The organism is Azospirillum sp. VT-I1, assembly GCF_055698305.1.
Genome location: NZ_CP168800.1, coordinates 2,075,788 through 2,189,126, shown reverse-complemented (window position 1 = coordinate 2,189,126; position 113,339 = coordinate 2,075,788). Strand labels below are relative to the sequence as shown.

Sequence of the window (113,339 nt, the reverse complement as noted above, 5' to 3'; positions counted from 1 at the left end):
TGGGGTGACGGGACGGCGGGGTGGCGGGGTGCGGGCGCGGCCAATGCGCGCACCCCTCTGGTAGGACCGGTTTGGGGGCGGCGCTCGTGCACCGGCCATGGCATAAGCGCCGGCAAACCGACCGTCGCGCACGGTCGCCCCTGGACCGGGATCCATCGCCATCATGACCACCGCCGACGCCGTTTCCGCCTCCTTCCTGCGCTGCCTGGAACGCAGCCGGCTGTCCGAGACGCCCTACAATCACTGGCTGCTGTCCGAAGCCCTGCCGGAAGAGGATGCCGACGCCATCGCCGCCCTGCCCTGGGGACCGCCGCGGGTGTCCGACACCTACGGCAAGCGCGAGACCAACAACGCCTCGCGCACCTATTTCGGCGAGGAGAACCGGGCGAAATACGCGGTGTGCGAGACGGTCGCCCAGGCCTTCCAGGGTCGCCCGGTGGTGGAGGCGATCCAGCGCACCTGCAACGTCGACCTGTCCGGCACCAGCCTGCGCATCGAATATTGCCAGGACACCGACGGTTTCTGGCTGGAGCCGCACACCGACATCGGCGTCAAGAAGTTCACGATGCTGATCTATCTCTCCAAGGGTCCGAACTGCTCGCACTGGGGCACCGACGTGCTGGACGAGACGCGGACGGTGGTCGCCCGCGCGCCCTACGCCTTCAATGAAGGACTGATCTTTATCCCCGCCGATAATACTTGGCATGGCTTCGAGAAACGTTCGATCGACGGCGTGCGCAAGTCGATCATCGTCAACTATGTCGGCCCCGAATGGCGGGCGCGGCAGGAACTCTGCTTCCCTGATAAACCTATTGCATAAAACTTCCGTCGTGTTTAAGTGACGCCGGTTTTGGGGGGCAAAGCCACGTCGGCCCGCTTTGGGAGTTCAGTACCCATGTCCATGCTCGATCTGGACAAGTTCCGCGCCACCCCGCTGCAGCACGACCCCTACGACTTCCTGTGCGTTCCAGGCTTCGTGAAGCGCGAGTTCCTGGAGGAGCTGCACCGCGACTATCCCAAGGTCGACAAGCCCGGCTCCATCCCGCTGGGCGTCTTCCCGCAGGGGCCGAGCTTCGACCGGCTGATCACCGAACTGAAGGGTCCGGAGGTCTGCAGGGCCTTCTCCGACAAGTTCGGGATCGACCTGTCCGATTATCCGACGATGTTCACGGCCCGCGGCATGTGCCGGCCCACCGACGGCAAGATCCACCCGGATTCGGCCAGCAAGATCATCACGGTCCTGATCTACATGAACCCGCCCTGGGAGGCCGCCGGCGGCCGCCTGCGCATCCTGCGCTCCGAGAACCTGGAGGATTACGCCGCCGAGGTCCCGCCGGAGGAAGGCACCCTGATGTGCTTCCGCCGCAGCGACACCTCCTGGCACGGCCACCACCCCTTCGAGGGCCAGCGCCGCGCGATCCAGATGAACTGGGTCAAGGGCAGCGTCTACATCTGGCACGAACAGCTGCGCCACCGCATCGGCGCCTGGGCCAAGGGCGTGTTCGGCGGACAGGCCAAGGGGTATTGAGGGGCTGCCAGTTGCGCTGAAGTGCTTGTCCGGCGCCCCCTCCCTAACCCTCCCCGCTCCCGCGCTCAGCCCCCTCTCCCGCGATCGGATCGGCCTTTGGCCGACCGAGGGCGGAGGAGGGTTGGGGAGGGGGCAATAGCTCGAGGGCGCAATCGCCACCCTCACCCCACCACCATCGCCGCCAGCGTCTCCAGCCTGTCCGCCTCGTGCGCCGGCTTGTCCCAGCGGATGCGGTGGACGCGCGGGAAGCGCATCGCCAGCCCGCTCTTGTGCCGGTTGGACGGATGCACGCTGTCGAAGGCGACTTCCAGCACCAGACCGGCCGCCACCTCGCGCACCGGGCCGTAGCGGCGGGTGGTGTGGTTGCGCACCCAGCGATCCAGCTCGATCAGCTCGGCGTCGGTGAAGCCGGAATAGGCCTTGCCGACCGGCACCAGCTCCTCCCCGCGCCAGACGCCGAAGGTGTAGTCGGAATAAAAGCTCGACCGCTTCCCGTGGCCGCGCTGGGCGTACATCATCACGGTGTCGAGCGTCAGCGCCCCGCGCTTCCACTTGAACCAAGGCCCCTTCGGCCGCCCGGCGAGATAGGCGCTGTCGCGCCGCTTCAGCATCAGCCCCTCGATGCCGTTCTCCCGTGCCCCCTCGCGCAAGCCCACCAGCTCGTCCCAGCCGGCGAAGGGCACCAGCGGCGACAAATCCATCCGCCGCGGCCGCACCGCCTCGAACCAGCGTTCCAGCCGGGCGCGCCGCTCGACGAAGGACAGGCCGCGCAAATCCTCCTCGCCGTCGAACAGGATGTCGTAGAGCCGCACCCAGGCCGGCCCGTCGCGCAGCATCTGCGCCGTCACCGTCTTGCGGTTGAGGCGCTGCTGCAGGTCGTTGAAGGGTGCCACCACCCCGTCGCGCGCCACAAGCAGCTCGCCGTCCAGCACGGCGTCGAAGCTCATGTGATCGACGATGTCGGGAAAGGCGCCGGACACGTCGTCGCCGGTGCGGCTGTAGAGCCGCCGTTCCCCGCCGCGCGCCACCAGCTGCACGCGGATGCCGTCCCATTTCCATTCCGCGGCATAGGCGGCGGGGTCGAGCGCGGCGCGGTCCTCCTCCTCCAGCGGGTGGGACAGCATCATCGGGCGGAATCCGGCGCCGGCCCCGGTGGCAGGCCGCTCCGCCCGTCCTTCCAGCCAGGCGAACAGCTCCGGATAGGGGGCGGTCAGCCCATGCCAGACCTCCTCCACGTCGTCGACGCTCACCTCCGGCCGGGCGGCCTTGCCCCATTCCGCCAGCGCCGTCTTGGCGAGCCGGGCCGACACGCCGATGCGCAGCGCCCCGGTGATGAGCTTCAGCAGGGCGAAGCGCCCCGACGAGTCGAGCGTGTCGAGCCAGCCTTCCACCAGCCCCAACACCTGCCCGCGCTTGGCGGCCTGCAGCCCCTCCACCACCTCGTTCAGGCTGGGCGGCAGGCTATTGGCCCTCTCAGCCCAAATGGCCGGCCGCTCCGGCCAGATCAGCGCCACCGTCTCCGCCAGATCGCCGACATAGTCGTAGGACAGCGCCAGCAGCTCCGGATCGACCCTGGTCGCGGCCAACTCCCGGATCGCCGCCGGCTTGGCCTCGCGGAAGCTGAGCGCCCCGGTCAGCGCCGCCAGCGCCCAGCCGCGGTCGGGGTCCGGCGTGGTGGCGAAATGCTCGACCAGCAGGCGGATCTTGCCGTTGCGCGACGGCATGAAGACCAGCGCGTCGATCAGCGCGGCAAAGCGGTTCACGACGCCTCTCCCTCCGATGGTCCTTCCGAGTCCTCGTCCTCGAAGCCGATCAGCGCCAGCGCGCGGGCGCGGATGCCGCGGCTGGTGGCGTAATGGACCAGCGCCTCCTCCCGCCCATGCGTCACCCAGACCTCAGGCGCGCCGACATCCTCCAGCGTCTGGCACAGCTCGTCCCAGTCGGCATGGTCGGAGATGACCAGCGGCAGTTCCACCCCGCGCTGGCGGGCACGCTGGCGCACCCGCATCCAGCCCGACGCCATTGCCACCACCGGATCGGCCAGCCGCCGCGCCCAGCGGTCGGCCACTGCCGCCGGCGGGGCCAGCACCAGGGCGCCCTTCAGATCCTCCTTCGCCGCCACCGTCGCCGGCCGCAGCTCCCCCAGCTCCACCCCCCAGTCGCGGTAGAGCCGGCATAGCGGCTCCAGCGCGCCATGCAGCCAGATCGGCCGGTCGTACCCCGCCGCCCGCAGCAGCGTGATCAGCCGCTGGCATTTGCCCAGCGCATAGACGCCGACCACATGGCTGCGCTCCGGGAACAGCGCCATCGAATGCAGCAGCTTCCCCACTTCCCCCAGGTCGGGCGGGTGGCGGAACACCGGCAGACCGAAGGTCGCCTCGGTCACGAAGACGTCGCAGGCCACCGGCTCGAAGGCCGCGCAGGTGCGGTCGAGGCGGCGTTTGTAATCGCCCGACACCACCACCCGCGACCCGGCATGCTCCAGCACCACCTGGGCGCTGCCCAGCACATGGCCGGCCGGCACCAGCCGCACATCGACGTCGCCGATCCGCAAGGACTCGCCATACTCCAGCGGCTGCAGGCTGCCCCCCACCCCCTCCCCCATCCGCTGGCGCATGATGGCGAGCGTGCCCGGGGTCGCCAGCACATGGCGGTTGCCGGGCCGGGCGTGGTCGGAATGGCCGTGGGTGACGACCGCGCGCTCCACCGGGCGCACCGGGTCGATGAAGAAGCCCCCCGGCTCGACATACAGCCCTTCGGGAAGGACCTTGATCCAGCGGTCGGGGTGCGGGCGGCCCGGATTGGATTGTTGTGCAGCGGACATGCGTCCTAATATAGGGCGCCCCTACAGAAGAGACAGCGCATGCACCCGATCCTGCTGCCGACGCCCGAGGTCGCCGACGCGCTTGCCGCAAAACGCCCGGTGGTGGCGCTGGAATCGACGGTGATCTCCCACGGCATGCCCTATCCCCGCAACCTGGAGACCGCCCGCACGCTGGAGGCGGAGGTGCGGGCCGCCGGCGCCGTCCCCGCCACCATCGCGGTGATGGACGGGCGCATCCGCATCGGGCTGGACGACGAGGCGCTGGAACGGCTGGCGACCGGCGGCCACACGGTGCGCAAGCTGAGCCGCCGCGACCTACCCATCGCCATCGCGACTCGGGCGCTGGGTGCGACCACTGTGGCGGCGACAATGATCGGGGCACGGCTGGCCGGCATATCGGTCTTCGCCACCGGGGGCATCGGCGGCGTCCATCGCGGGGCGGAAACCAGCTTCGACATCTCCGCCGATCTGGACGAGCTGGCGCGCACGTCGGTCTGCGTGGTCTGCGCCGGGGCCAAGTCGATTCTCGACCTGCCCAAGACGCTGGAGGTGCTGGAGACCCGCGGAGTCCCGGTGCTGGGCTTCGGCACCGATGAATTTCCCGCCTTCTACAGCCGCCGCAGCGGCCTGCCCGTCGATCATCGCTGTGACAACGTGACCGAGGTGGCGGACATCCTCCGCGCGAAATGGCAGCTTGGGCTGGACGGCGGCGTGCTGCTGGCCAACCCGATCCCGCCCGCCGACGAGCTTGACGCCGATGCGATGGAAGCCGCCGTTGCCCAGGCGCTGGCCGACGCAGAGTCCAACGAAATCAAGGGGAAGGACATCACCCCGCACCTGCTGGCAGCGTTGGAGCGCATCACCGGCGGGCGCAGCCTGACCGCCAACATCGCGCTGATCCGCAACAATGCACGGGTCGCGGCGGGGGTCGCCGCCGCCCTTGCCGCTCCCTAGAACCGATTGGATAGGCCATACCTCAGCGGGGGTAAGGCTTTAGCCTCGTCCCCGGCTTAAGACCCCGTTAACCGCCTGCGCGCAAATCTGTCGTCATCGAACGAGCGGAGGCTTCTATGCGCGCACCCAGCAGCACCTCGACCCTGGTTTCCCGGATGATCGCGATGGCCGGCCAAGGCGACGAGGCGCCGGGCGTCGCGGAGATGAAGGAGCCGGCCCACGTGAAGCGCATCGTCTGGGCTTCCCAGGCGGCGAAGCTCCGGGTCTCGCTCTCCTCCCGCACCATTCACGAGATCGAAAGCGCCGTCACCGCCGATCTGGACAGCATGGAGCTGCCGGAAGTGTTCTTCACCTCGGTCGAGGTGAACGGCCATGTGGTGACCTGCGACCTGGATGCCTCCGGCACCGCCTCCATCTTCGGGCTGATCGAGGCCCATGAATATGACGATCTGGTCGAAGAGGCTGGTGACGACGCCCTGTTCGGCGTCGACTGGGACGGCGTCTACGTCACCCCGGCCCGCACCCGCCATTGACCCAGAGCCGCTGATCCCGGGTCATTGATCCCCGCATCTTCGATCTGAAAAGCCCCGCTTCCGTAAAACGCCCCGCAGCCCGCCTGCGGGGCGTTTTCCGTTGGTGGCAACGGCCGGGGGGACGATGCTCCGCCTCCGGTCAGACCGGCTCGCGGCTGTTCAAAGGCCGGTTCGCCCCGGCGCTGGACATGCCGACGACAACGTCGTCGCGGGACACGATGGGCAGGGACGCCCGCCGCTCCTCCCAGGCGGCCAGGAAGCCGTCGATGCGGTCGGCGGGCAGCGGCCGGCTGACGAAATAGCCCTGGATCAGGTCGCAGCCCATCCGCGACAGCGCCTCCCACTGGGCCAGTTCCTCCACCCCTTCCGCCACCACGCTGCGGCTCAGGTCGTGGGCGATGCGCGAGATGGACGACACCATGCTGCGCGCGTCGGGCCGGCGATGGACGTCGTTGATGAAGGCCTTGTCGAGCTTCAGCGTGCTGATCGGCAGGGTCCGCAGATAGGTCAGCGACGAATAGCCGGTGCCGAAATCGTCCAGCGCGATGTGGATGCCGGCCTGCCGCAGCGCGTTCAGCTTATCGATGGCGGCGTCGAGCGAGCCGATCATCTGCGATTCGGTGATCTCCAGCTCCAGCCGGTGCGGCGGCAGTCCGGTGCGCTCCAGCACTTCCAGCACCCGCGGCACGAAGTCGTTCTGGGCGAGCTGCACCGCCGACATGTTGACGCTCATCGTGATGCCGCCGATGCCGCGGCAGGACAGCCCCACCGCCTCGACGCAGGCCGTCTCCAGCACCCACAGGCCGAGCGGGACGATCAGGCCGGAATCCTCGCACACGGGGATGAAGCGGTCGGGGGAGACCGGCCCCAGCTCCGCGTCGGTCCAGCGGATCAGCGCCTCGAACCCGCGGACCCGGCCGTCGGACGTCCCGACCTGCGGCTGGTACTGGAGGCTGAAGGACTGGCGGTCGAAGGCCAGCCGCGCCCGGCTGAGCAGCCGCATGCGCTCCACCACCCGGCGGTTCATGTCGGGGGTGAAGGTGCAGATGCGCCCGCGCCCGCTGTCCTTGGCCCGGTACATCGCGGTGTCGGCATTCTGCAGCAGGTCGTCGAAGCAGCGGCCGTCCCAGGGATAGCGGGCGATGCCGACGCTGCAGGTGACGAAGAAATGCTGCCCTTCGACCAGGAAGGGTGCGGCCAGCGCCTGTTCCAGCCGCTGCGCCACCTCGGCCGGTTCGCCGGCCTCGCAGCCATGGACGACCACGACGAACTCGTCGCCGCCCAGCCTCGCGATGAACAGCCCCTCGCCCGCTCCCCGGCGGACGCGCAGGCCGAGCGCCATCAGCAGCTCGTCGCCCGCCTTGTGGCCGAAGCTGTCGTTGATGAACTTGAAATTGTCCATGTCGAGGAACAGCAGGGACAGCGGCTGGGCATGGCCGGAGGCCTTGTCTTCGGCGATCAGCCGGTCGACATGCTGTTCCAGGGTCAGCCGGTTCGGCAGGCCGGTCAGCGGATCGAAATGGGCCAGATGGTCCAGCCAGTCCTGCTGCCGCTTCTCCGCCGTGATGTCGGTGTAGGAGCCGGCCATCATCACCGGCTTGCCCTGGTCGTCGAACAGGGCCTTGCCGGTGGCGTAGAGCCACAGATAGCTGCCGTCGCGGTGGCGCACCCGGTATTCCGCCCGGTATTCCGGCAGCTCGCCGGACAGGTGGCGCCGCAGCGCCTCCTCCGCCTGTTCGCGGTCTTCCGCGTGGATGCGCTCGAACCACGCCGCCACCGAATCGATGCTGAGGGCATCCACGCCCAGCAATTCCACCACCCGGCCGGACAGGACGCGGCTGTCGGCGGCGATGTCCCAGGTCCAGATGATGTCGCGCGAAGCCTCGGCCACCAGCCGCATCCGCTTCTCGCGCTCGCGCAGCGCCTCCTTGCTGGCGGTTAGCTCTTCCAGTTTCGCCTGCAGGTCCCGGCGCGACTGGCTGAGCGCCAGGTTGCTGTGCTGCAGCGCCGCCTCCGCCACCCGGCGCTGGCGCAGCGCGAAGGACAGCACCACCACCATGACCGTCAGCAGCAGCATGACGAGGCCGACCGTCACCACCAGCCAGCGGTAGGTCTCCAGGAAGGAGAAGGGCTTGTTCTCCAGCCGGTCGAGCGGCTGCACCCGCGTCAGATCGAGTCCGTGGCGTTCAGCCTGCCGGAAATCCATCGCACGGACGATCGACTGTGGCCGCTCCGCCGGCAGGCTGGCGATGGAGGCGCCGTTCACGATGGCCGCGGCCACCGCGCCGACCGCGCGCCCATGCTCCTGCGCGCTCAGCAGGCTGCCGCCGGCGATGCCACGGCCCAGAAGATATTCCTGCAGTGCATAGATCGGCGCGCTGCTCTTCTCGCTCATCAGTTCCGCGAACTGCTCGGGCGGCAGGACCAGGCCGTCGCGGTCGGTGGCGTAGGTCCCCAGCAGCACGGCGCTGTCCGGCGGCAGGGCGGCCAGCCGCTCCTCCAGCCGGGCGAAGGGCAGGTCGGGCAGGGCCTGCCGTTCCAGCCCGGCGGGAAGGCGGCCGGCGGCGGCAAGCGCGTCGATCTCGATGTCCAGCGCCCGCCCCGATTCGGTGTGGTCGCGCAGCAGGTACAGCCGGCGCAGGCCGGGGTTGGCGGCCATCGCCATGCGCACCGTGCCCTCGACGTCCTTGGCCTCCACCACGCCGATCACATTGGATTCGCCCTCCGTCAGCAGGCGGGCCGAGGCGTCGATCACACCGCCATGCACCAGCGGCACCGGTCCGTAGATTTCCCTCCGCAGGTCGACCGCGAAGGCCAGCGCGGCATCGTCGGTGGCGATGATGGCGTCCACCGCGCCTTTGGGATGCCGATAGCCGATCAGCGCCCGCAGCCGCTCCAGCCCCTTCGCATCCGGAAAGCGTTTCCAGTCCAGGTAATAGGGGATCGCGACCGCGTTGGGCGCCGAGGCTGCCAGCTCCTCGCCGATGCCGGCGGCCTGATCGTCGGTCCACTCATAGCCGTCGTGGTAGGAATGCAGGACCAGCACGGTCCGGTCCGGCGCAGTCGCCCTCCTCCACCGGCAGGGACGAAACGGTCATGCCCAGCAGCATCAGCAACAGGACAAAGCCGCGAATCCAGACAATGGGCCAACCGGTCATGGAAATCCCTCGATCGCAGGCCGGCCGCCATCCGCCGGTCATGCCGCCGGAGTGTGCCGGACCTCCGTCGCTCCAGGATAGACAGGGCCATCACCAGGGTACCATAGGGGATCCATAAGGTTATCCCGCATTGTTATGGTTAATTTCTATATATGATTGGTTTCAGGTGGTTTTCCTCCCGTACGGGATGCGTGGAATACTGGTGAACTCATAGTTTTGATTTTCATAATCATTCCGAAGTCATGGCCAGCGCGCCATCATGGTCACTGGCGCCCAATGACGGAGCACGGGTGACGGAACAGGGGGCGGAACAGGGCGCGGCCGCGGCTGTTCTTCCGGCTACACCCCGTCCTTCCCCATCCGGGAGACCCCATCCGTGTCAGCCGCCTCTGCCAAGCCCCTGCCCCAGGCGCCCCTGCCCTATTCGCCGTCGGTCGAAAGCCCCGGTCCCGATGAAGCCCGGCTCTTCGACGAGCTGGCTGAGACGATGCTGTCGATCAGCCGCAAGACCTACGAGGACAGCGGCCACGCCAACCGCAGCGTCCATGCCAAGAGCCACGGGCTGCTGATCGGCCGGCTGGACGTGCTGGACGATCTGCCGGCGGAACTGGCCCAGGGCCTGTTCGCGCGGGCGGAGAGCTATCCGGCGATCCTGCGGCTGTCGACGACGCCGGGCGACATCCTGCCCGACAGCGTGTCGACCCCGCGCGGTCTGGCGGTGAAGGTGCTGGGCGTGACCGGCGAGCGGCTGCCGGGATCGGAGGGTCAGGCGACGCAGGACTTCGTCATGGCCAACGCCCCGGTCTTCTCCGCGCCGGACGCGAAGCAGTTCCTGTCGACGCTGAAGCTGCTGGCCGCCACCACCGACCGGGCGGAGACGGCGAAGAAGGCGCTGTCCGCGACCCTGCGCGCCGCCGAACGGGTGGTGGAGGCCTTCGGCGGCGAGAGCGCCACCCTGAAGACGCTGGGCGGCCACCCCGAAACCCACATCCTTGGCGAGACCTTCTTCAGCCAGGCGGCCCTGCGCCACGGCGACCATGTCGCCAAGCTGCAGATCGTTCCCGTCTCGCCCAACCTGCTGGCGCTGACGGATGCTCCGCTGACCGTCAACGGCAAGCCCGACGCCCTGCGCGAGGCGGTGGTGGAGTTCTTCCGCGACCATGAGGCGGTCTGGGAGCTGCGCGTCCAGTTGCGCACCGACGAGAAGCGCATGCCGGTGGAGGATGCCAGCGTCCTGTGGCCGGAGGAGCTGAGCCCCTACCGCACCGTCGCCCGCATCACCGTGCCGCCGCAGACCGCCTGGAGCGAGGAGCGCTCCCGCGCCGGCGACGACCGTCTGGCCTTCAGCCCCTGGCATGGGCTGGCCGCGCACCGGCCGCTCGGCTCGATCATGCGCGCCCGCCGCGTCGCCTACGGTCGTTCCGCCGGCTTCCGCATGGAGCGCAACGGCTGCCCGATGCAGGAACCGGCGGCGGGCTACCGGCTGCCGGGGTGAGGCGGCGCGTCAGCGCCCCGCTCACTGCAGGCTGCGCTGCATCTCCTCGAAGGTGCGGGAGAAGCCGTTCAGCGGGAAATCGATGTCGCGCTTGCCCAGGCGCGGGGAGCTGACGCGGACCAGGATGGTCGAGCCGTTGCGGAACTGGTCGGCGACGCGGCCGGACACGAAGTTCGGGAACATGCACATGTTCAGCGTCGCGACATGCGATTCGATGCGCGGCTGGCGGTCGACGCGGATGGCGCAGCGGTCGACCAGCCCCTGGCTGGTGGTCAGGAACAGGTGGAAGTCGTTGCCGGTCGGGATGATGCTGAGCGCGATGAAGCCGACATCCTTCCCGTCGTCGAACAGGCGGTAGATCATCAGCCGGCAGGTCTTGCTGTCGGTCATCCGGTCGATGTCGCACTGGTTGGTCCAGGCGCCCTCCGGTCCGAAATCGGCGGCGGCCTTGGAAAAGTCCACCGCGGCGGCGGGCTTGGCGGCGAACATTCCCCCGGCAAGCGACAGGGCCAGAAGTCCCGTGGCGACAGCCGCCCTGAAGCCACCCATCAGACCCTTTGCACGCATCGCCCGGACCCCCGCCATCGTTCGTGTTAACACGGAAAGCGCCATGATAACCGGCGGTGGCGGGGGTGCAAGGCACGAGATGCCGCGCGTCGGGCCGCCCGACGTTCGTCGGACACCCCTCTGCGCGGCATTCCCGATCAGATGCGCCCTTCCTCGAAGTCGCGAAAGGCCTGCATCACCTCTTCGCGCGTGTTCATGACGAAGGGACCGCCCCAGGCGATGGGCTCGCCGATCGGCTCGCCGGCCAGCAGCAGGAAGCGCGCGCCGTCGGCCCCGGCGGTGGCCTCCACCCGCTCGCCGTCGCCCAGCACGATCACCCGCGGCCCCGACAGCAGCCCCTCGCCCGCGACATCCAGCCTGCCTTCGAACAGCACGAGGAAGGCGGTGTGGCCGGCCGGCAGCGGCTCGGCGAAGGAGACCGATGGCGGCAGGCTGACGTCGAAATAGCGGGCGTCGGTCGCCTCGGCCCGCACCGGCCCGGCGGTGCCGCGGGCGGTGTCGCCGGCGATCACGGTGACGGTCGCGCCGTCCTCGCGCCGCTCCACCGGGATGGAGGCGGCCGGGAATTCCTGATAGCGCGGATCGGTCATCTTCAGCCGGGCCGGCAGGTTGATCCACAGCTGGAAGCCGCGCATCAGCCCTTCGGTCTGCTCCGGCATCTCCGAATGGATCAGGCCGCGGCCGGCGGTCATCCACTGCACGCCGCCGGTCTCGATCACGCCCTCATGGCCGTGGTTGTCGGCATGGCGCATGCGGCCGGCCAGCATGTAGGTGACCGTCTCGAAACCGCGGTGGGGATGGTCGGGGAAGCCCGCCAGATAGTCGGTCGGCTGGTCGGACCCGAACAGGTCCAGCATCAGGAACGGGTCGAGCGTGCGCAGCCGGGGCGTGCCCAGCATGCGGGTCATGCTGACGCCGGCGCCGTCGGAGGTGGCCATGCCCTCCACAGCGGCGAGGACCGGGCGGACACCGGCGGTGGCGGACTGGGTGGACATGGCGGGGACTCCCAAAAAGAACGCTGGTGATGGACCACAGGTAGTCCGTCCCACCCCCGCCGTGAAGCCGGTCCGCCCGCGCCACAGCGTTTCCGCCGGCGCAACAATCCCAGGCGCAACACTCGCCGGGTGTCCCCGCCGGCCGCGCACGCGAAAAGGCCGCCGGGAAGCCCGGCGGCCCTTTCGAAGAGACCCGTGGGAAAGGGAATGTTCTTAGTGGATGCTCTCGCCGTGCAGGGCGAGGTCGAGACCGTCGCGCTCCACATCCTCGTCCACGCGCAGGCCCATCACCACGTCGATGACCTTCAGCAGGACGAAGGTGGCGACGGCGCACCAGACCATGGTGTAGAGGACGCCCTGGATCTGGATCCACACCGCGCCGGCGTTGCCTTCCAGCAGGCCCAGCGTGGCCGACGGGTCGGCCTGCAGGACGGCGGCGAAGGCGCCTTCCGCGTTGGACACCGACATCTTGGCGAAGACGCCGGTCAGCACCGCGCCGATCAGGCCGCCGACGCCATGCACGCCGAAGGCGTCCAGGCTGTCGTCATAGCCCAGCATGTGCTTCAGGCTGGTGGCCGACCAGAAGCAGACCACGCCGGCGACGACGCCGATGATGATGGCGCCCGTCGGGTCGACGAAGCCGGCGGCCGGGGTGACGGCGACCAGGCCGGCGACGGCGCCGGAGATGATGCCGAGGATCGACGGCTTGCCCTTGACGATCCACTCCGCGAACAGCCAGCCCATGGCGGCACCGGCGGTGGCGATGTGCGTGGCGGCCATGGCCATGCCGGCACGCGGACCGGCGGTCAGGGCGGAACCCGCGTTGAAGCCGAACCAGCCAACCCACAGCAGCGAGGCGCCGATCAGCGACAGCACCAGGTTGTGCGGCATGAAGGCTTCCTTCGGGTAGCCCTTGCGCTTGCCGATCACCAGCGCGGCGACCAGGCCGGCAACGCCCGCGTTGATGTGAACGACCGTGCCGCCGGCGAAGTCAAGCACGCCCATGCCGAACAGGAAGCCCGACGGATACCAGACCCAGTGGGCGATCGGCGAATAGACCACGATCGACCACAGGGCTGTGAAGACCAGCAGCGAGGAGAACTTCATGCGGTCCGCGAAGGCGCCGGTGATCAGCGCCGGGGTGATGATCGCGAAGGTCATCTGGAACATCATGAAGACCGGCTCGGGGATCGTCGTCGGCACGCCGGCGCCGGTCGCCTCGCCCAGCACGAACGCCTTCGAGAAGTCGAGACCGTTCAGGAACAGCCGGTCCAGCCCGCCGATGTAGGCGCCGGTGCCGGTGAAGGCCAGGCTGTAGCCGACGACGTACCACAGGACGCTGATCAGGCAGGTGATGGCGAAGCTCTGCATCACCGTCGCCAGCACGTTCATCTTGCGGACCATGCCGCCGTAGAACAGCGCCAGGCCCGGGATGGTCATCATCAGCACCAGCGCGGTGGAGACCAGCATCCAGGCGGTGTCGCCGCCATTCAGCGCCGGAGCCGCCGGCGCGGCAGCAGCGGCAGCAGCCGCGTCCTGGGCAAGGGCTGCGGCCGGCATGCCGACCGCGCCCAGAGCAACCGCCATCATCGGTGCGGCCAGAAGGAACAGACGGTTCATCGAGGCTCCTCTTTCTCCAAAATCGCTCCCACCCCTTGCGGCCGGCGCGGCACCGGAGGTGTTCCGCGCTCAAGCCACCGCACCGGGGCGACCCCGTCCCGGTCGCCCCGTCCCCGGCAAAGGCGGGGCGGCGGACGGGACCAAGGACGCCTCCATCGTTACAAGAAGCGTGCCAGTCCAAAACGGCTTGGAATCGTCAGGGTTGTCCCGGCGCCGGACCCCCGAACGGGCAGCCCCCTACGAGTCGCGGGGTGGGTTTGCACAGGAATTGAGCAGATGTCGAAGCCGACATTTCGCCGCAATTTTCGGGCTTTCGACTGATCGAACCGGGCGGATGCGCAGGTTTGGCGCAGCCGTCTGGCTGCCATTCCGGCAGTTGATGAAAAAATGTGCAGAAAATGGCCTGCGCGGCGGTCACTGCCGCGGCGGTGGCGGGAAAGGGGCAGCCCTTCTACCCCTTCCATCCAGTCCGAACGGCTTGCCACTCTTTCCGCCTAGGCGGGCGGGCGGGTGGTGCGGCGGGTAAGCCGATCCAAACCCGCCGCCGGGCCTATTGGACATGGCGGCGAGATGTGGCACCGTCAACACCTCGATCGGGAGCCGCTCGCACGCGGCCGCAAGAATAAGGCAAAGGGGGTAACGGCCATGCTCGACAAACGAGATCTGCGCCTCGCACCGCGACGTGCGGTGGCGCTGGTGCTGGCCGGGGGACGCGGAAGCCGTCTGAAGCAGCTGACCGACCGGCGGGCCAAGCCGGCGACCTATTTCGGCGGCAAGTACCGCATCATCGACTTCGCGCTGTCGAACTGCGTCAATTCCGGCTTCCGCCGCATCGGCGTGCTGACGCAGTACAAGTCGCACAGCCTTCTGCGCCATCTCCAGCGCGGCTGGAACGTCTTCCGCGGCGAGATGAACGAGTTCTGCGACCTGCTGCCGGCCCAGCAGCGCGTCAGCGAGACGGAGTGGTACCAGGGCACCGCCGACGCGGTGTACCAGAACCTGGACATCCTGCGCGACCACGAGCCGGAATATGTCCTGATCCTGGCCGGCGACCACATCTACAAGATGGATTACGGCGCGCTGCTGCTCGACCACATCGACCGCAAGGCCGACGTCACCGTCCCCTGCATCGCCGTCCCGCGCGAACAGGCGACCGGCTTCGGCGTGATGCACATCGACAATGACCGCCGCATCATCGACTTCGTCGAGAAGCCGGCCGACCCGCCGCCGATGCCCGGCCGCCCGGACATGGCGCTGGCCAGCATGGGCATCTACGTCTTCAACGCCCAGTTCCTCTACGAACAGCTGGAGCGCGACGTCGCCACCCCCGGCTCCAGCCGCGACTTCGGCAAGGACATCATCCCGCATCTGGTGAAGACCGGGGCGCGGATCATCGCCCACGACTATGCCGACAGCGCCATCATCGACGCGCCGGACGACGCCCCCTACTGGCGCGACGTCGGCACCATCGACGCCTATTGGGAAGCCAACCTGGACCTCTGCCACGTCACGCCGCAGCTGAACCTGTACAACCGCGACTGGCCGATCTTCACCTACCAGGAACAGCTGCCGCCGGCGAAGTTCGTCTTCGACGACGAGAACCGCCGCGGCATGGCGGTGGACAGCCTGGTGTCGGGCGGCTGCATCATCTCCGGCTCCACCGTGCGGCGGTCGCTGCTGTTCAGCTCGGTCCGCGTCAACTCCTACAGCGAGCTGTACGAGGCGGTGGTCCTGCCGGAATGCGACATCGGCCGCCATTGCCGCCTGAAGAAGGTGGTGATCGACCGCGGCGTCAGCATCCCCAACGGCCTCGTCGTCGGCGAGGACGCGGAGCTGGACGCCAAGCGCTTCCACCGCTCCGAGAACGGCGTCGTCCTCATCACCCGCGAGATGATCGAGAAGCTGCCGAAGGAGTGAGGCGGCATTTCGCCACCGCCTTCCGCGCCGATGCGGTCCGGCTCCCCACCGGACCCGCAACGGCGCTATACCATGTCCACGCCCTCCCGCCTTTCATCCGAGTGCCTTCCCGATGCGCGTCCTCTACGTCACGTCCGAATGCTACCCGATGGTCAAGACGGGGGGCTGGCGGACGTGTCCGCCGCCCTGCCGCCGGCCCTGATCGCCGCCGGCGCCGATGTCCGCCTGCTGCTGCCGGGCTATCCCGCCGTTCTGAAGAGCCTGCAGAACCTGCACGAGGTCGGCGACCTCATCACCGACCTGCCCGGCTGCGACCGCGCCCGGCTGTGCATCGGCCGCACCGCCGACGGCGTTCTCGCCTATGCGCTGGACGCGCCGTCGCTGTACGACCGTCCCGGCAACCCCTATCTCGGCCCGGACGGCAAGGACTGGGCCGACAACGCCCTGCGCTTCGCCGCACTGGCCTGGGTCGCCGCCGGCTTCGCCGCCGAGAAGTCCTACGATCCCTGGTGGCGGCCCGACGTGCTGCACGGCCACGACTGGCAGGCCGGCCTGATCCCCGCCTATCTGGCCCTGCGCCCCGACCGTTTCGCCGGCCCCTTCCGGCCGGGCACGGTGCTGACCATCCACAACATCGCCTATCAGGGCCTGTTCGGCCCCTGGATGATGGGCGACATCGGCCTGCCCTCCTCCAGCTTCCGCGTCGACGGCGTCGAGTATTACGGCAACATCAGCTTCCTGAAGGCGGGTTGCTTCTACGCCGACCGCCTGACCACGGTCAGCCCGACCTACGCCAACGAGATCCAGACGGCCGAGCACGGCACCGGCCTGCAGGGCCTGCTCGCCACCCGCTCCGACGTGCTGACCGGCATCCTGAACGGAGTCGACTACGCGGTGTGGGACCCGGCGACCGACCCGCATCTGCCCGCCCGCTACAGCCCCGACGACCTCGGTGGAAAGGACGCCTGCAAGTCCGACCTGCAATCCGCCTTCGGCCTCGACCGCCGTCCCGACGCGCCGCTGGCCGCCGTGGTCAGCCGCCTGACCTGGCACAAGGGCCTGGACCTCGTGCTGGAGGCGGCGGGCCAATGGGTGTCCTGGGGCGGCCAGCTGGTGGTGCTGGGCAGCGGCGACGCCTCCAGCGAGGCCGGCTTCCGCCAGCTCGCCCAGTGGCACCCGCAGTCCATCGGCGTCCGCATCGGCTATGACGAGCCGCTGTCCCACCGCATCCAGGCAGGATCCGACCTGTTCCTGGTGCCCTCGCGCTCCGAGCCCTGCGGCCTGACCCAGCTCTACGCCCTGAAATACGGCACCCTGCCGCTGGTCCGCCGCACCGGCGGCCTCGCCGACACGGTGATCGACGCCAACCCCGCCGCCAGCGCCGACGGCAGCGCCACCGGCTTCCAGTTCGTCAACGCGACGGGGCAGGAACTGGTGTGGGCGCTGCGCCGGGCGATGACCGTCTACCGCAAGCCGGAGCGCTGGCAGGCGATGCAGCGCCGCGCCATGACGAGGGACTTCGGCTGGCACGGCCCGGCGGAGGAGTATATGGAGCTGTATCGGGGACTCGGGCGTTAGGGGGCAGCTTCTCCCCTACCTCCGAGCCTCTCAGCCGGTGATTATCCCCCTCTCCCCCTGGGGCTATGGCATTCACACATCTCAGCGTCACGTAAGACGTTGGAATAGAGTAATTTCGTCGGCCGTCATTCCCGCGAAGGCGTGAATCCAGCCACATCCGCCGCCGATCTGCGGAGTTTCCTGGATCCCCGCCTTCGCAGGGATGACGCAAAGTTCCTTTGGTTCCAGAAGCTTACCAATGTCTGAAATTGTGTGAATGCCATAGCCCCCCTGGGGAGAGGGTTGGGGTGAGGGGGATCCACGGAATGGACTGCGGAGAACGCCCTACCCCTTCCACCCGATGATACAATAGGAATTCCCCCTCCTTACCACTTCTCAGGAGGGTGGCAGAGACTTGAGGAACTCACGAACATGGTCGGCTTGCCGAGTCCAGCCGAGTTGCGTGAAAAGCTCCAAGGATCGCCTGGCAAGGTCATGCGCCATTTCGGAGTGCCCGACCGCCGCCAGGAACTGCGCCAAATCGAACCCGACAACGGCGATTGCGTCCACCCGGCTAAGGTCGGTCAGGGTCCGGTATGCGAAGGTCAGATCGTCAAAGGCCGCCTTCACCGCCTCCTTCCCAAGGTCCGGCTTGCGCAGATGCAACATCGCCCTGGACCATCGGCAATTCGCCTGCCCCTCCAGTTCGCCAAGCCGCTCATAAATCCCGAGCCTCTCCTCATGCAGGGCCAGCGCCTCGTCGACAAAGCCCTGGTCGGCCTTCAGACGCGCAATGCCACCAAGCGTTACCGCGCGCTCCCGCACATCACCAAGATCGCTGAAGATGCCGAGCATTTCCTCATGCAGGGCCAGCGCCTCGTCCACAAAGCCGCGGCCGGCCTTCAGATGTGCGATGTCACCAAGCGTAACTGCGCGCGACCGCACCTCCCCAAGATCGCTGAAGATGCCGAGCATTTCCTCATGCAGGGCCAGCGCCTCGTCCACAAAGCCGCGGCCAGCTTTCAGACGCGCGATCTCACCAAGCGTTACTGCGCGCTCCCGCACCTCCCCAAGATCGCTGAAAATCCCGAGCCTCTCCTCATGCAGGGCCAGCGCCTCGTCCACAAAGCCGCGGCCGGCCTTAAGATGCGCGATGTCACCAAGCGTAACTGCGCGCGACCGTACCTCCCCGAAATCGCTGAAAATACCGAGCATTTCCTCATGCAGGGCCAGCGCCTCGTCCACAAAGCCGCGGCCGGCCTTCAGACGCGCGATGTCACCAAGCGTAACCGCGCGCAACCGCACCTCCCCAAGATCGCTGAAGATGCCGAGCATTTCCTCATGCAGGGCCAGCGCCTCGTCCACAAAGCCGCGGCCGGCCTTCAGACGCGCGATCTCGCCAAGCGTAACCGCGCGCGACCGCACCTCCCCAAGATCGCTGAAGATGCCGAGCATTTCCTCATGCAGGGCCAGCGCCTCGTCCACAAAGCCGCGGCCAGCTTTCAGACGCGCGATCTCGCCAAGCATAACCGCGCGCGACCGCACCTCCCCTTTTTTCTCGAAAAGTTCGAGATTGGCGGCGAAGATGCCCATCGCTTCGTCTATCTGTCCATCCTGGACCAACAGACGCGCATAATCGGTTCGAACACTCCCCACATCATCAGACCCGTCCCCCTCGGTCAGCCTATCCATCGCTTGGTACAAGCATTGGCGGGCGAACCCGACATCGCCGGTACTCCTCGCGGCATCAGCCGCATGACGCAGCAATTGGAGAGGCGGCAACAGGCCAGCCCTTTCGATCGACGTGACGGCCCGTCGCCCCAACTCGGCCGCCCGCCGATAGCGGTACGTCCGGATCAAATGATAAACGGCCTTAGTCGCAACCACCCGCAGCACGCCCGCATCTCCTGTCCGAACCGCCAGATCCGCCAGCACCACATCGGCCTCGAAAGGCCGATTTCCGTCATCATCCCATTCGGCGAACAGCGCCGGCAGCAGCGCCCGTGCGAAATCCGCAGCCTCAGCTTCGGTCAAAGGCGCCAGTCCCGCAATGCGCGGCGCCAGCAGGTGACATGAGGCGGCGGCCGGCCGGTCCGGTTCCACCACGTCGCGGAACAGGTCGAAGACCGACAGCGACAGCAGTCGGTCGAACGCCGCATCCGCCATCCCGACATGGCGGGCCAGAACCGACAGCGCCGGCAGCGGCAGCGGCAGTTCGACGCCGGCGACGGCGCGCAACAGCCGCCGCCCGTCTGCATCGATGCAATCCCACAGCGTGTCCAGCATCAGATGGTCGAGCCGCTCGGCACACTCCGCATCGTCCGGCCGCTCGGTGCCGGCCAGCCAGCCGTCCAGTGCCGCCACCGCCCGCTCCGCCTTGTCCGGGGCGCTCAATGCCAGCGCGATCAGCAGATCCTGAAGCCCCGGATTGCCCCGCGCCGCCTCCAGGCAGCAGTCCAGCAGATCGTCGGCGACATCGCCCGCTTTGCGGTCGCGCAGCCGGCTCGCCGCCTGTTTCAAACGTGTGCCGGCATCGAAGGGATGAAGCGGGATTTCCTCCAATGTCCCTTTCAGCCGCTCCGCCAGGGCGAAGCGGAACCGGCAGGTGATCAACAGCGCGCTGTCGCCCGAGGATTCGACGAAGGCGCGCAGCAGCGCCTCCAGCACCGGCAGCGCCGCGACCTTCACCGTCGGACGGCCGGTGACCGACAGGTCAAGACATTGCTCGAAGTCATCCAGCACCAGCAGGACCGGCTCATCCCGCAACGGCCCCTCCAGCACGCGGCGCATGGCGGCGTGGATCGCATCCGGCCGTCCGCGCAAGGCCGCCGGGTCCAGCCCCAGCCGGTCATCGAAACCGGGACGGGCAACGGCCAGCGCCTTCCACACCGAATCGATGTCGCAGGCGCCATAGACCACCGCCGGCTCATGCCCGGTCATCCGGTCGGCGATGCGGGCGGCGAGGCTGGATTTTCCCAGATGCCCGGCGCCATGCAGCAGCAGCCCGGCGCAGCCGCGCGGCCGGTCGCGCAGGACACGCAAGGCGCGCTGCACCTCCCGCCGCCGGCCGACGAAGCCGGTGCGGCCGACCACCGGCACCTTCCTGTTGTTGCCGAAAAAGCGGCTTTCGGCATGGTCGAACGGCCGCTGACGCCGCCGTGCCCGTGGGCGGCACAGCGCGCCGCCGCCATCGCCGCTCAGGAACAGCCGGGCGAGATGCCAGTGGGGCAGACGGTCCTGCCCGTTCGGCGGCGCCAGCAGGGCGCGGCGGGCGGAGGCGACCGCCGCCTCAAGCCGGTCGCCCCCGGCGATCCGCTGATAGAGCGCCGCGGCGAAGGCGCTGGCGTTGCTGTCATAGACCGATCCGGCCCAGCCGATGGCCGCCGGCTGTCCCGCCGCCATCATCGGCAGGATGAAGGGATCGACCCCAGCGGCATCCGCCGCCGTCTCGCAAGCCGACAGGAACAGCAGGCGCGGGCGGTGGTCCGGCCCCAGGGCGCCGAGGAAGGCCGCCGGATCGATCGGGGCGCAGACGCCAAGCTCATCCTCCAGCGCCAGCATCGGCGGATCGCCGTCCCGGCCGGCAAGGCCATGGCAGGACAGATGCAGCACCTCCACCGGCCATTCCAGGCTGAGGCGTTCGCGCAGATCGTCCAGCGTTCCGCCATCCTCGACCACCAGATCCAGCGGGAGGCGGCCGGCGCTCTTGAGGATCGCCACCTCCTCCTGCTCCACCCAAAGCTCGCTCTCTCCCTGCGGCGTCGCCGACAGGAACAGGATGGTCAAAGCGTGGTCGTCGGCGGGCGGTCGGGGAGCCGCCGCAACCCCGACGCGGCGGATCGGGCAGAAGCCGAGCGTCGCGTCGGCGGCCAGGAAGCCTTTGGCTGTCGCCAGGATTTCCCAAGGCAGGGCCAGAAAATCGGACGCGCCGTCCTGCTCCGGGTCCTCCGCCATGAATTCGATTTCCAGCGGTCGCGCCGCACCGGGGCGCAGCAGGCTGGACAGCCAGCGCTCCGGCCCGTCCAGCCAGTCGGCGATCTCCCGCCCCAGCGCCAACAGCGCGCTTTCGCCGCCGTCCTTTGCTGCCCCGTCCTCCAAAATCGCCGCATAGCGGTTCAGCCACTCGTCGATGCGCTGCCGGTCTGCGGCACCCAGCGGACGAGGCGCACTGCGGCGCCCGCTCTCCTCTTCATGGAAAATGCCATCGCCATCATGGAGGAAACGAACGCGCATCGCTGGCCCTTCCGCATCTTTTCGCGTTCCTTATTGTCTCATTTCTACCATTTGGAGATCAAGATGGGCATATCGCCACGTCCGGCCTATAGTTCCCGGAGGGCGACCACCCACCAGCCGGAGCGCCGCAGGATGGAACACTGAACACCCCTCGTGAAAACGTTCCACGCTGTTCCAAACGTCCCGGCGCCCCACCACACCATCATTGCGCCCATCCCCCGTCCGCCCTATGTTCCCGGCAAACTCTCGCTTGTCCGGGCCCCGATGACTGACCTTTCGCACATCCGCAATTTCTCGATCATCGCCCACATCGACCATGGCAAGTCGACCCTTGCCGACCGGTTGATCCAGCAGTGCGGCGGCCTCGACGCGCGCGAGATGCGCGAACAGGTGCTCGACAGCATGGACATCGAGCGCGAGCGCGGCATCACCATCAAGGCCCAGACCGTCCGCCTGCTCTACAAGGCCGAGGACGGCAAGCAGTACACGCTGAACCTGATGGACACCCCCGGCCACGTCGACTTCGCCTATGAGGTCAGCCGGTCCTTGTCCGCCTGCGAGGGCTCGATCCTGGTGGTCGACGCCTCGCAAGGCGTTGAGGCGCAGACGCTCGCCAACGTCTATCAGGCCATCGACAACAACCACGAGATCATCCCGGTCCTCAACAAGATCGACCTGCCCGCCGCCGAGCCCGACCGGGTCAAGCAGCAGATCGAGGACGTGATCGGGCTGGACGCCTCCGACGCGGTGGAGATCTCGGCCAAGTCCGGCCTCAACATCGGTGCCGTGCTGGAGGCGGTGGTCAAGCGCCTGCCGCCGCCCAAGGGCGATGCCGACGCAGCCCTGAAGGCCCTGCTGGTCGATTCCTGGTACGACCCCTATCTCGGCGTCGTCATCCTGGTGCGCGTCGTCGACGGCGTGCTGAAGGTCGGGCAGAAGGTGCGCTTCATGGCCGCCGGCTCCGCCCACGACGTGGACCGCGTCGGCGTGTTCACCCCGAAGGCGCTGCTGACCGGAGAGCTGCGGCCGGGCGAGATGGGCTTCATCACCGCCGCCATCAAGGACATCACCCTGACCAAGGTCGGCGACACCATCACCGACGAGCGCAAGCCGGCGACCGAAGCGCTGGCCGGCTTCAAGCCGTCCGTGCCGGTGGTGTGGTGCGGCCTGTTCCCGGTCGATGCCGCCGATTTCGAGCGGCTGCGCGACAGCCTGGGCAAGCTGAAGCTGAACGACGCCAGCTTCCATTACGAGGCCGAAACGTCGGCGGCGCTGGGCTTCGGCTTCCGCTGCGGCTTCCTCGGCCTGCTGCATCTGGAGATCATCCAGGAGCGGCTGGAGCGCGAGTTCAACCTGGACCTCATCACCACCGCGCCGTCGGTGGTCTACAAGCTCTACATGACCGACGGATCGGTGCAGGACCTGCACAATCCGGCCGACATGCCCGACGTGGTCAAGATCGACCGCATCGAGGAGCCGTGGATCAAGGCCACCATCATGCTGCCCGACGAGTATCTCGGCGGCATCCTCCAGCTCTGCACCGACCGCCGCGGCCAGCAGATCGAGCTGACCTATGCCGGCTCGCGCGCCATGCTGGTCTACCGCCTGCCGCTGAACGAGGTGGTGTTCGACTTCTACGACCGCCTGAAGTCGATCAGCCGCGGCTATGCCAGCTTCGACTACCAGATGGACGGCTATGAGGAGGGCGACCTCGTCAAGATGGCGATCCTCGTCAATGCCGAGCCGGTCGACGCCCTGTCGATGATCGTCCACCGCGGTCAGGCCGAGCGCCGCGGCCGCCAGCTGTGCGAGCGTCTGAAGGAGCTGATCCCGCGCCAGCTGTTCAAGATCGCCGTGCAGGCCGCCATCGGCGGCCGCGTCATCGCCCGCGAGACGATCAGCGCCATGCGCAAGGACGTTCTGGCCAAGTGCTATGGCGGCGACATCAGCCGCAAGCGCAAGCTGCTGGACAAGCAGAAGGAAGGCAAGAAGCGCATGCGCCAGTTCGGCCAGGTCGAAATCCCGCAGAGCGCCTTCATCGCGGCGCTCAAGATGGGCGACGAGTAAGGATACGGAAAGGCGGGCCTCGGCCCGCCTTTTTTGTGCAGCCCGGCAATTCCGTACAACCTGCGAAACAAACCGCCATTTCGCGTGTCATCACGCGTGGGTACGGTGCCGCGCATGCGCGGTGCCCCTCACCTGTGAGTCCAATCCGGGAGGATGACATGCGCAAGATTCTCGCCGCCGCCGTTCCGGCCCTCATGCTGATGGCCGCCGCCGCTCCTGCCGACGCCCAGACCAGCGGGTCCGCCAGGGCCAACGCGGTCGCCAACGGCACGATGGACACCGGCGCCCGCGACCTCCAGGCCAGCCGCGACATGATCGGCAAGCGGGTGGTCCACCGCCATGGCGGGCCGGTTGCCGGCACGATCCAGAACGTGACCACCGGCGCCGACGGCCAGACGATGGTCGAGCTGAAGATGGCCAAGACCGGCCAGACCGTCATGCTCACCCCGTCCTCCTTCGAACGGCGCGGCCGTCAGGTCGTCATCATGCATGACCAGAACGAGCTGCAGCAGCTCGCCCAATACAGCAGCCAAGCCAACACCGGCTACGGCAGTTCGACCGGCGGGGCCATGGGTGGTCCGATGGGCGGCTCCACGGGCGGCATGGGCGCCGGCTCCATGAACCAGGGCAGCATGAATCAGGGCTCGATGAGCGGCTCCATGGGCCAAGGATCGATGAACCAGGGCACCATGAACCGTGGCTCCATGGGTCAGGGCACGATGGGCCAGGGCACGATGGACGAGCGCATCATGTCGCCGAACAAGCCCGGCATGGAGTAAGCCACCGGCGGAGGCGGGAGGCCGCCACGGTCCCCGCCTCCGGAATGCTCAGCCCCCGATCGCCCTCAGTCGATCCCCCTTCAGTCGATCACCGTCAGTTCGCCGGCCAGCGGCTTCGGCATCTCCGCCTTGACCGCGCCGGCGTCCAGGCCGGCGGCGAGCAGGCAGACCAGCTTGGCGTAGCTGGCCTCCGGCGTCATGTCATAGGCGCCGACGGCACCGACGGCACCCAGCCCGGTGGCGTAGGCGCCGGGCAGCACGGCGCCGCGCTGCACCTGGGTGTTGTCCATCAGCACCATGCCCGCTTTCACCGCCGCCGAAAGCGCAGCCAGGAAATCCGGGTCGGTCGGACCGTTGCCCTCGCCGAAGGCCAGCAGCACCGCCCCCTTCGCCGCCGGGCTGGTGCCGGTCAGCATCGCCGACACCGTGCTGGCCCGGATGCCGGGATAGAGCCACAGCATGACGACGGAGAATTCCGCCAGCGCCGCCGCTTGGGCGTCCAGCGCCGCCAGCCGCTTGGCCCGGTTCTCCGGATCGTTCAGCGAGACCGCGGCGCCCGGCATCGGCAACCAGTAAGGCTCGTTGCGGGCGACCACGCTGCCGATGGTGGCGAGCGGCGGGAAGTTCGGCGAATCGAAGCCGGCGAAGCGGTTGGCGTCGACCTTGGACGAGCGGTTGCCGCGCAGCAGCTTGGTGTCGAAATAGACGCAGACCTCCGGCACCGGCAGGGTCCCCGCCGCCACGACGGCGCCGACCAGATTGCTCACCGCGTCGGTCAGCGTGAAGGACAGCGGCACCTGCGACCCGCTGAACACCACCGGCTTCGACAGGCCGGGCAGCAGGAAGGACAGGGCCGACGCGCTGTAGGCCATGCTGTCGGTGCCGTGCAGCACGACGAAGCCGTCATACTCGCCATAAACCGACAGCAGCCGCCGGGCGATGGCGATCCAGTCCGCCGGGGTCATGTTGGAGCTGTCGAGCGTGCGGTCGAACCAGCCCATGGTCCAGGTCAGGTCCTTGTAATCCCGCACCCCGTGGCCGGACAGGCCGGGCATCGACAGGACCAGCCGTTCGAACTCCGCACCCGGCACCGGGGCCAGTGCCCCGTCGGGATTGGTGACGCACCCGATGGTGCCCCCGGTGTACAGCACATAGACCCGCGCCATCGTCCGCTCCTCCCGCAATCTTGGCGGCGGCAGGATAGGCTTCCCCCGCCTACTTCTCAAGGCACAGCCGGTCCTGGAGCGCCAGCGGGCTCCGCACCGACGCCGGGGCCTCCTCCGCGACCAGCTGCCGGCCAGGCGCGGCGCCGAGGGCGGGAATGCCTGCCGGAACAGGGTTGTAGGCAAGGCGGAATCGCCGCGGTTCCGGCACCGCCGGCTGGCATGCCGCGGGCGGATCGATCCGGGCGGCAGCAAGAACCACGCTGGTCCAGGCGGCGAACAGGGACATGGTCGGAAACTCCAAAGCGGTTGGAAACCGAACATGGGCCGCCCACCATTCCCTTGGAAACGAATAGGCATTATGCCGTCATCACGATCGTAATGACCGCGACGTTGCGGATGGACGGGCGCTCTGCTTGAATGGGAGGCAACTTCCGGTCCCCAGCCATGCCCGCCAATCTCGACACCGACCTGCTGCGCGCCTTCGTGGCCGTCGCCGACAGCGCCAGCTTCACCCGTGCCGGCGAAAGGCTGGGCCGCACCCAGGCGGCGGTCAGCCAGCAGGTGCGCCGGCTGGAGGACACGGTGGGCAAGCGCGTGTTCGAACGCGACACCCACGGCGTGCGCATGACCCGTGACGGCGAGGTCCTGCTGGCCTATGCCCGGCGCATGCTGACCCTGAACGACGAGGTGATGGCGCTGATGCACCGCAGCCCGGCGGTGGCAAGCGTCCGCATCGGCACGCCCGACGATTACGCCACCATGCTGCTGCCCGACGTGCTGGCCCGCTTCAACGCCGCCTATCCCGACGTGATGGTGGAGGTGATCTGCGACAACAGCCCCGATCTGGTGGCGGAGATCGACAAGGGCCGCTACGACCTCGCCCTGGTCACCCGCAAGGCCGGCGAGGCCGGGGGCGAGCTGGTGCGGCAGGAACCGGTGTCCTGGGTCGCCCCGCCGCAGGATTCGGTTCCGCCTCCGGGATACCGTCCGGTCGAAAGCCTCGATCCGCTGCCGCTGGCGCTGTTCCCCAAGGGCTGCGTCGTGCGCGACCTCGCCGTCGCCGCCCTGGACGGGATGGGGCGCGACTGGCGCGTCGCCTTCACCAGCAAGAGCGTCGTCGCCGTCCATGGCGCGGTGATGGGCGGGCTGGGGGTGACGGCGATGGAAAACTGCACCATCCCGCCCAGCCTGCGACGCATCGGTGCGGCGGAGGGGTTTCCGGAGCTGCCGGACATCGACATCGCCCTGCACCGCGCCCGCGGTACGGCGGCCAAGCCGGTGCGCCTGTTGGCCGACGCCATCCACGACCTTGTCGGCCAACAGATGCTGGGCCGCCGGGTGCCGAACCGCGATGTGCCCGTGCACGCGAGGGAAGTCACGCCATGACCGCAGCGTCCATCACCGCCGCCATCCTCCTCGGCCTTGCCGGCGCCATGGCGGCCATCCCGCAGGCCCGGGCGCAGAGCCCGGTCGCCATCGGCGCCCCCCTGACCGGCGAGGTGGTGCTGAACCGCGACATCGAGGTGCGGATCGGCCCCAGCGAAGACGCCCGCATCGTCATGACGCTGAAGCAGGGCAAGGCGCTGAACGCGTTGGGCACCCCGCGCGGCACCTATTGGACGGAGATCGCCATCGGCGGCCAGCCCATCGGCTATGTGCCCGCCGATTCGCTGGACCCGGCGCTGATGGTCACCGGCCGGCCGGCGGTCGGCGGCGAGGGGCCGCGCCCGCCCAAGCCTGCCGCCAGCCAGCCGGCGGACGCCCCGCCGCCCCACCGCAGCGCCGCCGTCGTCCCGCGCGCCGCCTGGGACAAGGCCGCCCAGACCCCGGCGGAGGGCTATGTCGTCGCCGCCGGCCCGATCTCCGCGACCGAGATCCTGAGCAACCGCAAGCGGCGCGGCTTCACCCTGCGCAAGGGCGACGTGGTGGCGCTGATCGGCGCCGCCAACGGCGAGGCGACGCTGGCCCTGCCCGCCGGCACCCGCGCGGTGGCGCCGGTCCAGGGGCTGGTCGGGGTGGTGGCGCCCTATCCGCTGCCGGGCATGCCGCCGGTGGAGCCGGGCATGCTCTACGGCATCAAGCTCGGCGAATATGTCAGCTATGCCGAGGGCCTGCGCGCCTGGAAGGAGTTCACCGCCGGGCCGGGCAGCGCCTATCGCGACCTGCCGCCGATGGTGTGGCCGGTCTTCCGCAAGGGCCGGCTGCTGTACGAGGTGGGGGTCGCCCCCTTCACGCGGTTGCAGGTGGACACCGCCTGCGGCACGTTGGCGCAACGCGGACTCGATTGTACGGTGATCGAGCTGGATACGTTTTGATGGGTCCGCACCAGACGGGCCGGCCGCGCCCTCCTTCATGACCCCTTCACGATCGAAGAGCCATGACCAACGCCGACCCGACCGGACCCCAGGACGACGCGAAGCCCCCTCCCCGCCCGACAGCGGCGACGAGGATCTGGTGTTCCTGGACGATGCGTCCGCCGATGCCGGCCAGCCGCCGGAGGAGGATCAGGATCCCGGCAGCCGCTGGACCATGCTGATCGTCGATGACGAGCCGGAGGTCCATGCGATCACCAAGCTCGTGCTGTCCGACTTCGCCTACAAGGGGCGCAAGGCGCGCTTCCTGTCCGCCCATTCGGCGGCGGAGGCGCGGCGGATCCTGGCGCGGGAAAGCGACATCGCACTGATCCTGCTGGACGTGGTGATGGAGACGGAGGATGCCGGCCTGCGGCTGGTCCACCACATCCGGGAAGAGCTGCAGAACCGCAACGTCCGCATCATCCTGCGCACCGGCCAGCCGGGACAGGCACCGGAACGCGCGGTGATCCTCGATTACGACATCAACGACTACAAGGCGAAGACCCAGCTGACCGCCCAGCAGCTGTTCACCACCACGGTCGCGGCCCTGCGCTCCTACGAGGACATCGTCGCCATCGACGCCAACCGCCGCGGCCTGGAAAAGATCATCGAGGCGTCGTCGTCGCTGTTCCGCGCCCGCTCCATGAAGCTGTTCGCCGCCGGCGTGCTGACCCAGCTGTCGGGCCTGCTGGGGGTGGGGCCCGACGCGATCCTGTGCGTGCAGCGCGGCGGCGCCGGCGGCCAGGGTAGCTGCAACCCGCCCTTCAGCGGCAAAAACGTCAACGGCAACGGCAGCGGCGGCAACGGCCTCTATGTGCTGGCCGGATCGGGCCGGTTCGAGGCTCTCATCAACGAGCCAGCCGCCGGTCATGTCGACCCTTCGGTGCTGGATGCGGTGACGGCCTGCCTGGAAAGGCGGGCGCATGCCTATGCCGGCGACCATTGCACGCTCTATATCCGCACGCCGAACGACCGCGAGACGGTGGTCTATCTGCGCTCCCACCGCCCGCTGTCGGAGTTGGACCGCAAGCTGATAGAGGTGTTCTGCGGCAAGATCTCGGTCGGTTTCGACAATCTGCACCATTACGAACAGCTCTACCGGGCGCAGCAGGGCACGCTCGCGGCGCTGGCCGATCTGGCCGAACGCGGGCGCGGCGCGCTTGCCCCGGACGGGCTTGCTGCGGAGATGGTGGAAGATGGCCGCTTCAGCCGGTCGCTACGCATCGCGGCGATCACGGAACGAATCGCCCGCCGCCTGCATGAAGACGGGTTGTTCCCCGAGTCGCTGGACGACTCGACGCTGGAGATCATCGGGCTGGCGGCGATCCTGCACGACATCGGCAACGCCGCAGTCAATCCCGACATCCTGTCGAAGCCCGGCCCCCTCGACCCGGCGGAACGCAGCGCCATGCAGGCCCACACCGTGGCCGGCGCCACCCTGCTGAGCCAGGCGAGCGATCTGGCCGACGGACCGACCCACCTGCATCTGGGGGCGGCGGTGGCGCGCTGGCATCACGAGAATTGGGACGGCACCGGCTATCCGGACGGCCGCACCGGGGCAGCGATCCCGCTGTGCGCCCGCATCGTCGCCGTCGCCGACGCCTTCGACGCGATGACGCGCGACCGTCCCTATCGCAAGGCGCTGTCGCGGGAGGAGTCGGTGGCGGAAATCCGACGTCTGGCGGGTCTGCGGTTCGACCCGGCGGTGGTCGATGCCTTCCTTGCGGTGCTGCCGGAGATCGACCGAGTGATTGACCGGATGATCGGCCGGATGGGTCCGGCGCCGCGTTAGGCGTTCGTGCCCATCGGGTCGCGGTCCGCCGCCTTCAGGGGCGGCAAAGCGCTTCCACCGCCTCGCGCAGCGGGCCGACCTGCACCGGCTTCAGCAGCAGCTGGCAGCCCATCAGCTCGGCCTCGTCCCGCCGTTCGGGGGTGCTGTCGCCGGTCAGGATGATGGCCGGGATCTGCTGCCCGGTTTCCGCACGCACCCGCTCCACCACTTCGCGCCCGGTCCGGCCGGCCGGCAGGTAATGGTCGGCGATGATCAGGTTCGGCGTGCGTGTCAGGCCGCCGAGCTGCGCCTCCAGGGCGGCGGCGCTGCCCGCCGTCACCACCTCGTACCCCCAGCCGTCCAGCAGGATCGCCAACCCTTCGACGATCGACCGGTCGTCATCGACCACAACGATAAGTGGTTTACCTGCCGATGGTTTGCTCGCTTGATCGTCCTTCGGCTCAGCCATTGGTTACCCCAGCTCCGTCATCAGCATTATGATTGCCACCGAACACGCCAAGGCAATGGAAGCGTTGCCTGTGCCATAGCGGTGACATCGGGCGCATCGTGGGCCTACCGCAGACAAATTGTCCGGAACCCCAATCTTTCCACAGAGCCCCACGCTTCCGTCAAACATTCAATTGCAACGAAGAGCGCCACAGTCTTCCCTTACCGAAAGCACTCGGGACTCCTCAATCAGCGATTCATCATATGCTTGTGTGATCGGGTAACTGAGTAGCGATTCCCTGTGAGTTTTTCCGCTTCACAAAAAAAGACCCCCCGGGGAAGCGGGGGGCCTTTGTATTGCTCGGCCTTTCCTTCAACCGGAAGGTGCCGACCCTCAGGTGCGCAGACTGCCGCCGGTGGCCTTGACCACGGCCGTGACGATCTTCTGGCCGACCGCCTCGATTGCCTCGTCGGTCAGGGTCGCGGTGGTCGGCTGGTAGGTGACCGAGACGGCGACCGACTTGCGCCCTTCGCCCACGCCGGGACCTTCATACACATCGAAGACCGCGACATCCTTGACCAGCGCCTTGTCGGCGCCCTTGACGGCGCGGAGGATCTTGTCGGCCTCCACCCTGCGGTCGACCACAAAGGCGAAGTCGCGCTCCACCGGCTGGAAGGCGGAGAGCTGGACCATCGGCTTGGCGGTGCCGCCCTTCTTCTTGGGCAGCGGCACGGCGTCCAGCATCACCTCGAAGCCGACGACCGGCCCCTTGACGCCCAGCGTTTCCAGCACCGACGGGTGAATCTCGCCGAAGCGGGCCATCACGGTGGGGCCGAGCCGCAGCACGCCGGACCGGCCGGGGTGGTACCAGCCCGGCGCGTCGGTGGTGACCTGCAGGTTGGCCGTCGGGGCACCGGCCGACTCCAGCACCGCCAGCGCGTCGGCCTTGGCGTCGAACACGTCGACGCCGCGGGCCTTCTCCGCCCAGTGGCGCGGCACCGCCGCACCGGCGCGGATGCCGGCGGCGACCGTATCCTGCCCGTCCGGCGCCGGGTTGTGGAAGGCCGCCCCGACCTCGAACAGGCGCACGTCGGCATAGCCGCGGTCGGCGTTGCGGCCGGCGGCCTGGATCAGGTTGGGCAGGACCGACGGGCGCATGACGTCCAGGTCGCTGCTGATCGGGTTGACCAGCCGCAGGCCCGGCTCGACGCCGCCGAACAGCTCGGCGACCGCACCGGACAGGAAGGACCAGGTGACGGCCTCCGACAGGCCGCGCGCGGCCAGCGTGCGCTTGGCCAGCGCCACGCGGCGCTGCTTCAGCGTCAGCGCCGGGCGGGTCAGCACCGTCTCGCGCGGCAGCGGCGTCGCCGGGATGGCGTCGAAGCCGTGGACGCGCAGCACCTCCTCGACCAGATCGGCCTCGCCATGGACGTCGGCCCGCCAGGACGGGACGCCGACGACCAGCCGGCCCTCGGCATCCTCGCCTTCCAGGGTGAAGCCCAGATCGGTCAGGATGCGCTCCTGACGCTCGCGCGGCAGCTCGACGCCGCCGAGCGCGGCGACGCGGCCCGGACGCAGGGTCAGCGTGCGCTTCCACTCCGGCTCGGCCCCCGCCGTCACGATCTCCGACGCCTCGCCGCCGCACAGATCGAGGATGAGTCGGGTCGCCCGCTCGATCCCCTCGACCACCGCGGCGGGATCGACGCCGCGCTCCAGCCGGTAGCGGGCGTCCGATTCCACACCCAGCCGGCGGCCGGTCTGCGCGGTGCGGACGGTGTCGAAAATCGCGGCTTCCAGGAAGACGTTGGTCGTCTCCTCGGTGCAGCCGGACGTCTCGCCACCGATGATGCCGCCCAGCGCCTCGGCCCGCTCATGGTCGGCGATCACCGTCATCGCTAGGTCGAGCTGGTATTCCTTGCCGTTCAGCGCCGGCAGGGTCTCGCCCTCGCGCGCCAGCCGGACCACGATGCCGCCCTTCACCTTGTCGGCGTCGAAGGCGTGCAGCGGGCGGGAAACGTCGAAGGTGATGTAGTTGGTGATGTCGACCAGGATGGAGATCGGACGCAGGCCGATGGCGGTCAGCTTGTCCTGCAGCCATTGCGGCGACGGGCCGTTCTTCACGCCGCGGAAATAACGGCCGACATAGTAGGGGCAGGCGTCCAGCGCCTCGATCTCAACCCCGATCGGGCTCTTGAAGGCGCCGGGGACCGGGGTGGCGTTCAGCAGCCCCTCGGTCAGCGGCTTCAGCCTGCCCATCCCGGCAGCGGCGAGGTCGCGGGCGATGCCGCGCACCCCGGCGCAGTCGGCGCGGTCGGGCGTCAGGTTGATGTCGATGACCGGATCGTTCAGCCCGGCATAATCGGCGAAGCCGGCGCCGACGGGGGCGTCGTCCGGCAGCTCGATGATGCCCTCATGCTCGTCCGACAGCTTCAGCTCGCGCTTGGAGCACATCATGCCGTTCGACTCGACGCCGCGGATGACGCCCTTCTTCAGCGTGATGTCGGAACCCGGGACATAGGTCCCCTCCGGCGCGAAGACGCCCTTCATGCCGGCGCGCGCGTTGGGGGCGCCGCAGACCACCTGCAGGGTGCCGGCGCCGGTATCGACCATCAGCACGCGCAGCTTGTCGGCGTCCGGGTGCTTCTCGGCCGAGACGACATGGGCGACGCGGAAGGGCGCCAGCTCCTTCGACCGGTCATGGACGCCTTCCACCTCCAGCCCGAGGGCGGTCAGCTTCTCCGTGATCTGGTCGAGCGAGGCGTCGGTCTCCAGATGGTCCTTCAGCCAGGACAGCGTGAACTTCATGGGTCCGGCTCCTTAGCGCGTCAGGCCGTGGGCGATGTTGGGAATGTCGAGCGGCACGAAGCCGTAATGCTTCAGCCAGCGCAGGTCGGCTTCGAAGAAGGTGCGCAGGTCGGGAATGCCGTATTTCAGCATGGCGACGCGCTCCACCCCCATGCCGAAGGCGAAGCCCTGATACTTGGTGCTGTCGATGCCGCAGGCTTCCAGCACGTTGGGATGGACCATGCCGCAGCCGAGGATCTCCAGCCAGTCGCCGTAATTGCCCAGCTTCAGCTCGCCGCCCTTGCGCGAGCAGCCGATGTCGACCTCCGCCGACGGTTCGGTGAAGGGGAAGAAGCTGGGGCGGAAGCGCAGCGGCAGGTCGTCCACGTCGAAGAAGGCGCGGCAGAACTCCACGAGGCAGCCCTTCAGGTGCCCCATGTTGGTCGCCTCGTCGATGACCAGCCCCTCGATCTGGTGGAACATCGGGGTGTGGGTCATGTCGTAGTCGGAGCGGTAGGTGCGCCCCGGCGCGATGATGCGGATCGGCGGCTTGTTGTTCAGCATGGTGCGGACCTGCACCGGGCTGGTGTGGGTGCGCAGCAGCATCTTCTTATCCCCCGAATCGGGCAGATAGAAGGTGTCGTGCATGTCGCGCGCCGGGTGGCCGGGCGGGAAGTTCAGGGCGGTGAAGTTGTGGAAATCATCCTCGATGTCCGGCCCTTCGGCGACCGAGAATCCCATCTCGGCGAAGATGGCGACCATCTCGTCCATCGTCTGGCTGATCGGGTGGATGCGCCCCTCCGTCTCCGGCCGGACCGGCAGGGTCACGTCGACCCGTTCGGCCTCCAGCCGCGCCTTCAGGTGGGCGGCGGCGAGGTCGGCCTTGCGCGTGTCGATGGCGGCGGCGATCTCGTCCTTCAGCGCGTTCAGCGCCTGGCCGCGCTCCTTGCGCTCGTCGGGGGTGAGGTTCCCCAGCTCCTTCATGAAGCCGGTGATGCGCCCCTTCTTGCCGAGCGCGGAGACCCGCACCTCGTCCAGCGCCGAAAGGTCGGCGGCGGCGTTGACCTGCGACAGAAGTTCGTCTTTCAGCGCGTCGAGCATGGCGGTTCCCGGCAAGCGTGGGGAAGAAATCGGTGCAAAAGAAAAAGGGAGCCGGCCCAGCGGCCCGGCTCCCTTCTCTTACAACTGACGCCGTGACGGCAAGCGTTCCCTGAATTCGGGAAACGCGAGGCGCGTTACGCGGCGGCCTTGGAGGCGAGCGCGGCCTGGGCCTTGTCCACCAGGGTCTTAAAGGCCTCCGGCTCGCGCGCGGCCAGATCGGACAGGACCTTGCGGTCGATCTCGATGCCGGCCAGCTTGATGCCGTTGATGAAGCGCGAGTAGGTCAGGCCGTACTGACGGACGCCGGCGTTGATGCGCTGGATCCACAGGCCGCGGAAATCGCGCTTCTTATTGCGGCGGTCGCGGTAGGCGTAACGAAGCGCCTTTTCGACCTTCTCGATCGCAATGCGGAAATTCTTGGAATTGCGACCCCGGTAGCCCTTGGCGAGCTTCAGGATCTTGCGGTGACGGGCGTGCGTCGTGACGCCGCGCTTAACACGAGCCATGGTTCAGTCCTTCCGAATTCTATGATGTGCCGAGATCAGGCGTTGCGCAGCCAGTTCTTCAGCACCGTGCGGGCGTTGGAGTCGCACAGGGTCATCATGCCGCGCGCGTTGCGCTTCATGTTCGGGGACTTCTGTTCCAGGCAGTGGCGCTTGTAGGCGGCCTGAGCGCGGACCTTACCCGTGGCGGTCACCTTGAAGCGCTTCTTGGCGCCGCTCTTCGTCTTCAGCTTGGGCATTTTCGTTTCCTAGATGGAAATGAGGCGGAATTTCCAGCGGACGGTTGGGCATGCCCTGAGCCATACGGCCCGGCCTCGCCGCCCGTGGAAGGATGCGCTTATACGCGCGGGGGCGGCGGGATGCAAGGGGGATGTGGGGGTGATCTTTTTGAAGCCTGCGCAAGCCACAGGCGGTACTGCGGGCTTGGCGGGCGCGGAAACGCCGATCCTTTTGACAGAATGCACACAAATGAGCGCAAAACCCATTATAAGCTAACTCTTGAGTACATCGCTGATTTCTGGCACACTACCTTAATGTGACAATCGCCAGCATATCCATCCAATTAATAGTCAGGATGATAACTAGGAATTATGGAGCCAAGACGGTACCATAAATTGCTGACGGCGCTTTCGCTATCGAGAGTGATCCTCGCAGTCTGCGCCCTACTCATCTTTCGAGGCGACCCGATTTCATCGGCTGTGGTGATCGCCCTTGCCATAGTCGCACAAGTTACAGATAATTTAGACGGTTACATAGCGCGCAAATATTCGACTCCTACTCTAGGCGGCGATATAGTCGATTCTGTGTCCGATAAAGCCATGCAATTTGCGCTCACTATTGCTGTATGCCGAGAGTTCCAAATCGGCTATACGATCGCGTGGATCGCATTCATGAGAGAAGTTTCCGTTTTGTCTATAAGGACATTATCAAAAAGTACGGACAAAATAAGATTATCGCCAAAATGGATGTCTAGACTTTATGCCGGCGGCTGGAGATTGTTTCTTCTAATAATGATTTCCACACCAATCGGTGTCGAGCTCGGAGCCAGCTTCCATTTTTTTATTTATACAGCTCAAGGAATATACATTTTGTCATTTGCATTTGCCATGTACTCACTCGGCAACGAGTTAAGAAAAGTGTAGATACGCTTTAGCTGATGAAACAACGAGGGGAGACAGGCGTACTGCTGCAATAAATAGCTTTTCTTTTTCGCTATACGGACTGAACGAGACGTGATTTTTTATATGCGTCAATCGACTGAAGGTTTCGTTGTCAAAGTTTCTACTCAGTCTGCTGCTGTATATTATTAGGAATATTGCTTTCTTTTCGCGTAAAAATCCACGCAAGGGATATAGCATCACTGACGTGCCCGTCAACAACATGGCGGTCGCTATCACAAATCCTGATATCAATCCTGGGTTAAAATGCTTATGCTGAAACAAAACTAGTATTAGCTCTCCATAAATGACAATCATTCCCACCAAAAAAATTATGTTAGCGTCGCCAAGATAAGAGAAACCTCCACATCCATCTTTGTGGAAAATGTTAAAACTTAAAACCTTGTGCTTTCTAGTTGTTGATATTATTTTAAAAAAAGTGTATAATATGATTACGCAAATATACGCCATGTATGGCAACAGAATGACCCATGAGTTAAAAAATACAAATTTCGCTGCAAAATATCCAAGGGGGTTGTTTATCGAGCCAAATACGTCGCAGCCGTAGAAGCGATAAGGGTCAAGAGTTTGCTTGGCGTTATTGGCCCAAAAGAGGATGGCAAAGAGGCATGATAAAAAATATATCCGAACGCCACGGTTTTCAAAATATATGTAAGATAACATGTTTCTTTTCGCTATCCTGAGGTATCGGCGCGCTAGCTCACTCCGATCTGTTGGGAAATGCTTTGTCATCTTTTTTGCGTGACTTACCATCCATTGAACAATGGACATGGTTAAAAGGTCGCCAACAAGTATCCCAAGAACACCTGGCAATTCCAAGAGCCCTTGATTCTCCCCCGCCATATACAAAGTGCCTTCATATATGGCGGCAGAAAACAGCAACCCCGTATTTGCAAAGAAAATTACAAGACCGAGCACTAGTGCCTGCCGTCGAGTTCGCGCCACTGAGAACAAGGCTCTGGCAAAGGCGTAGGCGTACCGTTCCATAATTCCTAGTTATCATCCCATTCCCCTCATCCCCTCCGCTGCCTTGACCACCGCCGCCCGCAGGCTGGCATCCGTCACCGTCGTGTAGATTTCCGTCGTCGAGATGCTCTGGTGCCCCAGCAGGCGCTGGACGAAGCGGATGTCCACCCCGTTCTCCAGCAGCCGGGTCGCCGCCGTGTGGCGCAGCATGTGAGGAGTGACGCGGCGGGCCAGTTGCGCATCCTCGCCAATTCCCCGAATCAGCAAGCGGAGATGCTGGGTCGATGCCGGCCCGCCCGTTCCCGTCATCAGGAACCGGTCATGGTCACGCCGCCGCGCGCCCGTCACACCCTGATAAGCCGTCACCAGCGCCGTCACCGCATCGTCGGGCAGGAACACCCGGCGCTGGCGGCTGCCCTTGCCGACGATGGTGATGACGCGGCAAATCAGATCCACATCCTCCACCCGCATGCCGGCCAGTTCCCCCACGCGCAACCCCGTGGCCAGCAGCACCTCCACCGCCACCAGGGCCGTGAAGGCGTCATGGTCGGCCTTGCGGGCGGCGCGCACTGCCTTGGTTTCGGTGATCCGGCCGGTAATCCCCGCCCCGGCGAGAGCAGCGGCCCGCAAGCGGCGCACCTCGTCGTCGGTCAGGTTGCGCGGCAGGCGGCGCGGCAGGCGGATGCGGGCGTCCAGCCGGTGGAAGGGGCTGATCTCGATCACCTCGTCCAGCTCAAGCCAGCGGAACATCACCTTCAGGCAGGCGATCCGCCGCTTGACGCTGGTTTCCTTCAGCCGCCGCACCTCGAACAGGTGGCTGAGATAGCGGCGCAGCAGCGGGCGGTCCACGACCGCCACCGCTGTCGCTGAACCGGCGAACCGCTCGAACTCGGCCAGATCGATGGTGTAGGCGCGCAGGCTGTGGGGCGACAGGTTCTTGGCGACCCGGCAGTGGGTCAGGAATTCGGCGCAGGCTTCAGCAAGGGTCATGCCGATCCACCAGAGGCTCCCACCCACGGCCACGACAGCCACAGGAATACGGGCGTATGATCTTCCCGGCAGTCAGTAGGCCAGCCCCTGGTCAATGGCAAGCACAGCCGCGCCTCCAGGCTCTTCCACCGAAAGGACGGCGAAGCAGGACAGGCAGGAATTCTCCCCATCCTTTCCCGTCGGTCGACCCCGTGATAGGATTGATTGCCTACACCCCCAGGAGGTCGCCACGGCGATGGAACATCACCGGGAAACTGTTTCACCCTGTTCCATCACCCGGCGAACCGCCGAACCACCGCCGAACCGCACCCCATGGAACAGTCTCCGAAACCTGTTCCACGATGTTCCATCCTCCCTCCCCCGCCCCTCACTCCCCCCGTCCTACGCCATTCGCCGCAGCGTCTTCCGCATTGCACGCCCCCGCTGGCGCATGGCCCCTGTGCGCGCTATCTTCCCGGCCATGAGCGACCACACCCCCGACCCGCAAAAGCCCGCGTCCGGTGCCGAAGGCAACTGGTTCGGCTTCACCCCCGTCGATCCGTCCGCCAAGTCCGGGCTGGTCCGCGCCGTCTTCGACAGCGTGGCGACCAACTACGACCTGATGAACGACCTGATGTCGGGCGGCATCCATCGGCTGTGGAAGGACACGCTGATGGAGATGGTGGCGCCCAAGCCGGACATGACCCTGCTCGACGTGGCCGGCGGCACCGGCGACATCGCCTTCCGCTTCCTGAAGAAGGGCGGCGGGGCCGCGGTGGTCTGCGACATCACCGAGGCGATGGTCCGGGTCGGGCGCGACCGCGCCATCGACCGCAACATCCTGTCCGGCGTGCAATGGACGGTCGGCGACGCGGAACGGCTGCCCATCGCCTCGCGCTCGGTCGACGCCTACACCATCGCCTTCGGCCTGCGCAACGTCACCCGCATCGACGAGGCGATCAAGGAGGCGCACCGCGTCCTGAAGCCGGGCGGCAAGTTCTATTGCCTGGAGTTCAGCCACGTCGTCCTGCCGGTGCTGCGCGAGCTGTACGACGTCTATTCCTTCCAGGTGCTGCCCTTCATGGGCCGCGTGGTGGCGAAGGACGAGGCGAGCTACCGCTATCTGGCCGAGAGCATCCGCCGCTTCCCGCCGCAGGCCGATCTGGCCAAACGGATCGAGGCCGCGGGGTTCGGCGCCGTGCGCGTGCGCAACCTGTCGGGCGGGATCGCCGCCATCCATTCCGGCTGGCGGATCTAAGTCCCCGTGTTCCGTATCCTGCGCAACCTGATCCGGATGGCCGTGATCGGCCGGACGGTCGCCCGTCACGACGCCCTGCCCACCAGCCTGCTCGGCACCGCCCCCGGCCTGCTCTGGCTGTGGCGCCGCATCGCCCGCAAGGACGTGCCCGGCCGCGAGGGCGAGCGGCTGGCCCGCGCGCTGGCCGAACTCGGCCCCACCTACATCAAGCTGGGGCAGCTGCTGTCCACCCGCTCCGATCTGGTCGGCGAGCGGATGGCCGTCGATCTGGCCGAACTGCAGGACAAGCTGCCGCCCTTCCCCGGCCATCAGGCCCGCGCCATCATCGAGGCGGAGTTCGGCCAGCCCGTCCAGGCGCTGTTCCAGAGCTTCGACGACAAGCCGGTCGCCGCCGCCTCCATCGCCCAGGTGCATTTCGCCGTCACCGCCGATGGGCAGGAGGTGGCGGTCAAGGTGCTGCGTCCGGGCATCGAAGAGGCGTTCGAACGCGACATCGACCTGTTCTACCGGCTGGCGAGCCTCGCGGAATGGGTTCTGCCCCGGCTGAAGCGGCTGCGGCTGGTCGAGGTGGTCGACACCTTCGCCCGCACCTCGCGGCTGGAGATGGATCTGCGGATGGAGGCGGCCGCCGCGTCGGAGCTGGCGTCGAACTTCAAGGACGATCCGACCTTCAACGTGCCCAAGGTCGATTGGGAGCGCACCGGCGGCCGGGTGCTGACGCTGGAGCGCATCCGCGGCTTCAAGGTGGACGAGCCCGCCCGCATCTCCGCCGCCGGTTTCGACCGCGACGAGATCCTGGCAATGGCATCGGCCAGCTTCTTCAACCAGGTCTTCCGCGACGGCTTCTTCCACGCCGACCTGCATCCCGGCAACCTGTTCATCAACGAACAGGGCACCATCACCGCGGTCGATTTCGGCATCATGGGCCGGCTGGACCGCGAGACGCGCTATTACCTCGCGGACATGCTGATCGGCTTCCTGACCGGCGACTACCGCCGCGTCGCCATCGTGCATTTCGAGGCCGGCTATGTGCCGCGCCACCAGTCGATCGAAATCTTCACCCAGGCCTGCCGCGCCATCGGCGAGCCGTTGCAGAACAAGCCGCTGGCCGACATCTCGGTCGGCCGGCTGCTGGCCCAACTGTTCGCCGTCACCGAACAGTTCGAAATGGAAACCCAGCCGCAGCTGCTCCTCCTGCAGAAGAGCATGCTGACGGCCGAGGGCGTCGGCCGGCTGCTGAACCCCAACATCAACATGTGGGAACTGGCGCGTCCGCTGATCGAGGAGTGGATGCGCGAGAACCGCGGGCCGGAGGCGCAGCTGATCGACGATGCCGGCGCCCTGCTGACCACCGTCCGTCGCATCCCCGCCCTGGTCAGCGAGGCGGAGCGGGTGACCCGCGACATCGCGGAAGGCGGTGTGCGCCTGCACCCGCACACCCTCCGCCAGATGCTGAACGGCTGGGAACACCGCCGCCGCTCCGACCGCGCCGCCCTGTGGGTGATCGCGGCCCTGCTGGCGGTGATCGCCGTCCAGATGCTGTAAGGGCCGCGACTGCGGCCCCGCAGGCCCATGCCTGCGGAGGCAAGCGGCCGGACGGCCGCGCCCGCCGATTAAGGGCAAGGAGTATGAAGCCTGATTTATCAGGCTTCATACTCGATAAGATGGTTCTCAGTAACCCCGGCTGCGGTCCACCAGATTGGGCAGCGGCCGGCCTTCGCGCAGGGCCTTCACCGCATCGGCCACCTGCACGGCGCAGAGCGACGGGTGGGTGACCCCGGCGACATGCGGGGTGACGCGGACCTTCGGATGGCGCCAGAGCGGATGGTCGGCCGGCAGCGGTTCGGTGGCGAAGACGTCCAGGCTGGCGCCGCGCAGATGCCCGCTCTCCAGCGCGTCGAGCAGGTCCGACTCGACCAGATGCCCACCGCGCGCGGCGTTGACGACCACCGCCCCCTTGGGCAGGGCGGCAAACAGCGACGCATTCATGATGCCGCGGGTCTCGTCGGTCAGCGGCAGCAGGCAGACCAGCACATCGCACTGCGGCAGCATCGCCGCCAGCCCGTCGGGGCCGGAGAAGCTCTCCACCCCCTCGATGTTCTTCGGACTGCGGCTCCAGCCCACCAACCGGTAGTCCAAGGTCCGCAGCGTGCGGGCCGACGCTGCCCCCAGCTCGCCCATGCCCAGGAAGCCGACGGTCACCTCGGAAGCCGGGCGATGGTCCAGTTGCTCCCACCGCGCCTCGGCCTGGAAGGCGGCGTACTGGTCCATCAGCCGGTGCCAGTAGAGCACCTGGAAGACCACATAGCCGGCCATGTCGAGGGTCAAGCCGTCCGACACCATGCGCACCAGCGGCACGTCGGGAAGGGTCGGATCCTCAAGGATCGGCTCCACCCCGGCGCCCAGCGAGACGATCAGCTTCAGGTTGGGCAGCGTCGCCAGCATGCCGGCCGGCGGCTTCCATACCACCGCCACCTCGATGTCGGCGATGTCGCCGGTCTCGGGCCAGACGCGCATCTCCAACCCGGGAAGATGGCGGGCGATTTCCCGGCGCCAATCCTCGGCGCTGTCGCTGGCGGAGCAGAACAGAAGCGTCACGGCCGAACCCCTGCTATCAAGAGATCATGTTGGGGTGCGAACGATAGCGCCTTTCCCGAACCGCGCAAGGAAGCAAGCCCGTGCCGCGCCTGATCCTGCTGAACAAGCCCTATGGCGTGCTGCCGCAATTCACCGACGACCAGGGCCGCCCCACCCTGGCGGAGCTGGTGCCGGTGAAGGGCGTCTATGCCGCCGGCCGGCTCGACCGCGACAGCGAGGGATTGCTGGCGCTCAGCGACGACGGCCCGCTGATCGCCCGCATCGCCTCCCCAGCCAACAAGATGCCCAAGACCTATTGGGTGCAGGTGGAAGGTGTCCCGACCGACGAGGCGCTGGAGGCGCTGCGTCGCGGCGTGACGCTGAAGGACGGCCCCACCCTGCCCGCCGAGGTGCGGCGGATGGAGGAGCCGGAGTCGCTGTGGCCGCGCGATCCGCCGGTGCGCTACCGCGCCGCCATCCCCACCAGCTGGATAGCACTCACCCTGCGCGAGGGGCGCAACCGGCAGGTCCGCCGGATGACCGCGGCGGTCGGCTTCCCCACCCTGCGGCTGATCCGCTGGTCCATCGGCGACTGGACGCTGGACGGGCTGGCGCCGGGGCAGTGGCGGGAGGTCCCCCAACCGCCCGCGACACCCGGCAAAGGGCCAAAGACCCCGGCACCAACCGGCAAGCGCGGCTCCGTCAAGCCGCGCCGAACAGCTGCTCCTCGCTCAGCGCCATCACGCTCGCGGAGCCGTTGACGACGGTCGCCCGCAGCGCCGCCGCCTTCGGCAGCACATGGGTGGCGTAGAAGCGGGCGGTCAGCGGCTTGGCCGACAGGAAGGCGGTGTCGGCATCGCCCTCCGCCAGCCGCTCCACCGCCACCTTGGCGGCGCGGGCAAGCTGCCAGCCGCCGGCGACCACGCCCATCAGCTCCAGCAGGGTCACCGACGCCGCGGCCGGCAGGCGCGGGTCCTGCTTCGCCACGCTCAGCACCCAGGCCACCGCCTGCTTGGCCTCCAGGACGGAGGCGGCCAGTTCGGCACCGGTGACCCGCAGCGCCTCGTCCGCATGGCCGGACAACTCGCCGGCCAGCGCCGCGATCTCGTCCAGCAGGCCGTTGGCCGTCGCCCCGCCGTCGCGCAGGATCTTGCGGTTGATCAGGTCGTTGGCCTGGATGGCGGTGGTGCCCTCATAGATCGTGGTGATGCGGGCATCGCGCAGATGCTGGGCGGCGCCGGTCTCCTCGACAAAGCCCATGCCGCCATGGACCTGCACGCCGTCCGACGCCAGCTGCTGCCCGGTCTCGGTGCACCAGCCCTTGGCAATGGGGGTCAGCAGATCGACCAGCAGGCCGGCCCGGCCGCGCGCCGCCTCGTCGGCGTGATGGTGCGAGACATCCACCGCGGCGGCGGCGGTGTAGAGGATGCCGCGCATCGCCTCGATCCGCGCCTTCATGCCCATCAGCAGACGGCGGACGTCGGGGTGGTTGACGATGCCCTTCGACTGACCCTCGGTCCAGCCCAGCGGCTTGCCCTGCACGCGGTCGCGGGCATAGGCCAAAGCCTGCTGATAGGCGCGCTCGGCGATCGACAGGCCCTGCATGGCGACGTTCAGCCGGGCGTGGTTCATCATGGTGAACATGTATTCCAGGCCGCGGTTCGGCTCGCCCACCAGGAAGCCGGTCGCCCCGCCCTCGTCGCCGAAGGACAGCACGGCGGTCGGGCTGCCGTGGATGCCCAGCTTGTGCTCCAGCGACACGCACTTCACCTGATTGCGGGCGCCCAGGCTGCCGTCGGCATTGACCAGGAACTTCGGCACGACGAACAGGCTGATGCCCTTCACGCCGGGAGGCGCATCGGGCAGGCGGGCCAGCACCAGATGGACGATATTCTCCGTCAGGTCATGGTCGCCGTAGGTGATGAAAATCTTCTGCCCGGTGACAAGGTAATGGTCGCCGTTCGGCACCGCGCGCGACCGCGTGGCGGCAAGGTCGCTGCCCGCCTGCGGCTCGGTGATGTTCATGGTGCCGGTCCACTCGCCCGAGATCATCTTGGGCAAATAGAGGTCCTTCAGCGCGTCGGAGCCATAGAGCTGAACTGCGTTCACCGCCCCCTGCGTCAGCATCGGGCAGAGCGCGAAGGCCATATTGGCGGAATGCCACATCTCCTGCACGGCGGTGTTCAGCAGGTTGGGCAGCCCCATGCCGCCGCGCGCCGGATCGAAGGGCAGCCCGTTCCAGCCGCCCTCGACCAGCGCCCGCCACGCCGCCCCCCAGCCCTCCGCCGTGCGGGCAATGCCGTCGGCGTCGAGCTTCGCCCCCTGGACGTCGCCGATGCGGTTCAGCGGGGCCAGGATATTCTCGGCGATCTTCGCCGCCTCGCCCAGGATGCTGTCGACCATGTCGGGGCTGGCATCCTCGAAACCCGGCAGAGCCGCCACCTCGGCCATGCCGGCGAGGTGGTCGAGGACGAAGCGGATCTCTTTCAGCGGCGGGGTGTAGGGGATCGCGGCGGCGGTCATGGGGGACCTCTTCGGGTAACGGGGGAATGAACGGGATCAGACGGCCTGCTGCAGTTCCGGCAGCGCCTTGAACAGGTCGGCGACGAGGCCGTAGTCGGCGACCTGGAAGATCGGCGCCTCCTCGTCCTTGTTGATGGCGACGATCACCTTGCTGTCCTTCATGCCGGCCAGATGCTGGATGGCGCCCGAGATGCCGACGGCGACATAGAGGTCCGGCGCCACGATCTTGCCGGTCTGCCCGACCTGATAGTCGTTGGGCACGAAGCCAGCATCGACGGCGGCGCGGCTGGCGCCGACGGCGGCACCCAGCTTGTCGGCGATGACCTCCAGCAGGTGGAAGTTGTCGCCCGACTGCATGCCGCGACCGCCCGAGATGACGATGCGGGCCGAGGTCAGCTCCGGACGTTCCGACTTCGACAGCTCGGCCGAGACGAAGCCCGACAGACCGGGGTCGGCTACGGCGGCGACGCTCTCCACCGGGGCGCCACCGGTGGCTGCCGCCGCCTCGAAGGCGGTGGTGCGGACGGTGATGACCTTCACCGCGTCGCCGGACTGCACGGTGGCGATGGCGTTGCCGGCATAGATCGGCCGCTCGAACGTGTCGGCGGAGACCACGGCGGTGATGTCGGAGATCATCGCCACGTCGAGCAGTGCGGCGACGTGCGGCAGCACATTCTTGCCGGCCGACGTGGCGGCGGCGAGGAGATGGCTGTAGCCGGGGGCGAGCGAGACCAGCAATGCTGCGACCGGCTCGGCCAGGGCATGCTCGTAGGCGGCATCGTCGGCGAGCAGCACCTTGGCGACGCCGGCCAGCTTGGCGGCGGCATCCGCGGCCGGGGCGGCGTTGCGGCCGGCGACCAGGATGTGGACGTCGCCGCCGAGCTTGGCGGCGGCGGTGACCGCGTGGGCGGTGGCGGGCTTGAGGGCGGCGTTGTCGTGGTCGGCAAGGATCAGGATGGGCATGGGGCGGGTCCTTGGTTGGCGGGTGGCGAGGTGTCGGCTGTGGTATGCCCCCTCCCCATCCCTCCCCGCTTCGCGGGAGAGGGGGTAGGACGCTTGGCGGCGTGACGTGATTGCCAAAGCGGCGGCAGTTCCCTCTCCCGCGAAGCGGGGAGGGTTAGGGAGGGGGCACCCCGATACGACCAGTCCTCAGATCACCCGCGCCTCGTTCTTCAGCTTGTCGACCAGGGTGGCGACGTCGGGCACCTTGATGCCGGCCTGGCGCTTGGCCGGCTCGGCCACCTTCACCGTCTTCAGCCGCGGCGTCACATCGACGCCGAGCGCGTCCGGCGTGACGGTCTCCAGCGGCTTCTTCTTCGCCTTCATGATATTCGGCAGGCTGGCATAGCGCGGCTCGTTCAGGCGCAGGTCGGCCGTCACCACCGCCGGCAGCTTCAGCGACACGATCTCAAGCCCGCCGTCGATCTCTCGCGTCACCGCCACGGTGTCCCCGGCCGGTTCGACCTTCGAGGCGAAGGTGCCCTGGCCCCAGCCGAGCAGGGCGGCCAGCATCTGGCCGGTCTGGTTGCAGTCGTCGTCGATCGCCTGCTTGCCGAGGATGACGAGGCCGGGGGCCTCCTTCTCGACCAGCGCCTTCAGCACCTTTGCGACGGCCAGCGGTTCGGTGGTCACGTCGGTCTGCACCAGGATGGCGCGGTCGGCACCCATCGCCAGCGCGGTGCGCAGGGTCTCCTGCGCTTGGGCCGGGCCGATGGAGACGACGACGATCTCGGTCGCCTTGCCGGCTTCCTTCAGGCGCACGGCCTCCTCGACAGCGATTTCGTCGAAGGGGTTCATCGAGAACTTCACGTTGGACGTCTCGACGCCGGACTGGTCGGTCTTAACCCGGATCTTGACGTTGTAGTCGACGACGCGCTTCACGGCGCAGAGGATCTTCATGGCGCGGGTCCCTTTGAAATTGGGCGCAGTGCGGGCATGGGAGAGCGTTGGCCCCCACCCCATCCCTCCCCACCTTCGGTGGGAGAGGGGGCAGGACGCTTGCGGGAGTTCTTGCAAAGGAGTTGCGGCAGTCCCCTCTCTCCTCGACCGGCCGCAGGCTGGTCCGATAGGGGAGAGGGTTAGGGAGGGGGCAAAGTGCCCCTTACAGCGCCTCGGTCTGCTTGCGCAGGACGTATTTCTGGATCTTGCCGGTCGAGGTTTTCGGCAGCGGGCCGAACACCACCGTGCGCGGGCACTTGAAGTGAGCCATGTGGGCGCGGCAGAAGGCGATGATGTCGGCCTCGGTCGCGGTGGCGCCATCCTTCAGCGTGACGAAGGCGCAGGGCGTCTCGCCCCACTTCTCGTCATGGCGGGCGACGACCGCGGCCTCCAGAACCTCAGGATGCTTGTAGAGGACGTCCTCCACCTCGATGGACGAGATGTTCTCGCCGCCGGAGATGATGATGTCCTTCGACCGGTCCTTGATCTCGACATAGCCGTCCTCATGCCAGACGGCGAGGTCACCGGTGTGGAACCAGCCGCCGGCAAAGGCCTCTTCGGTCGCCTTGGGGTTCTTCAGGTAACCCTTCATGACGTTGTTGCCGCGCATCATGATCTCGCCCATCGTGCGGCCGTCCTTCGGCACCGGCTCCAGCGTGAAGGGGTCGGCGACGATCACCGCCTCCAGCATCGGGCCGCGCACGCCCTGGCGGGCCTTGATCGCCGCCTTCTCGTCCAGCGACAGGCCGTCCCAGCGGTCGTGCCAGACGCAGACCACGGTCGGGCCATAGCATTCGGTCAGGCCGTAGACATGGGTGACTTCCCAGCCCATGCGCTCCATCCCGGCGATGACGGCGGCGGGCGGCGCGGCGCCGGCCACCATCACCTTCACCGTCTGCTCGATGCCCTGCTTCAGCTCGGCCGGCGCATTGTTCAGCATGTTCAGCACGATGGGCGCGCCGCAGAAGTTGGTCACCCGCTCCTCGCGGATCAGCTTCAGCACGGCGTCAGGGCGGACCTGACGCAGGCAGACGGCGGTTCCGGCGGTGACCGCGATGGTCCAGGGGAAGCACCAGCCGTTGCAGTGGAACATCGGCAGCGTCCACAGATACACGGGCGCGTCGCCCATGTTCCAGGACAGCGCGTTCGACACCGCGTTCAGGTAGGCGCCGCGGTGGTGATAGACGACGCCCTTCGGGTTGCCGGTGGTGCCGGAGGTGTAGTTCAGCGCGATGGCCTGCCATTCGTCAGCCGGCAGGGTCCAGGGATGCTCGGTGCCGACATCGCTGATGAAGGCTTCGTAATCGCGGTCGCCGATCAGCTCGCCGCCGCTGTAGGTCGGGTCGTCGATATCCACCACCGGGATCGGCGCATCCAGCAGGGCCAGCGCCTTCTTGGCGACGCCGGAGAACTCTCGGTCGACGATTAGGATCTTCGCCTCTCCGTGCTTCAGGATGAAGGCGATGGCCTCGGCGTCCAGGCGGGTGTTGACGGCGTTCAGCACGGCGCCGGCCAGCGGTACGCCGAAATGCGCCTCGAACAGTTCCGGCGTGTTGGCGGCCAGCATGGCGACGGTGTCGCCGGTGCCGATACCCACATTCGCCAGCGCCGCGGCCAGACAGCGCACGCGGACGAGGGTCTCCGCCCAGGTCCGCCGGACCGGGCCGTGGACGACCGCCAGCCGGTCGGGCCACACGGAAGCGGCGCGCTCCAGGAAGGTCAGCGGCGTCAGCGCGACGAAGTTGGCGGCGTTGCGGTCGAGGTCGCGTTCGTACGGATTGGCGCTGGGATTGACTGCGGCGGCAGTTTCACTCATCGGACCGTTCTCCCCAGAGGTTCTTGTCGCGCGCCGGCATTGGGCGCGGCGGTGTTGGAAACAGCCTGTACCAGATCAGCTTTGCGCAACTTTCTCAGGATTATGACCAATTGTTATTGGAGTTGTTGCGGCGCCGGGCAAACGAGGTGCCCCGTCCATCGTAATCCAGGTCACCGTATCCAGGTCACGTCGCCGGCGAACAGGTATCCGGCGCCATAGACCGTCTTGATCAGCCGCGGCGCGCGGGGATCCTCCTCGATCTTCTTGCGGATGCGCGACACGCGGACATCGATGCTGCGGTCATAGGGGAAATCGTCGCGATCCTGGTCGGGGCCCTGCAGATGCTCGCGCGACAGCACCCGCTTGGGCGCCTTCAGCAGCGTCAGCAGCAGCGAGGCCTCCGCCGCGGTCAGGCTTTCCTGGCGTCCGTCGTCGGCGCTCAGCGTCAGGTTGCCCAGGTCGAACACCCAGTTGCCGAAACGCGCCCGCGCGGTTTCCGCCGGCGCCGCGGCACCGGTCAGCTGTTCGCGCCGGCGGATGGCGCTGTTGACGCGGGCGACCAGCTCCCGCGGCTCGAAGGGTTTCACGATGTAGTCGTCGGCGCCCAGTTCCAGCCCCAGGATCCGGTCGGAGGTGCCGCCGCGTCCGGACAGGATGATGACGCCGAAGCGCACGTCCTCCCACAATTCGCGGACCAGCGTCAGCCCGTCCATGTCCGGCAGGCCGAGATCGACAAGGCACAGGTCGGGCGCCTGGCGCTGGATCGCCGCCCGCGCCTCCCGCCCGCTGGCCCAGCAGGACACCTCGTAGCCGTACCCCTCCAGCACCTCGGTCACCAGCCGGCGGATGTCGGCCTCGTCCTCGACCAGATAGATGCGCTTTTTCTGCACCACGCGCGTTTCCCCTCGGCACTCGTCGCCCTGGTTTTCCAGGTGCATTTTCCAACTGCGTTCATCCGGCCGATCATATCAGACCGGCGCGGGTTGGGCGGCGTGGCCGATAGCCGCCACCAGATCCCGCTTGTCCCATGGCTTGTGCAGTATGACTGCATCGGCGGGGATGTCGCCATACTCGACGGAAAATCCGCTGACCAGCACCACCCGCATCTCCGGCCGCAGCAGCCGGGCGCGCCGCGCCAGCTCCACCCCCGACAGGCCGGGCATGACGATGTCGGAGACCAGAAGCGACAGCCCGTCGATCTGCTCCACCAGTTCCGCCGCCTCGTCGCCGCTCGCCGCCTCCACCACCGAGAAGCCGAGGTCGACCAGCTGCTGGCGCATCACCTGCCGGACGTCGTCGTTGTCCTCCGCCACCAGCGCCAGCTGGCCGGACCAGCCGCCGCCCTGCGGTTCGGCCAGCGCCGGGTCGGCATCGAGCAGGCGGGCCACCGGCTCGGCGCGCGGCAGCAGCAGGGTGACGGCGGTCCCCTCCCCCGGCCGGCTGTCGATGCGCAGATAGCCGCGCGACTGCTTGACGAAGCCGTAGACCATCGACAGCCCCAGCCCCGATCCCAGCGCCTTGGTGGTGAAGAAGGGCTCCACCGCGCGGGCCAGCGCCTCCGGCGTGAAGCCGGTGCCGGTGTCCGTGACGCGGATTTCCAGGTAATCGTCGGGGCGGACCGGTTCGTCGAAGGCCAGCGCCTCCTCCACCCGGCGGACGCCGACCGCGATGTCGAGCCGGCCGCCGTTGGGCATGGCGTCGCGCGCGTTGATGGCGAGGTTCACCAGCGCATTCTCCAGCTGGGTCTGGTCGGCGATGGTCCAGCATTCCCGCCCCTCCTCCGGCACGCCGATGGCGATGGAGCTGGGGAAGGAGCGGCGCAGCAGCACCGCCATGTCACGCAGCAGCCCGCACAGCTCGATCGGCTCCGGCTTCAGCGGTTGCTGGCGGGAGAAGGCGAGCAGCCGGGCGGTGATGTCGGCGCCGCGGCGGCCGGCCCGCTGGGCCGGCTCCAGATAGGCGTCCAGACCCTTGACCGCGGCATAGCGCTCCCGCGCCGCCGCAAGGTTGCCGATGATGATCGACAGCAGGTTGTTGAAGTCGTGCGCCAGCCCGCCGGACAGCTGGCCGACCGCCTTCAGGCGCTGTGCTTCCACCAGCTGGCGTTCGGTCTGCTTCTCGTCGGTGATGTCCAGCGTCAGCACGAACAGGCCGGTGACGATGCCCGTCCCGACGGCGCCCTCTTCCGCCCTCCTCTCGCCACCATGGCCCTCACCACGATGGGGGATCAGCGTGGTCTTGGTCACCATCTCGCGGCCGTCGCGCGGGAAGGCGTATTCGAAGGTCACCACCTCCCCCGACAAACAGCGGTCGAGATGGGGGCGCAGCACCGCCATGGCGCGCCGGCCGACGACCGCGGCGACGTCGCGGCCGATCACCTCCGCCTTGTCGCGGCCGACCAGCTCGCCCCAGCGCAGGTTGGCGAAGGTCAGCCGCCCGTCACGGTCCAGCCCGGCGATGCAGGCGGGAATGGCGTCCAGGATCACGCGCTGGCGCGTCTCCGCCTCCGCCAGCGCCGCGGTGCGGTCGCGCACCCGGCTGTCCAGCGTGGCGACGGTGTCGCGCAGCTGCCGGACCATGCCGTCGAAGGCCGATGCCAGCAGCCCGATCTCGTCGCCGCGGCGGATGCCGCTCTGCGCGCCGAGATCACCGGCCCGCACCTGCACCGCGGTGTCGGCCAGCCGGCGCAGCGGCCCGACCAGACGCCCGACCGCGATATAGCCCAGCAGGCTGCCCGCCGCCATCAGCGCCATGCCGATGGCGAGGATGCGGTTGCCCAGCACCACCGACGACCGCCGCAGCTCGTCCACATAGACCGACGAGGCGATGTACCAGTCGAACCCTTCGAAATGCCGGACCCAGCTGATCTTCTCGTAGGCGTAGTTGCCGGGATCGTCTGGCTTGTCCCACAGGTAGGTCAGCGGCTCCCCCTTCGCTGCGGCAGCCTTCAGGTCCTCGGCGATCGGGCGGCCGGTGGCTGAGTTCAGCCGGTCGCCGAAGGCGGTGCCTTCGATGTTCGAATTCGGGTGGATGATCATCCGGTTCGCCGAATCGAAGATGTAGAGATAGCCGGTGCGGGCGATCCGCAGCTTGCGCAGCGCCTGGCGCAGATCCTCGATGGCCTCGGCCTTGCGCCGCTCCACCTCGGCATCGACGTCGGCCAGATAGGCGCCGGTGCCGACGATGATGCCGCGCCTGGGCAGATCCTTGAAGAAGCTGAGCTTCGGCGCCCGTTCGTCGCCGTTGGGGCGCCACCACGGATAGGTCTGGAAGCCCTCCCCCTCCCGCTTGGCGGTGGCGACGATGGTGGGCAGGATGTGGCGGCCCAGATTGTCGCGCAGGTCGTCGGACTTCCGCCCCTGATAGTCCGGCGACGGATGCGACAGGATCACCGAGTCGTAGCCGATAGCCCAGACATAGTCGCCGTTGCCGTAGCGGAAGGCGTGCAGCCCGTCCATCGCCTCGCGCCGCGCCTCCTCCGCCGTGATCTCGCCGCGGTCGGCGCGGGCATGGACATGCTCGATATAGCCGACCGCCAGTTCGAGCACGTCGCGCAGGCGGGTCTTGTAGGACTCCACCGTGGTGCTCCGCTGCTCCTCCAGCCCGCCGCGGATGCGGCTGACCAGTTCGAACACGTTGTCGAGGATGGTGCGGCTGGCGTCGCGTTCGATCTCGTAAGCCTTCTCCTCGATGAAGGGGACGGAGAAGACATAGGCCGCCGCCGAGAACAGCCCGAGCGAGATCAGGATCGCCGAGAAAAGCCGGAGGAACAGGGGCGAGCGGATCATTTTCCGGACGGGGCGGCGGGATGCGGGGGATTGGAGGAAGCCCAGCCATCATTCCAGCTTCGTCGCCGCGGCTCAATCCGAATCGGTGGGATTGTTGCCCGAATCGCGTTGAAACAATTCGTCATATTTCCGGGAAATTTGCGAAACAGTGTTTTGTTAGCCGGAAAACCATAAGCCCGAACAGGGTGCCACAAGGACGATTAGCGTCTGGAGGAAACATGCACTCCCCCGCGAACACTCCGGTCTACGAACGGGTCCGCCGGAACCCGAAATTCCAGGAGCTGGTCCGCCAGCGCAGCCGGCTGGCCCTGATCCTGTCGGCCATCGTGCTGGTCGGCTACTACAGCTTCATGATGGTGGTCGCCTTCGCGCCGGACCTGCTGCACAAGCCGATGTCCGACGGTTCGGCGCTCAGCGTCGGCTTCCCCATCGGGGCGGCGATCATCATCCTGTCCTGGCTGCTGACCGGCGTCTATTCCCACTTCGCCAACGGCCGCTTCCAGGACCTGACCGACGAGATCACGCGGGAGACCCTGCAATGACCGCCCGCCGCATCCTCCCGGCGGCGGTTGCCGCCACCCTGTTCGCCCTGCCGGCGCTGGCCGCTGGCGACGTCGGGCAGCTGGAAAAGCAGCCGGTCAACCTGTCGGCCATCGGCATGTTCCTGGCCTTCGTGGTGCTGACCCTCGGCATCACCTACTGGGCGGCCAGCCGCACCCGCTCCACCTCCGACTTCTACACGGCCGGCGGCGGCATCAGCGGCTTCCAGAACGGTCTGGCGATCGCCGGCGACTACATGTCGGCCGCGACCCTGCTGGGCCTGTCGAGCCTGGTGTTCGCCAAGGGCTATGACGGCTTCGTCTACACCATCAGCTTCTTCGTCGGCTGGCCGATCATCCTGTTCCTGCTGGCGGAGCGGCTGCGCAACCTCGGCCACTTCACCTTCGCCGACATCGCGTCGTACCGGCTGGACCAGGGCAAGATCCGCACCTTCGCCGCCGTTGGCTCGCTGACGGTGGTCTGCTTCTACCTGATCGTCCAGATGGTCGGTGCCGGCCAGCTGATCAAGCTGCTGTTCGGGCTGGACTACAACGTCGCGGTGATCGTCGTCGGCGTGCTGATGGTGGTCTACGTCACCTTCGGCGGCATGATCGCCACCACCTGGGTGCAGATCATCAAGGCGGTTCTCCTGCTTGGCGCCGGTGTGATCCTGGCCTTCCTGGCCCTGTCGCGCTTCGGCTTCAGCCTGGAGGCCATCGCCCAGAGCGCCATCGCCTCGCACAAGGACGGCGTGAAGATCATGGGGCCGGGCACGCTGCTGGCCGACCCGGTGTCGGCGGTGTCGCTGTCGCTGGGCCTGCTGTTCGGCACCGCCGCCCTGCCGCATATCATGATGCGCTTCTTCACCGTCCCGAACGCGCGCGAGGCCCGCAAGTCGGTCTTCTACGCCTCGGGCTTCATCGGCTTCTTCTTCCTGATCGTCTGCGTGCTGGGCATGGCGGCGATCACCATCGTCGGCACCGACCCGCAGTTCTTCGAAGGCGGCAAGGTCGGCGGCAAGCTGATCGGCGGCGGCAACATGCCGGTGATGCATCTGGCCAAGGCGCTGGGCGGCGACCTGTTCCTGGGCTTCCTGTCGGCGGTCGCCTTCGCCACCATCCTCGCGGTGGTGTCGGGCCTGGCGCTGGCCGGCGCCTCGGCCATCGCGCACGATCTCTACGCCCGCGTCATCCGCAAGGGCGAGGCGACGGAGCGCGAGGAGATGCGCGTGTCGAAGATCGCCTCGCTGGTCCTGGGCGTGCTGGCCGTCGTGCTGGGCATCGCCTTCGAGAAGCAGAACGTCGCCTTCCTGGTCGGCCTGACCTTCGGCGTCGCGGCGTCGGTGAACTTCCCGGTGCTGATCCTGTCGATGTACTGGAAGGGCCTGACCACCCGCGGCGCGCTGGCGGGCGGAATCGCCGGCCTGATCTCCGCGGTGACGCTGGTGATCCTGTCGAACGCGGTGTGGGTCGTGGTTCTGAACAACCCGAAGCCGATCTTCCCTTACGAGCAGCCGGCCCTGTTCTCGATGACGCTGGCCTTCATCGTCACCATCATCGTGTCGAAGCTGGACAGCAGCGCGTCCGCCCGTGCGGAGCGCGAGGCCTTCGAGGACCAGTTCGTCCGTTCCCAGACCGGCATCGGCGCCGCGGCTGCAGCGAAGCACTGACAGCCTGACGCTCCGGCGGAAAGCGCCCTTCCCCATGGCCGGGGAAGGGCGCTTTCCTTTGTCAGCCCGCCGACACGCTGTTGTCCTTGCGGCGCGACAGCTGCACCTGACCGTCCAGGCATTTGACGTAGCCGGTCTTGCCCGGCTTCAGCCCGTCCAGGATCGTCACCAGCGCCCGCGGGATCGCCGCGAACTCCTTGGATCCGCGCGACTGGCCGTTGTAGACGGCGATGTGCTTGCGCAAATCCTCCTTGGACACCGGCTTTCCGTCATTCCCGATCATTCCGTCCGCCTTTCGCTCCGTTCACCGGGGACAGGCTTACGCCTGCATCCCACCGGCCGCAACCGGCCGGGCGACGCGGTCGGCGGGGAAGCGGATGGTGACGGTGGTGCCGCGGCCGGGCTCGCTGGCGATGGACAGGCTGCCGCCATGCAGGCCCATCAGGTCGCGGCAGATCGACAGGCCGAGCCCGGTGCCGCCGAAACGGCCGGGGATGCTGCTGTCGGCCTGCTGGAAAGGCTCCAGGATGCGGGCCAGCGCGTCGGCGGGGATGCCGATGCCGGTGTCGCGCACGGCGATGGCGAGTCCGCCCCCCGCCTCCAGCCCCGCCGTCACCGTCACCCGGCCGCCGCTCGGCGTGAACTTAACCGCGTTCGACAGCAGGTTCAGCAGCACCTGCCGCAGGGCCCGCTCGTCGGCCAGCAGGCCGGGCAGCCCGGGGGCGCAGTCGACCTCCAGCGTCACCCCGCCGGCGTCGGCCGGGACCGCCGCCAGCGTCCGGCAGGTATCGATGGCGTCGGCCGGGTCCAGCCAGCTTTCGTCCAGCGTGTAGCGCCCGGCCTCCAGCTTCGACATGTCCAGAACGTCGTTGATGAGGTCCAGCAGGTGCCGCCCGCTGTTCTGCACATGGCGCGCGTAATCGTGGTAGCGCGGGCTGCCCAGCGGACCGAACAGCTCGTGCAGCATGATGTCCGAGAAGCCGATGATGGCGTTTAGCGGCGTGCGCAGCTCGTGGCTCATGGTCGCCAGGAAGGCGCTCTTGGCCCGGTTGGCGGCCTCCGCCTGGTCGAGTGCCGCGGCAAGCCGTCCGGCCGCCTCGACCCGTTCGGTGATGTCACGCGCCTCGACCACCAGCACGCTCACGCCCCCCCGGTCGTCCAGGACCGGCTTGATCGTCACATCCATCACCCGGGTGACGCCGTCGGCGATCACGTCGGTCTCGTAGCGGACGAAGCGGCCCGAGGCCGCCTTCGCGATGGAAAGGCGGAAGGCCTCCGCCAGTTCGTCGGTGCGGGCCCAGCCGCGGAACTCCCAGGCGCGGCGTCCGATCAGCGCCTCCGCCGGCAGCCCGGCCAGGGCGCAGGCCGGCCGGTTCAAGGCCAGCACCCGGCCGTCGGGGGACAGCAGCCCCATGATCTGGAAACTGCTGTCGAACAGGGCCTGCGACCGGCGCTCGCTGGCGCGCAGCGCCTGGGTCGTCGTCTCCAGCCGGCCGAGCTGCCGCAGGGCCAGCAAGGCCAGCAGGGTCACCACCACCGAAACCGCGGCGGTTTCCAGGATGCGCTTCCAACGATCGGCATACCAGCCGGCCAGCACGTCGTCGGCGCTGATACGGACATAAACATAGAGCGGCTGGCCCGACACGCGACGGACCGTGCCGATGCGGTCGCGCCCTTCCGACGGATCGAACCCGGACAGCGTCCTCACACTTTCCCCGCCGGGTACGCGCGGAAGGACAGAGGCGAAGACGGCACGGTTACGGTCCAGCAACTCGCTCGGCCGTGAATAGGCCAGGACCACGCCATCCTCGCCATACAGCAGGATTATGCTGCGCGGGCCGATGTCCTGCGTGGCGTAGATCCGGGCGAAACGGTCGAGGTCGAGCATCGCCATGGCAACGCCGCTGCCGTCGGCCAGCGGCCGGACCAGGGCGGCGCGCCAGCCCCCGCCGGGGTCCCGGTAGGGGGCGACTAAGGCAGCCGATCCGGTGCGGGCCGCCTCGGCCGGCGGGGTCCCGGCAATGGAGGCGGGGAGTCCAGCCCGGCAGCCTCCCTCACCCGCCCGTCGGGCTCCACCACCAGCAGGCTGCGCAACGCCACACCCGGGCCAGCCTCCTCCCCCGCATATCCGGTCGTCTCGCTCAGCAGATAGCGTGGAATCCGCCCGCCTTCGGCCATCGCGTAGAGCGCGCGGCCGGCAACGACCATGACGCGGCGGGCATCCTCCTCCAGCAGGCGGGACAGGTTGGCGGTCTGGCGCAGACCGTCCTGGAGCGCCCGGTCGCGCGCACGCTCAAGGTCGGCGTAGGCCACCAGCCAGAAGCCGGCGATCACCGCCGCGAGCAGACCGGCGCGCAGACAGGCAGCCGGGGACAGGGACAAGGCGCCCGCTCGCCACCGCCGCCGCCACCACCGCCACCCATGAGAGCCGCTGGCCGGTTCGGAGAGATCCGTCAAAGGCAAGAGTCCGCCGCAACTGAATTCCAGAGAACGTCAAGCCGGTTCGGCCGGACGCGGCAAACTGTAGCACGCCAGCACGGACGATTTCACGCCCGCGTACTCCCGGTGCGGGTGGAAACCCTCGGGGCCGCGGCCGGCCGCGGAACAGCGGCGCGCAGAAAGTTTGGCTCGACAAAGCCGGCCGCCCGCGCTTCTCTGCCCCTCGAACCATGGGGAGGAGGGTGCGGGACGGCATGCTTGAGGATTACGTCAACAGCCCGCTGCTGGGGCTAATGCTGTTCCAGGTCGCCATCGTCTGGCCGATGGCGCGCATCCTGCGCCGGGCCGGCTTCTCGCCGCTGTGGGCCCTGTTCGCGCTGCTGCCGCTCGGCCATGTGGTGGCGATCGGCGTGATGGCGCACAGCCGCTGGCCGGTGCTGCCGGTGCGCGAGGCGCGCAAGGTCAAGGCGCGGAGGACGGCATGACGGACACCATCATCGAGTGGAACTTCTGGGCGCTGCTGATCGGGTCGATCGTCACGACCTACACGCTGATCGCCGGCGGCTGGGTGCTGGCGAAGGCCGGGCGCAGCCCGCTGTGGATCCTGCTGCTGCTGTTCCCGTACCTGAACGTCGTTGCCGTCTGGGTCTTCGCCTACATGCGCTGGCCCTTCGTCGACCGCCCCGCCCGCCCGGAGGGGACGGACAGCGCGCGCTGAACGACCGATCACTCTGAACGACGGCGGGGATCAGGCCGCGCCGTCGTCCTCGATCAGGCGGACAATCACGTCGACACGGGCGACGCGGGTGCCGGCCGGGGCGGCGGGCAGGTTCTGCACCATCAGGCGGTCGGCGGGGATATCCTCGAGCCGGCCGGTGGATTCGACGAAGAAATGATGGTGGTCGCTGGTGTTGGTGTCGAAATAGGACTTGCCGGCCTCCACCACCACCTCGCGCAGCAGGCCGGCGGAGGTGAACTGGTTCAGCGTGTTGTAGACGGTCGCCAGCGACACCGGCAGGTCGGCGGCCAGCGCCTCGCCATGCAGCTGCTCCGCGGTGACGTGCCGGTCGCAGCCTTCGAACAGCAGCCGGGCAAGGCCGAGGCGCTGGCGGGTCGGACGGAGCCCGGCACCGTTCAGCCGGTCGAGGGCTCGCTTGAAGGGGCGTTCGGCGGTCATCATGGGCGCGGCACCCGTACGGTCGACACAGGGGCGGACACGAAGGTCCGGGACAGGACCGCGGCACAAGGCCGCAGACCGTTCAACTGTAAAACCATTCGGAAAGACGGCGCAAGTTATTGTCGCACCGACGTCAACCGGACAGGATTCAATCGGACGGGCGGCAATCGGAACGGTTCAAAGCAAAGGCCGCCGGCAGTCACCCGCCGGCGGCCCTGTCGGTCCGGGATCGCAGCCGGTCAATAGCCGGTGGCGATCCGCTCCACGAGCTGCTTCACCGTCGGGATGAAGCCGTCATTGTAGTAAGGATCGCTGGCGAAGCGGTAGGCGTTGTGCCCCGCGAACATCAGCTGATTCTCGCAGTCGTCGGTGTGACTGACCGCCTGGAGCGTCTTCTGGATGCAGAAGGAGCGCGGATCGGCACGCTTGCCCGTCGTTCCTTCCTCGTTCTGCGCCCAGTTGGAGAAGCCGCAGGCCGACAGGCAGCCCATGCAGTCGACCTGATCGCGCAGGATCTTTTCCGACTGCTCGGGCGTGACGAACACCAGCGTGCTGTCGGGCGTCTTCAGCGCGGTGGTGAAGCCCTGCGACAGCCAGCCCTCGGCGCGCTGCTTGTCGCTTTCGGTCACATAGACAGGGCGGCCGCGCGGACCGACCGGGAATTCGGCCGAATGCTCGCCCACCGGCTTGGACAGATAGGCGACCTGTCGCTCCGACCGGCCCATCAGGTCCAGCAGGAAGGGGTTCTTCACCGCCGACGAATAGAAGCCCGTGGGCGAGAAGCGGTTGAGGAAGACGTCGCCCGGCTGAAGCGCCACCAGCTTGCGCTTCCACGCCATGGAGATCGGGCTTTCCTGCGTCAGCAGCGGACGGGTACCGAACTGGAAGGCGACCGGCCCCAGGTCGGGGTTGTCGATCCAGTCCTCCCACTCCGACAGCCACCAGACGCCGCCCGCCATCACGATGGGGGTGTCATTCAGGCCGAAGCTGTTCATCATCTGGCGCAGGGCCAGGACGCGGGGGAACGGATCCTCCGGCTTCTGCGGGTCTTCGGAGTTGGACAGGCCGTTGTGGCCACCGGCCAGCCACGGATCCTCGTAGACCACGCCGCCCAGATGTTCACGGAACTTGTGGTAGGCGCGCAGCCACAGGGCGCGGAAGGCGCGGGCCGACGACACGATCGGATAGTAATGGACGCCGTAGCGCACCGCGATCTCGGCAACCTTGTAGGGCATGCCGGCGCCGCAGGTGACGCCGTGGATCAGGCCCTGCGAGCCCTCCAGCACGCCGTGCAGGATGTGCTCCGCCCCGCCCATTTCCCACAGGACGTTCATGTGGATGCGGCCATTGCCGTTCGACGTCTCGTGCGCGATGCGCGCCTGGGCGATGCCGCCCTCGATGCCGAAGGCGATCAGTTCGTCGTGGCGCTCGCGCCGAGTCTTGCCCTTGTAGATCTGCGGCAGAAGGTTGCCGTTCTCATCGTAGCTGTCGGCGTTGACACCCGAAAAGGTGCCAATCCCACCGGCTGCCGCCCAGGCACCGGAGCTTTCGCCGTTGGATACGGCAATACCCTTGCCACCCTCGACGAGCGGCAAAACCTCCCGGCCGGACATCTGCAACGGCTTCAACGCCTTCAACGAACCCTCCAAAGACCGTACGTGGCGCCCAGCGGGACACCGGATCAAAAGCGGCGGACAACCAGACGACGAAAAGCTCCGCCGGAATCCACGTGGGTTCCGGCGGGATCGCCAATGCGGTCCTATATATGAGGAATTGGCCCGCCCTACGAGCGGATTCAGCCCCCCGCGCAAAAAACGTTCACGATTTGCCGCAGTCGCGAACGGAAGCGTCAGCCTGCCGGACGCTCCCCCGGCACACCGTCAGGCGTGCCCGTCAGGCATCCGGCCCCAACTCCCGCGCCAGCCGGCCCGGTGCGTCGGTGAAGACGGCGGACACGCCCCAGCCGAACAGCGTTCGCGCCCGGCCGGCGTCGTTGACGGTATAGCTCAGCACCGGCCGCCCGGTGGCGCGGTATTCCGCCACAGTCTCCGCGGTCTGACGCTTCTGGTCGACATTCAGGGTCGCCGCCCCGATGCGGTCGGCGATGGCAGCCCAGTCGGACGGCGGATCCCACAGCAGGTAGCCGCGCGGGATCTCCGGCCACAGCCGCTGCGCAACCTCCAGGCAGGGCACCTCGAAGCTGGACAGCAGAAGCGGCAGGCCCGACGGCCAGAGCGGACGCAGGCTGTTCAGCGCCACCTCCGCCGTGATCTCCTCCTGTCCCGGATAGGGCTTGATCTCCAGGTTCAGGCCGAGGCCGAGTTCGCGGACCAGCGCCACCGCCTCCTCCAGCGTCGGCACCCGTTCGCCGACGAAGCCGGCATCGAACCAGCGCCCGGCGTCGAGCCGTTGCAGTTCGGCCAGATCGAGGAGCGGCACCGGGCCGGTGCCGGTGGTGGTGCGGTCCAGCGTGTCGTCATGGATCAGCACCGGATACTGGTCGCGGGTCAGCATGACATCGACCTCCACCCAGCGGGCGCCCTGGCGGGCGGCCTCCCGGATCGAGGCGAGCGTGTTTTCCGGCGCATTTTCCTTGGCGCCGCGATGGCCGATCAGGCGGGGAAGAGTCGACAGCATGGGTCTCGCAGGAGTAAGAGCGGTCGCTTTCCTACATGACCCATTCCGTCGAGACGGGAAAGAGCGATGAAGGCCCTGCACAGCGTTTCCGATCTGGTGGCCGCCGGCCTGATGACGCCGGAGGCGGGCGACGCCGTGCGTACGGTGGCCGACCGCTACGCCGTGGCGCTGACCCCGTACCTGCGCGAGACGCTGGCCGGACGTACAGACCAGCGGGACCCGCTCTATGCCCAGTACGTCCCCTCCCCCGCCGAGGCGTACAGCACGCCGGAGGAGATGGAAGACCCCATCGGCGACGTGGCGCGCAGCCCGGTGAAGGGCATCGTCCACCGCTACCCCGACCGGGTGCTGCTGAAGCCGCTGCATGCCTGCGCGGTCTATTGCCGCTTCTGCTTCCGCCGCGAGATGGTCGGTCCGGGCGGGGAGGCACTGACCGCCGACGAGTTGGACGCCGCGCTCGCCTACATCCGCGATCATGAGGAGGTGTGGGAGGTCGTCGTCACCGGCGGCGACCCCCTGCTGCTGTCGCCCCGCCGGCTGCGCGGGATCGTCCAGGCGCTGTCGGCCATGCCCCATGTCGGCGTCGTCCGCCTGCACAGCCGCATCCCAGCCGCCGATCCCGACCGCGTCACGCCGGAGCTGGTGGAGGCGCTGACCGCGCCGGACCTCGCCACCTGGGTCGCCGTCCACATCAACCACGCCGACGAGCTGACCGCGCCGGTGCGGACGGCACTCGCCCGGCTGGTGGAGGCCGGGATTCCGCTGGTCGGCCAGACCGTGCTGCTGAAGGGCATCAACGACAGCCATGCGGCGCTGGAGGCGCTGTTCCGCGGCATGGTGCGCAACCGGGTGAAGCCCTATTACCTGCACCACCCCGACCTTGCCGCCGGCACCAGCCATTTCCGGCCGACCCTGGCCGAGGGGCAGGCGCTGGTGACCGGCCTGCGGGGGCGGCTGTCGGGCCTGTGTCAGCCCACCTATGTTCTCGACATCCCCGGCGGCCACGGCAAGGCACCCGCCGCTCCGGCCTGGATCGAAGAACAGGGCGAGGGTAGCTATCGCGTGACCGACTTCACCGGCCGGGTTCACGATTACCGGGGATGAGGCCGGCTCCTCACCACAAGGCCGGCGTGCCGAACAGCGGATCGGGGTTGATGAGGGCGTTGTGGATGCCGACGACCGACGCGAAGCCGGTCCACAGGATCAGCGGCGTCCAGATCAGCGCGATGCCGCGGTCGTCCCGCGCCACCAGCGCGATGCAGATGGACGTGATGATGAAGAAGGACACCGTCCAAACCGCGGCGAGGATCGAACTGCCCAGCGTGAAATAGACGAGGCTGAAGGTCGCGTAGATCACCCAGGTCACCGCCTGGAGCCCGATCAGCAGGCCGCGGTCTCGGATCCGGCGCGCCGGGTCGAGCAGTCGGATGTCGCCCCAGATCTGGAAGACGTTCAGCGTGAACCACATCACCGGGAAGGCCCAGCCCGGCGGCTGCAGCGGCGACGGCTGATGGCCGGGAAAGGGCTGGCCGCCGCGTTCGACGAAGCCCCAGGCGTTGACGATGACCCAGAACAGCAGGGGTTGCCACCAGCGGACCCGGAAGGGGGCGGGCGGTGGCGCGGTGTAGGTGGCGTCGCTCATGCCCGGCGAAATAGCGCGCGGGCCCCAACGGTCAAGTCAGCGCCCCTTCAGCGCCGCGCCCCCAGCGAGGCGAGCTGGAACAGCACGCGGGCGCACAGCGTCTCGTCCGGCATGTTGGTGCGCTTGCAGTCGGCCTCGGCGTCGACCAGCCGTTCCAGCGCCTGCCGGACATGGCCGGGCGACCAGTGGCGGGCCTGTTTGACCAGCCGGGTCTTCAGCTTGAAGAAGACCGGCGGGCGCAGCGACTCGACGGCGGCCTCAGGCGACTTGCCGGCGGCGACCTGGGCGCAGAGCAGTTGCAGGCGCTGGAAATGGCGCTGGGCGCCGCGCAGGATCGGCACCGGCGAGGTGCCCTCGGCGAACAGCCGCGCCAGCGAGCGGTCGAGCGTGGCGAAGTCGCCCTCCGCCGCCGCCCACACCGGCTCGTCCATCGACAAGGCGGCGCTGTCGCCGATGCAGGCCTGGGCGTCCTCCAGCCGCACGCGCTTGTCGGTGCCCATATAGAGCGCCAGCTTCTCCGCCTCGCCGCGCGCCACCATGCGGTCGCCGACGAGGTTGGCGGCGAGGAAGCTCAGCGCGTCGGGATCGGCGGTCAGCCCGTGGCCGTGCAGGATGTCGGCGATGACGCGGCCGAGCGACGCCTCCTCCTCCACATAGCAGGGAATGGCGGCGGCACCGTCGGCACCTTCGAACAGAAGCCGCAGCTTGGAGCGGGCCGACAGGTCGCCCGACTCGACGACCACGAGGCTGTCGCCCGGCGGCAGGTTTTCCAGGAAGGCGGTGAAGGCAGCGGTGCTGTTGTCCTCGGCGTCGCGGACGCGGATCAGGCGCCGGCCGCCGGTGAAGGAGATCGCCGCGGCCTCGTCGGCCAGCCGCGCCGGATCGTCGGCGATGGCGCGGCCCAGGAATTCGGCGACGCGGAAGGGATCGGACAGGTCCGGCACCACCGTCTTGCCCAAGGTCTGGGCACGGTCGCGCACGAGGCCCGAGTCGGGGCCATAAAGCAGCACCGCCCGGACCTTGGGGTCCGGGCTGCGCAGGAAACCGTCGATCGCCTTGGGCTGGAGCTTCACCCGACCATCTCCCGCCGGTCAGGATCCGCGGCCGAGATACATGGCGACGCGGGTGGTGATGTCGTTGGAGATGTCCTCTAGCGCCCGGTCATAGGCGCTCTGCACCGTCACGATGGCGGCGTAATGCTGTTCCAGCGTGTTGTAGCTGATCATCGACCGCGAACTCGACTGGAACACCACCTGCCCCGTCCGGGTGTCGGTCAGCCGGTAGGGCGCGTTGACCAGCAGCTGGGCGCGCACCGCGGTGGCGTCCTTCTGCAGGGCCAGCTTCTGCTCCGACGCCGACACCGACACGTCCAGCCGGTAGCGCGGATTGCTCGGCCGCTCCGACGGATAGAAGTTGTCGATCAGCAGGTTGCGGAGCTTCTGCCCTTCCCGGTTGGGGATCGACGCGATGTCGACCTCCATCAGCCGGTCCGCCGCCTCGGCCCCGACGCCCTTGCCGCCATAGAGCGGCTGGAAACCGCAACCCGACAGCGACATGGCGGACAGGCCGAGCGCGAGGGCGAACAGCCCCCGCGTCAAACCCTGACGGAACGGGGCCCGGCGGAGCGGGCTCCGGCTGAACAGACTGGGATCAGACGACGACATTGATCACCCGGTTCGGGACGACGATGACCTTGCGGGCCGGCTTGCCGTCCATGGCGCGCTGGACATTGGCATCGGCCAGCGCCGCCTGCTCCGCCGCGTCCTTGTCCATGTCGCGCGGCAGCTCCAGCGTGGCGCGCAGCTTGCCGTTGACCTGGACCGCCACCTTGACGCTGTCCTCCACCACCAGGGCGGGGTCGGCTTCCGGCCAGGGCTGATCGGCCAGCAGGTCGGTGTGACCCAGCTGGGCCCACAGCTCCTCGCCCAGATGCGGCATCATCGGGCCGACGAGGCGGACCAGCGACTCGAAGCCCTCACGCAGGACCCAGGCCTCGCCCTCGCCTTTGCCGTCCAGTTCGCCCAGCGCGTTGGACAGTTCGCGGACGCGGGCAACCGCCTTGTTGAAGCGGAACTTGTCGAGATCCTCCGACACGCCGGCGATGGTCTTGTGGACCAGACGGCGGGCGGCCTCGGCCTTGGGGCCGAACGACTCGGGTTTCGGCGTGCCGGCGGGCGGCAGCTCCACCGGGGCCTCCGTCACCATCCGCCACAGGCGGTTGATGTAGCGCCAGGCGCCGTCGATGCCGGCCTCGGTCCATTCCAGATCGCGTTCCGGCGGGCTGTCGGACAGCATGAACAGGCGGGCGGCGTCGGCGCCGTAGGTGCCGATGATGTGCGCCGGGTCCACCACGTTCTTCTTGGACTTCGACATCTTCTCGACGCGGCCGACATTGACCGGCGCGCCGGTGTCGGCCCGGACCCATTCGCCCTTGTCGTTCTTCGTCAGGTCGGTTGGGGCCAGCCAGGCGCCGGTGCCGGCGTCCTTGTAAGTCTCATGGTTGACCATGCCCTGGGTGAACAGGCCGGTGAACGGCTCGTCCAGGTTCAGGTAGCCGCAGGTCTTCAGCGCGCGCGTCCAGAAGCGGCTGTAGAGCAGGTGCAGGACCGCATGCTCGATGCCGCCGATATACTGGTCGACGCCCAGCCAGTAATCGACCGATTCGCGGGTGAAGGCCGCATCCTCGGTCTTCGGCGAGCAGAAGCGGGCGAAATACCAGGACGACTCGATGAAGGTATCGAAGGTGTCCGTCTCGCGCAGCGCCGGCTTGCCGCAGGTCGGGCAGCTGGTGTGCTTCCAGGTCGGATGATGGTCCAGCGGGTTGCCGGGCTTGTCGAAGGTCACGTCCTCCGGCAGAACGACCGGCAGCTGGTCGTCCGGAACCGGAACGATGCCACACGACTCGCAGTGGATGACCGGGATCGGGCAGCCCCAATAGCGCTGGCGCGACACGCCCCAGTCGCGCAGGCGGTACTGGGTGGTGCGCTCGCCCTGCCCCGCCGCCTCCAGCCGCTTGCCGGCCTCCTCCTTCGCCGACTCGGTGTCGAGCCCGTCGAGGAAGGCGGAGTTCCGCAGCACGCCGGGGCCGGTGTAGGCCTCGGTCCCGACCTCGAAGGCGGCCGGGTCGGCATCGGCGGGGATCACCACCGGACGGACCGGCAGACCATACTTGCGGGCGAAATCCAGGTCACGCTGGTCATGCGCCGGGCAGGCGAAGATGGCACCCGTGCCGTATTCCATCAGCACGAAGTTGGCGACATAGACCGGCAGCTCCCACGACGAATCGAAGGGATGCACGACCTTCAGCCCGGTGTCGAAGCCGCGCTTCTCCGCCGTCTCGATCGCTTCCTCGCTGGTGCCCAGCCGGTTGCATTCGGCGATGAACTCGGCCAGCTCCGGGCTGGACGCGGCCAACTCGGCGGCCAGCGGGTGATTCGGGGAGATCGCGGCAAAGGAGGCGCCGAACAGCGTGTCCGGACGGGTGGTGAAGACCTCCAGCTCCTCCTCACGTCCCTTGATCTTGAAGCGGAAACGGACGCCGGTGGACTTGCCGATCCAGTTCTCCTGCATGATGCGGACGCGCTCGGGCCAGCGGTCCAGCGTCTCCAGGCCCTTCAGCAGGTCTTCGGCATAGGCGGTGATCTTCAGGAACCACTGCGACAGCTTGCGCTTTTCCACCAGCGCGCCGGTGCGCCAGCCGCGGCCGTCGATCACCTGCTCGTTGGCGAGGACGGTGTTGTCCACCGGGTCCCAGTTCACCCAGGATTCCTTGCGGTAGGCGAGGCCCGCCTTCAGGAAATCCAGGAACATCTTCTGCTCGTGGCGGTAATATTCCACGTCGCAGGTGGCGATCTCGCGGTCCCAGTCGATGGACAGGCCCATCGTCTTCAGCTGCCCGCGCATGGTCGCGATGTTCTCGCGCGTCCAGGCGGCGGGATGGACCTTCTTCTCGAGCGCGGCGTTCTCGGCCGGCAGGCCGAAGGCATCCCAGCCCATCGGGTGCAGGACGTTGAAGCCCTTGGCGCGCTTGAAGCGCGCGATCACGTCGCCGATGGTGTAGTTGCGGACGTGGCCCATGTGGATGCGCCCCGACGGATAGGGGAACATCTCCAGCACATAGTATTTGGGCCGGGAGGCGTCCTCGCGCGCGGTGAAACAGCCCTTGCCGTCCCACACGCCCTGCCACTTCGCCTCGGTTTCCTTGACATTGTAACGCGACATGAGCGCGACGCCGTTTTCCGTTGTACCAGATGCTCGAAGGCCGGGAGGATCACCCCCGGGCCGGCCGCCGCGTCAGCGCGCGGCGGCGTTCTGCGACACGCGAAGCTGCCGGGCGCGGGTCAGCACCGCATCCTCCAGCTGGCCGGCGGTCTCCGGACCGACGTTGACGTCGCGCCAGTCGTTGCCGGTCCGCTGCTGCTTGAACACCGAAACCCGGACGCCGTCGGCGCGCAGCTGGCGGTCCATGATGTAGAGGTTGACCTTGAACCGCTCGTTCAGCGAATCGGGCGGGGTGTACCAGTCGGTCAGGATCACGCCGCCGAACGGATCGGCCGAGGCGATCGGCATGAAGGAGAGCGTGTCGAGCGAGGCGCGCCACAGGAAGCTGTTCACGCCGATGCCGCCGGCGCTGTCCTGGTCGCCGCCGCGCTTGTTCTTGCCGAACAGGTTCAGGCCGCCGTCGGTGCCGAGCAGGCTGCCGAACTTGTAGTCCTTGTTCTTCATCTGCTCTTCGACGGTTTCGGTCTTGCCGCCCCAGCTTGCGCAGCCGGCGATCGAGACGGAAGCCGCGAGCAGTACAGGGACAAGGCGAAGGGCGGTCGAACGGCGCATGGTCGGGAACCCGGTTCAGAAAAGGGGTTGCCGCGCGCGAGTCACGCGCGGAATGCCGGTGAACAGACCATAAGTGGACGGCCCCACGCAACAGCGGATGCGTCTTTGCCCCGCCCCGCCACAACAGGACGACAACAGTCCGCCCCTGCTCCGCTCGACTGTGGCGGGGAGGCCGGAGGCCCCCTTCTTAGTGTGCTCCGTGCGACACACTGTCCCCCCAATGCAGCAATCCCGGAGATTTGCCGCTTGCTGGCAAGGGCGGGGGTGCGTACGAAAGTCTCAGCCAGGACGTCAACCAGGCTGAAACATCTGCTGCCAGGATGGAGGCAACAATCATGAACCGTTATCTGCTGGCCGGCGCTGCCGCCGCCGCTCTCGCCCTCGGCGCTGGCGCCGCCAACGCCCAGGCCAAGTTCGAAGTCAAGGTTGGCGGCGACGCCTACTTCGAAGCCGGCTACGTCGATCAGGATCTGGACTCCGGCCTGCGTTCGACCGAATTCCGCAACCGTCTGCGCATCAACATCATCCCGTCCGCCAAGGCCGACAACGGCCTGGAGTACGGTGCCCGTCTGCGCTTCCGTGCGAACGCCGGTGCTTCGAACGCCCGCACCACCGACGCCGACCGCGCTTACATCTTCGCGCAGGGCACCTTCGGCCAGGTCCGCCTGGGCGTGACCAACTCCTTCAACGACGAGACCTACGTCTCGGCCCCGACCGACTACCTGCCGCTCGGCCTGGTCGATCAGGTCCAGAACTGGTTCGGCCCGAACACCAACATCGGTGGCAACGGCCCGGCCTCGACCGTTACCGGCAACAGCATCATTTGGCCGTCGCTGAACGCCGATGCCAACGCCACCAAGATCGTCTACTTCTCGCCGCGTTTCGCCGGTCTGCAGCTGGGCGCCAGCTACACCCCGCGTAACGACAGCTCGCACACCGACGTGAACCGTACCGACACCGTCGGCACCTTCGCCGCCGGCGGCAACGGCACCTACCAGGACATGGTGGAAGTCGGCGCGAACTACAACAACACCTTCGGCGGCGTGACCGTCAAGGCCAGCGCCGGCTACATGTGGGGTGAGGCCGTCGGCAACGTCGCCGGCTCCAACTACAAGGACCTGAACGGCTGGCAGGTCGGCGCCACCGTCGGCTACGCTGGCTTCAGCGTCGGCGGCAGCTACACCGACTACGGCAAGTCGGGCCTGAACGACCGCGCCGGTCTGTTCACCGAGAACACCCGCAACTGGGTTGTCGGTGCTCAGTACACCACCGGCCCGATCGTCGTCGGCGCCAACTACAAGAACGGCAAGGACGCCGGCTCGGTGGCCCTGCGTGGCGACCGCGAACTGCAGGTCTACGAAATCGGCGTCGGCTACACCGTCGCTCCGGGTCTGACCCTGCAGGCCCAGTACGACTACTTCGACCTGGACGCCGAGACCTCGGCTCTCAGCGACAAGGGCAACGTCGTGCTGGTCCGCTCGATCCTGGCGTTCTAATCGGTCTTCCGATCGGACGTCCGGTAACGGACAGAAAGGGCGGTGGCTTCGGCCACCGCCTTTTTTCTTGCCCAATTTCTGTGCAGGTCGCCCAAATCTCGGGCTGAGATTGCGCCAAAAATTCGGCATCTCTAAATTACCAATATATATCAACAGCTTAGCTGTGTGCTTTTGTTGCAACTGTGTTGCGGACACGTAGAAGCGCTGCAGTTTGCCTCTTGCCGGCCGAAACAGCGCGCGGTTAAGTCATAGCTACAAAGACAACCGCGCGCTCCCGGTCATACGGGGCGTACGCACAAGGATGGACAATCCATGAAGCGCTCTCTCGTCATCGGCTGCGCCGCCGTTGCCCTCGCCGCCGGCTGCGGCACCGCCTCGGCCCAGTCCAAGTCCAAGTTCGACATCCTGATGGGCGGCGACGCCTTCTTCCAGGGCGCCTACGTCGATCAGGACAACGACAACGGCCTGCGCAAGACCGAGTTCGCCAACCGCTTCCGTCTGACCATCACGCCGACCGCCAAGGCCGACAACGGCCTGGAATACGGTGCCCGCCTGCGCCTGCGCGCCTCCAACGGCACCAGCAACGTCCGCACCACCGACAGCGACCGCGCGTTCATCTTCGTGAACGGCACCTTCGGTTCGGTCCAGGCCGGCGTGGTCAACGGCCCGTCGGACGACTCGGGCGTGATCGGTCCGAACGTCGACGGCATCTCGGGCAGCCCGGACGGCTGGTACGGCTCCTACTACGGCGTGACCTCGCTGCCGTACGTGACCGGTTCGCTGCGCACCCTGGAGTCGGGCGACGCCAGCACGAAGATCGTCTACTCGACCCCGAGCTTCGCCGGCTTCAAGCTGTCCGCCGCCTACACCCCGACCTACGGCAGCAGCAACACCGACGTGAACCGTCGCAAGGACAGCACCGCCTATAAGGACATGGGCGAAATCCAGGCTTACTATAAGGGCGCCTTCGGTGGCTTCGGCCTGGAAGGCAGCGTCGCCTACCAGTTCGCCGAAGCCCGCAGCGGCCTGGAAGACCTGTCGTCGGTGCATGCCGGCGCCACTGTGACCTACGGTGCCTTCGCCATCGGCGGCAGCTACGCCTTCAGCGGCGACAGCGGTTACGCCAAGGGCCACCGTGGCGTCGACGACAACCAGATCTGGCTCGTCGGTGCGCAGTACACCCTGGGTCCGGTCATCCTGGCCGCCACCTACACCGATGCGAAGGGCGCCAATGTCGGCACCGGTGCCGCCACCGCGGCCGATTACGCCCGCGCCCACATCTACCAGGCCGGCGTGACCTATGCCGTGGCCCCGGGCCTGACCACGGGCCTGGAGTACAGCTACGTCGACAACAAGTCGGGCGGCCGCAACAACGACGCCAACATCGTTCTGTGGGACACCCGCTTCTCCTTCTAAGGGACGGGTTTCCTGGCAGCAAACGCGAGGGCGGCGGAGAAATCCGCCGCCTCTTTTTTTGTCCGCTCCGGCGGACTTTTTTGTATGCGCATTCCGGACGGCGGGCCTCCGCAACAGGGCGACCATTCGATCAAAGCAGAGCTTCCGGTTTGCCCAGATATCGACTCCTGCAGCAGCCACATAGATGCCATTATCCAAGTTGACTACCTCTTTCGAGTGAAATTGCGGTGATATCCACTCAAGTAGCAGCTTGAAGAGGGGCGGCTTCTTAGTATCCAAAGCAACATGATCCGGGATTCCGTGCTTTCCGCGCAACTCTGCTTGGAATGCGAAAACTGTCCGTCTCTTTGCCGCTTGCCGGTCTGTGGGGGCGGGATTAAGTCATGGGGTACAAAGACACCGCTGGCAACCCGGGATCGCAATCAGGACCGCCGGGATGCATGCACCAAGGATGACATCCATGAAGCGTTCTCTCGTCATCGGCTGCGCCGCCGTCGCCCTCGCCGCCGCCTGCGGCACCGCCTCGGCCCAGTCGAAGTTCGACGTCCTGTTGGGGGGCGACGCCTATTTCCAGGGCGCCTATGTCGACCAGGACGACGACAACGGCCTGCGCAAGACCGAGTTCGCCAACCGCTTCCGCCTGACCATCACCCCGACGGCCAAGTCCGACAACGGCCTGGAATACGGCGCCCGCCTGCGCCTGCGCGCCGCCGGCGGCACCGGCAACAACCGCAGCACCGACAGCGACCGCGCGTTCATGTTCGTGAACGGCAGCTTCGGCACCATCCAGGCCGGCGTGATCAACGGCCTGTCGGACGAATACGGCATCATCGGCCCGAACGTCGAAGGCATCGAAGGCTCGCCGGACGCCCAGTACCTGAACTACTACGTCAATGCCAACGGCGCCCCCTATGTGCTGGGCAGCCTGCGCACGCTGGAGTCGGGCGATGCCAGCAGCAAGATCATCTACCTGTCGCCGAGTTTCTCCGGCTTCCAGGTCGGCGCCGCCTACACGCCGACCTACGGCAGCAGCAACACCGACGTGAACCGCGTCAAGAACAGCACCGCCTACCGCGACATGGCCGAAATCCAGGCCACCTACAAGGGTGAGTTCAGCGGCTTCGGCGTGGAGGCGAGCGCAGCCTATCAGTTCGCCAAGGCGGCGAGCGGGCTTGAGGACCTGTCCTCGGTCCATGTCGGCGCCAACCTGTCCTATGCCGGGTTCAAGGTCGGCGGCAGCTATGCCTTCAGCGGCGACAGCGGCTATGCCACCGGCACCCGCGGCGTGGATGACCAGCAGATCTGGATCGTCGGCGTCAACTACACCATGGGGCCGGTCATCCTGGCCGCCAACTACACCGACGCCCAGGGCATCGACAGCGACTTCGCCGGCCTGAATTCCCGCGCCCATGTCTGGCAGGCCGGCGTGACCTACACCGTCGCCCCCGGCCTGACCACGGGCCTGGAATACAGCTATCTCGACAACAAGGTCGGCGGCGTGAGCAATGACGCCAACATCATCCTGTGGGACACCCGCTTCGCCTTCTGAGCGGCGGGTTCCGGACCGGACATGAAAAAGGCGGCGGAGCGATCCGCCGCCTTTTCGTTTTTCAGGCCGCTCACTTCTTCGGGGCGGACTTGGGCGGCTCCGGCTTGGCGTTCTTGTCCGCGGTCTCGCACATCATGAACAGCACCGACGATTCCAGCGGCGTCCAGACCAGCAGGTAGCGCGACTTCTCGCGGTCGGCGAGGAAGGCGATGGTCTCGGGATCGGTCACCGCCTTGGGATGGATTTCGCCCAGCAGGTAGCCGATGCGGCCATAGTTGGTCATCGTGCCCTGGAAGATGAAGTCCAGCCGCTCCTGGTCGTCCTTGGCGACCTCCCAGCCGAACTGCTCCTGGCGCACGCAACGGCGGCCGTATTCGTCCAGGATCTTGTCCATATAGCTGCGGTAGGTGCCGTCATCGGTCAGCGGATAGGCGGGCTCGCTGAAGCGGACCTTGGTCATCGGCGACCCCGCCATGACCTTGGCCTTCCCCTGCTTGCCGGCGGGCTTCGCCGGCGCTGCGGGCTTCGGCGCGGACTTCGCAGGCTCTTCGGCATGGACGGGGGTGGCGGCGATCAGGCCGGCGGTCAGCGCTGCCGGCAGGAGGGCGGCGGCGGCAAGCAGGCTGGCGGAGAGCAGGGAACGAAACGGACTCCGCATGCGGAGGTCTCCTCGATGTGCAGACGATGACGATGCCGGCGCCGCCATCCGGGTTCCCCCTTCCAAGTGCATTGGAGCGGGCGCGTTGGGGCGCTTGCGTTTCCGCGGACCGTCCGCTAACACGCCGCGGAAGCGCTGTACACCCGCAGCGACCGGATTGGGGGCGGCCATGACGACGACGCAGGGCACTGGCAAGGATACGCAAACCGGCGGCGAAACAGGCGGTTCCGCGGTTGCGGACGGCGTGACGGCACGGCTCGACTCGGTACGCCGCGCCATTGCGGAGACCGCGGCCTCCTGCGGGCGCGGCGAAGGGGCGGTGACGCTGGTGGCGGTGTCGAAGACCCACCCCGCCGAGGCGGTGGAGGAAGCGCTGTCGGCCGGCCAGCGCGTGTTCGGCGAAAACCGCGTGCAGGAGGCCAAGGCCAAGTTCCCGGCGCTGAAGGAGCGGTTCCCCGATCTGGAACTGCACCTGATCGGGCCGCTGCAGACCAACAAGGTCAAGGACGCCGTCGCCCTGTTCGACGTGATCCAGACCCTGGACCGTCCAAAGCTGGCCGAAGCGCTGGCCGACGAGATGGCGAAGACCGGCCGCCGGCCGCGCTGCCTGATCGAGGTCAACACCGGCGAGGAGCCGCAGAAGGCCGGCATCGCCCCGGCCGAGGTCGAAGCCTTCCTGGCCGACTGCCGCGACCGGCTGGGGCTGCCGGTCACCGGGCTGATGTGCATCCCGCCGGTGGACGAGGAGCCGGCCATGCATTTCGCCCTGCTGGCGGAGATGGCGCGCCGGCTGGGGCTGGCCGAGATCAGCATGGGCATGAGCGGCGACTACGAGACGGCGGTGCGGTTCGGCGCCACCCATGTGCGGGTCGGCACGGCGATCTTCGGCGCGCGCCCCTATCCCGCAGCGTAACCTCTGCCCGCATCATCCCGCCGGCGCGGCGACGCTCAACGCGCTGCCCGGCCCGCAGTCCTTCAGCAGGCGCAGCATGTCATCGGGCGCCAGCGCGACGCAGCCGGCGGTCGGCGCCCGGTCCGGCCGGGTCAGGTGCAGGAACACGGCGCTGCCCAGCCCCGGCACGACCGGGTCGTCATTGTGCCCCATCACCACCACGATGTCGTAGACATGGTCGTCCCGCCACATCGCCTCGTGGCTGGCGGGATAGGGGCGGAGGACAGGACGGTTATAGGCCGGATCCTCCGGCGCGTCGCACCAGCCGTCATCCTCGGCAATGGCACCGGTCGGCAGGCCGGTTTCCGGCGGCGGCAGCCGGTCGGCGCGCCACAGGACCCGGCGCAACGGAAAGCGGCCGACCGGGGTGGCGCCGTCGCCCTCCCGCTTGTCGGACCGCACGCCGCCGCGGCCGAGCACGCAGGGCACGTCGCCGCCGGGCCAGCGCAGGCGGCCGGTGGTGGCTTCCGGACCGGCGTCCGGCGTCACGGTGATCTCGATGCTCATCCCGATATCCGCGTGGTGCTGGCGGCGCTCTGGGCCGCCCGGCGTGACTGCTCATACTTCGCCAGATTGCGCATCATCGTTTCCGACAGCATGTCCGGCGACACCGGCGCCGAACCGGCGGCGGCATCGCCCGGCGCGGTGCCGGCGGGCTGTGCATTGGCGGGCTGGACGGGCGCAGCCTGGTTGCCGTTGGCGGGAGCGGCACCGGCGGCGCGCGCGGCGGCCATGACCGATCCGGGGACCGGCGCGGCGTTGCGGGGCACGCTGTGCTTGGCCAGGGCGGAACTGGCGAGCGGGGTGTCGCGCGCCGGCATCTTGCTGGGGTGCGGCACCGCACCACCGCCCGCCAGCTGCGCCACCAGGGCCGGCGACGCCTCGGCTGCAGGAGCGGACGCCGGAGCGGGTCCGGGAGCGGAGAGCCTGACCGGCTGACCGGTCGCCATGGGTGAATTCGCAACGGAAGCGGCCGACGGTGCCGTCGGGCCGGCCGCCGCCAGGGCCGCGGCGAGACCGCCGGCGGGCGGCGCGCCCTCCGCGGCCTTGGGCGGCTCCATGCGCGACGGATCCGCGGGGGAGCCGGACTTGACCGGCCCCCCGAGGCGTCCGCGACGGCCGTGGGGGTGGCGGGATGGTCACCGCCCCCAAAGCCGAGCGAGGCCATGACCGTGTCCCCGACGTCCTTGCCCGTCGACTGCTCGATCACTGCATTGGCGATGGAGGCCATGCCGCCGATGACGCCGCCATACAGGATGTCGCCCATGACCCGCATGGACGGCTGGATGGTGTCGCCGGTGATCTCGCGATAGACGGTGCTGACGATCGGGATGTGCTGCAGCGGGTTGATAATGTCCAGGAAGTCCCAGAAGGACATGTCTCCCTGGATTTCGACGGACCCGCCGTTGTGGCCGCCGTCGATGACCGGCGACGCCTTTTCGCGCGGCGCCGGACGATGGACGGCGCTGCTGTCGATGGTGGTGGCGTCGATGGCCATGGGCGGTCTCCCGGCTCGGTGGTCACGACAGGGTACAGCAAGCCCCGTGCCAACCCCTTCCGACCCATCCGCCGCGGAATCCCGCGATTCGCGAGGATCAGGGCAGGCCGAACCCGGAATCCGATTCCCAGTGCCGGGTCCGATGGCGGTGGGCGGCAAGAACTGCCGGGCCGGCAGGGCGATTCGTGCCCCGCCATTCCAGCCCGGAACCGATGGTTCAGAACATATGGCCGCTGCGTTCCGCCTTAGTGCGCAGATAGCCCTCGTTGTGGCCGTTGGCGGGGAAGATGTGGGCTACCCGCTCCACCACAGCGATGCCGCAGCGGGCGAGCTGGCGCAGCTTCTCCGGGTTGTTGGTCATCAGCCGCACGGCGGAGAAGCCCAGCTGGCGCAGCATCTCCGCCGCCGGCAGATAGACGCGCTCGTCCGCCTCGAAGCCGAGGATCTCGTTGGCGTCCACCGTGTCGAAACCGCGGTCCTGGATGCGGTAGGCGCGCAGCTTGTTGACCAGCCCGATGCCGCGCCCCTCCTGCGCCAGATACAGCAGCACGCCACTGCCCTGCCGGGCGATCTCGGCGATGGCGCCGCGCAGCTGGTCGCCGCAGTCGCAGCGCAGGGACCCCAGCAGGTCGCCGGTGAAGCATTCGGAATGCAGGCGGGCCAGCACCGGCTGATCCGGATCGGGATCGCCGATGACGATCGCCAGATGCTCCGGCCCGCCGTCGGCCGGGCGGAAGGCGTAGATGCGCGTGTTCTCCGACCCCACCAGCGGCACCCGCGCGTCGGCGACACGGCGCAGGGTGCGCACCACATGGACACGGTAATCGGCGACGTCCGACGCCCGCACCAGCAGCAGGTCGTGCTCCGCCGCCCAGTCCGCGGCGCTGACGCCGGCCGCCGGGCCGGAGGACGGCAGGTCGGCGGTGATGGCGGCGGGAAGCAGGCGGGCCAGACGGGCGAGATCGACGGCGGCGGCCTCTCGGCTGCCGGGCCGGGCCTCCGCCGCGGTCAGTCCGGCGGGCAGCGCGCCCTGCGCCTGCGGGTGCTGTTCGGGATCGGCCAGCGCGTGGGCCTGGTCGGCGGTCAGCCCGCCGGGACGGTCGAGCGCCATGGCGCCAAAGTTCTCGCTGGAGGAGCCCGGCGCCTGGTCGCCGGCGATGTCGCCGGCCGGCTGCGCCGCGTCGGCGGCGGCAAGCCCCAGCACCACGGCCCGGCGGCGGGTGACCACCAGCCGCGGCGTGCCGCCGGTCAGCGCCTTCAGCCGCTCCACCGCGTCGAGCGCCACCGATTCCACCGACACCGCCGCACCGACGGTGCCGTCGGCGGTCTCGATCGCCACGACCTCCCCACGGCGCAGCGCGGCCAGTGCCCGGTCGACGGCGCGCACCGCCGCCTCGTCGATCGGCGTCGGAGAGGCCGCGGGCGCGGACAGGGTGGCCATCGTGGTGGTGTGGGTGGGGTGTTCGGCTTGCATCGTCGGCGGCTTTGCGTAGCGGGAGCGCCGGTTTCGGCGCAAGAACGGGACATGGTGCGTTCGGCGGCCGAAGCAAAGCGCAGGTGGCGCGCCCCTGTCCAGCGATTCCCGCGCGCCACACCGTTGCCGAAGGCGCAACGATCCCGTTAGCCTGCCCTTATCCCGCCTCCATCCAGAGTTTCCGCCCCGTGACCATCCAGCCCCTGCCGCCTCAGGAACCGCCCACCGTGCTCCATGCGGTGATGCCAGCCGAGCTTCCCGCCGACGCCTACGGCCGCCGCATGGTCGAGGCGCTGCGAGCCGCGGGGGCCGGCATGACGGTCCACGCCCTGCCCGGTCCCTATCCGCAGGTCGATCCCTCGGCGGTGCTGGCGGCCGACATCGCCTTGGCGCGGCTGCCCGACGGCGCGCCGGTCCTGCTGGACGGCAACGCCCTGTTCAATCTGGCCGCCAGCCTGCCGGCGGACGACCGCCGCCTGCGCTTCGTCGCGCTGGTCGACCGGCTCCACTGGGCCGATCCGGAGCTGACCGCCGAAGAGGCCGCGGTGCGCCGCAACCTGGAACAGGGCGCGCTGTCCCTGATGCGCCGCGTCGTGGTGCCGGACGACGAGACGGCTACCGCGGTGCGGGCGCTGGGCGTCCAGCCGGACCGGGTGATCCGCGCCACCGCGGACGGCGGCGGAGCGGCAGCACTGACGGCGGCGCTCGCCACGCTGTAGGGGCCGTCCGGCGGCGCCCGGCCCCGTCCCTCTGCCCCGCCCTTCTGCCCCGCCCACAAGCCACCACGACAATCCGCCGCCGCCATGCTACTAAGGCGCGGCCCCGGCCTTGCGGTCCGGGGCCGTCCGCTTCCCGCTTCCGTGCCGCACCCCCATGACCCCTGCAAAGCGCATCCTCCTGGTCGATGACGACACCGCCCTGCGCCGGTCGCTGGCGGAACAGCTGCGGCTGCTGGAGGAGTTCGAAACGGAGGAGGCCGGCGACGGCGCGGGCGCCTTGAACGCGGTCCGGGCGGCTGCTGCGGCCACCGGGGGCGGCTTTTCCGCCATCCTGCTCGACGTCGGGCTGCCGGACATGGACGGGCGCGACGTCTGCAAGCTGCTGCGCCGCGAGGGCGTGCGCTGCCCCATCATCATGCTGACCGCATCTGCTACCGACGCCGACACCATCCTGGGGCTGGAATCCGGCGCCAACGACTATGTGACCAAGCCCTTCCGCCTGGGGGTGCTGATCGCCCGGCTGCGTGCCCAGCTGCGCCAGTTCGAGCAGACGGAGGACGCCGTCTTCGCCATCGGCCCCTACAGCTTCCGCCCCGGCGCCAAGCTGCTGCTGGACGAGGCCGCCAACAGGAAGATCCGCCTGACCGAGAAGGAAACGGCGATCCTGAAATACCTGTACCGGGCCGGCGATCTGGTGGTGGGGCGCGAGACCCTGCTGGGAGAGGTCTGGGGCTACAACGCCGCGGTCACCACCCACACGCTGGAAACCCACGTCTACCGCCTGCGCCAGAAGATCGAGGCCGACCCGTCCAACGCCCGCATCCTGGTGACGGAGCCCGGCGGCTACCGGCTGGTGCCTTAAGCGATAGCGCGCCCAGCGGGCCGCGGTTCAGCGCCGTCCGCAGGGGGCCAGCCCCCGCCGGCTTCCCCGTTCGGCGATGGTGACCTCGCCGGCGAAGCCGAGCCAGCGCTGGCGTTCGCGCTCCCCCGACGGATGCCGGCCCAGCCTTGCAGCAGCGCCCAAGCCGATGGCCGACGGCCCGCCCCACAGGCCGCGGCCGCGTGGCACCACCGGCAGCAAACGCAGCTTGCGCCCGACGATGGCCATCCGGCGGCGCCAATGGCTGACGTCGTGCGGCGACACGCCGACGCGGCGCGCAATCTCGCGGTCGGACAGCAGGGCGCTGCCGGGGTCCTGAAGCAGTTCCAGCACGGCGCGGCGCTTGTCGGTGTCGGCGTGGCGGGAGTGCTTTCGCTCCAGCGCCTTGCCCATGTCCCACAGCTTTTCCGCCGTCTCGCGGGCCAGGGTGCGCCAGCGGTCGGCCTCCTCGCGCTGGCGGTCGGCATCGCCCGACGCCTTGTCGAGCTGGCGGCGCAGGGTTGCGAGTTCCAGTTCCAGGTCCTTCACCTGCCGGCGCAAGCCCCGGACAAGTTCGTCCGGCGGCGGCGGCGGGGCCGGCGCCCCGGCGGGTTCGGCGGCGGGAGGCGGTTCGGGGACGGGGGGCACCGGCGTGCGCGCCCGTTCCGCAAGGTCGCGGAAGGACAGGCCGGCGCGGGACAGCATGATCCGGGCAGCGCGCAGCGCGGACAGCGCCTCGCCCTGATGCTCCGACTCGGCCATGGCGAGGACTTTGGCGAGCTTGTCAGGATCCATCCGCGTCGGGTTCCGCCGGAGCCGGTCCCCACCCGCGCGGGGACCCTGGTAGGTCATGCCGCGCAATGCGCGACGAGCCCCAACCTACCACATCTTATGGGTTTGGACAGGTGCCCATCGTGGGTCGGCGACCCGCGTCCCGCCCGTTCGAAAGGCGCGCCACCATCCAACATCCCGCCCGGAAGGGGAAGCCTCGGCGGGACGCCGGGGGTAAGAGATTTGCTAGACTCGGGCAAGCGGGACCGCCACCATGGCGCCGTCATGACCGTTCGCAATACGATCAATTCCGTTCCCCCGCCCGCCCGGGAAGAGGCCGGCGGCCCGTCCCCCTTCACCGTCCGCTTCTGGGGCGTGCGCGGCAGCATCGCCTCGCCCGGGCCGACGACCATCCGCTATGGCGGCAACACCGCCTGCATCGAGGTCCGTTGCGGCGGTGCCCACATCGTCTTCGACTGCGGCACCGGCATCCGCCCGCTCGGCGAGTCGCTGGCCAGGGGCGGCGGGCCGGTGGACATCGACCTGCTGCTGACCCACAGCCATCTCGACCACATCTGCGGCCTGCCCTTCTTCGCCCCCGCCTTCGATCCCGGCAGCCGGCTGCGGCTGTGGGCCGGGCACCTGCCGCCGGACCGGCCGTTCCGCACCGTGCTGTCGGACATGATGACGGCACCGCTGTTCCCGGTGCCGGTGGAGATCTTCCGCGCCGATTGCCAGTACCGCGACTTCCAGGCCGGCCAGACTCTGGAGCCGGCGCCGGGCGTGGTGGTGCGCACCTGCGCGCTGAACCATCCCGACGGCGCCACCGGCTATCGGGTGGAGCATGGCGGCCGCAGCCTGTGCGTCCTGACCGACACCGAACATCCAGCCGAAGGGCGCGATCCCGTGATCCTCGACCTGCTGCGGGGTGCCGACCTGATGGTGTATGACAGCACCTACACCGACGCCGAGTATCCGGCGCGCGTCGGCTGGGGCCATTCGACCTGGCAGGAGTGCCTGCGGCTGGCCGAGGCCGCCGGCGTCGGCCGCGCGGTGATCTTCCATCACGATCCCGCCCGCACGGACGACGAGCTGGACGTCATCGGGGCGGAGGCGGAGGCGATGCGCCCCGGATCGCTGGTGGCCCGCGAGGGGATGGAACTATCCCTGTAGCCCGCCCCTCCGCAGGGGTTGAATCGCGAAAATCCATTCCCTTCAGTGAAAGCGCTTGTGCGTGTCGAATGCGCCACAGGTTGCTTTGTCACACTGGCCTCGTGTGACATTCTTGGTATTAGATCGGACCTGCAACCCCGCCACGATTGGGGCGGGCGGGGATCGTTGGGGCGTGCAAAGCTTGGGGGAAAAGCGATGCGCATGACCGGTCGTGCCTTGGGTGTGCTTGCCGTCCTGACCATCGCAACGCAGCTTGGCGGCTGCGCCACCGCGCCGCCGCTGGAAAGCGCGAAGCTGGACGGCGCCCCGCGCAACGTGGTCCTGCACCACCCCGCCAGCGGCGAGACGGTATCCGTCACCTACTGGCGTCCCGGCGACGGCTATGACCCGGCGGCGATGCGCGAGATTTCCGTCCTGTTCCGCGACCGCCGCAGCGACGAGATGATCCCGATCGACCCAGCCCTGATCGACATGCTGGTCGAACTGCGCCAGCGGGTCGGCGCGCCGCCCGAGTCGCCGATCCGCATCACCTCGGGTTTCCGGTCGAGCGCCACCAACGCCAGCCTTTCCCGCAGCAACCCGAACGTCGCCGAGAACTCCTACCACCTGCGCGGTCAGGCGGCGGACTTCTCCATCCCCGGCATCCCGCCCGCACGGCTGGCGGAGGAGGCGGCGGCGATGCAGCGCGGCGGCTATGCGATGTACGCCCACACCGGCCATGTCCATGTCGACACCGGCCCCTTCCGCACCTGGGTGCCGAAGACCGGCGAGCCGCGCGCGCCGCAGATCCTGGAGGCGCAGGCCCGTGCCCGCGCCAAGGCCCAAGCCCAGGCGCTGGCGCTCGCCCAGAAGGCCAGCAACGCGAAGGCGCGCGTGCAGGTGGCCGACGCCGGTGCGAAGCCGTCCAAGGCTCCGGCAAAGACTCCGGCCACTCCCGCAGCCAAGGCACCGCCGCCCGATCTGGCGCGCGTCCGCGTCGCCCTGGCCCAGGTGAAGGAAATGCCGGTGCAGAAGCCGGCGAAGCGCTAAACTCCGGACGCGTCCTCAATCACCCGCGTCCCGGTATCCTCATGACCACCCTGCTGATCCTCCGCCACGGCCCGACCGCCTGGAACGCCGAAGGGCGCATCCAGGGCAGCATCGACGAGCCGCTGTCCGAAGCCGGCCGCGCACGGGTCGCCCGCTATCGCCTGCCGCCCGAGTCGGCCGGTTTGCGCTGGGTCGCCAGCCCGAAGCGCCGCGCCTGGGAAACCGCGCTGCTGCTCGGCCTCGATCCCACGCCGGAACCGCGGATCGTCGAAATGGACTGGGGCGAGTGGGAGGGGCTGCGCACCGAGGATCTGCGCGCCGACGGCCGCATGCCCGCCCGCCACGACCGGCTGGGCCTGGATTACAAGGCCCCCGGCGGAGAGAGCCCGCGCGAGGTGCAGGCCCGCCTGCGCAGCTGGCTCGCCGACCTTGCCGCCGACGGCCGACCGACCGGCGCCGTCGCCCACAACGGCATCCTAAGGGCTCTCTATTCGCTCGCCACCGGGTGGGACATGCGCGACGACCCGGCGGAGGATCTCCGCAACGGCTGCGCCCATCTGTTCCGGCTGGCGGAGGACGGCACGCCGTCGGTCGTCCGGATGAACATCGGGCTGCTGGAGTAGACGGAAGCGGAAGGGGGCGCGGCTGCGGAGCCCCCTTCCCCCATGCATCAGGCCCCATCCCTCAGACGTTCAGATCGACGATCACCGGCACATGGTCCGACGGCTTCGGCTCCCAGCCGCGGGCATCGCGCAGCACCTTGATGCCCTGCAGCGCGCCTTCCAGCGGCCGGGTCACCCAGATGTGGTCCAGGCGCCGGCCGCGGTTGGAGGCGGCCCAGTCCTTCGCCCGGTAACTCCACCAAGTGTAGAGCTTCTCCTCCGGCGGGACGAAGCGGCGCATGGCGTCGACCCAGCCGGCCGAAGCCTGCATCGCTCCCAGCTTTTCCACCTCGATCGGCGTGTGGGAGACGACGGACAGCAGCTCCTTGTGGCTCCAGACATCCTGTTCCAGCGGCGCGATGTTCAGGTCGCCGACCAGCACCATGGGACGGTCGGGCGTCCGCTCCGTGCCCAGCCAGTGGGTCATCTCGTCCAGGAACTGGAGCTTGTGGGCGAACTTGTCGTTCACCGCCGGGTCGGGGATGTCGCCGCCGGCGGGGATGTAGACACAGTGCAACTCGATCCCGCCCGGCAGATGGGCGAGCGCGTGGCGGCAGTCCTGCTTGCCGCACCAGTGCTGGACGTCGTGCGACTCGAAGGGCAGGCGCGACAGGATGGCGACGCCGTTGTAGCTCTTCATCCCATGGATGTGGGCGTGGACATAGCCGCGCTCCGCCAGGGGAGCGAGCGGGAAGTCGGCGTCCACCACCTTGGTTTCCTGCAGGCAGATCACGTCCGGCCGCTCCTCCTCCATCAGGCGGAGGAGGAGGTCCAGACGCATGCGGACCGAATTGATGTTCCAGGTCGCGATGCGCATGTCCGGCGGCTCAGGCGATGGTCAGGGTCAGGGTGCCGACGCCTTCGACCTCGCCGGTCAGCACGTCGCCGGCCACCACCGGGCCGACGCCCTCGGGCGTGCCGGTGTAGATCAGGTCGCCCGGCTGCAGGTCGACCAGCCCGGACAGGTAGGAGATCGTCTCCGCCACCGACCAGATCAGGTCGGACAGGTCGCCCTTCTGCCGCGGCTCGCCATTCACCTGAAGGGTGACGGCACCCTTGTCCGGATGGCCGATGTCGGCGACGGTGCGGATGGCGGAACACGGCGCCGACCGGTCGAAGCCCTTGCCCATGTCCCAGGGCTTGCCTTCCTTCTTGGCGGCGTTCTGCAGGTCGCGCCGGGTCATGTCGAGCCCGACGGCATAGCCGAACACATGGTCCAGCGCTCGGTCGACCGGGATGTCATGGCCGCCGGTCTTGATCGCCACCACCAGTTCGATCTCATGGTGCAGGTTGGCGGTGCGGGGCGGATAGGGGATGGTGGCGCCGTCGGCGACGATGGCGTCGGCCGGCTTCATGAAGAAGAAGGGCGGCTCGCGGTCGGGATCGGCGCCCATCTCGCGCGCATGGGCGGCATAGTTGCGGCCGACGCAGTAGATGCGGCGCACCGGGAACGGATCGCCGCCCACGACGGGGACGGCCGGCTGGGACCACAGGGGAATGGCGAATGCCATGGCATCGGCTCTCAAGGTTGGGACGCTCCCGAACAGCTAACCCGAAAGCCGGTGACGGACCAAGCGCCCAACCATCCGCCCTGCCCTGCAAAGCCGCATCGATTTCCCGGTTCGGGCAAGGCGACTCGGGAGCCAGCCGAAGCCCGGAAAACGAAGACACCCGGAAAACGAAGACGCCCGGTCTGGGGGGACCGGGCGTCGGAAGCTCCGATTCGCGGAACCCGCGCGCGGCAGGGGAAACCGCTGGGCGGGCGATCGGCGTCAAATCGGCGTCGACCACTTCTTGACTCTTCAAGATGGAATTTGTATGGGCGCCAACCAATACGTTTCACGCATATCTGGTATGCATATCATGTCCTCCGTGCGGTTCTTGCTGACAAACGAAAGCCTTGCCCGCATTTTATCCGTTCATCCGATAATTCATCCAAAACATGGCATCCACGGTGACTGACAACGAGCGTTCCACCCCCGCCGACCGGCGGTCGCGTCTGCGCCCCGGCAAAAACGGCAAGCTCGCCCTTGGCCCCCTTCCCGAACTCGTGGGTTACAACCTGCGCAAGGCTCAGGTCGCGGTGTTCCAGAGCTTTCAGAACGCGGTCGCTCCGCACGACATCACGCCCGGCCAGTTCGGCGTGCTGATCATGATCCGGGAGAACGAGGGGCTGTCGCAGTCCGACCTCGGCACGGCGGTCGGCATCGACCGGTCGACCATGGTCGCGGTGATCGACCGCCTCGAGTCGCGCGGCCTCGTCGTCCGCGCCCCCTCGCCCAACGACCGCCGCTCCTACGCGCTGCGCCTGTCGCCGGAAGGTCAGTCCCTGATGGACGATCTGATCCCGCGCGTCCAGGCCCACGACCAGGGCATGGTCAAGGACCTGTCCCCGGAAGAGCAGGCGCAGTTCATCGACTTCCTGCGCCGCGTGTCGCGGGCGAAGTAAGGGGCATCCCCCTTCCGTTCCAGGCACCGGAAACGACTTGAAGCCCGCCCCGCACCGGCAATTGCCGGATGCGGGGCGGGCTTTTCTATTGTGCGATGGGTTGGCTTGAGGCCGTTGGCGGCGTCGATAAACAGAAAGTCAGGATATCCCCGCCCCGATCTTGCGGAGCGTCAGTCCACTTCGTTGGCCGTCAGGAACATCGCCTTTGACAAGGCGGCAAAGAACTGTTGGTAGGGCTCCGCATCAGACACAGCAACCAAGTTGTACTGCGCACTCGCGCGCACCGCCATTTGGGTTTTGCCACGCGGGCGGACGGTAATCGTCATGCGCATGGCATAGCCTGACAGCTTGGTGCCGCTGACGATGCCCAGCTGTTCATCGGCCTTATCGATGACGAAGCCCAGGTCTTGAAGACTGCTGATTACTGTACGGATCGTCAGGTTACGGTCGGTGGTATCGAATGCGCGCGTCTGGATGGCGCGCAACTCGACCTGACTCTTGTCGGTTGCCATCACCTGCTGTTTCGAATCCGTTTGGCAGCCGCCAAGCGGCAGGATCAATGCCACTCCAAGAACCACGGTCCAACCGCGGACCTGCCAATTCCGGCGATCGGGCATGTTCATATTTGGTGTGCCTCAAGGAAAACCGATTGCGAGAGCTTGTCGAAAAACTGCTGATGTATCTCGGGCTTGTCGATCGTCTCGACGCGTGAGATCTGGTTCTTCGTGTTCCAAATCACACGCTGGAACGTCGCACGGACAATGATGCCGTTCCGATCAGCCGCAGGTCGCGTCACGATAGAGATTCTGATCTTCTGGTTGGCGTCCCACACAGGATCCGCCCGACCTCCCATGGCCGAAACCAGCAGAGCGAAAAAGACCTGCCCGGCAACCTGCCCAGCCTCGACGGCGTCCCGATCCTTGGAAGCGACGATCAGGCCGGCTTTGAGGTTGGTCTCTTCAGTGGTAAAGCCCAGATCCTGCAGCACACCGGCGGACGCAGCGAGGATGCTTCGTTCATCGGTCGTATCGAAACGCCGGGTTTGCATCTGACGCTGCCCCAGGTTTTCCGCTGCCAAGGTGAGCGCGGCGGCGTGTTGCTGCGTTCCTGAGGTCTGTTGGCAGCCGGCCAATGCGGCTAAGATCAAAGCAGATACGACAACCCGGCGTTTCATGCTGCCGCTCCGATCAGAAGCTGCTGGAGCGGTACGAGAAATCCCGGACCCGGCTGCTCTCGTCAAACTTGATGATCACCGTCAACGTACGCTGGGACGTGCTGCGTGCGCCCGCGGAGCCGCTTACGCCCGCGCTGCCCAAGCCACCGCCAAAGCCGGCGCCGATGGGGCCGCCACCGAGAATCAGCGCGCTCACGCCACCGCTGCTGGAGGAATACGCCGTGTCCGTCGAGATCTTGTCGTAGACCCAGTTCTCACGCCGACGGTCATCCGTCGTCACCATGTTGGGAGAACCAAGAACTTCGACGACCTCCGCACTGGTCATGCCGACGCGGATCTCGCGCTGCACCTTGCCGACGGTCATGCGGTCCGCATCCTGCATCTGACGGACGGCAGCCGCATGCTCACCGGCCGTCTGACAACCGGCCAGCAATACCGAGGCAAGCCCCATCAGAACCAACGTGCTGCTTTTGGAAAACATGGAGAGACCTCGATGTGAATAGGATTTACGGCTTGGTGGTGACTTTTGACGCAGCGTCAGGAACCGGCGGAACATCCTCCTCACTTCCCAACTCGAGGGCTGTCAGGAACATTGCTTTGGCCAGTGGTTCGAAGAACAGCTGCTGGTAAAAAGTCGGATCATCCACCTGACTTTCCATTCCAGGGCTCATAACCAGGGCATTGGAACGAACGATCATGCGGGAGGGGCCACGCGGATAAACTGTCGCGGTCACGCGGAGTTTGGCCAGTTTGCTTGCGGAAACGGTTCCGGCAGCCGGTTCGACCTTGTCGATCCCATAGCCGAGATCCTGGAAAGTGGCGATCACGGTTCGCAGGGTCTTGTTCTGATCTGAAGTTTCGAACGCACGTGCCTGCATAGCCCTCAGTTCGACGGGACTCTTCTTGCTGAGCACGACTTGCGATTGATTGGCAGTTTGGCAACCTGTGACGGCGAGCGCCATGGCGCCGAGAGCCGCAAAACGGATGCTCTTGCGCGGTGTCATATCTTGTGTGCCTCGAGGAATGCGCTGGCCGAGAGCTTTTCATAGAACTCCTGGTAGAGTTGCGGTTCCATGAGCAACTCCGCCTTCCAGGCATTTCCGTGATTGTTGATCAGGATTCGGTCGAAGGTCGTGCGCACTTCGGTCTGGCGACCGCCCGATACCGGATTGGCGATGAGCGTCACCCGAATGGTCTGCTCCTGGTCCCAAGTGGGGTTGTTTGCCACGCCAAGGAGAGCCATTGCGATCGTCAGGCCAATCTGTGCCGCGACCTGCCCACTCTCTTCCGCATTCCGCTGCTTGGAGGCCACCACCACCCCCACGTCGCTCGACGATTCGGAGATGGTGAAGCCAAGATCCTGGAGAGTCTGGGTTCCGGCCTCGAGCAGGAGCTTTTCATTCTCACTGTCGAAACGGCGCGTCTGGAGCGAACGCATCTCAAGCGTCTTCTCCGGTGGCTTGCCAACCACCTTCGCCACGTCATTCATGGTCTGACAGGCGGACAACATGCCAGCAGCAAAAATGGCTGCAGCCAATCCAATTCGTATACGCACGCGAACCTCGGAAAATCACTTAAACCGTGAATTTATGAAACCAAAAGTGGGGTATCGTTTCAAGGGGAAACGAAAACGGATTACCTTATTCGGATATAAGCCGGATTGCCATTCTGGCTTCGGGAAAAATACCACGCCCGCTCAGGAGCGGTTCCACAGGATTCACGGCCCCCGGCCGGAGCATCCTCTCTTCCGGAAAACCCACAGTCACAGGCTTGTTAAACGCGTGGATGCGCGAAGGGAAAAGTCAAAGCCTGCCAACTCGGATCGAGAATTCAGGCGACCTGCGCAACTCTCAAAGCAGCATGCATCATGCGCCCAGTTGCGGACGGTAAAACACCACCGACTTCGCTGGTACAGGTCTATTTGCTATTTCAAAGCTGAATAATCTGCCAGCAAAGCCATTTGAATTTGCCTTGCGCACTGGCGAGATTTAGTGGCGGAGGGAGAGGGATTCGAACCCTCGATACGCTTTTGACGTATACACACTTTCCAGGCGTGCGCCTTCAACCACTCGGCCACCCCTCCGCAGAGGCCCGCGTTATAGCCAGAGGTTCGCGGCGATGCAAGCCTCCGTTTCACGCGGGCGACGTTTTTTTGGCGGCGCGCCGAACCACCCCTATTTCATCCACAAACCTCGTCCACCAGGGCTCCGACGGTGCGGCACAGCAGGTCCAGATCCTGGGAACGGGACAGGCGGTGGTCGCCGTCCTTCACCAGGGTCACGCGGACGTCGTCGCCCGTCAGCGCCTCGGCGATGCGCAGGCTGAGCTGCCAGGGGACGTCGGGGTCGCGCTGGCCGTGCAACAGGCGGACGGGGCCGCCATAGGCGATGGGGCCGCGCAGCAGCAGGTGGTTGCGGCCGTCCTCGATCAGGGCGCGGGTGATCGGCTGCGGCTCCGGGCCGTACTCCGACGGGCGGTTCCACACGCCCTGTTCCATGATCTGCCGGCGGATGTCGGCGTCGAAGATGTCCCACATCAGGTCTTCGGTGAAGTCGGGGGCCGGCGCGATGCCGACCAGGCCGGCCACCCGCTCCGGACGGCGGAGCGCGGTCAGCAGCATCATCCAGCCGCCCATGGAGGAGCCGACCAGGATCTGCGGCCCCGTCGTCACCCGGTCCAGCACCGCCAGCGCATCGTCGGCCCAAAGGCCGATGGTGCCGTCGGCGAACCGGCCGCTGGAGGCGCCGTGGCCCTGATAGTCGAAGCGGGTGAAGGACAGGCCGTGCTCCACCGCCCAGGCCTCCAGCGTGGTCGCCTTGCCGCCGGTCATGTCAGACATGAAGCCGCCCAAGAACATTACCCCTGGCATGACGCCGGGCTTGCCCTGTCCGGACGGACCGGCAGGGGTGTGGTGATAGGCTATGGTCGCCGCACCGCGCGTTAGGCTATGGTGCGCGCCGCCCGGTTGGGCTGCGGTTTCGGTCATACGGTCACCTTCGGCAACGGATACCGGCATACGGTCGGACACCGGTTCGACGGACGCCGGCATGCCGGGGCCCGCGGCCGGTCCCGGGCCGCCCCTTGCGAAGCAGCCGGCATCATGGATTTCGACCCCCACCTTACCACCGACCCATCCCCGCGCAACGCGGACGCCCATCAGGACACCCGGCTCCCCCACTGGCCGGGCGGCCGGGCGCCGACGGTGCTGCAGGTGGTGCCGACGCTGGTCACCGGCGGGGCGGAGCGCGGCTGCATCGACATGGCGCTCGCCCTGCAGGCCGCCGGCGGCACGCCGCTGGTGGCGTCGGAAGGCGGGCCGATGGTGCGCGAACTGGACCGCGCCCGCATCACGCACCTGACCCTGCCGCTCGCCTCCAAGAACCCGCTGACCATCCGCCGCAACGCCCGCCGGCTGGCCGCCATCATCCGCGAGCACAAGGTGGACATCGTCCATGCCCGCTCCCGCGCGCCGGCCTGGAGCGCGTGGCTGGCCTGCCGGGAGACCGGCGCCCGCTACATGACCACCTTCCACGCCCCCTACAATTTCGGCAGCGGGCCGGTCGGCGGCCGGCTGAAGCGCTGGTACAACTCGGTGATGGCGCGGGGCGAGCGGGTGATCGCCATCTCCGGCTTCATCCGCGACCATGTGCTGGGCAACTATCCGGTCGATCCGCAGCGGGTGCGCGTCATCCACCGCGGCATCGATCGCAGCGTCTTCGCCCCCGACCGGGTCAGCCCGACGCGTCTGGTGACGCTCGCCAAGCAATGGAACCTGCCGGACGACCGGCCGGTGATCCTGCTGCCCGGCCGGCTGACCCGCTGGAAGGGCCAGATCGTGCTGATCGACGCGCTGGCGAAGCTGGGGCGCAAGGACGTGCTGGCGCTGCTGGTCGGCTCCGACCAGGGCCGTACCGGCTACCGCGAGGAGCTGGAGAACCGCATCGCCACCAACGGCCTGCGCGGCGTGGTGCGGATGACCGACCATTGCAGCGACATGGCCGCGGCCTACCTGTTGTCCACGGTGGTCGTCTCTGCCTCGCGCGAGCCGGAAGCCTTCGGGCGCGTGATCGTGGAGGCGCAGGCGATGGGCAAGCCGGTGATCGTCTCGGCCATCGGTGCATATCAGGAGACCGTCGTCCCCGGCGAGACCGCCTGGGTGGTGCCGCCGGACGATCCCGATGCGCTGGCCCGAGCGCTGGGCGAGGCGCTGTCGCTGACGCCGGAGCAGCGCGAGGCCATCGGCGCCCGCGCCATGGCCTTCGTCGCCGACCGCTACACCAAGGACCGCATGTGCGCCGACACGCTGGCGGTCTATGCGGAGTTGCTGCAACCGCGCTGAGACCGGCTTGTTGACGCAATCCGACCTTCACCTCACCATCAACCGACCGGACACCATGGCCGACATCCGACAGATTTCCGGCATCGCCGAGGTCATCGACCGCTACGACGGGTTCATCCTGGACCTGTGGGGCGTTCTGCATGACGGCGAGAGGCCCTATCCCGGCGTGCCCGACTGCCTGGACCGCATGCGCGCCGCCGGCAAGACGATTTGCCTGCTGTCCAACGCGCCGCGCCGCACCACCGGCGTGATCGAGAAGCTGGACGGCATGGGGCTGGGGCGCGACCGCTACAACCATGTCATGACTTCGGGCGAGGCGACCTACGAGGCGCTGCGCGACCGCGACGATCCCTGGCACGCGGCGCTCGGCCGGCGGCTCTACCACATCGGGCCGGACCGCGACACCGACGTCTATGACGGGCTCGGCTATCAGGTTGCGGCAACGCCGGCCGAGGCGGACTTCGTGGTCAACACCGGCATCGTGACCTTCGGCGAGACGGTGGCGGACTATCAGCCGCAACTGGACGCCTGCCTTGCCGCCGGCCTGCCGATGATCTGCGCCAACCCGGACCTGGTGGTGATGGTCGGGCCGATGCTGGTGATCTGCGCCGGCACGCTGGCCGCCCGCTACGAGGAGATGGGCGGCGACGTGCGCCAGCACGGCAAGCCCTATGCCCCGGTCTACGAGCGCTGCTTCAAGCTGCTGGGCATCGCGGACAAGAGCCGCATCCTGGGGGTGGGCGACAGCCTGCGCACCGATGTCGCCGGCGCCAACGCGGCCGGGATCGACGTGGCGCTGGTCACCGCCGGCATCCACCAGGAGGAACTGGGCGGGGCGGCCTGGGGTGAGGCCGTTGATCCGGTCAATTTGCGGGCGCTGGCAGATGCCACCGGCCACATGCCGACCTATGCGGTGCCCAGCCTGCGCTGGTAAGGGTTCGCCGCCGGGCGGGGCGCTCGCTGCGCCCCCGCCGCGTCAATCCATCGGAACGGCGTCGTCCAGCGCCTTGCGCAGGAGGGGCGACGGACCGTCTTCCGAGAAGCCACGGTTGCCGATGGCGGTGCGGAAATAGCTGACGATGAACACGCGGATGGAGGCGGTCAGGTTCGCCTCCCCCCGGCGCTCGTCGATCCGGCTGCAAATCTCGTTCAGGCTCAGCCGTTCACGCTCGCAGATTTCCTTCAGCGAGTCCCAAATGTACGGCTCCATCCTGAGGCTCGTTCGACGCCCGCTCACCTTCACGTTGCGGCAGAGCAGTCCCGGCCCTTCCTTACCTCCGCCCGTGCCCGCCATGGGAATTCCTGTTCCTCATCCGTTGCGCGTTCCACCCGCCCGCTCCGGCCAATACATCCATTTGTGTGACGATATTGCAAGCGGCGTGTGCCATCAAAGTCAATTTCGACCCATGGCTGCGGTTTGACGCGACAATCGGGCGCAGGCGGGTATCGCTTCCAATCGCAGATCGGCAGGTTGCCGGGAAAAGCCGCTTCCCTTGCCCTGTGCCTTCGCTATACCAGTGCCGAATCACTCCTGCCGGGATCGGGCGGACACCGACGGACAGGCGGGGCGGCGGAAGGGGAAGGATCGGCGATGAAGCGACCGGGGAACGGACGATTCGCGAACCGCATCGCGGCCGGCGCCATCGCAGCCCTGTTGGCCGGCGGCCTCTCTCTCGCCCAGCCTCTGCAGCAGGCCCGCTCCGCCGAAGCCGCCCCGACCGCAGCCCCGACCGCCGCCGAACAGCTCCCCGACTCCGCCATCCGCGCCCGCGTCGAGGCGGCGCTGCCGGCGCCCTGGCGCATCGAATCGCTGGCGGTGGAGCCGTTGCCCGCCCCGCCCGCCCAATCGCCGGAACCGCAAGCGGCGGCACGGGTGACCGCGCGGGTGGTGCTGGGCGCCCCGACCTATCTGGTCGACAGCCGCGAAGGGCCAGTGACCTTCCTGCGCCCGGCGGCCGAGGCCGGGCTGGCGAAGAGCTGGGTCGGGACCGCGCTCGGCACCCGCAATTCCGGCGGCTGGACGGTCACGCTGACGCCGCAGACGCCCGGCCTGCTCGACGGCATCGGCAAGCCCGCCGCGGAGCTGCCCGGCCGCACCGTGGTGCTGGGCACGGCCGAAGCCAGGAGCCTGCGCGAGCAGTTGGACCGTGATGCCGCGCAACGGCTGGCCGACGACACCGAACGCCGCCGGCGCGAGGAGGAACGGCTGGCCCAGCAGACTGCCGCCGCCAAGGCCGAGGCCGCCCGCGCCGAGACCGAACGCCGGGCGGTCGAGGCACGCATCGCCCAGCTGGCCGACCTGCGCGGCAAGCTGGCCGGCAACGACCGCGCGGTGCGGCTGGCCGCCTTCGAGGCGGCGCTGGGCGGCAACGACCCGGCGCTGCGCCAGACGGCGATGGAGGCGGCGCTGCAAAGCCGCGATCCGGTGGTCGCCAACCTGGCGCTGAAGGACTGGATCGCCCGCCGCCGCGCCGTGCCGGTCCAGCTGTTCGCCACCAAGGAGGATCCGAGTTCGGAAGTGGTGGTGCAGAATCTGGGGCCGATGACCCTGGAGATCGACGGCTTCAGCCCGGTCAACGGGGCGCTGGCCGGCAAGCTGGGCGCCCCCGGCTACAGCATCGCCCGCCCGTCCAGCATCGTCGGCACCCTGGCGCAGACCGAACTGGCGGTGAACTCCTTCGGCTGCGCCCTGACCCTGCGCCTGACCGAGCACCGGACGCTGGACGGGCTTCTGCGCTGCCAGACCCTGCCGACGCTGATCGCCCGCATCACGCTTGATTGAAGGGGGTGGGCCGATGGGCGACGCGTTTGCGAAAAGGCTCGCGCGGATCGCGGCGCTGACCCTGCTGCTGGCCGCCCCATCCGGCGGGCTGGCCGGCACGCTGGCCCAGATGATGGCTGAAGCGCCGGCCGAGCGCTTCACCCCGCCCGCGGCACCGATCGTCGCCCTGCCCCGCCTCACTCCGGCACAGCCCGTGTCTCCGCCGCCGAACCCCGCCGTGGTCTGGGAACATCCGCCCGAGGTGCCGGCCCCGCTGTCGCCGCACGGCCCGCAGGCCGGTCCCCTCCCCTCCCCGATCCGGACGCCGCCCCCCGCGGCGAGAACGCCGGAGCCGAAGCCGGCCGAGCAGCAAGACACCGACCGGAAGACTGTCGAAACGGGGCAGGCTCTCGCCACGCTTCCGCCCCTGCCGCCGGTGAAGCCGCAGCCCGAGCCCGCCTCGCAGCCGGCACCGACGCCAGCACCGACGCAGACACCGACGCAGACACCGACGGGGCAGGAGAAGGCCGCCGCCGCGCGGCGCACCATGGTCGCCACCGCGGGCATCTATCTGCGCGCCACGCCGGACGCCAAGGGCCGGGTTCTCGACACGGTGGAGAAGGGCGACCGGGTGGAGGCCATCGGCGCGCCGGTGAACGGCTGGCAACGGGTGGGGCGTGCCGGCAAGCCGCAGGGATATGTCACCACCACCTATTTGACGGAAGCCGCGGCCGAGCCCGCCTCCCCGCCCAAGCCCGGCCGCTATGCCAAGGCCGACCGGGAAGACCGCGGCTGCGCCCTGCCCGGCGGCCTGCCGGAGCGGGCACAGACCGCCCGCCTGCCGCAGGGGACGGTCGCCCGCCTGCGCGCCGCCGGCAATCTGCGCGTCGCCCCGGTCTGCGACGCCAAGGTGCTGGACGTGCTGGACGCCGGCGAGCGCGTGACGGTGATGGAGGCTGTCGGCGGCTGGTACAGGGTCGGTCGGAACGGCAAGGCGCTGGGCTATGTCGGGGCGGCGCTGCTCGCCCCCGCCAAACGCTGAAGGGCCTGTGCCGGAAAGCGGTACGGAGCTACCCGGAAGTCGCGCCGCGCCCCTCCGCGAAGGGGCTTGTTCGCCCGTGAAAAAGGATTCTACAACAAGGGGGAGGCCGAACTATCGCAGACTGACGCAGCCCCTTCACATGTGAGCCGGGGCGCGCCCGTTTCCTCCGACGGTTCGACCACCCCCGCCGGCCTTGCGGCGCCGGTCAGGCCGGGCGGGGGCGCGAAGCACGACCGGGACAAGGATCCACACGATGTCGACCCAACACAAACAAGCCATGGACGCGGTCCTGCAGGCCGCCGCGCACGACATCGTCGCCACCCTTCAGGAGCGGGATGTCGCCGACCGCCACAGCGAGGAAGGCGACCTCGTCGTCCTCGACGTCGCCATCCTGCACGCCTACCGCGTCTTCATGCGCATCTGCGAGGAGAACGGCCTGGACGTCGATGCCGGCTATTTCGCCGACCTCGCCGCCGACCTCGCCGAGGAAGTGGCGCAGGACCAGGACTACGAAGACTGAGTTCCGGGGACCGCGGTCGAGACCAGAATGCCCCCGCTCCTCCCCGCGCTGCATGGGACGGGCGGGGGCACTTCCTTTGTGAAAGCCCTGCCAAGTGCCCCATACCACCCCTGACGTGGCAATCGTCGGCGCCGGCCCCGCCGGGCTGATGGCGGCGGAGATCGCCGCGGGAGCCGGCCTGCGGGTCGCCGTGTTCGACCACACGCCCACCCCGGCGCGCAAGCTGCTGCTGGCCGGGCGCGGCGGGCTGAACCTGACCCATTCGGAACCGCTCGACCGCTTCCTGCCGCGCTATGGGGCGGCGGAGCCGCTGTTCCGCCGCCTGCTGACCGGCTTCACGCCCGACGACCTGCGCGGCTGGGCCGCCGGGCTGGGCATCGAGACCTTCGTCGGCAGCAGCGGCCGCGTCTTCCCGGTGCAGATGAAGGCCTCCACCCTGGTGCGCGCCTGGCTGCGGCGGCTGGACGGGCTGGGCGTCACCCTGCACAGCCGCCACCGCTGGACCGGCTGGGACGGGACCGGCGGCCTGACCTTCCGGCACGGCGAGGACACCGTCGCCGTCGCCCCGCGCGCCACCCTGCTGGCCCTGGGCGGGGCGAGCTGGCCGCGTACCGGATCGGACGGCGGCTGGGTCCCGCTGCTGGAGGGGCTGGGGGTGGAGGTGGCGCCGCTGGCGCCGTCAAACATGGGGTTTGAGGTGCCCTGGTCCGATCACCTGCGCAGCCGCTTCGCCGGCCAGCCGGTGAAGAGCGTCGGCCTGTCCGCTGCCGGCCGCTGCCTGAAGGGCGAGTTCGTCATCACGGAAACCGGGATCGAGGGCGGTGCCGTCTACGCGCTGAGCGCCCCACTGCGCGACGCCATCACCGCGGAGGGCTGGGCGACCCTGACGCTGGATCTGCTGCCGGACATGGCGGAGGCCGAGCTGGTCAAGCGCCTGCGCCGCCGCGGTGCGGAGTCGCTGTCCACCTTCCTGAAGAAGTCGCTGTCCCTGACCGGCCCGCGCGCCGCCCTGCTGCGCGAGTTCGCCCCCGCCGCCGACCTGTCCGATCCGGTGGCGCTGGCCCGCCAGATCAAGGGGCTGTCGGTGGTGCTGACCGGCGTCCGCCCCATCGAGCGCGCCATTTCCTCGGCCGGCGGCGTCCCCCTGTCGGAACTGGACGACCGGCTGATGCTGGCCCGCCGCCCCGGCCTGTTCCTGGCCGGCGAGATGCTGGATTGGGAGGCGCCGACCGGCGGCTACCTGCTGCAGGGCTGCTTCGCCATGGGCGTGGCGGCTGGCAAGGGGATGGCGGAGTGGCTGGGGATGAAGACGTCGGGCGCGGAGTGACCTCGGCTTCGAGGGTAATTCGGCATACCGAGGCAATATTCACACGGATTTCACGAATTTAGACACGGATTACACGGATTTTTCTTATGGCTTGCCGAAGCCGATGTTCGTTTGCCGGCGGCAGCCTTGCCGGACAACATCCGCAAAATCCGTGTTCAAATCCGTGTTCAAATCCGTGTTCAAATCCGTGAAATCCGTGTCGATCTTGCCTGACACTCCCGCTCCCCCCAAGAGACGGACACCCCAAAGAAAAAGGCCGCCCCGACGGGACGGCCCTTCTTTTTCGACGCCGCAGCCGCTTAGTAGCGGTAGTGGTCCGGCTTGTAGGGGCCGGCGGCGTTGACGCCGATGTATTCGGCCTGCTTGTCGGTCAGGGTGGTCAGCTTGGCGCCGATCTTGTCCAGATGCAGGCGGGCGACCTTCTCGTCCAGGTGCTTGGGCAGGACGTAGACCTTGTTCTCGTAGTTGGCGGCGTTGGTCCACAGCTCGATCTGGGCCAGCACCTGGTTGGTGAAGCTGGCGCTCATCACGAAGCTGGGGTGGCCGGTGGCGCAGCCCAGGTTCACCAGACGGCCCTGGGCGAGCACGATCAGGCGCTTGCCGTCGGGGAAGACGACCTCATCGACCTGCGGCTTGACCTCTTCCCACTTGTAGTTGCGGAGAGCCTCGATCTGGATCTCGCTGTCGAAGTGGCCGATGTTGCAGACGATGGCGCGGTCCTTCATGGCGCGCATGTGGTCGAGCGTGATGACGTCGACGTTGCCGGTGGCGGTGACGAAGATGTCGCCCTGCGGAGCGGCATCGTCCATCGTCACGACCTGATAGCCTTCCATCGCGGCCTGCAGGGCGTTGATCGGGTCGATCTCCGTCACCAGGACGCGGGCGCCCTGCGAACGCAGGCTGGCGGCCGAGCCCTTGCCCACGTCGCCATAGCCGGCGACCACGGCGACCTTGCCAGCGACCATGACGTCGGTGGCGCGCTTAATGCCGTCGACCAGCGACTCGCGGCAGCCATAGAGGTTGTCGAACTTCGACTTGGTGACGCTGTCGTTCACGTTGATGGCCGGGACCTTCAGCGTGCCCTTCTTCATCATCTCATACAGGCGATGGACGCCGGTGGTGGTCTCTTCCGACAGGCCGCGGACGCCGTCCAGCATCTCCGGATACTTGTCGTGCATGATCTGGGTGACGTCGCCGCCATCGTCCAGGATCATGTTCGGGGTCCAGCCGTCTGGGCCGCGCAGCGTCTGCTCGATGCACCACCAGAACTCCTCCTCCGTCTCGCCCTTCCAGGCGAAGACCGGGATGCCGGCGGCGGCGATGGCGGCGGCGGCCTGGTCCTGGGTGGAGAAGATGTTGCAGGAGGACCAGCGCACGGTGGCGCCGAGCGCGGTCAGCGTCTCGATCAGGACGGCGGTCTGGATGGTCATGTGCAGGCAGCCGACGATGCGGGCGCCGGCCAGCGGCTTGGCGTCGCCGAACTCGGACCGCAGGGCCATCAGGCCCGGCATCTCGGTCTCGGCGATGGTGATCTCCTTGCGGCCCCAGTTCGCGAGGCTGATGTCCTTGACCTTGTAGTCTGTGAATTCGGCGGCCATGAGGGATAACTCCTGGTGGGCGGTGACAATCGGGCAGCGGAGTTTCAGGCGCACCGGATCCCCGGCCCTGCCGCTGTAATTGGCCATGGGTGTATCAGCGGTCATGCAACCATGCAAGCATAAAGATATCTTTATGTTTGCGGGGTAGCTCCGCAAACCATGGAGCGGCAGGAGTTTGTTCCCTTTACGTTCCATTCGGCCAGGGCTAAGCTGCCGCCATGGATGAGATCAAGCGACCGCCGATCAAGGGCCGGGGCGCGGTGAGCAACGCCACCGGCCGCTTCGAACGCGAAACCCGCGTCCTGACCGACGACGGCTGGACCGGCTATCCGTCCGGCGGGAACGAGGCGCTGTCCGATCCCGTCCGCACCACCGTCTCCCCGGCATCGGCCAAGTCGATCATCGCCCGCAACCAGTCCCCCGACATCCCCTTCGACCAGTCGGTGAACCCGTACCAGGGCTGCGAGCATGCCTGCATCTACTGCTTCGCCCGGCCGACCCATGCCTATCTGAACCTGTCGCCGGGGCTGGATTTCGAGACGAAGCTGTTTGCCAAGCGCAACGCGGCGGAGTTGCTGGCGAAGGAACTGCGGGCGAAATCCTATGTCTGCCAGCCGCTGGCGCTGGGCGCCAACACCGACGCCTACCAGCCCATCGAGCGGACGGAGGGCATCACCCGGCGGGTTCTGGAGGTCTGTCGCGACTTCAACCAGCCGGTCAGCATCATCACCAAATCGGCGCTGGTCCTGCGCGACCTCGACATCCTGGCGCCGATGGCGGCGGAGGGGCTGGCCTCGGTGGCGATCTCCGTCACCACGCTGGACCGCGACCTCGCCCGCGTGATGGAGCCACGTGCCAGCACCCCGCCGCGCCGGCTGGAAACCATCCGTGCCCTGACGGAGGCCGGTGTGCCGGTGGCGGTGCTCGCCAGCCCGATGATCCCGGCGCTGAACGACCACGAGTTGGAGTCGATCCTGGAGGCCGCGGCCGGGGCCGGGGCGACTGCCGCCAGCTATATCCTGCTGCGCCTGCCGCTGGAGATCGCCGCCCTGTTCGAGGAGTGGCTGCGCACCCATGTCCCCAACCGCGCCGACCGCGTGCTGAGCCTGATGCGGCAAAGCCGCGACGGTGCGCTCTACCGCTCCGGTTTCGGGACGCGGATGAAGGGCACCGGCCCTTACGCGGAGTTGCTGCGCCACCGCTTCAAGCTGGCCTGCAGGAAGCACGGGCTGGGCGACCGGAGCTGGCGGCTCGACTGCAGCCGCTTCCGGGTGCCGCCAGCCGCCGGGGACCAGCTGTCGCTGCTGTGACCGTCAGGAGCGGCGGAGCATCCTGCTCCAGGGCGACAGCGGGTCGGCCGATGTGGGCAGGGCGGAATTGGAAACGGCGGATAGCGGAAGGCGGCCGGTCGCCAGCATCGCCATCACCAGCGCGGGATGAGCCGGGCCGCCGGTATCGCGGGCGGCATGATCGGCCTGCCCCGTGCCGGCATCCTCGTTCAGTGCCTCGTTGATGCGGGCGAAGGCTTCGATATCGTTGATGTGCAGCATGGTCCGTGCCCCTCGGCTTCGACTTTTGTGCGTCGCAGCAAAAACGAAGGTAACAGCTCTGCCCTCGAATGGTGTCATGTGCGGCGCTTTGACGCGGCCCGTTTTTTAGCGGGCCGGTTCGCGGACCGCCAGCATAAGCCCGAATCCGACCACGAAGAAAGCCAGAACCGTTCCCATGCCGACGCGCTGGCTGGCGAAGGCCTGGGTCGCCAGCCCGAACAGCAGCGGCCCGAAGAAGCCGACGAAGCGCCCGGTCAGGCTGTAGAGCCCGAACATCTCGCCTGCCATGCCCGGCGGGGCCAGCCGCGCCATCATCGACCGCCCGGCCGCCTGGGCCGGTCCGAAGAACAGCCCCAGCCCCAGCGCGAAGACCCAGAACCACAACCGTTCGGTCGCCAGCAGCAGCGGCACGCTGCACAGCGACATGCCGGCCAGCGCGATCAGGATCACCGGCTTGGCCCCCGCCCGGTCGTCCATCCAGGCGAAGCCGATGGCCCCCGCCCCCGCCACCACGTTCAGCACGATGGCGAAGACCAGGATTTCCTCGAAACTCATGCCGAAGGTGCCGGCGGCATAGATGCCGCCGAAGGCGGTGATGGTGTTGATGCCGTCGCGGTAGAAGGCGCTGGCGATCAGGAAGCGCACCACCTGACGGTAGCGCCGGGCCTCGCGCAGCGTGGCGAGCAGCGTCGCCACCCCGTCCCGCGCCGCCCGCAGCAGCCCCTGTCCGGTGGAGGGTTCGTCCGGCACCCACAGGAAATAGGGCAGCGCGAACAGCCCGTACCAGGCGGCGGCCAGCAACGCGGTGGCGCGGACGTTGGCCTGGTCGCCCCAGTCGGACCATTGCAGCCCGAACAGGCCGAACAGCGGGGCCGGCGCCTGGACGAAGCCGACCAGCGCCAGCACGAGGCAGGCCAGCCCGCCGAAATAGCCGACGCCCCAGCCCCAGCCGGACACCCGGCCCAAGAGCCGCGGCGGCACCAGCCCCGGCAGGGTGGCGTTGTAGAAGACGTTGGCCAGCTCGAACGAGACGGTGGCGATCACCACGCAGGCCAGTGCGAAGGCGGCATCGGCCGGATCGGGCCTGACCCACCAGAGCGCCACGGTGAAGGCCACGGTCACCAGCGTGAACAGGGCCATCCAGGGCTTGCGCCGCCCCGCCCGGTCGGCGATGGCGCCCAGCACCGGGCTGAGCAGTGCGATGGCGACGCCGGCCGCGGTCATCGCCGCCCCCCAGCGCGCGGTCCCCTCCACCGGGTCGCCGACCACGCCGCGGGCGAAATAGACCGAGAAGACGAAGGTCGTGATGATGGTGTTGTAGGCGGAATTCGCCCAGTCGTAGAGGCACCAGGAGACGATGGCGCGGCGGGAAGGCGGGTGGGAGGGGACGGCTTCGGTCACACGCCCTTACCCCCGGTCAACCCGTCCACCCCGAAGGAGATCTGGTTGTTGTCGTAGCGGGCGACGATGCGCAGGCGGTCGCCGGCCGACAGCGCGATCGGCTTTTCCAGGAAGGTCATCGCCTGCTTCCAATGGTTGGTGCGCGACCGGCTTTCCGACTTGTAGACCACCTCGTCGTCCATGAAGAGGTCGAACCAGAATGCGACGCCGTGGCAGGTGCCGGCGGTGACGATGGTCACGTCGATCACCCGCTCGCCCTCTTCCGGCATGTTGCGGGTGAAGTCGAAGTCGAGCGCGGTGAAGGGCTTGGACAGCGGCGTGTGGGCGTCGGCGCCGAGGTCGATCTGCTGGTAGCCGGGGGAGCGGAAGACGTCGAAGCTGCCCATGTCGAAGCCGTCGATGGTCTCCACCGGGTTGATCCGGGCCAGCTCCGGCGTCTCCACCAGCATGGCATAGACGGTGGAGGCGCGCGGGATGATGGCGCCGCCCGGCTTCACCAGATGGGTGCGGGCATGCTGCAGCACCGACAGCATGCGCGGGGCCAGCATGCCGATGTTGATGAGTTCCGACACGAAGACGTCGGCCTTCTCCGGCAGGTCGCCGCCCTCGCCCACCGTCAGCTGGGTGGACAGGCGCGGCACCACGTCGATGCGGTCGGCATAGCCGTTGCGCGCCACCGTTTCCTTGGCGACGCGGGCCAGGATCGGGTTGACCTCGCAGGTCACCACCTTCTTCGCGCCGGCGCGCGCCGCCATCATGGCGACGATGCCGGAGCCGGTGCCGATCTCCAGCACCAGCGAGTCGGGCGTCACCGCCCGTTCCAGCGACTGCTTGTAGGCCTCGTTCCGCTCGAAATCGTTGATCATCGGCAGGTGCCAGCCGGGCACCGCGTTGGAATAGATCAGCCGGCGGGTGAACTTCACCATCGGGTGGTCGGGCGCCTGCTCGCGCGCGGCCTCGATCACCTCGATGGCCTCGGCGGCGCGGTCCAGGCTCTGCAGCACATGGGCGAGCCCGACCTGGGCCGGGACGAAGCGCGGGGCGGCGGCCAGCACGACGCGGAACTCCGCCTCCGCCTCCGCCAGCCGGCCGCGGGTGGAGAGAAGCTCCGCCAGGCTGTAATGGACGTCGAGATAGTCGGGGGCCTGTTCCAGCGCGGTGCGGAAATGCCGTTCGGCGTCCTCAAGCTCGCCCAGCTCGCGCAGGGTGGCGGCGAGGAAATGGTGCATCTCCGGCGCTTCCGGCCGGAGGTCCAGCGCGGCGCGGAAACAGTCGGCCGCCTCGTCGAGCCGGCTCTGCGCCTTCAGCGCGTTGCCCAGGTTGCCGTGCAGTTCCGGCAGCCGCGGATTGACGGCGAGGCCGGCGCGGAACGCCTCCTCCGCCTCCGCCGCGCGGCCCTGCTGGAAGAGCAGGCTGCCGCGGCTGTTGTGGAAGGACGGGTCGTTGCCGTTCTCCGCGATGGCCTGGGCGAACAGGGTCAGCGCATAGTCGGGATGGTCGGTGTGGGCGGCGACCAGCCCCAGCAGATGCAGCGCCTGGGCATTGTGCGGGTCCGTCGCCAGGATCGCCCGGCAGACCTCCTCCGCCCCCGCCAGATCGTTGCCGCGGAAACGCTTGGCCGCGTCGAGCAGGGTCGGAACGGGGGTGTCGGTCATCACGGCGGCTCCAGAGGCGGCGGGAACGGGGGCGGCGGGAACACGAAAAGATCGCCGCACCATACCGGGAATTGCCGCCGCGCTACAGCCTTTCGATCCGTTCGCGGCAGTGGGCCGCGCCGGCCGGCCGCGCTTCTGCGAATGGAACGTTTGAAACGGCGTGAAACGGTTTCGGCCACCCTGTTCAACTGTTCACCGGACCGGCCGCCCGTCCGGCTGCCCGGCGTCAAGCTGCCGGGATGGAAGAGGTTTCCCGGCCGCAGAGGATGAAACATGCGACCGCAGCGGCGGTGCCGCAGGACGGCGGGGCCGGGGCGGCGGAAAGCGGCAAGAGAGCCGGCGGACGGGGACCATGCGAGGAAACTCCATGGTTGGGACGTTGGTATTTATTCCTACCACAGACGTCAGCGTCCGGCCAGAACAGCCCCGAACTCCCGGTTGGGGTCCGGAAGTGGCTCCCGTCGCAGACGACCGAGGGACGCTGTGGCGGCACGACCCTCGGGGAACTTTTCAAATAGTTCCAAGCATTTCTGCTCGGGAAGACGCGTTGGGAGCTTGAGCGTGGCGCAACACCAAGATGGCTTCAATGAGGCCCAAGCATTTCTGCTCGGGAAGACCGCTCGGCCGGTAGATGCCGGTGTTGGTCTCGTTCTGGCTTCAATGAGGCCCAAGCATTTCTGCTCGGGAAGACTCGCCCCATACCGGCAGGATCTCCGGATCGACCACGCCCATGCTTCAATGAGGCCCAAGCATTTCTGCTCGGGAAGACGGTCGCGCTCTTGGCGGCCGAGGACACGCCATCTTTGCTTCAATGAGGCCCAAGCATTTCTGCTCGGGAAGACTGCCCCCTCTCAACCCGCTCGGAAACAACGGTGATTCGCCGCGGATTCGAGCGGTGGGGGAAGTTGTCCGGATGGACAGGTTTTCTGGTCCGCTTTCGTACTGAACGATGTCAAAGATCCCTGCGAAAACAACGGGTCCGCTTTTTCGAGCGGTGACGGGGTTTTCGCGCGTGCCGGACCGCTCGCACGGACGGGCGGCAAACGCGAGAGTAGCATAAGGCTCGGGCCGGGGACCAGCCGCGCGGCGGCTCCCTCCCTACCCCTCGCCGGCATTCTCCCAGCCCCAGCGGTCCCAGGCGCCGTCGAGGAAGGCGGTCAGGCGCGGGCCGGCGGGAAGGCCGGGGCAGGACAGAAGCGACGGCGCGACGCGGCCGGCGCCGCGGGTCCACCACAGGCTGGACTCCCCGCCGAGCGGACCGGACAGGCGGCCGAGCAGGGCGCGGGTGGCGGGGCTGACGCGCTCCGGCTCCGGTCGGCCGAGGATGGCGAGGCGGGCCGGCAGGCCCTCCACGTCGGCACCGGCGCGGCAGGCGTCCGCCGCCAGCGCTTCGGCACGGGACAGCCATCCGGCGCAGGCGGCGGGTGCGTCGGCGATGTCGAAGCCGGCGGGAAGGCCGGCGGCGATGGTGAAGGGCCAATGGCGGCCGACCCGGTCGGCGCTGGGCATCCACACCCCCACCAGCGGGGCGGCGCCGCACAGGCCGGCGGACAGGGCGAAGCGCCAGACCGGCGCCTGGGCGAACAGCAGGTCCCATTCGCCGCCCAGCCGCCGCCCGGCCTCGCCCAAGGCGGCCGACAGCCAGCGGTCCCAGGGGCCGAGCACCGCCGCCGGCAGGCCGTGGCCGACGAAATCGCCCCGCGCCGGCACCTTGCCATGGAAGCCCACCACCGGATCGGTGCCGCGCGGCGTCCCGAAGACCCCCGTCATGGCAGGGCGGCCCGGTCAGGCTGGGGTGAGGATTGGGGTGAGGGCTGGAGGGCGGGCCGGGGGACCGATTGGGCCAGAACCTCCTCGACGCGGGCGACCAGCGCCTCGTCGGGCGGGACCGGGGCGAAGCCGACGGCGAACAGGGCGGCCAGATGGTCGCCCAGCGCGCGGCGCGCCGCCTCGTTGGCCGGGCCGGGCAGCGTGCGCTGCCAGTCCAGCGCCACCCATTCCGCCAGCGCGCCGGCATCCATCGGCTCGGCCCCGCCGACCATGCGGTAGATGCGCAGGGTGTGGCGCAGCTGGTCGGGCAAGGCCCAGTCGGCGCGCAGCCGCTCCTCCAGCCGCAGGGCGATGCGGGCCAGGAACTGGCTGCGCAGGGCGCGGCGGTAGGCTTCCTGCGCCGGGCCGGCGATGCGGGCCCCCTGGTACAGGCCGCCGGCCAGCGCCGGGTCTATCCAGCCGTGACGGTCGTCGAAGGCCAGCGGCAGGGCGCGCAGCGCGTCCAGCGCCGGCAGGATCGCCGCCGGGTCGGCGTCGTCCACCCGCGCGAGCGACCGCGGCGGCGTGTCGAGCGGGCGCAGCGCCGCCTCCACCGCCGCGGCGCCGGCGTCGGCGCGCTCCAGCAGGGCCGCGTTGCCGCGGGCGCTGACCAGCCACCAGCCGCCGGCCAGGACGCCGAGCGTCAGGGCGGCGGCGGCGGACAGGGCGCCACGGCGGCGGCGGGCGCGTTCCACCGTCCGGTCGACGCGGGCGAGGTTGGCCTCGGGGAAGACGATTTCGGGCAGCAGCCGGTCGAGGAAATAGGTGGAGGCGCCGGCGGCCGGATCGGGCTCCAGCAGGGCGAGCGCCCCGCCGGTCTGGGTGGCGCTGGTCAGGTAGAGGCCGCGCAGGCGGGGCGTCTCCTCGCCATGTTCGGAGCCGAAGACGGTGTCGACGATGTCGGCCAGCGCCGGCTCCAGCTCCGCCACGCGCAGCGGCAGGGCGAAGGCGTCGGCGCGGCGGCGGAGGTCAGGTTCCTGGTGCAGCCGGTCGAGCAGCCGTTCGTCCAGCCGCCGCACCAGCCCGGCATAGAGGTCGCGGAAGACCGGCAGCGGCCCTGCGGATGTCTCAGGGGCCCGCTCCTCCGCCGGAAGGGTCAGGCCCCACACCTGCGAGCGCGCCTCGCGGTCCAGCGGGTCGAAGAAGGTGGTGAAGCCGTCCAGCAGGTCGGCCTTGGTCAGCAGCAGATAGACCGGCAGCCGCAAGCCCAGCTGCACCCGCAGCTCGTTCAGGCGCTGGCGGATCAGGATGGCGTGGTTGCGGCGTTCCGCCTCGTCCCAGCTTGCCAGATCCGGCAGGCTCAGCGTCAGCAGCACGCCGTTGGCGGGCTGGAGCGGCCGATGCTCCTTCAGCAGGTCGAGCAGGCCGGACCACACCCGCCCGTCCACCGCGCGCCGGCTGTCCTGGGTGGTGTAGCGGCCGGCGGTGTCGATCAGCACGGCACGGTCGGTGAACCACCAGTCGCAGTTGCGGGTGCCGGCCAGCCCGGCCAGCGGCTCCACGACTCCGCCGTCCGCCGCGGTGGCGCCCAATCCTGCCCCCAGCCCGGCATTGGCCAGCGCCGTGGTCTTGCCCGAACCGGGGGCGCCGATCACCAGATACCAGGGCAGCTGGTAGAGGTAACGGCCGCCGCGCCGCTTGCGCAGCCGCGCCAGCACCGCGTCCATCCGCCGCCGCACCGTGGCGATCTCCTCCAGCGAGGCTTTCAGCTCCGGGTCGCGGGTGGCGGCCAGCGCCTCCAGCAGGCGGGCGTTGGCGGCACGCTCGCGGGCGTCGATGCGGCGGTTGACCGCGATCCAGACGGCCAGCGCCAGCACGAGCGGCAGCAACCGGACGCTCCAGTCGGCCTGGACGGTCGGCAGCAGATGGGGGGCCAGCAGATGGGGGATGAGGGACGCGGCCAGCCGCGGCAGCAGCAGCCATCCGGCCAGACCCAGCGCCAGCGCGCCGGCCAGCGACACCACCCAGCGGGCGCGGGCTGATCGGTGCGGCGACGGGACGGCGGCGGGCTTGCGGCGCTTCGGCTTCCTGGCGCCTGCCTTCGGGGGACGGGGATCGGCCATGCGGGCGCCCTATTGCGGATAGAGGCGGATGTCGATCCGCCGGTTGGCGTCGCGCCCGGCGGGCGTGTCGTTCAGGGCGACGGGCTCCTGGTCGCCATGCCCCTCGGCCGACAGGCGGGCGGGCGGCAGGCTGCGCTCCAGCAGCCGGCGCACCGCTTCGGCGCGGGCGTCGGTCAGCGCCTGGGCGGTGGGAAGGCGGCCGGTGGGCGGGGTCTGGTCGTCGGTGTGGGCGACCACCCGGACGCTGCCGGGCTCCGCCGCCAGGGTCTGGCCCACCCGTTCCACGATGGCGCGGTGGCGGGCTTTCACCGCGTCGCTGCCGGTGGCGAACATCGCCGCCGCCGGGATGCGGATCACCAGGGCGCCGTCCTCCCCCGCCAGCACCTCGACGGCGCCGATGCGGATTTCGGGGGCGAGCTGGCCGGTGATGCGGGCGATCAGGGCGGGGCCGGCGGTGGGCGGCGGCGGTGGGACCAGCCGCGCGATCTCGATGGGGCGGTCGGGCAGCAGCGCCGCGATGCGGGCGGCCACCGGCTCCGCCTGCCGGTCGAGGGTGCCGGCGAGATGGACATAGAGGCCGGACAGGCCCAGCGCCACCGCCGCCCAGAGCAGCCAGCCCGGCAAGCCGCCGGACAGGGTGCCGCCCAGCGGGCGGAACGGCTCCGTCACCCCGGCCCAGGCGGGCGACAGCTCCGCCGCCACGTCGCCGCGGGCGCGGCGCAGGATGCGGTACAGCTCGTCGCGCAGGCGGGCGAGGTCGTGGGCGCCGCCGGGCTTGTCGCGGAACCGCCCTTCGAAGCCCAGCGACAGGCAGGCGTAGAACAGCTCCAGCGCGTGGCGGTGGCGGCGCGGGTCGCCCAGCATGCCGTCGAGCAGGTCGAAGAAGCGCACGCCGGCACCGGGCTCCGCCACCGCCGCCCCGCCATGGCCGGCGGCGCGGGCGACGTCGTCCAGCGTGGCAGCCAGCGCGATGCGGGCGGCGCGGATGTCGTCCGGGTCGAGCCCGGCGGCGGCGGCCTCGCGGTCGAAGCGCTCCAGCGCGGCGGTGGCGGCGGCGCGGGGCGGATCGGCCAGGGCGCGGTCGCGCAGGCTCCCGGCCAGCGCCAGCACCGGGGCGGCGACGCTCAGCAGCGGGTTGAGGGAGTCGCGGCGGCGCGCAGGCGGATCGGGGGTGCCGGCGGCGGGCGGCGGGGCGGCCTCCGCCAGCAGTTCCGCTCCGTCCAATCTCTCGTCCGCCTGCATGTCTCGTCCGCTGTTGGGGAAAGTCGGGGGGAGGTATAGCAGCGTCGGGGCGGTGGGGGGAACCTGGGGGTGGAGAAGCCTTGGGTTGGAGAAGCTAGACCCCTACCGAACCCCGCTGTTGCTGTAGTCGTACTGCACCCTCGGCGCGGTCGCAGGAGTGCCGGCGATCTTTTCGATCAGGGAGCCGATGCCACTGGACCGGCCATCGGCGGAAGCGACCGGGACGCCGCCCGGCGGCACTGTTCCAGGCGGCACCGTTCCCGGCGGCGGCGTCCAGGCGGGGGCGCCGTCCAGGCCGGGCAGCGGGCGGGCGGGCTTGCCGGCATGGGCGTCCATCATGAAGTCGCGCCACAGCTTGGCCGGCAGGCTGCCGCCGGTGACCTTCCTCATCGTCTCGTTGTTGTCGTTGCCCAGCCAGACACCGGCGACCAGATCGGCGGTGAAGCCGACGAACCAGGCGTCGCGATACTCCTGCGTCGTGCCGGACTTGGCCGCCGCCGGGCGGTTCAGCTTCGCGCTGCGGCCGGTGCCGTAATCCAGCACGCCGCCCATCATCCGGGTCAGCTGCACCGCATGGGCGGGATCGACCACCGCCCCGCCGCCGCCGCCCTGGCGCCGGTAGAGGACGGTGCCGTCGCGGCTCCTGATCTCGGTGATGGCATAGGCCCAGACCGGGGCGCCGCGGTTGGCGATGCCGGCATAGGCGCGCACCAGCTCCAGCGGCGTCACCTCGCTGGTGCCGAGCGCCAGCGACAGGTCGCGGGTCAGCGGCGAGGCGATGCCGAGATTCGACGCGATCCGCCGCACCCGGTCGGTGCCGACCCGGTCGATCAGCCGCGCCGTCGCCGTGTTGGAGGAATGGGCCAGCGCCGCGGCCAGCGTGATGCTGCCGCGATACTTGCCGTCATAGTTGCCGGGGCTCCAACTGCCGAGCTGGACCGGGGCGTCGTCGATGGCGCTGTCCGGGGACCAGCCGGCCTCCAGCGCCGCCAGATAGACGAAGGGCTTGAAGGCGGAGCCCGGCTGGCGCAGCGCCTGGGTGGCGCGGTTGAACTCGCTGCTGTCGTAATCGCGGCCGCCGACCAGCGCGCGCACGGCGCCGTCGGGGCTCATGGCGACCAGCGCGCCCTGGCGGACGTTGGCGGCGGCGCCGGGACCGGCCAGCAGCGCCTCCATCCGCTGTTCGGCGGCGCGCTGCATCTTCAGGTCCAGCGTGGTGCGGACGATCACGTCGCCATGGTCGGGACCGGCAAAGCCCGGCACCAGTTCGGTCACCCAGTCGGCGAAATAGCGGCCGTCGCCGCCGGGTCGGCGCTTGGGAGAGGGCTTGGCGGCGCGCGCCGCCTCGTACTGCGCCTGGGTGAGGTAGCCGGCGTCCAGCATCGCCGCCATCACCACCCGCGCCCGCTCCGCCGATTCGTCGGGGTTGGAGCTGGGGGCGTAGCGCGACGGGGCCTTCAGCAGGCCGGCCAGCACCGCCGATTCGCGCACGTCGACCTCGGTCGCCGGCTTGCCGAAATAGGTTCGGGCGGCGGCGTCCACCCCGAAGGTGCCGGCGCCGAGATAGACGCGGTTCAGGTAGGCGGTGAGGATCTGGTCCTTGGTAAAGCGGCTCTCCAGCCACAGCGCCAGCATCGCTTCCTGGATCTTGCGCTTCAGCGACTTCTCCGGCGTCAGGAATAGGTTCTTGGCCAGCTGCTGGGTGATGGTGGAGCCGCCCTGCACTGCCCGGCCGGAGCGCCAATTGACGTAGACGGCGCGGGCCAGACCCAGCGGGTCGATGCCGAAATGGCCGTAGAAGCGACGGTCCTCGATCGCCAGCACCGCGTCGACCAGATGCGGCGGCAGGTCGCTCACGCTCAGCGTCGTGCCGTGCAGGTCGCCGAAGCGCGCGAACTCCGTCCCGTCGGCGGCCAGCACGGTGACGGAGGCGCGCCGTTCGAACTGCGCCACCTTGGAGATGTCCGGCAGGTCGAGCGCGAACCAGGCCAGCACCATGCCGAGGGCGATGCCGCACCAGATGGTGGCGACCAGCCCCCACTGCACCAGCCGCCTGCCCCACCCTCCCCCTTGCGGGGCGGTTGCGGCGCCCGGCCGGGACGCCCGGCGGGCGGGGCCGGCGGCTGCGGCGGCTGGGCAGCGCCGGAGCGGCGCGCGGGAGGCTTGGACGAGCGGAGCTTCGGCAAGGAAATCCTTGGAAGGGTGAAGGACGGCAACGTGAAGGACGGCAGCGTGAAGGAAGACCGGCGCGGAGGCCGCCGGACCGTCCCGTAGGGAGTCGGCGGCGGGGCGGCCGAGGGCGGCGGCGCCTTGCGGCGCGGCTTCCCGCGGCGGAGCGACGCCCGTGCCGCGGACGCGACGGTGCGGACGAGGCCAAGGGCGATGCCGCCGGCGGACAGCCGCCCCGACAGCGTGTCGAGCGGCGACGGGTCGTCGCGGGTGCGGACAGGGCGGGGGCCGGCATAAAGCTGACCCGTCCGGTGCTGCTCCGTCATGTGGTCCGGTCGGTCGGCGGTCACGGCGCGCTCGCAAAGCCCAGTAAGGTCGGTGTGCTGCCGGGGGGAGAACGCCCCCGCAACGGTCCTAATACGCCCACGCCCGCCTCGCCGAAAGACCGGCGGCGGCCCGGCGATTATTTGTCCCGCGACCGTGGCGAAAGAATGACGCTGTCCGCAATTGCGCGGTAGCCGGCGACGGCGGCGGGAGGGGCCGATATGACGGCTCTATGAAGTTTGTCGGGGGTCCGACTTCCGTCATGGACGGGGCGCTTTCGTCTCAGGCACACTTTGTGCCTTGAGCGGGGCCGCCTTGCCGGCCGGATCGCCAGCCCTTCAAACGCCATCCAAGAGCCAGGGAGACCGGACGTCATGTCCAAGATCGAGAACGCCCAGACCGATCGCGTCCAGACCGAAACCCAGCGGTCCAGCGCCGAGACCCAGCGCGCCGCCAAGAGCTTCACCCGCCGCCTGCTGCTGCAGAGCGCCGCGGCGGCGGCCGGCGTCGCCTCGGTCGGTCCCTTCGTGCTGCGGGAAGGCCGCGCGGCGTCGGGCACGGTGAAGATCTTCTCCTGGGCCGGCTACATCAGCCCGGACATGCTGGCCGATTTCGAGAAGAAGACCGGCGTCAAGGCGACCCTGACCGAATACGGCACCAACGACGAGCTGCTGAACCAGCTGAAGGCCACCGGCGGCGCCGGCTTCGACATCATCCACCCCACCGTCGACCGCGTTCCGAACTATGTCGAGTTCGAGCTGGTGCAGCCGCTCGACGAATCGAAGGTGAAGTGGGAGGGCTGCCTGAAGTCGTCGGTCGAGGGCTCCGCCGGGATGGGGGGCGTCGTTGGCGGCAAGCGCTATTTCGCCCCGGCCGACTGGGGGACGGAGGCGCTGGCCTATGACATGAAGAAGGCGCCGCTGGCCTACGGCACCGCCAGCTACGGCGATTTGTGGGCGCCGGCCAATGCCGGCAAGGTGACGGTGCGCGGCCATTCCTCGCTGATCGGCATCGCGCTGTGGCTGGAAAGCCAGGGCAAGCTGCCCCACCCCGTCCGCGACCAGTTCAAGGACGAGGCGAAGGCCCGTGCCAACTTCGACGCCATCCTGAAGGTGGCCGCCGCCAACAAGAAGTCGGTCGCCCAGTTCTGGACCAACGAGAACGAGGCCCAGGGCGCCTTCCGCACCAACGGCTGCGTCATCGGCCAGACCTGGGACAGCAGCGCCGTCGCCCTGCGCAAGGAAGGGCTGCCGATCCGCTTCGTGGCGCCGAAGGAGGGTGCGCTCGCCTGGATGGAAGGCTTCGCCATCCCGAAGAAGGCGGAGAACCTGGAGAACGCCTATGCCTGGATCAACTGGTTCTACACGCCCCAGGCCGGCGCGCTGTACACCAACCATTCCGGCATCGCCAGCACCTCGGTCGGCGCCGAGGCGCACCTGACCGAGCTGAACAAGCAGTTCTTCGCCGACGCCTATCCGGGCGACGCGCTGCAGAAGCTGTGGTGGTGGCCGATCCAGGAGGCGTGGTACGTCTCCATCCGCAACGAGTACCAGGATCGCTTCCTGGCGGCGTGATCGGCATACAGCAGGGGCCATGAGCCAAGACGTCCAACTCGACCACGTCACCATGCGGTTCGGCGACACCGTCGCCGTCCGCGACGTGTCGCTGACCATCGGGGCCGGGGAGTTCTTCAGCTTCCTCGGCCCCTCGGGCTGCGGCAAGACGACCATCCTGCGCATGATCTCCGGCTTCATGGAGCCGACGGAGGGCGTGATCCGCATCGGCGGCCGGGACATGAAGGGGATCGGGCCGAACAAGCGGCCGACCGCGCTGATCTTCCAGAACCTGGCCCTGTTCCCGCTGATGACGGTGGCGGACAACATCGGCTTCGGGCTGGAGGTGCGCGGCGTGCCGTCCGCCGACCGCAAGCGCCGGGTGCGCGAACTGCTGGAGCTGGTGGCGCTGCCCGACACGGCGGACAAGCGGGTGACCGACCTGTCCGGCGGCCAGCGCCAGCGCATCGCCATCGCCCGTGCCCTGGCGGTGGAGCCGGCGGTGCTGCTGCTGGACGAGCCCTTGTCGGCGCTCGACCTCAAGCTGCGCCAGCACATGCGCGCCGAACTGCGCGAGTTGCAGAAGCGCACCGGCGTCACCTTCATCTACATCACCCACGACCAGGGTGAGGCGCTGACCATGTCCGACCGCATCGGCGTGATGTCGCGCGGCGTGCTGGAGCAGGTGGGCGACGGCAAGACCATCTACGACCATCCGGAAACCGCCTTCGTCGCGTCCTTCGTCGGCGAGTCGAACCGCTTCGCCGGACAGGTGGTGGAGGCGGCGGAGGGCTGGGCGGTGCTGGACACCGCCTTCGGCCGCCTGCGGGGACGCAACCCGCGCGGGCTGGCGGCGGGCGACCGCGCCACCCTGTTCGTCCGGCCGGAACGTCTGGGGCCGGGAAGTCCGGAAGCTGGCGAGAGCGATAACAGCCTGAGCGCCCGCGTCAGCCACAGCGACTTCGAGGGCGCCTTCGTCAACGCCTTCCTCGACGGCGGGCTGACCGTGCAGATGCCGCATCTGGGCCAGGAACCGGCCTTCGTCCCCGGCGAGACGGTGCGGCTGGGCTTCCGCGCCACGGACGCGGTGGTGTTGCCGACGGGGTGAGGATCTCCGGAAAAATGCGCACAAACGAAAACGCCCCGGCCGAATGGCCGGGGCGTTTCGCATTGGGAAGACTGTTGCGTCAGTTCGCCTGCTGGATCGCCGACAGCTGCCACTGGCCGCCGCGCGGGCGGACGAAGGTCCACAGCTCCGTCGCTTCGGTCGGCTGCGAGGCGTTGCCCTCCACCACCCGGCCGCTGGCGCGGTCCACCGTGGTGTCGATCAGCGAGAAGCGCATGGCGACGGTGGCGTATTCCTGCGCCCCTTCGCGCCAGCCCTCGGCCAGATCGCCCTGCAGCAAACGGACGTCGCTGACCTTGTTGACCACGCCGCGGTTGCGGTTCTCGGTCAGGTCGTCGGTGAAGTAGGCCAGCATTTCCGGCGTCGTGACCGGGCGCAGAGCCTCCACATCCTCACGACCGTAGGCGGTCTGGACGGTGACCAGCAGACGCTCGAACGACTCGAAGTCGGCCGGCTGGATGCCGATCTCGTCGGACGCCTGACGGCGCTGGGCCGGTCCGGCATTGCCGCCGCCCATACCGCCCATCAGGCCGCCCAGCGGGGCGCCGCCGCCGACCGGGTTGTAGCGGACATCGGCCGAGTCGCGGTTCATCTGGCCGCCCTGGGGGCCACCGGCATAGGCCGGGTTGGAGCCACCCATATGCCCGCCCATCTGGCTGCCCAGCGGGCCGCCGGCCGGCGCGGTGTTCGCGGTCTGCGAGCGGCTGCGGAAGAAGCGGATGGCCAGACGGACCAGGAAGACGACCAGCAGGATCTGCAGGATGAAGCCCAGGATGCCGGCGAAGCTGCCGAGCCCTTCGAAGAAGCCGCCGCCGAACAGCATCGCGCCGATGCCGGCGCCGATCAGGCCGCCCATCAGGCCCGACATGAAGCCGCCGCCGAAGAAGCCGCGCGACGGAGCCGCCGCCGGGGCGGTGGCCTGCGAGCCGGGTCGCTGCACGCCCGGCGCCGCCGCCGGGGCGGCGGAGCGCTCCATCGGCGACACCGCGTTGGGCGCGGTGGAGGTGGCGGCCGGCGCATCATGGGTGCGGTCGCCGCGGCTGCCGGCGGAGCCGCTCTTGCCGGCGCGGGCGTCGGCGGTGCCGGCGGCCAGCGCCATCACCAGCGCAACCGCCACGGCGGTGGCGGCGCGGGCGCCGCGCTTGGTGGTGGCCCGCTTGGTGTTGGAGGTGGCGGAAAGGCTCGAAGTTCGGGTCTTCTCGCTCATGGTCGTGCTCGCTTGTCGCATCTGGTCGGTTATCCAGCCTTCCCAGATGGGGGTGGTGGTGCCCCCGTTTAAGAGGCGGTCTTACTTTTTTCCAGCAACAATCGGCACTGCCGCTCAGTCGGTTTCATTCTGCAGTGCAGCATCCATCAGGGGATCGCCCTTCAGCGCGTCGATGGCCCGCCGGTCGCGCTTGGTCGGCCGCCCGGCGCCGGGCTGCTGCGCCGGCGCGCGGTAGGGATCCTGCAGCCGCTCCTCCGGCACCGGCGGGGCGAGATCCTCGTACAGCGCCTGCGCCTCCGGCGCCGGGCCGCGGCGGCTGCCGAGCGCCACCACCTTGATGACGCGGATGTGGCGCCCCTGGGCGAAGGTCAGCACGTCGCCCGGCTTCACCGACGCGTGCGCCTTGGTCACCACCGTCCCCGACAGCCGCACCCCGTCGTTGCACAGCTTGGCGGCAAGGCTGCGCGTCTTGAAGAAGCGCGCGTACCAAAGCCACTTGTCGATCCGCAGCCGGCCGGGGGTGGAGTCTTCGGTGTCGGTGTTGCCGGCGGTGTTGCTCATGGGCGTTTCCGTCATTGGGTTCAGGTTGTTCAGTTCGCTGCGCTAGACCCCCACCTAGCCTCCCCGCTGGGCGGGGAGGGACTGCCGCCACTCTCCCCCAAAGCACTGGTCCCCTCCCCGCACAGCGGGGGAGGGTTAGGGTGGGGGTCTAAGCTTCCCACCAGAATACTCACATCCCCGACAGCTGCCGCAGCTTGGCGAACGGGTGGTCCTCGTTCGTCGGCCGTTCCCGCCGCTGCCTGTTTCCCTGGCGTTGCCCCTGCGGCCGCTTCCGCTTCCAGGTCACCGCCCCGTCCTCGCTTTCCACGCGCACATAGCCGAGCCCGGTCAGCACCGTCCCCAGCTCCTCCGCCGACAAGCCGACGCGCTGGCCGAGCGCCACCTCGCGGATCGGCGCGTTCGCCTTGGACGCGGTCAGCAGCTCCGTCTCCAGCCGGTCGAGCATGTCGACGCGCAACGCCCGGCCGCCGGCCAGCGGGTAGCCGATGGCTTCCCAGAAGGCGGGCGGCGCGCCGCCCTCCTTGACCGGCGGCGCCTCCACCGACACGCGGCCGGGCGGCGGGATCGGCACCGGCAGGGGATGGCCCTGCGAGACCGCCCACAGCAGCCCGCGCAAGGTGACCGCCGCCGGCTTGGCCAGCGCCGTCAGGTAGAGGTGCGACACGCCCAGCCGGACACCCAGCTTGCCCAGCGCCTTGCGGTCCTCGCGCTCCAGCTGCTCCACCATGGCGGCGACGGGGGCGCGGGGCAGCACGCCCAGCCCCTCCGCCAGCTGGAAGGCCAGTCCGCGGCCGGGGCCGGACAGCCCTTCGACGGCGGACAGCGCGAAGAGCGGCTTCAGCCGGGCGGCGATGTGGTCCTTCAGCCAGCGGTCCAGCCGCGCCCGCACCCGCTCGCGCTGGGCCTGGT

100 protein-coding genes and 1 tRNA gene (2 of these 101 only partly in view) are annotated in these 113,339 nt (G+C 68.4%); 41 read left to right on the top strand and 60 right to left on the bottom strand.

Annotated features, from left to right (window positions below):
• The 3 genes from AB8P05_RS10535 to AB8P05_RS10525 all read left to right on the top strand — a co-directional run.
• Positions 1-8, top strand: the end of a protein-coding gene (locus tag AB8P05_RS10535; protein WP_455170754.1) for a mitochondrial fission ELM1 family protein. 970 nt of this gene lie to the left of the window's left edge; 8 of the gene's 978 nt are visible here — the last part of the coding sequence; its start codon lies beyond the left edge, outside the window; the stop codon is at positions 6-8.
• Positions 9-163: 155 nt separating this feature from the next.
• Positions 164-820, top strand: a complete 657-nt coding sequence (locus tag AB8P05_RS10530) for a 2OG-Fe(II) oxygenase (RefSeq protein WP_472757899.1) — start codon at positions 164-166, stop codon at positions 818-820.
• A 75-nt stretch (positions 821-895) separates the two neighbouring features.
• A complete protein-coding gene (locus AB8P05_RS10525; RefSeq protein WP_472757898.1) occupies positions 896-1,528 on the top strand; it encodes a 2OG-Fe(II) oxygenase in 633 nt (210 codons plus the stop codon).
• 161 nt (positions 1,529-1,689) lie between these two features.
• On the opposite strand, the gene AB8P05_RS10520 is transcribed toward AB8P05_RS10525, so the two are convergent.
• Positions 1,690-3,291 (bottom strand): cisplatin damage response ATP-dependent DNA ligase, encoded by a 1,602-nt coding sequence (locus AB8P05_RS10520; RefSeq protein WP_472757897.1) that lies wholly within the window; start codon positions 3,289-3,291, stop codon positions 1,690-1,692.
• On the bottom strand, positions 3,288-4,352 hold the full coding sequence (locus tag AB8P05_RS10515) for a ligase-associated DNA damage response exonuclease (protein WP_472757896.1): 1,065 nt from the start codon (positions 4,350-4,352) through the stop codon (positions 3,288-3,290). The genes AB8P05_RS10520 and AB8P05_RS10515 overlap by 4 nt, the downstream gene beginning before the upstream one ends.
• Before the next feature lie 39 nt (positions 4,353-4,391).
• On the opposite strand from AB8P05_RS10515, the gene AB8P05_RS10510 reads away from it, so the two are divergent.
• Positions 4,392-5,306, top strand: coding sequence for a pseudouridine-5'-phosphate glycosidase (locus AB8P05_RS10510; protein WP_472757895.1), 915 nt, complete (start codon positions 4,392-4,394; stop codon positions 5,304-5,306).
• A 116-nt stretch (positions 5,307-5,422) separates the two neighbouring features.
• Positions 5,423-5,839 (top strand): hypothetical protein, encoded by a 417-nt coding sequence (locus AB8P05_RS10505; protein WP_194911318.1) that lies wholly within the window; start codon positions 5,423-5,425, stop codon positions 5,837-5,839.
• Between the two features lie 139 nt (positions 5,840-5,978).
• On the opposite strand, the gene AB8P05_RS10500 is transcribed toward AB8P05_RS10505, so the two are convergent.
• The gene (locus AB8P05_RS10500) at positions 5,979-8,885 is read right to left on the bottom strand and encodes an EAL domain-containing protein (RefSeq protein ID WP_472757894.1); all 2,907 of its coding nucleotides are present in this window, start codon (positions 8,883-8,885) and stop codon (positions 5,979-5,981) included.
• Positions 8,886-9,373: 488 nt separating this feature from the next.
• On the opposite strand from AB8P05_RS10500, the gene AB8P05_RS10495 reads away from it, so the two are divergent.
• On the top strand, positions 9,374-10,492 hold the full coding sequence (locus AB8P05_RS10495) for a catalase family protein (RefSeq protein WP_472757893.1): 1,119 nt from the start codon (positions 9,374-9,376) through the stop codon (positions 10,490-10,492).
• A gap of 21 nt (positions 10,493-10,513) precedes the next feature.
• Here the strand turns inward: AB8P05_RS10495 and AB8P05_RS10490 are convergent, their stop codons facing one another.
• The 3 genes from AB8P05_RS10490 to AB8P05_RS10480 all read right to left on the bottom strand — a co-directional run bounded on the left by AB8P05_RS10490 (position 10,514) and on the right by AB8P05_RS10480 (position 13,674).
• The gene (locus AB8P05_RS10490) at positions 10,514-11,059 is read right to left on the bottom strand and encodes an invasion associated locus B family protein (protein WP_455170746.1); all 546 of its coding nucleotides are present in this window, start codon (positions 11,057-11,059) and stop codon (positions 10,514-10,516) included.
• Positions 11,060-11,196: 137 nt separating this feature from the next.
• Positions 11,197-12,054: a pirin family protein gene (locus AB8P05_RS10485; RefSeq protein ID WP_472757892.1), complete on the bottom strand. Its 858-nt coding sequence runs from the start codon at positions 12,052-12,054 to the stop codon at positions 11,197-11,199.
• A 213-nt stretch (positions 12,055-12,267) separates the two neighbouring features.
• Positions 12,268-13,674: an ammonium transporter gene (locus AB8P05_RS10480; RefSeq protein WP_455170744.1), complete on the bottom strand. Its 1,407-nt coding sequence runs from the start codon at positions 13,672-13,674 to the stop codon at positions 12,268-12,270.
• 645 nt (positions 13,675-14,319) lie between these two features.
• On the opposite strand from AB8P05_RS10480, the gene glgC reads away from it, so the two are divergent.
• Positions 14,320-15,591 carry a glucose-1-phosphate adenylyltransferase gene (gene glgC / locus AB8P05_RS10475; protein ID WP_455170743.1) on the top strand — a complete coding sequence of 424 codons (1,272 nt, stop codon included), beginning with the start codon at positions 14,320-14,322 and terminating at the stop codon, positions 15,589-15,591.
• 174 nt (positions 15,592-15,765) lie between these two features.
• Positions 15,766-17,169: a glycogen synthase GlgA gene (glgA, locus tag AB8P05_RS10470; protein ID WP_472757891.1), complete on the top strand. Its 1,404-nt coding sequence runs from the start codon at positions 15,766-15,768 to the stop codon at positions 17,167-17,169.
• 375 nt (positions 17,170-17,544) lie between these two features.
• Here glgA and AB8P05_RS10465 read toward each other — a convergent pair whose 3' ends face one another.
• Positions 17,545-21,381, bottom strand: a complete 3,837-nt coding sequence (locus tag AB8P05_RS10465; RefSeq protein ID WP_472757890.1) for a CHAT domain-containing protein — start codon at positions 21,379-21,381, stop codon at positions 17,545-17,547.
• A 264-nt stretch (positions 21,382-21,645) separates the two neighbouring features.
• Between AB8P05_RS10465 and lepA the strand changes: the two genes are divergently transcribed.
• Positions 21,646-23,448 carry a translation elongation factor 4 gene (gene lepA, locus AB8P05_RS10460; protein WP_455170740.1) on the top strand — a complete coding sequence of 601 codons (1,803 nt, stop codon included), beginning with the start codon at positions 21,646-21,648 and terminating at the stop codon, positions 23,446-23,448.
• A 158-nt stretch (positions 23,449-23,606) separates the two neighbouring features.
• Positions 23,607-24,227, top strand: coding sequence for a hypothetical protein (locus tag AB8P05_RS10455; protein ID WP_472757889.1), 621 nt, complete (start codon positions 23,607-23,609; stop codon positions 24,225-24,227).
• A gap of 80 nt (positions 24,228-24,307) precedes the next feature.
• On the opposite strand, the gene AB8P05_RS10450 is transcribed toward AB8P05_RS10455, so the two are convergent.
• Together AB8P05_RS10450 and AB8P05_RS10445 are read right to left on the bottom strand one after the other, a co-directional pair.
• A complete protein-coding gene (locus AB8P05_RS10450; protein WP_472757888.1) occupies positions 24,308-25,393 on the bottom strand; it encodes an asparaginase in 1,086 nt (361 codons plus the stop codon).
• A 49-nt stretch (positions 25,394-25,442) separates the two neighbouring features.
• The gene (locus AB8P05_RS10445) at positions 25,443-25,679 is read right to left on the bottom strand and encodes a hypothetical protein (protein WP_472757887.1); all 237 of its coding nucleotides are present in this window, start codon (positions 25,677-25,679) and stop codon (positions 25,443-25,445) included.
• A 158-nt stretch (positions 25,680-25,837) separates the two neighbouring features.
• Between AB8P05_RS10445 and AB8P05_RS10440 the strand changes: the two genes are divergently transcribed.
• The 3 genes from AB8P05_RS10440 (at position 25,838) to AB8P05_RS10430 (ending at position 29,539) form a co-directional block, all read left to right on the top strand.
• Positions 25,838-26,779, top strand: a complete 942-nt coding sequence (locus AB8P05_RS10440) for a LysR substrate-binding domain-containing protein (RefSeq protein WP_472757886.1) — start codon at positions 25,838-25,840, stop codon at positions 26,777-26,779.
• On the top strand, positions 26,776-27,708 hold the full coding sequence (locus tag AB8P05_RS10435) for an SH3 domain-containing protein (RefSeq protein WP_472757885.1): 933 nt from the start codon (positions 26,776-26,778) through the stop codon (positions 27,706-27,708). The genes AB8P05_RS10440 and AB8P05_RS10435 overlap by 4 nt, the downstream gene beginning before the upstream one ends.
• A 139-nt stretch (positions 27,709-27,847) precedes the next feature.
• A complete protein-coding gene (locus AB8P05_RS10430) occupies positions 27,848-29,539 on the top strand; it encodes a DUF3369 domain-containing protein (protein WP_472757884.1) in 1,692 nt (563 codons plus the stop codon).
• A gap of 34 nt (positions 29,540-29,573) precedes the next feature.
• Here the strand turns inward: AB8P05_RS10430 and AB8P05_RS10425 are convergent, their stop codons facing one another.
• The 5 genes from AB8P05_RS10425 to rpmI form a co-directional block, all read right to left on the bottom strand.
• Positions 29,574-29,927, bottom strand: coding sequence for a response regulator (locus AB8P05_RS10425; protein ID WP_455170733.1), 354 nt, complete (start codon positions 29,925-29,927; stop codon positions 29,574-29,576).
• 432 nt (positions 29,928-30,359) lie between these two features.
• Positions 30,360-32,771 (bottom strand): phenylalanine--tRNA ligase subunit beta, encoded by a 2,412-nt coding sequence (gene pheT, locus AB8P05_RS10420; protein WP_472757883.1) that lies wholly within the window; start codon positions 32,769-32,771, stop codon positions 30,360-30,362.
• 12 nt (positions 32,772-32,783) lie between these two features.
• Positions 32,784-33,851 carry a phenylalanine--tRNA ligase subunit alpha gene (gene pheS / locus AB8P05_RS10415; protein ID WP_472757882.1) on the bottom strand — a complete coding sequence of 356 codons (1,068 nt, stop codon included), beginning with the start codon at positions 33,849-33,851 and terminating at the stop codon, positions 32,784-32,786.
• 134 nt (positions 33,852-33,985) lie between these two features.
• Positions 33,986-34,357, bottom strand: a complete 372-nt coding sequence (gene rplT / locus AB8P05_RS10410; protein ID WP_012975157.1) for a 50S ribosomal protein L20 — start codon at positions 34,355-34,357, stop codon at positions 33,986-33,988.
• Between the two features lie 35 nt (positions 34,358-34,392).
• Positions 34,393-34,593, bottom strand: a complete 201-nt coding sequence (gene rpmI, locus AB8P05_RS10405; protein WP_012975158.1) for a 50S ribosomal protein L35 — start codon at positions 34,591-34,593, stop codon at positions 34,393-34,395.
• A 375-nt stretch (positions 34,594-34,968) separates the two neighbouring features.
• Between rpmI and AB8P05_RS10400 the strand changes: the two genes are divergently transcribed.
• Entirely contained in the window at positions 34,969-35,496 is a 528-nt protein-coding gene (locus AB8P05_RS10400) for a CDP-alcohol phosphatidyltransferase family protein (protein ID WP_472757881.1), read from the top strand.
• Here AB8P05_RS10400 and AB8P05_RS10395 read toward each other — a convergent pair.
• Together AB8P05_RS10395 and AB8P05_RS10390 are read right to left on the bottom strand one after the other, a co-directional pair.
• Complete coding sequence (locus tag AB8P05_RS10395) at positions 35,482-36,519, bottom strand: hypothetical protein (RefSeq protein ID WP_472757880.1); 1,038 nt, start codon at positions 36,517-36,519, stop codon at positions 35,482-35,484. The two genes, AB8P05_RS10400 and AB8P05_RS10395, sit on opposite strands and share 15 nt — an antisense overlap.
• Before the next feature lie 12 nt (positions 36,520-36,531).
• Positions 36,532-37,488 (bottom strand): tyrosine-type recombinase/integrase, encoded by a 957-nt coding sequence (locus AB8P05_RS10390; protein WP_472757879.1) that lies wholly within the window; start codon positions 37,486-37,488, stop codon positions 36,532-36,534.
• 460 nt (positions 37,489-37,948) lie between these two features.
• Here AB8P05_RS10390 and AB8P05_RS10385 point away from each other — a divergent pair, with 460 nt between their 5' ends.
• Together AB8P05_RS10385 and ubiB are read left to right on the top strand one after the other, a co-directional pair.
• Entirely contained in the window at positions 37,949-38,725 is a 777-nt protein-coding gene (locus AB8P05_RS10385) for a class I SAM-dependent methyltransferase (RefSeq protein ID WP_472757878.1), read from the top strand.
• Positions 38,726-38,731: 6 nt separating this feature from the next.
• Complete coding sequence (gene ubiB / locus AB8P05_RS10380) at positions 38,732-40,270, top strand: 2-polyprenylphenol 6-hydroxylase (protein ID WP_472757877.1); 1,539 nt, start codon at positions 38,732-38,734, stop codon at positions 40,268-40,270.
• A gap of 126 nt (positions 40,271-40,396) precedes the next feature.
• Here ubiB and AB8P05_RS10375 read toward each other — a convergent pair whose 3' ends face one another.
• Complete coding sequence (locus AB8P05_RS10375; protein ID WP_472757876.1) at positions 40,397-41,323, bottom strand: 2-hydroxyacid dehydrogenase; 927 nt, start codon at positions 41,321-41,323, stop codon at positions 40,397-40,399.
• Between the two features lie 80 nt (positions 41,324-41,403).
• Here AB8P05_RS10375 and AB8P05_RS10370 point away from each other — a divergent pair, with 80 nt between their 5' ends.
• Positions 41,404-42,063: a pseudouridine synthase gene (locus AB8P05_RS10370; RefSeq protein WP_472757875.1), complete on the top strand. Its 660-nt coding sequence runs from the start codon at positions 41,404-41,406 to the stop codon at positions 42,061-42,063.
• On the opposite strand, the gene AB8P05_RS10365 is transcribed toward AB8P05_RS10370, so the two are convergent.
• From AB8P05_RS10365 to AB8P05_RS10340, 6 genes are all read right to left on the bottom strand, one after another.
• The gene (locus tag AB8P05_RS10365) at positions 42,005-43,825 is read right to left on the bottom strand and encodes an acyl-CoA dehydrogenase family protein (RefSeq protein ID WP_472757874.1); all 1,821 of its coding nucleotides are present in this window, start codon (positions 43,823-43,825) and stop codon (positions 42,005-42,007) included. The two genes, AB8P05_RS10370 and AB8P05_RS10365, sit on opposite strands and share 59 nt — an antisense overlap.
• A gap of 36 nt (positions 43,826-43,861) precedes the next feature.
• Positions 43,862-44,788: an electron transfer flavoprotein subunit alpha/FixB family protein gene (locus AB8P05_RS10360; protein WP_472757873.1), complete on the bottom strand. Its 927-nt coding sequence runs from the start codon at positions 44,786-44,788 to the stop codon at positions 43,862-43,864.
• 186 nt (positions 44,789-44,974) lie between these two features.
• Positions 44,975-45,724: an electron transfer flavoprotein subunit beta/FixA family protein gene (locus AB8P05_RS10355; protein ID WP_472757872.1), complete on the bottom strand. Its 750-nt coding sequence runs from the start codon at positions 45,722-45,724 to the stop codon at positions 44,975-44,977.
• A gap of 202 nt (positions 45,725-45,926) precedes the next feature.
• On the bottom strand, positions 45,927-47,579 hold the full coding sequence (locus AB8P05_RS10350) for an acyl-CoA synthetase (protein ID WP_472757871.1): 1,653 nt from the start codon (positions 47,577-47,579) through the stop codon (positions 45,927-45,929).
• A 170-nt stretch (positions 47,580-47,749) separates the two neighbouring features.
• Positions 47,750-48,472 carry a response regulator transcription factor gene (locus AB8P05_RS10345; protein ID WP_472757870.1) on the bottom strand — a complete coding sequence of 241 codons (723 nt, stop codon included), beginning with the start codon at positions 48,470-48,472 and terminating at the stop codon, positions 47,750-47,752.
• Between the two features lie 75 nt (positions 48,473-48,547).
• Complete coding sequence (locus AB8P05_RS10340) at positions 48,548-51,367, bottom strand: cache domain-containing protein (protein ID WP_472757869.1); 2,820 nt, start codon at positions 51,365-51,367, stop codon at positions 48,548-48,550.
• A gap of 218 nt (positions 51,368-51,585) precedes the next feature.
• Between AB8P05_RS10340 and AB8P05_RS10335 the strand changes: the two genes are divergently transcribed.
• Positions 51,586-51,909: a DUF485 domain-containing protein gene (locus tag AB8P05_RS10335; RefSeq protein ID WP_455170720.1), complete on the top strand. Its 324-nt coding sequence runs from the start codon at positions 51,586-51,588 to the stop codon at positions 51,907-51,909.
• Positions 51,906-53,576 (top strand): cation acetate symporter, encoded by a 1,671-nt coding sequence (locus AB8P05_RS10330; protein ID WP_472757868.1) that lies wholly within the window; start codon positions 51,906-51,908, stop codon positions 53,574-53,576. The genes AB8P05_RS10335 and AB8P05_RS10330 overlap by 4 nt, the downstream gene beginning before the upstream one ends.
• Before the next feature lie 61 nt (positions 53,577-53,637).
• On the opposite strand, the gene AB8P05_RS10325 is transcribed toward AB8P05_RS10330, so the two are convergent.
• The 3 genes from AB8P05_RS10325 to AB8P05_RS10315 all read right to left on the bottom strand — a co-directional run bounded on the left by AB8P05_RS10325 (position 53,638) and on the right by AB8P05_RS10315 (position 55,958).
• On the bottom strand, positions 53,638-53,859 hold the full coding sequence (locus AB8P05_RS10325) for a hypothetical protein (RefSeq protein WP_310118976.1): 222 nt from the start codon (positions 53,857-53,859) through the stop codon (positions 53,638-53,640).
• A 36-nt stretch (positions 53,860-53,895) separates the two neighbouring features.
• Positions 53,896-55,470 (bottom strand): sensor histidine kinase, encoded by a 1,575-nt coding sequence (locus AB8P05_RS10320; protein ID WP_472757867.1) that lies wholly within the window; start codon positions 55,468-55,470, stop codon positions 53,896-53,898.
• Positions 55,471-55,547: 77 nt separating this feature from the next.
• The gene (locus AB8P05_RS10315; RefSeq protein WP_472757866.1) at positions 55,548-55,958 is read right to left on the bottom strand and encodes a hypothetical protein; all 411 of its coding nucleotides are present in this window, start codon (positions 55,956-55,958) and stop codon (positions 55,548-55,550) included.
• A 311-nt stretch (positions 55,959-56,269) separates the two neighbouring features.
• On the opposite strand from AB8P05_RS10315, the gene AB8P05_RS10310 reads away from it, so the two are divergent.
• Complete coding sequence (locus AB8P05_RS10310) at positions 56,270-56,500, top strand: hypothetical protein (RefSeq protein ID WP_014246573.1); 231 nt, start codon at positions 56,270-56,272, stop codon at positions 56,498-56,500.
• Positions 56,497-56,733, top strand: coding sequence for a hypothetical protein (locus AB8P05_RS10305; RefSeq protein ID WP_472757865.1), 237 nt, complete (start codon positions 56,497-56,499; stop codon positions 56,731-56,733). Before AB8P05_RS10310 ends, AB8P05_RS10305 begins: the two co-directional genes overlap by 4 nt.
• 30 nt (positions 56,734-56,763) lie before the next feature.
• Here AB8P05_RS10305 and irrA read toward each other — a convergent pair whose 3' ends face one another.
• From irrA to AB8P05_RS10290, 3 genes are all read right to left on the bottom strand, one after another.
• Positions 56,764-57,195, bottom strand: a complete 432-nt coding sequence (irrA, locus tag AB8P05_RS10300; RefSeq protein ID WP_455170714.1) for an iron response transcriptional regulator IrrA — start codon at positions 57,193-57,195, stop codon at positions 56,764-56,766.
• A gap of 236 nt (positions 57,196-57,431) precedes the next feature.
• The gene (locus AB8P05_RS10295; protein WP_455170713.1) at positions 57,432-58,829 is read right to left on the bottom strand and encodes an NAD(P)H-dependent flavin oxidoreductase; all 1,398 of its coding nucleotides are present in this window, start codon (positions 58,827-58,829) and stop codon (positions 57,432-57,434) included.
• Positions 58,830-59,085: 256 nt separating this feature from the next.
• The gene (locus AB8P05_RS10290) at positions 59,086-59,829 is read right to left on the bottom strand and encodes a glycerophosphoryl diester phosphodiesterase (RefSeq protein WP_472757864.1); all 744 of its coding nucleotides are present in this window, start codon (positions 59,827-59,829) and stop codon (positions 59,086-59,088) included.
• A 66-nt stretch (positions 59,830-59,895) separates the two neighbouring features.
• Between AB8P05_RS10290 and AB8P05_RS10285 the strand changes: the two genes are divergently transcribed.
• Entirely contained in the window at positions 59,896-60,933 is a 1,038-nt protein-coding gene (locus AB8P05_RS10285) for a lysine-2,3-aminomutase-like protein (protein WP_472757863.1), read from the top strand.
• 10 nt (positions 60,934-60,943) lie between these two features.
• Here the strand turns inward: AB8P05_RS10285 and AB8P05_RS10280 are convergent, their stop codons facing one another.
• From AB8P05_RS10280 to AB8P05_RS10260, 5 genes are all read right to left on the bottom strand, one after another.
• Positions 60,944-61,471 (bottom strand): tryptophan-rich sensory protein, encoded by a 528-nt coding sequence (locus tag AB8P05_RS10280; protein ID WP_472757862.1) that lies wholly within the window; start codon positions 61,469-61,471, stop codon positions 60,944-60,946.
• A gap of 47 nt (positions 61,472-61,518) precedes the next feature.
• Complete coding sequence (gene holA, locus AB8P05_RS10275; RefSeq protein ID WP_472757861.1) at positions 61,519-62,544, bottom strand: DNA polymerase III subunit delta; 1,026 nt, start codon at positions 62,542-62,544, stop codon at positions 61,519-61,521.
• Between the two features lie 18 nt (positions 62,545-62,562).
• Complete coding sequence (gene lptE, locus AB8P05_RS10270; RefSeq protein WP_472757860.1) at positions 62,563-63,069, bottom strand: LPS assembly lipoprotein LptE; 507 nt, start codon at positions 63,067-63,069, stop codon at positions 62,563-62,565.
• 52 nt (positions 63,070-63,121) lie between these two features.
• Positions 63,122-65,692, bottom strand: a complete 2,571-nt coding sequence (gene leuS, locus AB8P05_RS10265; RefSeq protein ID WP_472757859.1) for a leucine--tRNA ligase — start codon at positions 65,690-65,692, stop codon at positions 63,122-63,124.
• Between the two features lie 72 nt (positions 65,693-65,764).
• On the bottom strand, positions 65,765-66,304 hold the full coding sequence (locus AB8P05_RS10260; protein ID WP_455170706.1) for a DUF3576 domain-containing protein: 540 nt from the start codon (positions 66,302-66,304) through the stop codon (positions 65,765-65,767).
• 335 nt (positions 66,305-66,639) lie between these two features.
• Between AB8P05_RS10260 and AB8P05_RS10255 the strand changes: the two genes are divergently transcribed.
• The 3 genes from AB8P05_RS10255 (at position 66,640) to AB8P05_RS10245 (ending at position 70,765) form a co-directional block, all read left to right on the top strand.
• The gene (locus AB8P05_RS10255; protein ID WP_455170705.1) at positions 66,640-67,800 is read left to right on the top strand and encodes a porin; all 1,161 of its coding nucleotides are present in this window, start codon (positions 66,640-66,642) and stop codon (positions 67,798-67,800) included.
• 312 nt (positions 67,801-68,112) lie between these two features.
• Positions 68,113-69,216 carry a porin gene (locus tag AB8P05_RS10250; protein ID WP_472757858.1) on the top strand — a complete coding sequence of 368 codons (1,104 nt, stop codon included), beginning with the start codon at positions 68,113-68,115 and terminating at the stop codon, positions 69,214-69,216.
• 460 nt (positions 69,217-69,676) lie between these two features.
• Positions 69,677-70,765, top strand: coding sequence for a porin (locus AB8P05_RS10245; RefSeq protein ID WP_472757857.1), 1,089 nt, complete (start codon positions 69,677-69,679; stop codon positions 70,763-70,765).
• Positions 70,766-70,835: 70 nt separating this feature from the next.
• Here the strand turns inward: AB8P05_RS10245 and AB8P05_RS10240 are convergent, their stop codons facing one another.
• Positions 70,836-71,423, bottom strand: coding sequence for a hypothetical protein (locus AB8P05_RS10240; RefSeq protein WP_472757856.1), 588 nt, complete (start codon positions 71,421-71,423; stop codon positions 70,836-70,838).
• A gap of 169 nt (positions 71,424-71,592) precedes the next feature.
• Here AB8P05_RS10240 and AB8P05_RS10235 point away from each other — a divergent pair, with 169 nt between their 5' ends.
• Positions 71,593-72,336, top strand: coding sequence for a YggS family pyridoxal phosphate-dependent enzyme (locus AB8P05_RS10235; protein WP_455170701.1), 744 nt, complete (start codon positions 71,593-71,595; stop codon positions 72,334-72,336).
• 12 nt (positions 72,337-72,348) lie between these two features.
• Here AB8P05_RS10235 and AB8P05_RS10230 read toward each other — a convergent pair whose 3' ends face one another.
• From AB8P05_RS10230 to ribA, 3 genes are all read right to left on the bottom strand, one after another.
• On the bottom strand, positions 72,349-72,882 hold the full coding sequence (locus tag AB8P05_RS10230) for a L,D-transpeptidase family protein (RefSeq protein WP_472757855.1): 534 nt from the start codon (positions 72,880-72,882) through the stop codon (positions 72,349-72,351).
• On the bottom strand, positions 72,879-73,436 hold the full coding sequence (locus tag AB8P05_RS10225) for a hypothetical protein (protein ID WP_472757854.1): 558 nt from the start codon (positions 73,434-73,436) through the stop codon (positions 72,879-72,881). The genes AB8P05_RS10230 and AB8P05_RS10225 overlap by 4 nt, the downstream gene beginning before the upstream one ends.
• 654 nt (positions 73,437-74,090) lie before the next feature.
• Entirely contained in the window at positions 74,091-75,347 is a 1,257-nt protein-coding gene (ribA, locus tag AB8P05_RS10220) for a GTP cyclohydrolase II (RefSeq protein WP_472757853.1), read from the bottom strand.
• 188 nt (positions 75,348-75,535) lie between these two features.
• Between ribA and AB8P05_RS10215 the strand changes: the two genes are divergently transcribed.
• Entirely contained in the window at positions 75,536-76,066 is a 531-nt protein-coding gene (locus tag AB8P05_RS10215; RefSeq protein ID WP_472757852.1) for a glycosyl transferase, read from the top strand.
• Positions 76,067-76,220: 154 nt separating this feature from the next.
• Complete coding sequence (locus tag AB8P05_RS10210) at positions 76,221-76,928, top strand: response regulator transcription factor (protein WP_472757851.1); 708 nt, start codon at positions 76,221-76,223, stop codon at positions 76,926-76,928.
• 27 nt (positions 76,929-76,955) lie between these two features.
• Here AB8P05_RS10210 and AB8P05_RS10205 read toward each other — a convergent pair whose 3' ends face one another.
• The gene (locus tag AB8P05_RS10205; RefSeq protein ID WP_472757850.1) at positions 76,956-77,720 is read right to left on the bottom strand and encodes a hypothetical protein; all 765 of its coding nucleotides are present in this window, start codon (positions 77,718-77,720) and stop codon (positions 76,956-76,958) included.
• Positions 77,721-77,981: 261 nt separating this feature from the next.
• On the opposite strand from AB8P05_RS10205, the gene AB8P05_RS10200 reads away from it, so the two are divergent.
• The 3 genes from AB8P05_RS10200 (at position 77,982) to AB8P05_RS10190 (ending at position 80,521) form a co-directional block, all read left to right on the top strand.
• Positions 77,982-78,869: an MBL fold metallo-hydrolase gene (locus AB8P05_RS10200; protein ID WP_472757849.1), complete on the top strand. Its 888-nt coding sequence runs from the start codon at positions 77,982-77,984 to the stop codon at positions 78,867-78,869.
• A gap of 201 nt (positions 78,870-79,070) precedes the next feature.
• Entirely contained in the window at positions 79,071-79,898 is an 828-nt protein-coding gene (locus tag AB8P05_RS10195) for a YcbK family protein (protein WP_472757848.1), read from the top strand.
• 41 nt (positions 79,899-79,939) lie between these two features.
• Positions 79,940-80,521, top strand: a complete 582-nt coding sequence (locus tag AB8P05_RS10190) for a histidine phosphatase family protein (protein ID WP_472757847.1) — start codon at positions 79,940-79,942, stop codon at positions 80,519-80,521.
• A gap of 61 nt (positions 80,522-80,582) precedes the next feature.
• Here AB8P05_RS10190 and xth read toward each other — a convergent pair whose 3' ends face one another.
• Together xth and AB8P05_RS10180 are read right to left on the bottom strand one after the other, a co-directional pair.
• Entirely contained in the window at positions 80,583-81,377 is a 795-nt protein-coding gene (gene xth, locus AB8P05_RS10185) for an exodeoxyribonuclease III (RefSeq protein WP_472757846.1), read from the bottom strand.
• 10 nt (positions 81,378-81,387) lie between these two features.
• On the bottom strand, positions 81,388-82,071 hold the full coding sequence (locus tag AB8P05_RS10180; RefSeq protein WP_455170690.1) for a fumarylacetoacetate hydrolase family protein: 684 nt from the start codon (positions 82,069-82,071) through the stop codon (positions 81,388-81,390).
• A gap of 443 nt (positions 82,072-82,514) precedes the next feature.
• Between AB8P05_RS10180 and AB8P05_RS10175 the strand changes: the two genes are divergently transcribed.
• Positions 82,515-83,009 (top strand): MarR family winged helix-turn-helix transcriptional regulator, encoded by a 495-nt coding sequence (locus tag AB8P05_RS10175; RefSeq protein ID WP_455170689.1) that lies wholly within the window; start codon positions 82,515-82,517, stop codon positions 83,007-83,009.
• A 170-nt stretch (positions 83,010-83,179) separates the two neighbouring features.
• Here the strand turns inward: AB8P05_RS10175 and AB8P05_RS10170 are convergent, their stop codons facing one another.
• The 7 genes from AB8P05_RS10170 to AB8P05_RS10140 all read right to left on the bottom strand — a co-directional run bounded on the left by AB8P05_RS10170 (position 83,180) and on the right by AB8P05_RS10140 (position 87,169).
• A complete protein-coding gene (locus AB8P05_RS10170) occupies positions 83,180-83,632 on the bottom strand; it encodes a hypothetical protein (RefSeq protein ID WP_455170688.1) in 453 nt (150 codons plus the stop codon).
• Positions 83,629-84,183 (bottom strand): hypothetical protein, encoded by a 555-nt coding sequence (locus AB8P05_RS10165; protein WP_455170687.1) that lies wholly within the window; start codon positions 84,181-84,183, stop codon positions 83,629-83,631. The genes AB8P05_RS10170 and AB8P05_RS10165 overlap by 4 nt, the downstream gene beginning before the upstream one ends.
• Positions 84,184-84,196: 13 nt before the next feature.
• The gene (locus tag AB8P05_RS10160) at positions 84,197-84,739 is read right to left on the bottom strand and encodes a hypothetical protein (protein ID WP_472757845.1); all 543 of its coding nucleotides are present in this window, start codon (positions 84,737-84,739) and stop codon (positions 84,197-84,199) included.
• Positions 84,690-85,187: a hypothetical protein gene (locus AB8P05_RS10155; RefSeq protein ID WP_472757844.1), complete on the bottom strand. Its 498-nt coding sequence runs from the start codon at positions 85,185-85,187 to the stop codon at positions 84,690-84,692. The genes AB8P05_RS10160 and AB8P05_RS10155 overlap by 50 nt, the downstream gene beginning before the upstream one ends.
• Positions 85,184-85,720: a hypothetical protein gene (locus AB8P05_RS10150; RefSeq protein WP_455170684.1), complete on the bottom strand. Its 537-nt coding sequence runs from the start codon at positions 85,718-85,720 to the stop codon at positions 85,184-85,186. The genes AB8P05_RS10155 and AB8P05_RS10150 overlap by 4 nt, the downstream gene beginning before the upstream one ends.
• A gap of 455 nt (positions 85,721-86,175) precedes the next feature.
• Positions 86,176-86,266 (bottom strand) — tRNA-Ser (locus tag AB8P05_RS10145).
• 96 nt (positions 86,267-86,362) lie between these two features.
• Positions 86,363-87,169, bottom strand: coding sequence for an alpha/beta hydrolase (locus AB8P05_RS10140; protein ID WP_472757843.1), 807 nt, complete (start codon positions 87,167-87,169; stop codon positions 86,363-86,365).
• Positions 87,170-87,283: 114 nt separating this feature from the next.
• Between AB8P05_RS10140 and AB8P05_RS10135 the strand changes: the two genes are divergently transcribed.
• Together AB8P05_RS10135 and AB8P05_RS10130 are read left to right on the top strand one after the other, a co-directional pair.
• Positions 87,284-88,522, top strand: a complete 1,239-nt coding sequence (locus tag AB8P05_RS10135) for a glycosyltransferase family 4 protein (protein ID WP_472757842.1) — start codon at positions 87,284-87,286, stop codon at positions 88,520-88,522.
• 55 nt (positions 88,523-88,577) lie between these two features.
• Complete coding sequence (locus AB8P05_RS10130; RefSeq protein WP_472757841.1) at positions 88,578-89,456, top strand: TIGR01459 family HAD-type hydrolase; 879 nt, start codon at positions 88,578-88,580, stop codon at positions 89,454-89,456.
• Positions 89,457-89,498: 42 nt separating this feature from the next.
• Here the strand turns inward: AB8P05_RS10130 and AB8P05_RS10125 are convergent, their stop codons facing one another.
• On the bottom strand, positions 89,499-89,816 hold the full coding sequence (locus tag AB8P05_RS10125) for a ribbon-helix-helix domain-containing protein (RefSeq protein WP_081505887.1): 318 nt from the start codon (positions 89,814-89,816) through the stop codon (positions 89,499-89,501).
• A gap of 297 nt (positions 89,817-90,113) precedes the next feature.
• Here AB8P05_RS10125 and AB8P05_RS10120 point away from each other — a divergent pair, with 297 nt between their 5' ends.
• From AB8P05_RS10120 to AB8P05_RS10105, 4 genes are all read left to right on the top strand, one after another.
• A complete protein-coding gene (locus AB8P05_RS10120; RefSeq protein WP_472757840.1) occupies positions 90,114-91,304 on the top strand; it encodes a hypothetical protein in 1,191 nt (396 codons plus the stop codon).
• A 13-nt stretch (positions 91,305-91,317) separates the two neighbouring features.
• Positions 91,318-92,325 (top strand): SH3 domain-containing protein, encoded by a 1,008-nt coding sequence (locus tag AB8P05_RS10115; RefSeq protein ID WP_472757839.1) that lies wholly within the window; start codon positions 91,318-91,320, stop codon positions 92,323-92,325.
• A gap of 253 nt (positions 92,326-92,578) precedes the next feature.
• On the top strand, positions 92,579-92,845 hold the full coding sequence (locus AB8P05_RS10110) for a hypothetical protein (protein ID WP_455170678.1): 267 nt from the start codon (positions 92,579-92,581) through the stop codon (positions 92,843-92,845).
• Positions 92,846-92,939: 94 nt separating this feature from the next.
• Entirely contained in the window at positions 92,940-94,172 is a 1,233-nt protein-coding gene (locus AB8P05_RS10105) for a BaiN/RdsA family NAD(P)/FAD-dependent oxidoreductase (RefSeq protein WP_472757838.1), read from the top strand.
• 299 nt (positions 94,173-94,471) lie between these two features.
• Here the strand turns inward: AB8P05_RS10105 and ahcY are convergent, their stop codons facing one another.
• Complete coding sequence (gene ahcY / locus AB8P05_RS10100; RefSeq protein ID WP_472757837.1) at positions 94,472-95,770, bottom strand: adenosylhomocysteinase; 1,299 nt, start codon at positions 95,768-95,770, stop codon at positions 94,472-94,474.
• Positions 95,771-95,988: 218 nt separating this feature from the next.
• Here ahcY and AB8P05_RS10095 point away from each other — a divergent pair, with 218 nt between their 5' ends.
• A complete protein-coding gene (locus AB8P05_RS10095; RefSeq protein ID WP_472757836.1) occupies positions 95,989-97,080 on the top strand; it encodes a PA0069 family radical SAM protein in 1,092 nt (363 codons plus the stop codon).
• 3 nt (positions 97,081-97,083) lie between these two features.
• Here AB8P05_RS10095 and AB8P05_RS10090 read toward each other — a convergent pair whose 3' ends face one another.
• From AB8P05_RS10090 to AB8P05_RS10060, 7 genes are all read right to left on the bottom strand, one after another.
• Positions 97,084-97,320, bottom strand: coding sequence for a hypothetical protein (locus AB8P05_RS10090; RefSeq protein WP_472757835.1), 237 nt, complete (start codon positions 97,318-97,320; stop codon positions 97,084-97,086).
• Between the two features lie 105 nt (positions 97,321-97,425).
• Positions 97,426-98,721: an MFS transporter gene (locus tag AB8P05_RS10085; protein ID WP_472757834.1), complete on the bottom strand. Its 1,296-nt coding sequence runs from the start codon at positions 98,719-98,721 to the stop codon at positions 97,426-97,428.
• Positions 98,718-100,376 carry a tetratricopeptide repeat protein gene (locus AB8P05_RS10080; RefSeq protein ID WP_472757833.1) on the bottom strand — a complete coding sequence of 553 codons (1,659 nt, stop codon included), beginning with the start codon at positions 100,374-100,376 and terminating at the stop codon, positions 98,718-98,720. The genes AB8P05_RS10085 and AB8P05_RS10080 overlap by 4 nt, the downstream gene beginning before the upstream one ends.
• 1,098 nt (positions 100,377-101,474) lie before the next feature.
• Entirely contained in the window at positions 101,475-102,146 is a 672-nt protein-coding gene (gene tagF / locus AB8P05_RS10075; RefSeq protein WP_472757832.1) for a type VI secretion system-associated protein TagF, read from the bottom strand.
• Positions 102,143-104,248 (bottom strand): type VI secretion system membrane subunit TssM, encoded by a 2,106-nt coding sequence (gene tssM, locus AB8P05_RS10070; RefSeq protein WP_472757831.1) that lies wholly within the window; start codon positions 104,246-104,248, stop codon positions 102,143-102,145. The genes tagF and tssM overlap by 4 nt, the downstream gene beginning before the upstream one ends.
• A gap of 9 nt (positions 104,249-104,257) precedes the next feature.
• Positions 104,258-105,490 carry a type IVB secretion system protein IcmH/DotU gene (icmH, locus tag AB8P05_RS10065; RefSeq protein WP_472757830.1) on the bottom strand — a complete coding sequence of 411 codons (1,233 nt, stop codon included), beginning with the start codon at positions 105,488-105,490 and terminating at the stop codon, positions 104,258-104,260.
• Positions 105,491-105,592: 102 nt separating this feature from the next.
• Positions 105,593-107,536 carry a transglycosylase domain-containing protein gene (locus tag AB8P05_RS10060; RefSeq protein ID WP_472757829.1) on the bottom strand — a complete coding sequence of 648 codons (1,944 nt, stop codon included), beginning with the start codon at positions 107,534-107,536 and terminating at the stop codon, positions 105,593-105,595.
• A gap of 821 nt (positions 107,537-108,357) precedes the next feature.
• On the opposite strand from AB8P05_RS10060, the gene AB8P05_RS10055 reads away from it, so the two are divergent.
• On the top strand, positions 108,358-109,557 hold the full coding sequence (locus tag AB8P05_RS10055) for an extracellular solute-binding protein (protein WP_472757828.1): 1,200 nt from the start codon (positions 108,358-108,360) through the stop codon (positions 109,555-109,557).
• Between the two features lie 19 nt (positions 109,558-109,576).
• Complete coding sequence (locus AB8P05_RS10050) at positions 109,577-110,644, top strand: ABC transporter ATP-binding protein (RefSeq protein ID WP_472757827.1); 1,068 nt, start codon at positions 109,577-109,579, stop codon at positions 110,642-110,644.
• 79 nt (positions 110,645-110,723) lie between these two features.
• Here AB8P05_RS10050 and AB8P05_RS10045 read toward each other — a convergent pair whose 3' ends face one another.
• From AB8P05_RS10045 to AB8P05_RS10035, 3 genes are all read right to left on the bottom strand, one after another.
• Positions 110,724-111,869, bottom strand: a complete 1,146-nt coding sequence (locus tag AB8P05_RS10045; RefSeq protein ID WP_472757826.1) for a Tim44 domain-containing protein — start codon at positions 111,867-111,869, stop codon at positions 110,724-110,726.
• A gap of 114 nt (positions 111,870-111,983) precedes the next feature.
• Positions 111,984-112,430 (bottom strand): RNA-binding S4 domain-containing protein, encoded by a 447-nt coding sequence (locus tag AB8P05_RS10040; RefSeq protein WP_472757825.1) that lies wholly within the window; start codon positions 112,428-112,430, stop codon positions 111,984-111,986.
• A 169-nt stretch (positions 112,431-112,599) separates the two neighbouring features.
• A protein-coding gene (locus tag AB8P05_RS10035) for a helicase-related protein (RefSeq protein WP_472757824.1) crosses the window boundary here: on the bottom strand, positions 112,600-113,339 show its 3' portion. It continues 1,801 nt past the right edge of the window; 740 of the gene's 2,541 nt are visible here — the last part of the coding sequence; its start codon lies beyond the right edge, outside the window — the gene reads right to left on this strand; its stop codon occupies positions 112,600-112,602.

What these genes read in the sequence shown, in the direction of transcription:
- AB8P05_RS10465 (WP_472757890.1), bottom strand. Translation starts at nt 21,381, where the DNA reads ATGCGCGTTCGTTTCCTCCATGATGGCGATGGCATTTTCCATGAAGAG.
- AB8P05_RS10290 (WP_472757864.1), bottom strand. Translation starts at nt 59,829, where the DNA reads ATGCTGTCGACTCTTCCCCGCCTGATCGGCCATCGCGGCGCCAAGGAA.
- AB8P05_RS10440 (WP_472757886.1), top strand. Translation starts at nt 25,838, where the DNA reads ATGCCCGCCAATCTCGACACCGACCTGCTGCGCGCCTTCGTGGCCGTC.
- AB8P05_RS10490 (WP_455170746.1), bottom strand. Translation starts at nt 11,059, where the DNA reads ATGCGTGCAAAGGGTCTGATGGGTGGCTTCAGGGCGGCTGTCGCCACG.
- AB8P05_RS10110 (WP_455170678.1), top strand. Translation starts at nt 92,579, where the DNA reads ATGTCGACCCAACACAAACAAGCCATGGACGCGGTCCTGCAGGCCGCC.
- leuS (WP_472757859.1), bottom strand. Translation starts at nt 65,692, where the DNA reads ATGTCGCGTTACAATGTCAAGGAAACCGAGGCGAAGTGGCAGGGCGTG.
- AB8P05_RS10155 (WP_472757844.1), bottom strand. Translation starts at nt 85,187, where the DNA reads ATGACACCGCGCAAGAGCATCCGTTTTGCGGCTCTCGGCGCCATGGCG.
- tagF (WP_472757832.1), bottom strand. Translation starts at nt 102,146, where the DNA reads ATGACGGGGGTCTTCGGGACGCCGCGCGGCACCGATCCGGTGGTGGGC.
- AB8P05_RS10140 (WP_472757843.1), bottom strand. Translation starts at nt 87,169, where the DNA reads ATGACCGAAACCGCAGCCCAACCGGGCGGCGCGCACCATAGCCTAACG.
- AB8P05_RS10095 (WP_472757836.1), top strand. Translation starts at nt 95,989, where the DNA reads ATGGATGAGATCAAGCGACCGCCGATCAAGGGCCGGGGCGCGGTGAGC.
- AB8P05_RS10320 (WP_472757867.1), bottom strand. Translation starts at nt 55,470, where the DNA reads ATGGCGATGCTCGACCTCGACCGTTTCGCCCGGATCTACGCCACGCAG.
- AB8P05_RS10360 (WP_472757873.1), bottom strand. Translation starts at nt 44,788, where the DNA reads ATGCCCATCCTGATCCTTGCCGACCACGACAACGCCGCCCTCAAGCCC.
- AB8P05_RS10365 (WP_472757874.1), bottom strand. Translation starts at nt 43,825, where the DNA reads ATGACCGCCGCCGCGATCCCCTACACCCCGCCGCTGAAAGAGATCCGC.
- AB8P05_RS10195 (WP_472757848.1), top strand. Translation starts at nt 79,071, where the DNA reads ATGACCGGTCGTGCCTTGGGTGTGCTTGCCGTCCTGACCATCGCAACG.
- AB8P05_RS10050 (WP_472757827.1), top strand. Translation starts at nt 109,577, where the DNA reads ATGAGCCAAGACGTCCAACTCGACCACGTCACCATGCGGTTCGGCGAC.
- AB8P05_RS10235 (WP_455170701.1), top strand. Translation starts at nt 71,593, where the DNA reads ATGACGACGACGCAGGGCACTGGCAAGGATACGCAAACCGGCGGCGAA.
- AB8P05_RS10445 (WP_472757887.1), bottom strand. Translation starts at nt 25,679, where the DNA reads ATGTCCCTGTTCGCCGCCTGGACCAGCGTGGTTCTTGCTGCCGCCCGG.
- pheT (WP_472757883.1), bottom strand. Translation starts at nt 32,771, where the DNA reads ATGAAGTTCACGCTGTCCTGGCTGAAGGACCATCTGGAGACCGACGCC.
- pheS (WP_472757882.1), bottom strand. Translation starts at nt 33,851, where the DNA reads ATGCTCGACGCGCTGAAAGACGAACTTCTGTCGCAGGTCAACGCCGCC.
- AB8P05_RS10525 (WP_472757898.1), top strand. Translation starts at nt 896, where the DNA reads ATGTCCATGCTCGATCTGGACAAGTTCCGCGCCACCCCGCTGCAGCAC.
- AB8P05_RS10260 (WP_455170706.1), bottom strand. Translation starts at nt 66,304, where the DNA reads ATGCGCCGTTCGACCGCCCTTCGCCTTGTCCCTGTACTGCTCGCGGCT.
- AB8P05_RS10310 (WP_014246573.1), top strand. Translation starts at nt 56,270, where the DNA reads ATGCTTGAGGATTACGTCAACAGCCCGCTGCTGGGGCTAATGCTGTTC.
- AB8P05_RS10230 (WP_472757855.1), bottom strand. Translation starts at nt 72,882, where the DNA reads ATGAGCATCGAGATCACCGTGACGCCGGACGCCGGTCCGGAAGCCACC.
- AB8P05_RS10125 (WP_081505887.1), bottom strand. Translation starts at nt 89,816, where the DNA reads ATGGCGGGCACGGGCGGAGGTAAGGAAGGGCCGGGACTGCTCTGCCGC.
- AB8P05_RS10515 (WP_472757896.1), bottom strand. Translation starts at nt 4,352, where the DNA reads ATGTCCGCTGCACAACAATCCAATCCGGGCCGCCCGCACCCCGACCGC.
- AB8P05_RS10505 (WP_194911318.1), top strand. Translation starts at nt 5,423, where the DNA reads ATGCGCGCACCCAGCAGCACCTCGACCCTGGTTTCCCGGATGATCGCG.
- AB8P05_RS10040 (WP_472757825.1), bottom strand. Translation starts at nt 112,430, where the DNA reads ATGAGCAACACCGCCGGCAACACCGACACCGAAGACTCCACCCCCGGC.
- rpmI (WP_012975158.1), bottom strand. Translation starts at nt 34,593, where the DNA reads ATGCCCAAGCTGAAGACGAAGAGCGGCGCCAAGAAGCGCTTCAAGGTG.
- AB8P05_RS10305 (WP_472757865.1), top strand. Translation starts at nt 56,497, where the DNA reads ATGACGGACACCATCATCGAGTGGAACTTCTGGGCGCTGCTGATCGGG.
- AB8P05_RS10190 (WP_472757847.1), top strand. Translation starts at nt 79,940, where the DNA reads ATGACCACCCTGCTGATCCTCCGCCACGGCCCGACCGCCTGGAACGCC.
- AB8P05_RS10170 (WP_455170688.1), bottom strand. Translation starts at nt 83,632, where the DNA reads ATGAACATGCCCGATCGCCGGAATTGGCAGGTCCGCGGTTGGACCGTG.
- AB8P05_RS10385 (WP_472757878.1), top strand. Translation starts at nt 37,949, where the DNA reads ATGAGCGACCACACCCCCGACCCGCAAAAGCCCGCGTCCGGTGCCGAA.
- AB8P05_RS10340 (WP_472757869.1), bottom strand. Translation starts at nt 51,367, where the DNA reads ATGATCCGCTCGCCCCTGTTCCTCCGGCTTTTCTCGGCGATCCTGATC.
- AB8P05_RS10285 (WP_472757863.1), top strand. Translation starts at nt 59,896, where the DNA reads ATGAAGGCCCTGCACAGCGTTTCCGATCTGGTGGCCGCCGGCCTGATG.
- tssM (WP_472757831.1), bottom strand. Translation starts at nt 104,248, where the DNA reads ATGGCCGATCCCCGTCCCCCGAAGGCAGGCGCCAGGAAGCCGAAGCGC.
- AB8P05_RS10325 (WP_310118976.1), bottom strand. Translation starts at nt 53,859, where the DNA reads ATGATCGGGAATGACGGAAAGCCGGTGTCCAAGGAGGATTTGCGCAAG.
- icmH (WP_472757830.1), bottom strand. Translation starts at nt 105,490, where the DNA reads ATGCAGGCGGACGAGAGATTGGACGGAGCGGAACTGCTGGCGGAGGCC.
- AB8P05_RS10530 (WP_472757899.1), top strand. Translation starts at nt 164, where the DNA reads ATGACCACCGCCGACGCCGTTTCCGCCTCCTTCCTGCGCTGCCTGGAA.
- AB8P05_RS10390 (WP_472757879.1), bottom strand. Translation starts at nt 37,488, where the DNA reads ATGACCCTTGCTGAAGCCTGCGCCGAATTCCTGACCCACTGCCGGGTC.
- AB8P05_RS10080 (WP_472757833.1), bottom strand. Translation starts at nt 100,376, where the DNA reads ATGACCGACACCCCCGTTCCGACCCTGCTCGACGCGGCCAAGCGTTTC.
- AB8P05_RS10120 (WP_472757840.1), top strand. Translation starts at nt 90,114, where the DNA reads ATGAAGCGACCGGGGAACGGACGATTCGCGAACCGCATCGCGGCCGGC.
- AB8P05_RS10090 (WP_472757835.1), bottom strand. Translation starts at nt 97,320, where the DNA reads ATGCTGCACATCAACGATATCGAAGCCTTCGCCCGCATCAACGAGGCA.
- AB8P05_RS10280 (WP_472757862.1), bottom strand. Translation starts at nt 61,471, where the DNA reads ATGAGCGACGCCACCTACACCGCGCCACCGCCCGCCCCCTTCCGGGTC.
- AB8P05_RS10355 (WP_472757872.1), bottom strand. Translation starts at nt 45,724, where the DNA reads ATGAAGATCCTCTGCGCCGTGAAGCGCGTCGTCGACTACAACGTCAAG.
- AB8P05_RS10205 (WP_472757850.1), bottom strand. Translation starts at nt 77,720, where the DNA reads ATGGATCCTGACAAGCTCGCCAAAGTCCTCGCCATGGCCGAGTCGGAG.
- AB8P05_RS10245 (WP_472757857.1), top strand. Translation starts at nt 69,677, where the DNA reads ATGAAGCGTTCTCTCGTCATCGGCTGCGCCGCCGTCGCCCTCGCCGCC.
- AB8P05_RS10130 (WP_472757841.1), top strand. Translation starts at nt 88,578, where the DNA reads ATGGCCGACATCCGACAGATTTCCGGCATCGCCGAGGTCATCGACCGC.
- AB8P05_RS10480 (WP_455170744.1), bottom strand. Translation starts at nt 13,674, where the DNA reads ATGAACCGTCTGTTCCTTCTGGCCGCACCGATGATGGCGGTTGCTCTG.
- lepA (WP_455170740.1), top strand. Translation starts at nt 21,646, where the DNA reads ATGACTGACCTTTCGCACATCCGCAATTTCTCGATCATCGCCCACATC.
- AB8P05_RS10115 (WP_472757839.1), top strand. Translation starts at nt 91,318, where the DNA reads ATGGGCGACGCGTTTGCGAAAAGGCTCGCGCGGATCGCGGCGCTGACC.
- xth (WP_472757846.1), bottom strand. Translation starts at nt 81,377, where the DNA reads ATGCGCATCGCGACCTGGAACATCAATTCGGTCCGCATGCGTCTGGAC.
- AB8P05_RS10250 (WP_472757858.1), top strand. Translation starts at nt 68,113, where the DNA reads ATGAAGCGCTCTCTCGTCATCGGCTGCGCCGCCGTTGCCCTCGCCGCC.
- AB8P05_RS10200 (WP_472757849.1), top strand. Translation starts at nt 77,982, where the DNA reads ATGACCGTTCGCAATACGATCAATTCCGTTCCCCCGCCCGCCCGGGAA.
- AB8P05_RS10240 (WP_472757856.1), bottom strand. Translation starts at nt 71,423, where the DNA reads ATGCGGAGTCCGTTTCGTTCCCTGCTCTCCGCCAGCCTGCTTGCCGCC.
- AB8P05_RS10165 (WP_455170687.1), bottom strand. Translation starts at nt 84,183, where the DNA reads ATGAAACGCCGGGTTGTCGTATCTGCTTTGATCTTAGCCGCATTGGCC.
- glgC (WP_455170743.1), top strand. Translation starts at nt 14,320, where the DNA reads ATGCTCGACAAACGAGATCTGCGCCTCGCACCGCGACGTGCGGTGGCG.
- AB8P05_RS10135 (WP_472757842.1), top strand. Translation starts at nt 87,284, where the DNA reads ATGGATTTCGACCCCCACCTTACCACCGACCCATCCCCGCGCAACGCG.
- AB8P05_RS10510 (WP_472757895.1), top strand. Translation starts at nt 4,392, where the DNA reads ATGCACCCGATCCTGCTGCCGACGCCCGAGGTCGCCGACGCGCTTGCC.
- AB8P05_RS10435 (WP_472757885.1), top strand. Translation starts at nt 26,776, where the DNA reads ATGACCGCAGCGTCCATCACCGCCGCCATCCTCCTCGGCCTTGCCGGC.
- irrA (WP_455170714.1), bottom strand. Translation starts at nt 57,195, where the DNA reads ATGATGACCGCCGAACGCCCCTTCAAGCGAGCCCTCGACCGGCTGAAC.
- AB8P05_RS10455 (WP_472757889.1), top strand. Translation starts at nt 23,607, where the DNA reads ATGCGCAAGATTCTCGCCGCCGCCGTTCCGGCCCTCATGCTGATGGCC.
- AB8P05_RS10335 (WP_455170720.1), top strand. Translation starts at nt 51,586, where the DNA reads ATGCACTCCCCCGCGAACACTCCGGTCTACGAACGGGTCCGCCGGAAC.
- AB8P05_RS10210 (WP_472757851.1), top strand. Translation starts at nt 76,221, where the DNA reads ATGACCCCTGCAAAGCGCATCCTCCTGGTCGATGACGACACCGCCCTG.
- ahcY (WP_472757837.1), bottom strand. Translation starts at nt 95,770, where the DNA reads ATGGCCGCCGAATTCACAGACTACAAGGTCAAGGACATCAGCCTCGCG.
- ribA (WP_472757853.1), bottom strand. Translation starts at nt 75,347, where the DNA reads ATGCAAGCCGAACACCCCACCCACACCACCACGATGGCCACCCTGTCC.
- AB8P05_RS10045 (WP_472757826.1), bottom strand. Translation starts at nt 111,869, where the DNA reads ATGAGCGAGAAGACCCGAACTTCGAGCCTTTCCGCCACCTCCAACACC.
- AB8P05_RS10055 (WP_472757828.1), top strand. Translation starts at nt 108,358, where the DNA reads ATGTCCAAGATCGAGAACGCCCAGACCGATCGCGTCCAGACCGAAACC.
- AB8P05_RS10225 (WP_472757854.1), bottom strand. Translation starts at nt 73,436, where the DNA reads ATGGAGCCGCCCAAGGCCGCGGAGGGCGCGCCGCCCGCCGGCGGTCTC.
- rplT (WP_012975157.1), bottom strand. Translation starts at nt 34,357, where the DNA reads ATGGCTCGTGTTAAGCGCGGCGTCACGACGCACGCCCGTCACCGCAAG.
- AB8P05_RS10255 (WP_455170705.1), top strand. Translation starts at nt 66,640, where the DNA reads ATGAACCGTTATCTGCTGGCCGGCGCTGCCGCCGCCGCTCTCGCCCTC.
- AB8P05_RS10330 (WP_472757868.1), top strand. Translation starts at nt 51,906, where the DNA reads ATGACCGCCCGCCGCATCCTCCCGGCGGCGGTTGCCGCCACCCTGTTC.
- AB8P05_RS10395 (WP_472757880.1), bottom strand. Translation starts at nt 36,519, where the DNA reads ATGGAACGGTACGCCTACGCCTTTGCCAGAGCCTTGTTCTCAGTGGCG.
- AB8P05_RS10350 (WP_472757871.1), bottom strand. Translation starts at nt 47,579, where the DNA reads ATGAGTGAAACTGCCGCCGCAGTCAATCCCAGCGCCAATCCGTACGAA.
- AB8P05_RS10160 (WP_472757845.1), bottom strand. Translation starts at nt 84,739, where the DNA reads ATGTTCCGCCGGTTCCTGACGCTGCGTCAAAAGTCACCACCAAGCCGT.
- AB8P05_RS10450 (WP_472757888.1), bottom strand. Translation starts at nt 25,393, where the DNA reads ATGGCGCGGGTCTATGTGCTGTACACCGGGGGCACCATCGGGTGCGTC.
- AB8P05_RS10180 (WP_455170690.1), bottom strand. Translation starts at nt 82,071, where the DNA reads ATGGCATTCGCCATTCCCCTGTGGTCCCAGCCGGCCGTCCCCGTCGTG.
- AB8P05_RS10485 (WP_472757892.1), bottom strand. Translation starts at nt 12,054, where the DNA reads ATGTCCACCCAGTCCGCCACCGCCGGTGTCCGCCCGGTCCTCGCCGCT.